Source organism: Agrobacterium vitis, assembly GCF_013426735.1.
In the GTDB taxonomy this organism is placed as follows: domain Bacteria; phylum Pseudomonadota; class Alphaproteobacteria; order Rhizobiales; family Rhizobiaceae; genus Allorhizobium; species Allorhizobium vitis_D.
Genome location: NZ_AP023275.1, coordinates 114,218 through 228,488 on the forward strand (window position 1 = coordinate 114,218; position 114,271 = coordinate 228,488).

101 protein-coding genes and 16 pseudogenes (1 of these 117 only partly in view) are annotated in these 114,271 nt (G+C 57.1%); 57 read left to right on the plus strand and 60 right to left on the minus strand.

The window, feature by feature from the left end:
* Positions 1–306: 306 nt before the first annotated feature.
* The 8 genes from H1Y61_RS27135 to H1Y61_RS26990 all read right to left on the minus strand — a co-directional run bounded on the left by H1Y61_RS27135 (position 307) and on the right by H1Y61_RS26990 (position 7,040).
* Positions 307–750 carry a DoxX family protein gene (locus tag H1Y61_RS27135; RefSeq protein ID WP_180575614.1) on the minus strand — a complete coding sequence of 148 codons (444 nt, stop codon included), beginning with the start codon at positions 748–750 and terminating at the stop codon, positions 307–309.
* A 167-nt stretch (positions 751–917) separates the two neighbouring features.
* Positions 918–2,015, minus strand: coding sequence for an IS630 family transposase (locus H1Y61_RS24605; protein ID WP_156556118.1), 1,098 nt, complete (start codon positions 2,013–2,015; stop codon positions 918–920).
* A gap of 50 nt (positions 2,016–2,065) precedes the next feature.
* On the minus strand, positions 2,066–2,509 hold the full coding sequence (locus H1Y61_RS24610) for a hypothetical protein (protein WP_156557681.1): 444 nt from the start codon (positions 2,507–2,509) through the stop codon (positions 2,066–2,068).
* Between the two features lie 433 nt (positions 2,510–2,942).
* A complete protein-coding gene (locus H1Y61_RS24615; protein WP_156557678.1) occupies positions 2,943–3,758 on the minus strand; it encodes a DUF3313 domain-containing protein in 816 nt (271 codons plus the stop codon).
* A 239-nt stretch (positions 3,759–3,997) separates the two neighbouring features.
* The gene (locus H1Y61_RS24620) at positions 3,998–5,335 is read right to left on the minus strand and encodes a sensor histidine kinase (RefSeq protein WP_156557684.1); all 1,338 of its coding nucleotides are present in this window, start codon (positions 5,333–5,335) and stop codon (positions 3,998–4,000) included.
* Positions 5,335–6,006, minus strand: coding sequence for a response regulator transcription factor (locus tag H1Y61_RS24625; RefSeq protein WP_156557675.1), 672 nt, complete (start codon positions 6,004–6,006; stop codon positions 5,335–5,337). Before H1Y61_RS24625 ends, H1Y61_RS24620 begins: the two co-directional genes overlap by 1 nt.
* A 466-nt stretch (positions 6,007–6,472) precedes the next feature.
* On the minus strand, positions 6,473–6,820 hold the full coding sequence (locus H1Y61_RS26820) for a hypothetical protein (protein WP_235681016.1): 348 nt from the start codon (positions 6,818–6,820) through the stop codon (positions 6,473–6,475).
* A 91-nt stretch (positions 6,821–6,911) separates the two neighbouring features.
* Positions 6,912–7,040, minus strand: coding sequence for a hypothetical protein (locus H1Y61_RS26990; RefSeq protein ID WP_267966964.1), 129 nt, complete (start codon positions 7,038–7,040; stop codon positions 6,912–6,914).
* Here H1Y61_RS26990 and H1Y61_RS24635 point away from each other — a divergent pair.
* From H1Y61_RS24635 to H1Y61_RS24640, 3 genes are all read left to right on the plus strand, one after another.
* The gene (locus H1Y61_RS24635; RefSeq protein ID WP_156557669.1) at positions 7,039–10,164 is read left to right on the plus strand and encodes an efflux RND transporter permease subunit; all 3,126 of its coding nucleotides are present in this window, start codon (positions 7,039–7,041) and stop codon (positions 10,162–10,164) included. The genes H1Y61_RS26990 and H1Y61_RS24635 overlap by 2 nt on opposite strands.
* 4 nt (positions 10,165–10,168) lie before the next feature.
* Positions 10,169–10,297 carry a hypothetical protein gene (locus H1Y61_RS26995; protein WP_267966965.1) on the plus strand — a complete coding sequence of 43 codons (129 nt, stop codon included), beginning with the start codon at positions 10,169–10,171 and terminating at the stop codon, positions 10,295–10,297.
* A gap of 262 nt (positions 10,298–10,559) precedes the next feature.
* Positions 10,560–11,276, plus strand: a complete 717-nt coding sequence (locus tag H1Y61_RS24640) for an IS6 family transposase (RefSeq protein WP_041699307.1) — start codon at positions 10,560–10,562, stop codon at positions 11,274–11,276.
* A 94-nt stretch (positions 11,277–11,370) separates the two neighbouring features.
* Here H1Y61_RS24640 and H1Y61_RS24645 read toward each other — a convergent pair whose 3' ends face one another.
* Positions 11,371–11,907 (minus strand): NUDIX hydrolase, encoded by a 537-nt coding sequence (locus H1Y61_RS24645; protein ID WP_012650492.1) that lies wholly within the window; start codon positions 11,905–11,907, stop codon positions 11,371–11,373.
* A complete protein-coding gene (locus H1Y61_RS24650; RefSeq protein ID WP_156557666.1) occupies positions 11,900–13,585 on the minus strand; it encodes a Na/Pi cotransporter family protein in 1,686 nt (561 codons plus the stop codon). The genes H1Y61_RS24645 and H1Y61_RS24650 overlap by 8 nt, the downstream gene beginning before the upstream one ends.
* A 368-nt stretch (positions 13,586–13,953) precedes the next feature.
* On the opposite strand from H1Y61_RS24650, the gene H1Y61_RS24655 reads away from it, so the two are divergent.
* Both H1Y61_RS24655 and H1Y61_RS24660 read left to right on the plus strand, forming a co-directional pair.
* Positions 13,954–14,265 (plus strand): transposase, encoded by a 312-nt coding sequence (locus H1Y61_RS24655; RefSeq protein ID WP_180575606.1) that lies wholly within the window; start codon positions 13,954–13,956, stop codon positions 14,263–14,265.
* 107 nt (positions 14,266–14,372) lie between these two features.
* A complete protein-coding gene (locus tag H1Y61_RS24660) occupies positions 14,373–14,546 on the plus strand; it encodes an HU family DNA-binding protein (protein ID WP_156557661.1) in 174 nt (57 codons plus the stop codon).
* Between the two features lie 159 nt (positions 14,547–14,705).
* Here H1Y61_RS24660 and H1Y61_RS27140 read toward each other — a convergent pair.
* Positions 14,706–15,040, minus strand: a pseudogene (locus tag H1Y61_RS27140) (ATP-binding protein); the annotation flags it as partial.
* Between the two features lie 154 nt (positions 15,041–15,194).
* On the opposite strand from H1Y61_RS27140, the pseudogene H1Y61_RS24670 reads away from it, so the two are divergent.
* Positions 15,195–16,115, plus strand: a pseudogene (locus H1Y61_RS24670) (ISL3 family transposase); the annotation flags it as partial.
* Here the strand turns inward: H1Y61_RS24670 and H1Y61_RS26825 are convergent.
* From H1Y61_RS26825 to H1Y61_RS24685, 4 genes are all read right to left on the minus strand, one after another.
* On the minus strand, positions 16,088–16,471 hold the full coding sequence (locus tag H1Y61_RS26825) for a hypothetical protein (RefSeq protein ID WP_235681017.1): 384 nt from the start codon (positions 16,469–16,471) through the stop codon (positions 16,088–16,090). The pseudogene H1Y61_RS24670 and the gene H1Y61_RS26825 overlap by 28 nt on opposite strands.
* On the minus strand, positions 16,411–17,067 hold the full coding sequence (locus H1Y61_RS24675) for a hypothetical protein (RefSeq protein ID WP_234627302.1): 657 nt from the start codon (positions 17,065–17,067) through the stop codon (positions 16,411–16,413). Before H1Y61_RS24675 ends, H1Y61_RS26825 begins: the two co-directional genes overlap by 61 nt.
* Entirely contained in the window at positions 17,013–17,633 is a 621-nt protein-coding gene (locus H1Y61_RS27145; RefSeq protein ID WP_156557658.1) for a BA14K family protein, read from the minus strand. The genes H1Y61_RS24675 and H1Y61_RS27145 overlap by 55 nt, the downstream gene beginning before the upstream one ends.
* Positions 17,634–18,032: 399 nt before the next feature.
* Positions 18,033–18,734 (minus strand): IS6 family transposase, encoded by a 702-nt coding sequence (locus H1Y61_RS24685; RefSeq protein WP_071202394.1) that lies wholly within the window; start codon positions 18,732–18,734, stop codon positions 18,033–18,035.
* A gap of 63 nt (positions 18,735–18,797) precedes the next feature.
* Between H1Y61_RS24685 and H1Y61_RS24690 the strand changes: the two are divergent.
* Both H1Y61_RS24690 and H1Y61_RS24695 read left to right on the plus strand, forming a co-directional pair.
* A pseudogene (locus tag H1Y61_RS24690) lies at positions 18,798–20,378 on the plus strand (Tn3 family transposase); the annotation flags it as partial.
* 57 nt (positions 20,379–20,435) lie between these two features.
* Positions 20,436–21,574 (plus strand): annotated as a pseudogene (locus H1Y61_RS24695) (IS3 family transposase); the annotation flags it as partial.
* Between the two features lie 109 nt (positions 21,575–21,683).
* Here the strand turns inward: H1Y61_RS24695 and H1Y61_RS24700 are convergent.
* The 4 genes and pseudogenes from H1Y61_RS24700 to H1Y61_RS24715 form a co-directional block, all read right to left on the minus strand.
* The gene (locus H1Y61_RS24700) at positions 21,684–22,475 is read right to left on the minus strand and encodes an aldolase (protein WP_180575607.1); all 792 of its coding nucleotides are present in this window, start codon (positions 22,473–22,475) and stop codon (positions 21,684–21,686) included.
* A 21-nt stretch (positions 22,476–22,496) separates the two neighbouring features.
* Positions 22,497–22,676 (minus strand): annotated as a pseudogene (locus H1Y61_RS24705) (haloacid dehalogenase type II); the annotation flags it as partial.
* A 74-nt stretch (positions 22,677–22,750) separates the two neighbouring features.
* On the minus strand, positions 22,751–24,169 hold the full coding sequence (locus tag H1Y61_RS24710; RefSeq protein ID WP_174113397.1) for a DHA2 family efflux MFS transporter permease subunit: 1,419 nt from the start codon (positions 24,167–24,169) through the stop codon (positions 22,751–22,753).
* A 75-nt stretch (positions 24,170–24,244) separates the two neighbouring features.
* Positions 24,245–24,904: an aminotransferase class I/II-fold pyridoxal phosphate-dependent enzyme gene (locus H1Y61_RS24715; protein ID WP_174113398.1), complete on the minus strand. Its 660-nt coding sequence runs from the start codon at positions 24,902–24,904 to the stop codon at positions 24,245–24,247.
* A gap of 100 nt (positions 24,905–25,004) precedes the next feature.
* Between H1Y61_RS24715 and istA the strand changes: the two are divergent.
* The 5 genes and pseudogenes from istA to H1Y61_RS24740 all read left to right on the plus strand — a co-directional run bounded on the left by istA (position 25,005) and on the right by H1Y61_RS24740 (position 30,703).
* Positions 25,005–26,562: pseudogene (gene istA, locus H1Y61_RS24720) on the plus strand (IS21 family transposase).
* Positions 26,552–27,346, plus strand: coding sequence for an IS21-like element helper ATPase IstB (gene istB, locus H1Y61_RS24725; protein WP_180575608.1), 795 nt, complete (start codon positions 26,552–26,554; stop codon positions 27,344–27,346). Before istA ends, istB begins: the two are co-directional and overlap by 11 nt.
* Positions 27,347–27,479: 133 nt before the next feature.
* Positions 27,480–28,121, plus strand: coding sequence for a hypothetical protein (locus H1Y61_RS24730; protein WP_156556206.1), 642 nt, complete (start codon positions 27,480–27,482; stop codon positions 28,119–28,121).
* A gap of 1,028 nt (positions 28,122–29,149) precedes the next feature.
* Positions 29,150–29,809 carry a hypothetical protein gene (locus H1Y61_RS24735; RefSeq protein ID WP_156556204.1) on the plus strand — a complete coding sequence of 220 codons (660 nt, stop codon included), beginning with the start codon at positions 29,150–29,152 and terminating at the stop codon, positions 29,807–29,809.
* A gap of 570 nt (positions 29,810–30,379) precedes the next feature.
* Complete coding sequence (locus H1Y61_RS24740) at positions 30,380–30,703, plus strand: hypothetical protein (RefSeq protein WP_041699446.1); 324 nt, start codon at positions 30,380–30,382, stop codon at positions 30,701–30,703.
* An 89-nt stretch (positions 30,704–30,792) separates the two neighbouring features.
* On the opposite strand, the gene scpB is transcribed toward H1Y61_RS24740, so the two are convergent.
* Both scpB and H1Y61_RS24750 read right to left on the minus strand, forming a co-directional pair.
* A complete protein-coding gene (gene scpB, locus H1Y61_RS24745; protein WP_174113400.1) occupies positions 30,793–31,488 on the minus strand; it encodes an SMC-Scp complex subunit ScpB in 696 nt (231 codons plus the stop codon).
* Between the two features lie 10 nt (positions 31,489–31,498).
* Positions 31,499–32,442 (minus strand): annotated as a pseudogene (locus H1Y61_RS24750) (DUF1403 family protein).
* A 124-nt stretch (positions 32,443–32,566) separates the two neighbouring features.
* Between H1Y61_RS24750 and H1Y61_RS24755 the strand changes: the two are divergent.
* On the plus strand, positions 32,567–33,700 hold the full coding sequence (locus H1Y61_RS24755) for a site-specific integrase (RefSeq protein WP_180575609.1): 1,134 nt from the start codon (positions 32,567–32,569) through the stop codon (positions 33,698–33,700).
* 234 nt (positions 33,701–33,934) lie between these two features.
* Here the strand turns inward: H1Y61_RS24755 and H1Y61_RS24760 are convergent, their stop codons facing one another.
* A complete protein-coding gene (locus H1Y61_RS24760) occupies positions 33,935–37,054 on the minus strand; it encodes a hypothetical protein (RefSeq protein ID WP_180575610.1) in 3,120 nt (1,039 codons plus the stop codon).
* 246 nt (positions 37,055–37,300) lie between these two features.
* Between H1Y61_RS24760 and H1Y61_RS26830 the strand changes: the two are divergent.
* Positions 37,301–37,694: pseudogene (locus H1Y61_RS26830) on the plus strand (integrase); the annotation flags it as partial.
* A 73-nt stretch (positions 37,695–37,767) separates the two neighbouring features.
* Here the strand turns inward: H1Y61_RS26830 and H1Y61_RS24765 are convergent.
* Both H1Y61_RS24765 and H1Y61_RS24770 read right to left on the minus strand, forming a co-directional pair.
* Positions 37,768–38,787, minus strand: a complete 1,020-nt coding sequence (locus H1Y61_RS24765; RefSeq protein ID WP_235681018.1) for a threonine/serine dehydratase — start codon at positions 38,785–38,787, stop codon at positions 37,768–37,770.
* Positions 38,780–39,397: a recombinase family protein gene (locus tag H1Y61_RS24770; protein ID WP_180575611.1), complete on the minus strand. Its 618-nt coding sequence runs from the start codon at positions 39,395–39,397 to the stop codon at positions 38,780–38,782. Before H1Y61_RS24770 ends, H1Y61_RS24765 begins: the two co-directional genes overlap by 8 nt.
* Before the next feature lie 95 nt (positions 39,398–39,492).
* On the opposite strand from H1Y61_RS24770, the gene H1Y61_RS24775 reads away from it, so the two are divergent.
* The 3 genes and pseudogenes from H1Y61_RS24775 (at position 39,493) to H1Y61_RS24785 (ending at position 43,844) form a co-directional block, all read left to right on the plus strand.
* A complete protein-coding gene (locus tag H1Y61_RS24775) occupies positions 39,493–42,390 on the plus strand; it encodes a Tn3 family transposase (RefSeq protein ID WP_180575612.1) in 2,898 nt (965 codons plus the stop codon).
* Between the two features lie 32 nt (positions 42,391–42,422).
* Positions 42,423–43,208 (plus strand): annotated as a pseudogene (locus H1Y61_RS24780) (tyrosine-type recombinase/integrase); the annotation flags it as partial.
* 285 nt (positions 43,209–43,493) lie between these two features.
* Positions 43,494–43,844: a hypothetical protein gene (locus H1Y61_RS24785; protein WP_180575516.1), complete on the plus strand. Its 351-nt coding sequence runs from the start codon at positions 43,494–43,496 to the stop codon at positions 43,842–43,844.
* 461 nt (positions 43,845–44,305) lie between these two features.
* Here H1Y61_RS24785 and H1Y61_RS24790 read toward each other — a convergent pair whose 3' ends face one another.
* The 4 genes from H1Y61_RS24790 to repA all read right to left on the minus strand — a co-directional run bounded on the left by H1Y61_RS24790 (position 44,306) and on the right by repA (position 49,426).
* Positions 44,306–45,442 (minus strand): hypothetical protein, encoded by a 1,137-nt coding sequence (locus H1Y61_RS24790; RefSeq protein ID WP_235681003.1) that lies wholly within the window; start codon positions 45,440–45,442, stop codon positions 44,306–44,308.
* A 312-nt stretch (positions 45,443–45,754) separates the two neighbouring features.
* The gene (gene repC / locus H1Y61_RS24795) at positions 45,755–46,999 is read right to left on the minus strand and encodes a plasmid replication protein RepC (protein WP_180575517.1); all 1,245 of its coding nucleotides are present in this window, start codon (positions 46,997–46,999) and stop codon (positions 45,755–45,757) included.
* A gap of 156 nt (positions 47,000–47,155) precedes the next feature.
* Positions 47,156–48,151: a plasmid partitioning protein RepB gene (repB, locus tag H1Y61_RS24800; protein ID WP_180575518.1), complete on the minus strand. Its 996-nt coding sequence runs from the start codon at positions 48,149–48,151 to the stop codon at positions 47,156–47,158.
* Positions 48,152–48,235: 84 nt separating this feature from the next.
* Complete coding sequence (gene repA, locus H1Y61_RS24805; protein ID WP_180575519.1) at positions 48,236–49,426, minus strand: plasmid partitioning protein RepA; 1,191 nt, start codon at positions 49,424–49,426, stop codon at positions 48,236–48,238.
* Between the two features lie 374 nt (positions 49,427–49,800).
* Between repA and traI the strand changes: the two genes are divergently transcribed.
* The 13 genes and pseudogenes from traI to H1Y61_RS24870 form a co-directional block, all read left to right on the plus strand.
* Positions 49,801–50,439, plus strand: a complete 639-nt coding sequence (traI, locus tag H1Y61_RS24810; protein ID WP_180575520.1) for an acyl-homoserine-lactone synthase — start codon at positions 49,801–49,803, stop codon at positions 50,437–50,439.
* Positions 50,436–51,407 (plus strand): P-type conjugative transfer ATPase TrbB, encoded by a 972-nt coding sequence (gene trbB / locus H1Y61_RS24815; protein ID WP_180575521.1) that lies wholly within the window; start codon positions 50,436–50,438, stop codon positions 51,405–51,407. Before traI ends, trbB begins: the two co-directional genes overlap by 4 nt.
* Positions 51,397–51,801 (plus strand): conjugal transfer pilin TrbC, encoded by a 405-nt coding sequence (trbC, locus tag H1Y61_RS24820; protein WP_180575522.1) that lies wholly within the window; start codon positions 51,397–51,399, stop codon positions 51,799–51,801. The genes trbB and trbC overlap by 11 nt, the downstream gene beginning before the upstream one ends.
* Complete coding sequence (locus H1Y61_RS24825; protein ID WP_180575523.1) at positions 51,794–52,093, plus strand: conjugal transfer protein TrbD; 300 nt, start codon at positions 51,794–51,796, stop codon at positions 52,091–52,093. Before trbC ends, H1Y61_RS24825 begins: the two co-directional genes overlap by 8 nt.
* Positions 52,094–52,103: 10 nt before the next feature.
* Positions 52,104–54,572, plus strand: a complete 2,469-nt coding sequence (locus H1Y61_RS24830; protein WP_180575524.1) for a conjugal transfer protein TrbE — start codon at positions 52,104–52,106, stop codon at positions 54,570–54,572.
* A complete protein-coding gene (gene trbJ / locus H1Y61_RS24835) occupies positions 54,544–55,353 on the plus strand; it encodes a P-type conjugative transfer protein TrbJ (protein WP_180575525.1) in 810 nt (269 codons plus the stop codon). Before H1Y61_RS24830 ends, trbJ begins: the two co-directional genes overlap by 29 nt.
* Positions 55,350–55,577 (plus strand): entry exclusion protein TrbK, encoded by a 228-nt coding sequence (gene trbK, locus H1Y61_RS24840; RefSeq protein ID WP_180575526.1) that lies wholly within the window; start codon positions 55,350–55,352, stop codon positions 55,575–55,577. Before trbJ ends, trbK begins: the two co-directional genes overlap by 4 nt.
* On the plus strand, positions 55,571–56,761 hold the full coding sequence (gene trbL, locus H1Y61_RS24845) for a P-type conjugative transfer protein TrbL (RefSeq protein ID WP_180575527.1): 1,191 nt from the start codon (positions 55,571–55,573) through the stop codon (positions 56,759–56,761). Before trbK ends, trbL begins: the two co-directional genes overlap by 7 nt.
* Positions 56,762–56,778: 17 nt before the next feature.
* Complete coding sequence (locus H1Y61_RS24850) at positions 56,779–57,441, plus strand: conjugal transfer protein TrbF (RefSeq protein ID WP_180575528.1); 663 nt, start codon at positions 56,779–56,781, stop codon at positions 57,439–57,441.
* A 77-nt stretch (positions 57,442–57,518) separates the two neighbouring features.
* Entirely contained in the window at positions 57,519–58,313 is a 795-nt protein-coding gene (gene trbG / locus H1Y61_RS24855) for a P-type conjugative transfer protein TrbG (protein WP_234644437.1), read from the plus strand.
* Complete coding sequence (gene trbH / locus H1Y61_RS24860; RefSeq protein ID WP_409068206.1) at positions 58,310–58,789, plus strand: conjugal transfer protein TrbH; 480 nt, start codon at positions 58,310–58,312, stop codon at positions 58,787–58,789. The genes trbG and trbH overlap by 4 nt, the downstream gene beginning before the upstream one ends.
* 11 nt (positions 58,790–58,800) lie before the next feature.
* Positions 58,801–60,123 carry an IncP-type conjugal transfer protein TrbI gene (trbI, locus tag H1Y61_RS24865; RefSeq protein WP_180575529.1) on the plus strand — a complete coding sequence of 441 codons (1,323 nt, stop codon included), beginning with the start codon at positions 58,801–58,803 and terminating at the stop codon, positions 60,121–60,123.
* A 98-nt stretch (positions 60,124–60,221) separates the two neighbouring features.
* Positions 60,222–60,560: pseudogene (locus tag H1Y61_RS24870) on the plus strand (DUF1403 family protein); the annotation flags it as partial.
* A gap of 73 nt (positions 60,561–60,633) precedes the next feature.
* On the opposite strand, the gene H1Y61_RS24875 reads toward H1Y61_RS24870, so the two are convergent.
* Complete coding sequence (locus H1Y61_RS24875; RefSeq protein ID WP_156619943.1) at positions 60,634–61,350, minus strand: IS6 family transposase; 717 nt, start codon at positions 61,348–61,350, stop codon at positions 60,634–60,636.
* A 199-nt stretch (positions 61,351–61,549) separates the two neighbouring features.
* Here H1Y61_RS24875 and H1Y61_RS24880 point away from each other — a divergent pair.
* From H1Y61_RS24880 to H1Y61_RS24890, 3 genes and pseudogenes are all read left to right on the plus strand, one after another.
* Positions 61,550–62,077: pseudogene (locus H1Y61_RS24880) on the plus strand (OB-fold nucleic acid binding domain-containing protein); the annotation flags it as partial.
* Positions 62,078–62,087: 10 nt separating this feature from the next.
* Complete coding sequence (locus H1Y61_RS24885; protein WP_180575530.1) at positions 62,088–62,753, plus strand: SOS response-associated peptidase family protein; 666 nt, start codon at positions 62,088–62,090, stop codon at positions 62,751–62,753.
* A 29-nt stretch (positions 62,754–62,782) separates the two neighbouring features.
* Positions 62,783–63,427, plus strand: coding sequence for an SOS response-associated peptidase (locus H1Y61_RS24890; protein ID WP_174113416.1), 645 nt, complete (start codon positions 62,783–62,785; stop codon positions 63,425–63,427).
* A 7-nt stretch (positions 63,428–63,434) separates the two neighbouring features.
* Here the strand turns inward: H1Y61_RS24890 and H1Y61_RS24895 are convergent.
* Both H1Y61_RS24895 and H1Y61_RS24900 read right to left on the minus strand, forming a co-directional pair.
* Positions 63,435–63,747: pseudogene (locus H1Y61_RS24895) on the minus strand (hypothetical protein).
* Positions 63,748–63,750: 3 nt separating this feature from the next.
* Positions 63,751–63,987 (minus strand): hypothetical protein, encoded by a 237-nt coding sequence (locus H1Y61_RS24900; RefSeq protein ID WP_235681004.1) that lies wholly within the window; start codon positions 63,985–63,987, stop codon positions 63,751–63,753.
* Positions 63,988–64,097: 110 nt separating this feature from the next.
* Here H1Y61_RS24900 and H1Y61_RS24905 point away from each other — a divergent pair, with 110 nt between their 5' ends.
* Genes H1Y61_RS24905 through H1Y61_RS24915 form a run of 3 tightly spaced genes read left to right on the plus strand, consistent with a single transcriptional unit; the run spans position 64,098 to position 65,279 of the window.
* A complete protein-coding gene (locus H1Y61_RS24905; RefSeq protein WP_156556177.1) occupies positions 64,098–64,268 on the plus strand; it encodes a hypothetical protein in 171 nt (56 codons plus the stop codon).
* Positions 64,265–65,071 (plus strand): exodeoxyribonuclease III, encoded by an 807-nt coding sequence (gene xth / locus H1Y61_RS24910; protein ID WP_174113417.1) that lies wholly within the window; start codon positions 64,265–64,267, stop codon positions 65,069–65,071. Before H1Y61_RS24905 ends, xth begins: the two co-directional genes overlap by 4 nt.
* The gene (locus tag H1Y61_RS24915) at positions 65,061–65,279 is read left to right on the plus strand and encodes a hypothetical protein (RefSeq protein ID WP_156556175.1); all 219 of its coding nucleotides are present in this window, start codon (positions 65,061–65,063) and stop codon (positions 65,277–65,279) included. The genes xth and H1Y61_RS24915 overlap by 11 nt, the downstream gene beginning before the upstream one ends.
* Positions 65,280–65,439: 160 nt before the next feature.
* Here the strand turns inward: H1Y61_RS24915 and H1Y61_RS24920 are convergent, their stop codons facing one another.
* A complete protein-coding gene (locus H1Y61_RS24920) occupies positions 65,440–66,351 on the minus strand; it encodes a nucleotidyl transferase AbiEii/AbiGii toxin family protein (protein WP_234644357.1) in 912 nt (303 codons plus the stop codon).
* Positions 66,341–66,739, minus strand: a complete 399-nt coding sequence (locus H1Y61_RS24925) for a DUF6088 family protein (protein WP_234625163.1) — start codon at positions 66,737–66,739, stop codon at positions 66,341–66,343. The genes H1Y61_RS24920 and H1Y61_RS24925 overlap by 11 nt, the downstream gene beginning before the upstream one ends.
* 464 nt (positions 66,740–67,203) lie before the next feature.
* Between H1Y61_RS24925 and H1Y61_RS24930 the strand changes: the two genes are divergently transcribed.
* The 4 genes from H1Y61_RS24930 (at position 67,204) to H1Y61_RS24945 (ending at position 74,421) form a co-directional block, all read left to right on the plus strand.
* On the plus strand, positions 67,204–67,383 hold the full coding sequence (locus H1Y61_RS24930; protein ID WP_180575531.1) for a hypothetical protein: 180 nt from the start codon (positions 67,204–67,206) through the stop codon (positions 67,381–67,383).
* A 177-nt stretch (positions 67,384–67,560) separates the two neighbouring features.
* Positions 67,561–68,496: a DUF3991 and toprim domain-containing protein gene (locus H1Y61_RS24935; RefSeq protein ID WP_156556169.1), complete on the plus strand. Its 936-nt coding sequence runs from the start codon at positions 67,561–67,563 to the stop codon at positions 68,494–68,496.
* A gap of 132 nt (positions 68,497–68,628) precedes the next feature.
* A complete protein-coding gene (locus tag H1Y61_RS24940) occupies positions 68,629–69,234 on the plus strand; it encodes a DUF1419 domain-containing protein (RefSeq protein ID WP_156556168.1) in 606 nt (201 codons plus the stop codon).
* A 99-nt stretch (positions 69,235–69,333) separates the two neighbouring features.
* Complete coding sequence (locus tag H1Y61_RS24945; RefSeq protein ID WP_180575532.1) at positions 69,334–74,421, plus strand: helicase-related protein; 5,088 nt, start codon at positions 69,334–69,336, stop codon at positions 74,419–74,421.
* 172 nt (positions 74,422–74,593) lie between these two features.
* Here the strand turns inward: H1Y61_RS24945 and ligD (H1Y61_RS24950) are convergent, their stop codons facing one another.
* Positions 74,594–75,640 carry a non-homologous end-joining DNA ligase gene (ligD, locus tag H1Y61_RS24950; protein ID WP_071205440.1) on the minus strand — a complete coding sequence of 349 codons (1,047 nt, stop codon included), beginning with the start codon at positions 75,638–75,640 and terminating at the stop codon, positions 74,594–74,596.
* A 305-nt stretch (positions 75,641–75,945) separates the two neighbouring features.
* Here ligD (H1Y61_RS24950) and H1Y61_RS24955 point away from each other — a divergent pair, with 305 nt between their 5' ends.
* The 3 genes from H1Y61_RS24955 to H1Y61_RS24965 all read left to right on the plus strand — a co-directional run bounded on the left by H1Y61_RS24955 (position 75,946) and on the right by H1Y61_RS24965 (position 79,675).
* Positions 75,946–77,661: a ParB/RepB/Spo0J family partition protein gene (locus H1Y61_RS24955; RefSeq protein ID WP_180575533.1), complete on the plus strand. Its 1,716-nt coding sequence runs from the start codon at positions 75,946–75,948 to the stop codon at positions 77,659–77,661.
* A gap of 81 nt (positions 77,662–77,742) precedes the next feature.
* A complete protein-coding gene (locus H1Y61_RS24960) occupies positions 77,743–78,405 on the plus strand; it encodes a DUF7007 domain-containing protein (RefSeq protein ID WP_071585026.1) in 663 nt (220 codons plus the stop codon).
* Positions 78,406–79,090: 685 nt separating this feature from the next.
* Positions 79,091–79,675, plus strand: a complete 585-nt coding sequence (locus tag H1Y61_RS24965) for a hypothetical protein (RefSeq protein WP_071205485.1) — start codon at positions 79,091–79,093, stop codon at positions 79,673–79,675.
* 95 nt (positions 79,676–79,770) lie between these two features.
* Here the strand turns inward: H1Y61_RS24965 and H1Y61_RS24970 are convergent, their stop codons facing one another.
* Positions 79,771–80,598, minus strand: coding sequence for an oxidoreductase (locus H1Y61_RS24970; protein WP_071585025.1), 828 nt, complete (start codon positions 80,596–80,598; stop codon positions 79,771–79,773).
* A gap of 81 nt (positions 80,599–80,679) precedes the next feature.
* Here H1Y61_RS24970 and H1Y61_RS24975 point away from each other — a divergent pair, with 81 nt between their 5' ends.
* A complete protein-coding gene (locus H1Y61_RS24975; RefSeq protein ID WP_071205484.1) occupies positions 80,680–81,606 on the plus strand; it encodes an AraC family transcriptional regulator in 927 nt (308 codons plus the stop codon).
* Positions 81,607–82,022: 416 nt separating this feature from the next.
* Positions 82,023–82,334 (plus strand): DUF736 domain-containing protein, encoded by a 312-nt coding sequence (locus tag H1Y61_RS24980; RefSeq protein ID WP_041699667.1) that lies wholly within the window; start codon positions 82,023–82,025, stop codon positions 82,332–82,334.
* 45 nt (positions 82,335–82,379) lie between these two features.
* On the opposite strand, the gene H1Y61_RS24985 is transcribed toward H1Y61_RS24980, so the two are convergent.
* From H1Y61_RS24985 to H1Y61_RS25025, 9 genes and pseudogenes are all read right to left on the minus strand, one after another.
* On the minus strand, positions 82,380–82,658 hold the full coding sequence (locus H1Y61_RS24985) for an HU family DNA-binding protein (RefSeq protein ID WP_071205435.1): 279 nt from the start codon (positions 82,656–82,658) through the stop codon (positions 82,380–82,382).
* A gap of 83 nt (positions 82,659–82,741) precedes the next feature.
* A pseudogene (locus tag H1Y61_RS24990) lies at positions 82,742–82,954 on the minus strand (WGR domain-containing protein).
* A gap of 269 nt (positions 82,955–83,223) precedes the next feature.
* Complete coding sequence (locus H1Y61_RS24995) at positions 83,224–83,811, minus strand: AP2 domain-containing protein (protein WP_234636846.1); 588 nt, start codon at positions 83,809–83,811, stop codon at positions 83,224–83,226.
* Positions 83,812–83,852: 41 nt separating this feature from the next.
* Positions 83,853–84,326, minus strand: coding sequence for a hypothetical protein (locus H1Y61_RS25000; protein WP_071205433.1), 474 nt, complete (start codon positions 84,324–84,326; stop codon positions 83,853–83,855).
* Between the two features lie 4 nt (positions 84,327–84,330).
* A complete protein-coding gene (locus tag H1Y61_RS25005) occupies positions 84,331–85,383 on the minus strand; it encodes a hypothetical protein (protein ID WP_081355457.1) in 1,053 nt (350 codons plus the stop codon).
* Positions 85,384–85,387: 4 nt separating this feature from the next.
* Positions 85,388–86,446, minus strand: a complete 1,059-nt coding sequence (locus H1Y61_RS25010; protein ID WP_071205431.1) for a hypothetical protein — start codon at positions 86,444–86,446, stop codon at positions 85,388–85,390.
* Positions 86,447–86,454: 8 nt separating this feature from the next.
* Entirely contained in the window at positions 86,455–87,849 is a 1,395-nt protein-coding gene (locus H1Y61_RS25015; protein WP_071205430.1) for a DUF4150 domain-containing protein, read from the minus strand.
* Positions 87,846–88,916 (minus strand): DUF2169 family type VI secretion system accessory protein, encoded by a 1,071-nt coding sequence (locus tag H1Y61_RS25020; RefSeq protein ID WP_071205429.1) that lies wholly within the window; start codon positions 88,914–88,916, stop codon positions 87,846–87,848. Before H1Y61_RS25020 ends, H1Y61_RS25015 begins: the two co-directional genes overlap by 4 nt.
* Before the next feature lie 10 nt (positions 88,917–88,926).
* Positions 88,927–89,208, minus strand: a complete 282-nt coding sequence (locus H1Y61_RS25025) for a hypothetical protein (protein WP_235681005.1) — start codon at positions 89,206–89,208, stop codon at positions 88,927–88,929.
* A 102-nt stretch (positions 89,209–89,310) separates the two neighbouring features.
* On the opposite strand from H1Y61_RS25025, the gene H1Y61_RS25030 reads away from it, so the two are divergent.
* A complete protein-coding gene (locus tag H1Y61_RS25030) occupies positions 89,311–89,520 on the plus strand; it encodes a hypothetical protein (protein ID WP_071205425.1) in 210 nt (69 codons plus the stop codon).
* Positions 89,521–89,802: 282 nt separating this feature from the next.
* Here H1Y61_RS25030 and traG read toward each other — a convergent pair whose 3' ends face one another.
* Positions 89,803–91,725, minus strand: a complete 1,923-nt coding sequence (gene traG / locus H1Y61_RS25035) for a Ti-type conjugative transfer system protein TraG (protein ID WP_180575534.1) — start codon at positions 91,723–91,725, stop codon at positions 89,803–89,805.
* A 91-nt stretch (positions 91,726–91,816) separates the two neighbouring features.
* On the opposite strand from traG, the gene H1Y61_RS25040 reads away from it, so the two are divergent.
* On the plus strand, positions 91,817–92,827 hold the full coding sequence (locus tag H1Y61_RS25040) for an IS30 family transposase (protein ID WP_180575535.1): 1,011 nt from the start codon (positions 91,817–91,819) through the stop codon (positions 92,825–92,827).
* 405 nt (positions 92,828–93,232) lie between these two features.
* Here the strand turns inward: H1Y61_RS25040 and H1Y61_RS25045 are convergent.
* Positions 93,233–93,375 (minus strand): annotated as a pseudogene (locus H1Y61_RS25045) (class 1b ribonucleoside-diphosphate reductase subunit beta); the annotation flags it as partial.
* 183 nt (positions 93,376–93,558) lie between these two features.
* On the opposite strand from H1Y61_RS25045, the gene H1Y61_RS25050 reads away from it, so the two are divergent.
* Positions 93,559–95,745, plus strand: a complete 2,187-nt coding sequence (locus H1Y61_RS25050; RefSeq protein WP_180575536.1) for a hypothetical protein — start codon at positions 93,559–93,561, stop codon at positions 95,743–95,745.
* A 611-nt stretch (positions 95,746–96,356) separates the two neighbouring features.
* On the opposite strand, the gene H1Y61_RS25055 is transcribed toward H1Y61_RS25050, so the two are convergent.
* On the minus strand, positions 96,357–97,073 hold the full coding sequence (locus H1Y61_RS25055; RefSeq protein ID WP_180575537.1) for an IS6 family transposase: 717 nt from the start codon (positions 97,071–97,073) through the stop codon (positions 96,357–96,359).
* 341 nt (positions 97,074–97,414) lie between these two features.
* A complete protein-coding gene (locus H1Y61_RS25060; RefSeq protein ID WP_180575538.1) occupies positions 97,415–98,443 on the minus strand; it encodes an IS110 family RNA-guided transposase in 1,029 nt (342 codons plus the stop codon).
* A gap of 127 nt (positions 98,444–98,570) precedes the next feature.
* Between H1Y61_RS25060 and H1Y61_RS25065 the strand changes: the two genes are divergently transcribed.
* The 3 genes from H1Y61_RS25065 to H1Y61_RS25075 all read left to right on the plus strand — a co-directional run bounded on the left by H1Y61_RS25065 (position 98,571) and on the right by H1Y61_RS25075 (position 100,355).
* Positions 98,571–98,795: an integrase core domain-containing protein gene (locus H1Y61_RS25065; protein ID WP_180575539.1), complete on the plus strand. Its 225-nt coding sequence runs from the start codon at positions 98,571–98,573 to the stop codon at positions 98,793–98,795.
* 209 nt (positions 98,796–99,004) lie between these two features.
* Positions 99,005–99,880, plus strand: coding sequence for a hypothetical protein (locus H1Y61_RS25070; protein ID WP_180575540.1), 876 nt, complete (start codon positions 99,005–99,007; stop codon positions 99,878–99,880).
* 10 nt (positions 99,881–99,890) lie between these two features.
* Positions 99,891–100,355: a hypothetical protein gene (locus tag H1Y61_RS25075; protein ID WP_180575541.1), complete on the plus strand. Its 465-nt coding sequence runs from the start codon at positions 99,891–99,893 to the stop codon at positions 100,353–100,355.
* Between the two features lie 431 nt (positions 100,356–100,786).
* Here the strand turns inward: H1Y61_RS25075 and H1Y61_RS25080 are convergent, their stop codons facing one another.
* Positions 100,787–101,176: a hypothetical protein gene (locus H1Y61_RS25080; protein WP_180575542.1), complete on the minus strand. Its 390-nt coding sequence runs from the start codon at positions 101,174–101,176 to the stop codon at positions 100,787–100,789.
* Positions 101,177–101,314: 138 nt separating this feature from the next.
* On the opposite strand from H1Y61_RS25080, the gene H1Y61_RS25085 reads away from it, so the two are divergent.
* Positions 101,315–102,541 carry an AAA family ATPase gene (locus tag H1Y61_RS25085; RefSeq protein WP_180575543.1) on the plus strand — a complete coding sequence of 409 codons (1,227 nt, stop codon included), beginning with the start codon at positions 101,315–101,317 and terminating at the stop codon, positions 102,539–102,541.
* 240 nt (positions 102,542–102,781) lie between these two features.
* On the opposite strand, the gene H1Y61_RS25090 is transcribed toward H1Y61_RS25085, so the two are convergent.
* The gene (locus H1Y61_RS25090) at positions 102,782–103,834 is read right to left on the minus strand and encodes an aldo/keto reductase (protein WP_180575544.1); all 1,053 of its coding nucleotides are present in this window, start codon (positions 103,832–103,834) and stop codon (positions 102,782–102,784) included.
* A 135-nt stretch (positions 103,835–103,969) separates the two neighbouring features.
* On the opposite strand from H1Y61_RS25090, the gene H1Y61_RS25095 reads away from it, so the two are divergent.
* Positions 103,970–104,827 (plus strand): LysR family transcriptional regulator, encoded by an 858-nt coding sequence (locus H1Y61_RS25095; protein WP_322790791.1) that lies wholly within the window; start codon positions 103,970–103,972, stop codon positions 104,825–104,827.
* 312 nt (positions 104,828–105,139) lie between these two features.
* Here the strand turns inward: H1Y61_RS25095 and H1Y61_RS27050 are convergent, their stop codons facing one another.
* The 3 genes from H1Y61_RS27050 to pcaB form a co-directional block, all read right to left on the minus strand.
* A complete protein-coding gene (locus H1Y61_RS27050) occupies positions 105,140–105,448 on the minus strand; it encodes a hypothetical protein (protein ID WP_180575546.1) in 309 nt (102 codons plus the stop codon).
* A 482-nt stretch (positions 105,449–105,930) separates the two neighbouring features.
* Positions 105,931–107,250: a cation:dicarboxylate symporter family transporter gene (locus H1Y61_RS25105; RefSeq protein ID WP_180575547.1), complete on the minus strand. Its 1,320-nt coding sequence runs from the start codon at positions 107,248–107,250 to the stop codon at positions 105,931–105,933.
* A gap of 94 nt (positions 107,251–107,344) precedes the next feature.
* Complete coding sequence (pcaB, locus tag H1Y61_RS25110; protein ID WP_180575548.1) at positions 107,345–108,688, minus strand: 3-carboxy-cis,cis-muconate cycloisomerase; 1,344 nt, start codon at positions 108,686–108,688, stop codon at positions 107,345–107,347.
* A 70-nt stretch (positions 108,689–108,758) separates the two neighbouring features.
* On the opposite strand from pcaB, the gene H1Y61_RS25115 reads away from it, so the two are divergent.
* Positions 108,759–109,502, plus strand: coding sequence for a GntR family transcriptional regulator (locus H1Y61_RS25115; protein WP_180575549.1), 744 nt, complete (start codon positions 108,759–108,761; stop codon positions 109,500–109,502).
* Positions 109,503–109,581: 79 nt separating this feature from the next.
* Here H1Y61_RS25115 and H1Y61_RS25120 read toward each other — a convergent pair whose 3' ends face one another.
* The 3 genes and pseudogenes from H1Y61_RS25120 to H1Y61_RS25130 all read right to left on the minus strand — a co-directional run.
* Positions 109,582–109,875, minus strand: coding sequence for a type II toxin-antitoxin system RelE/ParE family toxin (locus H1Y61_RS25120; RefSeq protein WP_180575550.1), 294 nt, complete (start codon positions 109,873–109,875; stop codon positions 109,582–109,584).
* Complete coding sequence (locus H1Y61_RS25125; protein WP_156549992.1) at positions 109,872–110,114, minus strand: type II toxin-antitoxin system ParD family antitoxin; 243 nt, start codon at positions 110,112–110,114, stop codon at positions 109,872–109,874. Before H1Y61_RS25125 ends, H1Y61_RS25120 begins: the two co-directional genes overlap by 4 nt.
* Before the next feature lie 293 nt (positions 110,115–110,407).
* Positions 110,408–110,587 (minus strand): annotated as a pseudogene (locus H1Y61_RS25130) (IS6 family transposase); the annotation flags it as partial.
* 34 nt (positions 110,588–110,621) lie between these two features.
* Here H1Y61_RS25130 and ligD (H1Y61_RS25135) point away from each other — a divergent pair.
* A pseudogene (gene ligD, locus H1Y61_RS25135) lies at positions 110,622–111,716 on the plus strand (DNA ligase D); the annotation flags it as partial.
* 12 nt (positions 111,717–111,728) lie between these two features.
* Here ligD (H1Y61_RS25135) and H1Y61_RS25140 read toward each other — a convergent pair.
* The 3 genes from H1Y61_RS25140 to H1Y61_RS25150 form a co-directional block, all read right to left on the minus strand.
* A complete protein-coding gene (locus H1Y61_RS25140) occupies positions 111,729–112,007 on the minus strand; it encodes a hypothetical protein (RefSeq protein ID WP_180575551.1) in 279 nt (92 codons plus the stop codon).
* 9 nt (positions 112,008–112,016) lie between these two features.
* Entirely contained in the window at positions 112,017–112,316 is a 300-nt protein-coding gene (locus H1Y61_RS25145; protein WP_180575552.1) for a DUF982 domain-containing protein, read from the minus strand.
* Positions 112,317–112,392: 76 nt separating this feature from the next.
* Entirely contained in the window at positions 112,393–112,866 is a 474-nt protein-coding gene (locus H1Y61_RS25150; RefSeq protein WP_180575553.1) for an Hsp20 family protein, read from the minus strand.
* A 383-nt stretch (positions 112,867–113,249) separates the two neighbouring features.
* On the opposite strand from H1Y61_RS25150, the gene H1Y61_RS25155 reads away from it, so the two are divergent.
* Positions 113,250–113,492 carry a tautomerase family protein gene (locus tag H1Y61_RS25155; protein WP_180575616.1) on the plus strand — a complete coding sequence of 81 codons (243 nt, stop codon included), beginning with the start codon at positions 113,250–113,252 and terminating at the stop codon, positions 113,490–113,492.
* A gap of 343 nt (positions 113,493–113,835) precedes the next feature.
* Here H1Y61_RS25155 and H1Y61_RS25160 read toward each other — a convergent pair whose 3' ends face one another.
* Positions 113,836–114,271 carry the 3' portion of a CHASE3 domain-containing protein gene (locus H1Y61_RS25160; RefSeq protein WP_180575554.1) on the minus strand. 254 nt of this gene lie beyond the right edge of the window, so the window shows 436 of its 690 coding nt (coding positions 255–690); its start codon lies off the right edge, out of view; it ends in the stop codon at positions 113,836–113,838.

The following is a 114,271-nucleotide window of genomic DNA, read 5'->3' on the forward strand; positions in this document are numbered from 1 at the left end:
ATTTGTCTTTGCGCCTAACTGAGAGGTTTTCACCAGTGCCATGCGTTTCCAATCTCGTGAACTTATGAGCTGAGCCTGCAACGCAAGGAATTGCCCTTGATCATACAGTCTATGGCGCAAACGACGGCATAACGCAAACCTTTCGTCATGCACAGGATATCCGAGATCGCCAACGATTATAGGAACGGGACGAGAACGACGCCAGGTGGCATTTAGAGCGCCGCGCCGCGGAGACGATCTATGCTATGCCGTCCAATAATCCTTGGGGATCGTCTAAAATGGACCCGTTGTCCGATGTCATCTCGTTCATGGAACTGAAAAGCTGTCACGTGGGCGTTCACGGCGGACGACTGGTCGGTCCGTTTCGATCCACATGATGGCATTAAATGCTACGCCGTGAAACCGCCGACCCAGACAACTGCTCCGGCGACGAAGACCAAAATTGCATTGAGCCAAAGCACTCTCGTTTCCCCGCGAGAAAGATGCAAGGCCACACCCGACAATTGCAAGAGTACCATGCCTGCCGCGGCGAGAGTCGTAAGCCATGGCATATACGTAATGCTGCCGGGAAATGATGCCGATGGCGCTCAACCCCTCCATGATTCCGAGGAAGGTGATAAGCGAGGGTGGAACATCGACGGTCCAGTGCCAGCCCATGGCGGCAAGGGCCTCTGGTGTCCGGCTCAGCTTGAGGAAGCCGGCGTATGCAAAAAACTGGGCAAGAATTGTTCGCCTCGTCCATAGACTGATTTTCCATTCCTCATTCCAGGTCTCCTAAATTGATGCCCACAAACATACCGGTGCGTCTTTACCCTGGCGGGATCCCCGGAAGAAGTATAAACTTAACCGACATCTCGCGGCGTCAGGACTCGCAGGGCGGCGCCAGCGCTGGCTGTGATAGCAGACTTACTGAACATCTAGTCACCCGAATCTGAAGTTCGGCTCATTGTTTTTTGGCAGAATCGCTTGACGGAGGCGAGGATTTGGCCGGCGGATTTCACCCATCTGTATGGCTTGGGATTCTCGTTGTGCGTTGCGATAAACGCGTCGATGTCGGCTTCCAGTTCGGCGGTGGAACGATGGACACCGCGTTGCAATTGCTTGCGCGTCAGCTCTGCAAACCACCGCTCGACTTGATTGATCCAGGAGGCTGACGTTGGCGTGAAGTGAACATGCCAATGCGGGCGGCGTGCGAGCCAGGCCTTGATCCTCGGCGTCTTGTGGGTCGCATAGTTGTCCATCACCAAATGCACGTCCGGCCCCTTGGGCATCTCGGCGTCAATCCGCTTCAAGAAGTCGAGAAATTCGGTCGCCCTGTGACGTTTGTAGCACTGGCCGATTACCGCGCCAGTCGCAACGTCGAGCGCGGCGAACAGGGATGTCGTGCCGTTGCGGACATAGGTATGGGTGCGCCGCTCGGCGATGCCCGGCGCCATGGGCAGAACCGGCTGCTCGCGATCCAGTGCCTGGATTTGCGATTTCTCATCCACGCATAGCACGACTGCCCGATCAGGTGGCGACATGTAAAGGCCGACTATGTCTTGCACCTTATCAACGAACAGGGGATCGGAAGACAGCTTGAATGTCTCCGAACGATGCGGCTGCAAACCAAACGCGGTCCATATCCGACGGATGGTGGTGTGCGACAGCCCGCGGTCGGCTGCCATCGAACGGATAGACCAGTGCGTGGCATCCTTCGGGGTGGTGTTCAATGTCCGTTCGACGACCTCAGCTACCTGGGCGTCAGAGACGGTTCGTGGCCGACCTGCGCGATATTCGTCGGTCAGCCCGTCAATGCCACCCTGCACGAACCTGCGGCGCCACTTGCCAACCGTGTGCTCGTGGACGCCAAGGCGTTCGGCAACATCTTTGCTCTGCAAGCCCTGCGCGCACAGCAAAACTATCCGGCATCGATCCGACAGCGAGCGCGGCGCCTTGTGCCGACGCACCTGAGACTCAAGAAAATTTCTATCCTCGTCGCTCAGAGCGACAAAGCCCGCTTGCCTGCCGACCATCAATCAAACTCCCGCTGTTACAACAGAAGCAAAATAAAATGATGCCTACTTTAGTTCAACGTTACTAGCGTTTCCTGGCAGGTCAGAGAGAATTTCTGCCTGGAGTTCCTCAAGCAGCCTTTGATGGTCAGGGGATTCAACCCGTTGCAAACCTGCTTCATTTCTACCTGGCACATATGGGCGGTGACCCAAAACGCCTGGCATGTTGGCGACAGGCTTGCTTTGTTCTCTTCAACGCATGTTGAGATGGCATCAGGGGTAAGCCGCCATGGCCTGAGGCACTTCGATCGGATCTCAGCGCCGCATTGTTCCTTCACAGCGGGAGACAGGGGAGCTGCCAAGATAGTTTGGGATGCCCCGGTCAGGCCGAGGATTACCGATATCGACTGAAGCAAACGCTTGCCCAGGACCAGGGTGCTCGAAAGGCGCTCTATGCCAAACACGCTTTGAGCTGGCCTAGACATTTCCTTTTGGAAGGCGGTCTGTTCGGTCATGACCCGAACCTCCAGAAATGCATGCGGCGCAATGTAGCTCGAATAGCATCCAGGTTCGGCAATACGGTAAAGGATGGAACCAGCATTACAATCACAGTCGATGCTACAGTTTGAATGATCTTCATCCAAAAGATCTTGTCTTCGTAGGGAGACATATGCTTGTTCCTTTTCTTCAAGAAGGTCCTCTTCTGTCAGCGACAGTGATCTCCGAGAATTGCATGGGCATTACATAGAAACAGCTTGATCTGGTTTTTCGCAGCCGATGGTGCGGCGGTCCAGAAGATACATTTCGAAGTGGGAGGCGATGAGCGGAGCAAGGCTGGAGGTCTGGGCTCTCGCTCCGCTCACCCGAGCCGGCGGGGATGCCGGTCTGCTCCTGCTAAGCAGTCATCCGGCCAGCAGGAGGTTTGGACGATGCTGCGTCTTCTGATGATCAATGTGCTGGCAATGTCTTCGGCTTCTTGTCGGTCCATTGTGGCGGAAGGCCATAATTTCCGGCGACCTTGCCAACAATGCCTGGTGCTCGCCCGAACGAGTCGCATGCTGCATATTTCGGTTTGCCGCCGAGCCAGGACTGGACCCGGTTTCTGGAAGGGATGGAGATGTCCAACATCTTCGGTTCCTTGCCCGTTATCAACGTCCGGGAAAAGTCACTGGCAAATTTGGTTGCAAGGCCATAGGCATCGCCGACCTCCGAGTAGCGCGGCTTGTCCTGAATGAAGTTGGCTCCACGGCTCCACATCATGGCCGCACGTTGAACATTGGAACTATCGGTTGCCTCAGCTTCGACCGCAAGACCGCCAAGGCCGATGGGTATGCGTGGAATGCCGACAAGAGGGATGTCGCTTGGGATCATGAAACCACCGCCAACGCTTGCAACAGTCGCCGCAGCCGCAACACCTTTGTTGGTCGGCACAATATCGGTAACGACAGAACGGATTGTCAGGTCCGCTCGTTGGCCGGCCGGCACAATTTCATATTTGTCGCTCAATGCGACGCAAAGGGCGCGGTCCAGCGCATTGGATACTAGGGCACGGTCGGTCTCCAACTTGATACGAGATGCAGCATTGAAGGAGAAGCTGGTTGGAATGATCCGAACCGTCTTTATCTGGGCCAATTGTTTGCCATCGACGTAAAGCCGTCGTTTCTTGCCAAAGTTGCCCTTGGGAGGGCTCAGATTGCTGTAGGAGGTCAGCGTTCCACTTTCCGTCAGTGGCACGGATGTACAGCCGGCCACTGCAACTGTCATGATCAATATCGGAAGAGAGAAAAGCAAACGTCGTGGGGGGTCGCCGAAAAAACGACTGAAAAGCTGATTATAGATTTGCACGTGCACCGGCCTCCAACATTGATGTTGGAGTGACAGTCGGAGCTGAGGATTGCGGCAGCATTACAAGATGCAATGAGGCTGCAATTCTCTAAGCGTTGGGGAGATAATATCGAAGAGAGCGTGGTGGGAGCGGTGAGCCGACAAGAAACAAGCCCATATCATAGGCTGACTGTAACTCTTGTGCCGCCTGAATGACTCTGGATGCTAACTTGTCCACCGTGATTGTTGACGATCTGCTTCACTAGGCTTAGACCAAGCCCGGCGCCTTGGCTTCTCGGGGTGACGCGGTAGAATGGTTGGAATACCAGTTCCTGATGTTCGACTGGTATGCCAGGTCCCTCATCGCTGACGGCGATCTCACCGCTCGCGGAGACCGAGATTTCGATCGTTCCTCTTCCATCGCAATGGTCAATCGCATTGCGAACCAAGTTGCCGATCGCCCTGGTCAACGCAATGCTGTTGCCCCTGCGGGGGAGAGCTTCAACCTCGCTTTGAAATGAAATTTCATAGCCCGCTGCGATGGCGATCGGCGCAAAGTCAGCCACAACCGCACGGGCGATCGTGACGAGATCGACCTGTTCATCAAGATCTACCGCTTGATCGTTGCGTTCGAAGTCAAGCAATTGTTCGGCTGTGTCGGCCAAGCGCGCCACATCTAGCAACATGCGTGTGCGCTCCGGACCATCTGACATGCCGTCGATGCGCGTTTGCATAATGGCGATCGGTGTTCTGAGCTCATGAGCCGCGTCGATCAAGAACCGTTGACGCTTTTTGAATTCGGTCTCAAGCCTCTCGAGGGCTCCGTTGAAGGCGACGACGAGCGGAGCGACTTCACCCGGTATGCCCTCGACAGGAAGGCGGCTGCCCTGGCGATGGGGGTCAATTTGCGCTGCCCTCTCGGCGACATCTTTGATCCTTGCAAGCCCACTTCCCACGATATAGGGGACAGCAATAAATATGGCGGGCAATGCCATCGCAAGCAGCGATACATAAATCGGATAGGCTTGCCCGAGCACCGCAAGCACCGGCGAGCCTTTGCCGGCTATGCCTCCAAATAATACGCGCACTTCACCCAGCAGCGTCGCAACATCATCGATCGATGCGATTTCATCTATTCCGTCTGCCTCGCGGATATCCGCGGAATCGAACAGGTAGGTTAAAGGAACGATCGCAGCATATGCCGACGGAATAGCGCCCCGAGAGACGAAAGTACCATCGGCAGTGGCCGCTACAAACCACAGATGGCTGTTCTCCTCCATCAGCGCCCGCATTAAGAGGGTGTCTTCGAGTTCAAGCTGGCCGCCGCCATTTCGCCTGATCGATTCCGCAACCGCGTTCTTAACCTCGCTCTCCATCGCTATGTTGGGCGACATCACCATCGTGCCGTATACCGACAGCCCTACGATCACACCGCCGATTACGACGCTGATCACCAGGCTGAGTTGCCAGCTTAGGCGCCACCAAAGCGATGGGTTTGTGGACCGGTATGCACCCATCATTCTTCCTTCAGGAGGTAGCCGACACCGCGGATGTTATGGATTGTGGTGCCCGCGTCGGCATCCGATAATCGCTTGCGCAACCTCGAAATGTGCGCATCCAAAGCGTTTGATTGTATCTCTTCTTCGTAGTTATAAACCGCCTGTTCGAGCGTGGAACGAAGAACGGTTTTGCCCTTGCGTTTTGCAAGCGCCTGGAGAACCAAAAGCTCCCGGCGCGGGATCTCGAGCGTATCGGTTCCGATTTTGACGGTAAGGTTCAACGGGTCGATCGACAATCGCCCAACCCTGATATCTTGATCGATCACGCCAGAGGGACGTCGCAGGAGGGCTCGAACCCGTGCCATCAACTCCTCGACCAGAAATGGCTTTCCCAGATAATCGTCCGCACCGAAATCGAGGCCCGCCACCCGTTCCATCGGCTCGTTTCGGGCGGTAAGTACAATGATTGGCGTATCATTGCCTGCACGCCTTAATATCGGGATGAATGTCAGTCCCTCTCCGTCCGGCAAACGCCGATCCAGAAGGATGGCGTCGTAGTCATTTTGCAGAACGAGCTCATGGGCATCGGCGAGGTACATCGTGTGATCGGTAACGATCCCGTGCTTTGACAGCGCAGCCGATAGCGCTGTCGCCAGTTCCCTTTCATCCTCGATCAACAGAAGTCTCATCGTAGCCCCGCATCCTCGCCTGGCAGCAGTGTCGCCAAGAACATTGCAGCAGCATTACGAGGATAAAAAGATGGGGGTAATGCTGCTGCAATTGTCGAACCTCATCGTCCACCTACAGACGCGGCACCAGACGGCTTGATGTGCGGTGCTCTATCACAACGAGGTCGACCTGATGGCATCCAAATGGAATAGAATACTCACGGTAACCGCGGCACTTCTTGGCGGCGTCTATTGTTCCGTCGCTTTGATCGGCCCTGCACTGGGAACGAGCGTTGTGAACGAACGGCTGCAGGAGGTGGTGGTAACCGCGCATGTCCGTGGCGCGACATTACCGTTTGAACTGTCTCCAATGGAAGTCGCTACAATTCAGCCGGCCGTGCTCGTTGAGCGGCTCAGGGTAACGGGCGAACTTCGACCCTCACGTCTCGTAGAACTGCGCCCCGTTAGCGGCGGCAGGATTACGCATTCAAACATTCGGGAAGGACAGGCCGTAAAGGCCGGTGACGACTTGATCGGGTTTGAATCGAATGACCTTCAGGCCGGTCTGAAACAAAAAGAGGCGGACCACGAAGGCGCAATGGCCGAAAGGGTGCTTGCAATGCAGTCGCTCAACCGGATTGAGCAACTTGCGAGCAAAAGTGTCGCAAGTCAGGACCAACTCGACAAAGCACGCAGCGAGGTTGCGGCAAGAAAAGCCCGGATGGATAGCCTTGCCGCCCACGTCGAAATAGCGCGAACAGCGTTGCCACTTCAAGGGAGGCATGTTTGTCCACGGCTCAATCCTGGTCCGGCAGACCGAAGACGCAATTGCCATTCCTGTGGCCTCAATTCGGGGAGACGATAAAGACGCTCACGTTCTCAAACTCGTGGACGGCATTCTCATCCGCCAGCCGGTGAGCATCATCTCAAGGTGGGATGATAACCAGATGGCCGAGGTCTCTGGTCTTGCGCCCGGCGTCATGATCGTAAGGGCGCCACTTGCCGAGCTGCAGCCGGGCCTTGTCGTCACAGTCGCGAAGATGGGATAAGTTCATGTTTCTCACCCGCATTTCCATCGGTAACCCGGTTTTTGCCACCATGATGATGGTGGTTCTGCTGGTGATCGGCGCCTTCTCGTATGATCGGCTGGGGGTCGATCAGTTTCCAAATGTCGATGTTCCAGTGGAGGTCGTGACCACCACTTACCCTGGCGCCACGCCTGAAGCTGTCGAGATGGACGTAACCAAGCCGATCGAGGAGGCGCTCAACACGATCAGCGGTATCGAGGACGTAACTTCAACATCCTACGAAGGTCGATCCGTCGTCGTGGCGAGTTTTCAACTCGAGGTGCAAAGCCCGGTCGCGGCGCAAGACGTCCGTGACAAGGTCGCAGCCCTTGACGCAGAGTTCCCGGAAGAGGCCGACAAGCCCATCGTCTCGCGCTTCAATCCGTTGGACGAGCCGATCCTCTCGATTGCCGTCACGTCCGCAACCCTGGGCGTGCCCGAATTGACCAATCTTGTTCAGGAGCGCGTGATCCGCGAGCTCGCGGCCGTGTCCGGCGTTGGGCAGGCAACACTGGTTGGCGGCCAGAAACAGCAGATCGATATTCAAATCGACGAAACGCGGTTGACCGCTCTTAGTGTAGGCGCCGACGAAGTGATCGAAGCAATCAAGAGCAGCAACAGGAACCGGCCGGCCGGAAGCATCATCAGCGACCTCTCCGAACGCACTATTCAGATCCAGGGTCGGCTCTCGGAGCCCAAGGAATTACTTGATCTGGTGATTGCCCGCCGCGGTGGGCTCCCTGTTTATCTTTCGGACGTGGCCTCGGTAAGAACCGGCCCGGCGGATCTGGAAAGCCGGGCCATGTACGATGGTGAGACGGCGTTGGCGATTGACCTCGTTAAGATTCAGGACGCAAACACCGTGCAGGTGGTAAGAGAGCTGCGCAAACGGCTTGATCAGCTCACCGTCGTCCTGGGTCCGAAGGATGTGCAGTTTCAAATCATCAAGGATGCATCCAAACCCATTGTGGAGTCGCTCGGTGAGGTTCAATCGACCTTGATCGAAGGGGCGGCGCTGGCAGTCGCCATTGTCTTCCTCTTCCTCAATTCGTGGCGAAGCACCGTCATCACCGCGCTGACATTGCCAATCTCGATGATCGGCACACTCGCTGTCATTGATCTCCTGGGTTTTACCCTCAACATGCTCAGTTTGCTTGCCCTGACGCTCTCGATCGGCATCCTGGTCGATGACGCCATTGTCGTCCGTGAAAATATTACCCGTCACCTGCGCATGGGTAAGTCGCACTTCCAGGCGGCACTCGATGGCACAAACGAAATCGGGCTTGCCGTAATGGCAACCACAGCGGCAATTGTTGCCGTTTTCCTGCCGGTTGCCTTCATGGACGGTATGGTCGGTCGCTTCTTCTATGAGTTCGGCGTTACCGTCTCCACAGCCGTGATGATTTCGCTGTTCGTGGCGTTTACGCTCGACCCCATGCTGTCTAGCATATGGCATGACCCAGATGCTGAGCCTGATGCGATTCGCGGCACGATCGGCCGCACCATCGCGCGCTTCGATAACGGCTTTGAGGTGATTGTCGCGATCTACCGGAAGATGGTCCGCTGGACGCTGCGCTATCGCCTCGTCACGCTCTTGCTGACGACAGCGGTGTTCATTGCCAGCATTTTCATGGTTCCACTTGTGGGCGTTGAGTTTGTTTCGACTTCGGACGAGGGACAGTTTCAGATCAACATAACCGCTCCAGCGGGCTCATCGCTGGATTACACCACTGCAAAACTTCAGCAGGTTGAAGCCGCTTTGCGTGAATTCCCCGAGGTGGCCTCCACCTATTCGACGATCAACACGGGCGGCAATCCTGGCAAACACAACGCGACATTGCTCGTCAGTCTGGTGCCGCACCAAGATCGCGAGCGGACCCCCGTGGCACTGGCTGACCCAATTCGTAGACGTCTTTCAGTGATCCCCGGGATCAACATCGCCATCATTCAAGCAGGTCTCGGTGGTGGTGCAAGTCCGATCCAACTGAGCTTGCTTGGTGATGATCGGGCGGTGTTGGAAAAAGCCGCAGCAGGGCTGCTTACGGGCATGCACAAGATCCCAGGAGTGGTGGATATCAATTCGAGCGCCAGCGATCGGAAATTGCTTTTCTCGGTGCGGTTGAAGCGCGAGCAGGCCGGCGACCTTGGTGTTGGCATTCGCGAACTTTCCGCGATGCTCTCACCATTCGTCAATGGCGAAGAGGTGGGAACCTGGTCCGATCCGCTTGGTCAAACTTACGATTTGGTAGTTCGACTCCCCGTGGATCAACGAGACAGCGTCTCCGCGATCCGCGATTTATTGATCAAATTGCCAGATACCGCCAACAGTGAAAGTCCACGCATGGTGAGGCTCGACCAGATTGCTGACATCGATCTGGTTCCGGCTGCATCGGAAATCCGCCGCCTGGACCAGTCACGTGAAGTTCTGATCTCCGCCGATATATCGGGTCGTGCCATGAGTGACGTCACGGCCGATCTCGAGGCCATCATAGCCAAACAGGAACTCCCTGCAGGATACCGGATCAAATTTGGGGGCGACGCCGAAGACGTTGAGAAAGCAGCTGCGAGCCTGCTTAAGGCCCTGATCATGGCAGTGATCTTCATCTACGTCGTGCTTGCGTCGCAGTTCGGAAGTTTCTTGCAACCGCTTGCCATCATGGCGGCACTTCCTCTGTCGCTGATGGGTGTGTTGATCGGGCTGTTGGCTGCCGGAAGCACCATCAACATGTTCTCGATGATCGGCTTTATCATGTTGATGGGGCTCGTCACGAAGAACGGCATATTGCTGGTCGACTTCGCGAACCGGGAGCGCCAACGCGGACTGCCCGTTGCCGAGGCCATAGCAAATGCCGGCGCTGTCCGCTTTCGCCCGATCGTGATGACAACGCTTGCGATGATCTGCGGCATGATGCCCCTTGCCTTGGAAACTTCCGGGGCCGGCGCACAGAGGGCTCCCATGGCACATGCGGTTATCGGTGGGCTTATAAGCTCCACAGTTCTCAGTCTGATCGTTGTCCCGGTGATCATTTCCTGCATCGACAGCTTATTTCGGAAAGTGAAGGGCCCGCCTCGCATCATTGCGCCCCAAAACCATCCGCAACCGGCGAGTTAGGGGAATGGCGACGATCCGCAAAACGGTTAACCGCATTGCCGGCCGCCTGCTCTTTTCCGCGTTTCTCTTCGCCGCGCTGCTCGGGGGCCCGATTATTCTACTGATAATGCTGTCGCGCCGCTTCATACAGTAGTTCGCCCTCACTGCACCCACGTGCTGAAGCGGCGCCGGGTGGCCAATCCTGTAATGCAGCCGCAATGCTTCTCTCCCACAGTTCAGGGCAGTCGCCCATCGGCGATCTCTGCATAGCCAAAAACAGGAGACGCCCTTGACCTTATGCATGCCGGTTGGTGAGGCCGTGTCATTGCTGCCAATGGTGGCGGGGTAGACGGCCAACAGCGATCCAGGCATCGTAACGTTAACCCCTCGGCGATTGCCCTGTGCGATTTTGCGGCATGACCCAAACCGTTCGTGATCCCCTTTATCGCCGCCACCGGTTCCCAGCTGAAGTGATTGCTCATGCCGTCTGGCTTTATCTTCGCTTCCCGCTCAGCTTGCGAATGATCGAAGACTTACTGGCGGCGCGCGGGATAACTGTCTCGCACCAGACAGTCCGCCTTTGGGCCGAGAAATTCGGGCGGCGCTTTGCCAATGAAATCCGGCGGCGATCGGCCGGAAAGCTTGGCGACAAATGGTATCTCGATGAAGTCGTCATCTCCATTGGCGGCAAGAAACATTGGCTCTGGCGCGCCGTCGATCAGGATGGTTTCGTCCTTGACGTCCTTGTCCAGAGCCGCCGCAATGCCAAGGCTGCAAAGCGTTTGATGCGAAAACTCCTGAAAGGACAAGGCCGTTCGCCTCGCGTGATGATCACCGACAAGCTCCGGTCCTACGGTGCGGCGAAGCGGGAGATCATGCCCGCCGTCGAGCATCGTTCACATAAGGGACTGAACAATCGGGCAGAAAACTCTCATCAGCCGATCCGAAGGCGAGAGCGGATCATGAAGCGCTTCAAGTCGGCACGACACCTTCAGCGTTTCGTTTCCATCCACGACCCGATCGCCAACCTCTTCCAAATTCCCCGCCACGACACTTCATCTCTCCATTATCGCGAGCTGCGAGTAGCCGCGACGCAGATGTGGAGCGAGATCGCTCATCTTCAGGTAGCCTGATTGCAGACCTCGTGCCCTAACTTGACCCGAGGTCCATAAGTTTACAGTGCCCACCGACGGCATGCGTACCTCGTAATGGCAGCGCCAACCGGCTTCATTCAACCAAAGCACCAATAAGCGAAGCCTCCCTGACCTTCCCTGGCTTATTCAATTTGGCAGCCACGCATCCCAGCATACTTCGTAGCTCAGGCTCCCTGATCCTTAAGGCAGCGTCGTGAGGCGAAAGCCAGACAGCAACTCTCTGACCTTGCTCCGGAAAGTTGTTCGCGATCGAACCAACCTTAAGCAGATGGACTTGGACGACGGACGGCACCTTGTCACCGCCCTCCAATGTTTTGAGATAGGTGTAATAACCAAAGGCTCGCTTTTTAGCCTTGCCCTTTATGCCGGCCTCTTCCCAAGCTTCCCGCTCCGCGACCTGATGGGGAAGCTTCTGCTCAATCGGCCAACCTTTTGGAATGATCCAACGACCGCTGTCTCGCGCAGAAATCAACAGTACTTCGACTTCTGCGGACACCGGATGACGCCGATAGCAAATCGCGGCGTACTGCTCGATTGCTCGTCCAGAGAACAGCTTTTCGGCTTCCTCAGCCAACTTCCCGAGATATGTTTTCGGCCTCTTTTTAGACATTGGCATCCCAACGTGTCTTTCCATCCGGCCCCGCCGTCCGACTTTGTAGAAGCTGCCCCTTCCCTTCCAGGACGGGATAAGCGGCGGCAGCAACCAAATGCGAATTGATCTGCTTGAAGTCTCTTAACAGGTCAAGATGAAGCGAGCTTGTCTCGGCCGTATCGATGCCGCCGCTACGCAGTCGCTCAAAGTGAGCGTCGGTCCCTTCTCGCTCGGCCCTACGAAAGATCACTTTCTCGTTTGCTAGAAGCCTTGCTGCGCGCTCGTCCTGCGTCATGAAAAGGCCGGCAGCCGTCTGAAGATTGGTTAGGAGTCGGTCAAAGAGGTGGTTGAGCTCGCGCTGGCCTTCTTTTGAGAAGTTCAATCCCCGGCGGATGCGTTTGGCGAGATGAGGCAATAGGTTTTCATTAAAAACATCACCCGCATGCTCCATATTCATGGAAAACAGGAGGATTTCGTTTAACCGCCGCGTATCGGCTTCACCAAGCTCTTCGGGATCAATGGATGTCAGATAGGCCTTAAGTGCGAGGTTAAGGCGTTCGATAACATTGTTCATCGCACGCAACCCGGCCAACGACTTCCTATCCGTGCTGGATATGGCCGCCTTCGCGCCCTTCAACATTTCCGTCAAAACATCCACGAGGCGAAGCGCTTCCCGTGCACCGGCACCTAAGGCCACTACAGGCGTCTCTTTAGCGGCTGGATCGAGATATTTTGGTTGAGCCGAATCCGCTTGGTTCAGTCCGCGCGGCAATAGCCGAGTGATCAGATCAGCATAAGGCCGTAGAAATGGCATGAAGACGAATGCCAGCACCAAATTGAAGGCTGTGTGAAAGTCAGCGACTGCTCTGGCGGTGTCGTGTGAAAGCCGGTCCGAGAGATCAGTAATGGGTTGTAGGAGCATTAAGGCTGCGATGACCCCGAAAATTCGTGTGATCAGGTTACTGATCGGAAGGCGCTTTACCGAAAGATCCGGGCCTGAATGACCTTCGATGACTAGATTGATTGCCGTTCCCAGATTTGCTCCGAGCACAAGGGCAAATGCCTGGTACGGGTCGATCAGTCCCCTGCTCGCCAGCGATACGATGAGAAGCACGACCGCGACGCTTGAATGCGCTGCCCAGGTTACAATCGCCGCCAAGAGGACACAGAGGACTGGCGTGGAGGAAATGTTTTCCAGGATGCTGACAAGGATTCTCGAGCCTTCATACCCAGTCATCAGAACGAGGAGTTGGTGGAGCGCCAGTAGCATGAACCCGAGACCAATGAAGACCCGGCCAAGATCATGAACCTGCGGGTTTGCTACCCTGCGAAACATCAAGACGCCGACCAGGATTAGAGCAGGCGAAACTGCAGCAACATCGAAAGACAAAACTTGCACGATCAACGTCGTCCCGACATTCGCTCCAAGCATTATGGCCAGGCCTGGGACCAGATCGACAAGACCACCGGCCGCAAACCCTGAAGCCATAAGGCCCGTGGCTGTGCTGCTTTGTAGAACCGCGGTCACACCTACGCCAGCAAGAAACGCCTTTACTCGATTACTCAGTGCGTGACCAAGGACTGACTTCAAATTTGGCCCGAACGCGCGCTGTATCCCTGTTTGGACCATCCGCGTACCCCACAGGAGAAGGGCAATATGTCCGGCGAGGGCGATGAGCCCGCCAATAAGTGCCATGTTAGTCCTCAGATTGCAGGAGGAAACTCGATCAGCAGACAGCTGCAAATCACCCTATCTGATTAGCCGACTATGGTTTCCCACTATGAGCAACATTGCAAGTCACATTGTCACAAAAGTGTCATATCCATGCATGTTTACAAGCAGATGGATAACGGGCAATTTTGAGGACGGACAAATGCGTTTGATAACATGGAATAACGCAATGAGAACGCAACAATCAACGTAATCTAAGCCCCCAATCTGGGATTCGTGAAGATGATAGTTCCACTAGGCGGTGTGGACAGATTGCCGCAAGTTTAATTTCTGCGATTCCCAAATCAGTATTTGAATGATTCATGGGTTGCCGGTTTCAGAGGAGATCGGCGATGCTGACGAAGATGACAGAAGCGGACTGGACGGTCGCGCTTGAGGTTTTCCGCGCCTCGCTTCCGCGGCGGGGCGACAAGGGTCGAGATGACCGGCTGTTTTTGGAGGCCCTGCACTATTTCTCCGTCAACAATATCACCTGGCGCGGTCTGCCGGAGCGCTATGGACATTGGAACAGTGTCTGGAAGCGCTTTTCCCGATTGAGCAAGCAATCGGAAAACTCAAGCGCTTCAAGCGCGTTGCGCTACGATGCGAGGAGACCAAACAAAATTTCTCCTCCATCGTCGCAATCGCCGCAGGCTTCATCTTGATCAAATCCGTCCACACTGCCTAGGAACGCTCCACAAAATATTCGGTTACAACGGCGGTGCGTGAATGCGATACCATGCACCGTCGAATCAACGAGGGAGGATAACAAATGGCTATTAGTACAAACGATCTGGCTGAAAGCCTTGCCGTAGGACACGGGCTGACGAAAACCCAGGCCAAAACCATTGTCGAAGATGTCTTGAAAGGCATTTCGCAAGCAGCGTCAAAAGGCGAGGAAGTTTCGTTGAACGGTTTTAGGAAATTCAAGGTCCGTGCGACGTGAAAGTCGCCTAAGTAATTGTTTGTACAGGATTTATACTCCGGGACAACCCTGATGTTCCGTCATCAGTAGCCTACCGGCACATGCGGGACTGGTAACGGTCCGGTTTGAAGCTGCCGGGACTTCTCAGGTCCCCAATCGTCGAGAATGAGGAGGTCAGTCCTTGCCAACACCGGACGGCCCGATCAGCAGTAGGCTGTGGCGTTGCCTGATCCAGTCGCAGGAGGAAAGCTTGAGAAAGAGGTTGCGGTCGAGACCGCGCGTTGCACGGAAATCGACGTTCTCAACTTGAGCGTCATGACGCAACCTGGCAGCACGGGCTCTGCCTCGAAGCGCTTCTGGCTGCGCGTCGTCGCCTCCCTTTCAAGCAGGAGCGTCAGCCATTCGCCGTGCTGCAGGCTTCTCGCCTCCGGCTTTAACTCGAGTTCCTGGAAGGCTGTGGCCATGCCGGAAAGCCCCATTTGGCGTAGCATGTCGATCGTAGGATTGGTCAGCATCGTTGATTGTCTCCTTAGTGAAAGTAGCTTCGGCCGCGAGATTGGCATGCTCGCCGACGGCGGCGGATTCGTCGGAATGTCGTAGTGCCTTGTAGGTTTTGATGAGGGCTCTGATAATTTTGCAATTCAATCCGCTGATCTCGACAGCACGGGTGGAGACGGCTATCGTGAAGCTGCCGCAAGGGCTTTACCCCATGCAGTTCAGGTCGCAGATCGTTGGCATTTAATGGAGAACGCCAGCGCGGCGTTCGTCGACGTCGTGCCCAAATCCATGCGAGCAATCCGTGCTGCAATTGGCGCTACGACGATCGACCCTAAACTACTCACCTGCGCTGAACGGCTGCAATATGACAGTTATCTGAGGCGCGAGGACGTGAATACGACGATTAACAAGCTCGCCGCCGCCGGCGTTCCGATAAAGGAAATCGTTCGATGAACCGGCTACAGCCGTGGAACCGTGCGCCAGATTGTCCGTGGCCACAGATCTGATGTGTTCCGTGTCAGACAAAGTTCCCTTGAGGCTCATCTTCCTCTGTTAGATCAACTATGGACGTCCGGGCAGCGCAACGGCGCTGAACTTTGGCGGCAGCTAAAATGCAGAGGCTTTCGTGGTTGTTCTCGTGTGGTCGGAGAGTGGGCAGAAAGGCGACGGCGGTCCGAGCAGATCTGCGATCGGCAACTGCAAAAGGTGCCATCTGCGAGAACGATTGCCCGATTGATGACGACTGCTCGCGATCATTTGAGCAAAGCGGCTACAATTATCATTGCGGCCATGGAAGCCGGTGTTCCCGCCTTAGTTCAAGCCCGTAAACTATTGAATCGGTTCCAAACAATGATCCGAAGAAAGGCCAAGACGGAACTCGATCGGTGGATCGCTGATGCAGGCGACAGTGTGTTCGCCTCCTTTGCAAACGGGATCCTGAAAGACAAGGCAGCAGTGTGTGCAGCCATCACAGAACCATGGTCGAACGGTCAGGTTGAAGGGCAGATCACCAAGCTGAAGCTCGTTAAAAGGCAGATGTATGGACGTGCCAAATTGGATCTTCTTCAGGCTCGATTGATCGGCGCGATGTGAAAGAAGTAGTCATCAAATGTGTCAGACCCAATATTGGACGCCGATAAGGGGTCAATATTCCGAACGATGCCGACGGGTTTGTCGAGTGTGGCGCAGTACTGCTTGTCGAGCATGGCGTGAACGAGCGGCGTTGCAACGTCGAGCGGAATATCGCTGGAGGATGGCCTGCGGCCAGCGTAGGCTTCTCTGGACTGTTCGATGGTCTGGATACTGGTGAGCGGCGTACGTACCATTTTGCCGAGTATATTTTGCACGAGTTCGACACCTCTTTGCGCCCGCTCGGCAGAGTTGACCATCAGGACGAGAAAGCGGCCTTTGATTTCGAGGGTCCCAAGGACGGGCGTACCGTCTTCCATGGTGACGCCGGCGACAAGCGCATCTGGGTGACCGGGCCGGCCGTCTCCCTTGGCCGGCGGGCGACCGAGCCAGTTCCAGAACTGTCGATTTTCCTGGCGTATGTCGTCCATTCTCCGGCGAAGCGATCGGCGATGTCTTTGTCGGTGATGCCGGTTTCGAGGGGGAAACCCAAATCATGAAACACGATGTCGTCGCCATCGCTGTTGCAGACGAGCGGCTGAACCGCGCCAAGCACCCTGGGCAAGGTGTCGAACAACCATGCATGGGTGAAGAGAGGCGCTGCCAGGCGTAGAGTGTCGTCGTCGAGGATCAGTGTCTTGCGGGGTCGCTTCTTGCCGATCATTTCCCTGAGCCCCTCGAACAGGGCTTCTGTCGCCTCCGGCGAATAGCATAACGGGCCACCGGTGATGACGTTGGTGCCACCGACATGGACGATACGGGCGGCAATCTTTTCCCATTGCCGCAGGGTTTGGGTCGCGGTTCCTTCGCTGACCATCACATAACCAACACCTGAAACACCGAAGTCGTTCCCAGGCGGCCTTACATAGACGCGTGAAGACTGTTCGAGCGCGTTCCAGCGAACGGCGATGCGCACTGCCGCCGAGCGCCGCTAAAGGCCCTGTAGGAATTGTCGGCAGCCTGGTAAGAGCTGAAGTGGTCGGAGCACCAACGAACATGTGCCTCGCCCAGATCATTCGTCACTTGCGGGCGGGACGTCTCAGCGAGCGCTCCCCCGGTCAACGATTGAGGAGCCTCGCAGGCGTGCCGCGGCCCGCCGCCGAACGGCTGATAGGTGTCGTCTTCAGCACGATAGGAGGTGTAACGATTCTGGCACCGGGCAACGCGTGCATGCTCTATGGCAGCCATTGCGGTCTGCCGGTCATCCGGCGTCGTTGATGGCCGTGCCTCGGCAACTTGGTCCGTTTTGCTCTGAGAAGCCCCTATCGTTTCAGTCGACGCGGCCAAGATCGCAGGCAGCCGCTCATAAGGCTGATTGGTACGGTCTATCTGTATAGGCGTATTCGTCCAAAGCGGGGCATTGAGGTTCGCAAACTTATGACTGGTGGCGGTAGCATTGAACGCCGCGGCCACCTGAGCCGCTCCCATGACAAGAGGCACGCAGCAGGCGGATAAAACTAGGCTTGAGAGTATCGACTTCATCACAAAGGCTCCGCGGTTGCAGTGCACAAATGCGCGACAAGCATAAGAGTTCCAAGCGGACGAATTATGCAATAGCCATGGTTACCGTGGTGGGTTCAAGGATGAAGTGCGACTTGCCGTCGTGTTTCCCGCCACGCCCACCGTTCTCTTGCGAGCCATCACGAACGCACTTGAGGCCTTCGAACATTCGAAGTTAGGGTCCCAGACCACAGACTTCATCGCCACGCGCAGTGCGAAGACGCCGGCGAGGAATGTGGTTGATGCGCCAAGCATCGTTGCGGGGTCCGCATATCCAAACACGGACTGTCCTGCTGGCACTTCACCGGTTATCCCGGAAAGGCGAACGGTGTTGTCACGTTAAGTTTCCCATGCCGAGAATGGGTTGAGGTTCTCGGATTTTCAGGGGATGCAAGCCGCAATTTTCCATGCGTCGAAAGCTTCGAGGCGATGGTAGCGAATTGTTTGTGCGGCTCGGCGGCGGGATGGAACTGAAAAGCAATTCCGGGTAGCGGAGTGCATGGAGACGAACCGTTGCAATGCTCCCGTTGATCGGTGGCCCTGCATGGTTCGTTCCCTTTTTCGAAACGGCAGGTGACTGTTTTCAGCCCGATTGTTGAGGCCTTTGTGTGACCAATGAACGAGGCGGGGTGCCACGTCCGCCTTTGCTGCGCCGTAGGAGCGCAATTTATCAGTGATGATACGTTTGGGAACAAAGCAATAGCGTTTCATCAACGCCACCAGCAGGCGCTTGGCCGCCTTTTTGTTGCGTCGCTTCTGCAAGATTTCTTCAAGAACAGTGCCATGCTGATCGACCGCACGCCAAAGCCAGAACTTCTCTCCAGCACATTTCACAACGGCTTCGTCCAGATGCCAAACATCGCCTGGGCGCGGCTGTCGCCGCCGCAAATTGCGAGCAATCTGGGGTCCGAACTTGGCGACCCAGCGGCGGACCGTCTCATAAGAAACGTCGACACCACGCTCAAGAAGCATTTCCTCAACTTCACGCAGGCTCAGATTAAACCGCAGGTAAAGCCAGACTGCATGAGCAATGATTTGCGCAGGAAAACGGTGACGCTTGAAACTGATATCGGATGTTTGCATCGTCGAAATCTACGACCAACCCGAAACGCAGCCAACTGTGAGCCGATTAACGTGACAACACCAGACCGATTACGTTCCGCGGACGTCTGGGTAGAAGGTAGTAAATCATATCGGCCCATGGATGAACTCCTAATGCCAATGCCAGCATTTAGAACACTTAAGGAAGACGGTGACCTTGGACTTGGCGTCCAGAGCGATGGCGCTGCCTACCTTTCTGAGGCGGCCCAAGCTCTCGACTTCAATCTCCAGCAGCTCGCCTATCGTGCCCGAAACGGAAAACTTGACGGTGTCCGCCTAGAACACGGCAAGTTGCTCGTCACACCTCTCTCGAGCGAAATACCCGCAGAGGCAGAAGAATTGAATTGGGAATTGAGCGGTATGTATCCACTCGTCGAAGTTCCGGATTTACTCAAAGAGGTTCATGAATGGACCAGGTTTGCCGATCAATTTACGCATGTGCGCACCGGCGATCCTCCGCGTAATAGTTCAGCGATGTTGGCCGGCGTTCTCGCCGATGGCACCAATCTCGGGCCCAAACGGATGGCGATAGCGTCGAAGGGAATCAGCGCTCATCAGATCAGCTGGATGCGGATGTTTCATGCGCGTGCTGAAACGTATCGAACAGCCCAGGCCTGTATTTCCGATGCCCATTCCCGCCATCCCCACGCTCAGCTATGGGGTAATGGTGCGACGGCATCGTCTGATGGCCAATTCTTCCGAGCGAGTGACCGTGCCGCGAAGCGCGCCGATATTAACCTGCACTATGGTAGCGAGCCCGGCATCAAGTTCTACAGCCATCTCTCCGACCAGTATGGTTATTTCAGCATCCTGCCGATCAGTCCAACTGAAAGCGAGGCAGCCTATGTACTCGACGGCCTGTTCGATCATGAGGCGGCACTCGAGATTAAAGAGCATTTTACCGATACCGGTGGTGCCAGCGACAACGTCTTTGCGTTGTTCGCCCTGCTCGATAAACGGTTCTCGCCTCGACTGCGCAATCTTAACGATCGGAAATTCCATACGTTTGAGAAACCGGACATCTATTCAGGACTTGAGGGCCATATTGGTGCGCCAATTAACGGCGATCTGATTCTGGCCCATTGGGACGATCTACTGCATTTGGCCGCTTCGATTAAAATGAAGATGGTTGCTCCCTCGGTAATTCTGAAAAAACTAGCGGCCTCGCCCAACCCGAGCCAGCTCGCGAAGGCACTGCGAGAGCTGGGGCGGCTTGAGCGGTCGCTATTCATGATTGAATGGTATTCCGGCCCGGCGTTACGGCGGCGTTGTCAAGCGGGATTGAACAAGGGTGAGGCTGCCCACAAACTCAAGCGGGCCGTCTTTTTCCACGAGCGTGGTGAAATTCGTGACCGTTCGTTTGAAAGTCAGGCGTTTCGGGCGTCCGGCCTCAATCTCGTCGTCAGCGCAATCGTCCACTGGAACACCATTTATCTCAGCCGAGCTGTGCAGCACCTGCGTCAGAAACGCCGCATCATTCCGAATGATATGCTCAAGCATGTTTCACCGTTGAGTTGGGAACATATCAATTTGACAGGTATCTATACATGGGACGAGCCGCCAAGCTTCGCGGATAGTGGTTTCAGGCCGCTGAGAACTTCAACCGCTATAGCGCGGGCAGCCTGAAGTTCATTGTTTGTTCACGGCTAGCGTATGATTTTGAGCAGTTCTTGCTCTAACCCCAAGAAGCGGCTTGCCGGTGACACCACCCGTGCGGCGACCAGTGACGAGGTGAAGGCGCTGCGCCGTGAGAGCCGTGACCTGAAGGAAGCGCTGGCCGACCTCACCCTGGAAAACCGCCTGCTCAAAAAAAGCATGATCGGGCATGGGGGCGACGAGGAATGAGATATCCCGCCACCGAAAAGCTTGAGATCATCCGGCTGGTAGAGCGGTCGCATCTGTCGGCCAGGCATACACTCGAAAAGCTCGGCATTCCCAGGCCAACCTTTTACCGCTGGTATGATCGTTTCCTGACCCATGGCGTCGAGGGGCTGGAAGACAGGACATCCGCGCCGTCACGGGTATGGAACCGCATTCCTGACAATATCAGGGATCGCATCACCACCATGGCGCTCGATCATGCCGATCTGTCGCCGCGCGCGCTGGCGGTGAAGTTCACTGACACGGAAAGCTATTTCGTGTCAGAGGCTTCGGTCTACCGCCTGCTCAAGGCCCAGGACCTGATCACGTCACCAGCCTATATCGTCATCAAGGCCAATAACGAATTCAAGGACAAGACCACCCGACCGAACGAGATGTGGCAAACCGACTTCACCTACCTGAAGGTCATCGGCTGGGGATGGTTTTACCTGTCGACCATTCTCGACGATTACTCCCGCTATATCATCGCCTGGAAGCTGTGCACCAGCATGAAAGTTGATGATGTCACCGACACGCTCGACCTGGCGCTGGCCGCCTCAGGCTGCGACAAGGTCAAGGTCGAACACCGGCCGCGCCTGCTGTCCGACAACGGCCTGTGTTACGTCGCTTCCGATCTCGGTGAATGGCTGGAGACATACAAGATCGACCAGGTTCACGGCGCTCCCGGCCATCCGCAGACACAAGGGAAAATCGAACGCTGGCATCAGATGTTGAAGAACCGCATTTTGCTGGAAAACTACTTCTTCAAGGAAGACCTCGAAGCCCAGATCGCGGCCTTCGTGGAGCATTACAATCACCGGCGATACCACGAGAGCCTCGACAATCTCACCCCAGCCGACGTCTACTTCGGGCGCGGCCAGACAATCCTGCTCGAACGCGAAAGGATCAAACGACACACCATCAAACAACGCCGCTTGAACCACCAAGCCAAAGCGGCTTAAATCAACCCGCAGACTGAGCCGGAAACTCCAATCTTCCAAAGCCCAAAACGTCTCAAATCATTCGACGACGGACAATGTTCCGGCGTTCCATCCCGTGTCCGCATAAAGATCAGACGCTGTGACCAGGGTCGCGCCTATCGAGGACACGGCGCAGGCTTTCCAGATGCATTCTGGCACTCTCCGGGTCCCCTTCCCGCATCTGCCTTGCCGTTTGCGCGGCGATCTCGGGCGAGACCGGCAGCAATGTGCGACCCGTACTCATTGCCTTTAGCTGAACCTCTGCAGCGCGTTCGAGATAGTAAAGATCGTCCCATGCCTCGGCAATGTTCGGTGCACCGATCATCACGCCGTGGTTTTTCATGAACAGGATATCCTTGTCTCCCAGCGCGGAGGCAATCCTGTCACCTTCGCTTTCATCTAGGGCAAGGCCATTGTAGTTTTCGTCGACGGCGACGCGGCCATAAAATTTGAGAGCGGTCTGGCCGGCCCAGACCAGTGGTTCGCCTTCCACCATACTAAGGGCAGTCGCATTCGGCATGTGGGTATGAAAGGCGGCTCCCACGCGCGGCGCCATCTTGTGCAGGCGCGCATGGATGAAGAATGCAGTCGCCTCCGGCACTCCGTCGCCGGCAACCACGTTGCCCTCGAAATCGCAGATCAGCAGGGAGGATGCCGTTGCCTCCTGAAAGGCCCAGCCCATGCGGTTGACGATGAAGAGGTCTGGATGTCCCGGTACAAGCGCAGAAAAATGATTGCAGATGCCTTCCTCGAGACCGAGGCGCGCCGCCGTTCTAAGGCAGGCGGCAAGATCCACCCTCGCTTGCCATATCTCGTCCGTTTCCAGTGAAACATTGCGCAACAGAGCTGGCTGCCCTTTAGAAACACTCAGTTCATGTGCCATGTCGGCCTCCTCAGCAATCTGTCACATCCCACCTGCGGCAGAAAGCACCGCTGGCACCTTATCGAGCGTCGGTACAATCGCATTCGGGCGGTAGTCTGCCATCGGCTTGCGGCCTGTTCCGCGATCGACCCAGACCGCACGAAAGCCGAGTTCGTTCGCCGCCGCAAGGTCGAGATGCGGGCTAGCGCAGATATGCACCAGATCCCACATTTTGCTCGATGTTCGGTTAACGTTACGATGCCAGAACAGATAGACTCCTAAGAAAAAACAAGCAGTTATTTGTTTATCTTGAGTTCAGAACCCGTGTCTCGTGGTAGGCCTATGAACCAGAAAATTGAAATTATGGATATAATTGCCATAACAATAAACGTTGTTCCGATCTGGTCCGGTGTAATATTAGCGGTTCCGCTTCTCGTAATCAATATTTGCAGCACCAGCGATGCGATGCCAACCCCAACCACCGTAAAAACCTGCTGCATAACGCTCGATAGACCGCTGGCCTTGGAAGATTGGTGGTCAGAAATATCTAGGTATGCGAGCGCATTCAGGGAGGTGAATAAACAGGATCGGACAAATCCTCCAAATACCAATCCAGAAACTATAATATAGTATGGTATCCCAGGTTTGAACATGCCGTATAATATAATAATTAGAAAATTCAGACAACACATAAGTATAATTATATTTTTTATTCCAAATTTTCTAATAAGATGCTGCAGAATCGGTTTGCTCATTAACGCGCCTATTGCGCTTGTGAAGGAGATCAATCCCGCATCCATCGCGCTTAGGTGGAATCCAATTTGCAAAAGCAACGCCAAGAGGAACGGCAATGCTCCAAATCCTGCTCTGCAAAGTCCGCCAGCTACCGTCGCCGCATTGAATGAGTATATTGTGAAAAGACGCAAATCCAGAATAGGATTTGATATTCTAGGTAAAATGTAAACATATAACGCCAACAGCACTATCCCTACAATTAGTGATGCGTAATATATGTCCGCGCCGGCCGCTCCTTTCGCTGCCCCAAACATTCCTACAATGATTAACGGCAAGCCAACCCCAGTTAGGGCAAATCCTTTTGCATCAAAAGATACACCTTTCCGTCTGGCGTTATGCTTAATATACAATAACGTGAGTATAATTCCGAAAAATCCTATCGGTATATTGATTATGAAAATCCAACGCCAGCTCGCGTACGTGATCAAGGCTCCTGCGATAATAGGGCCAATAATCGGCCCAATGATTGCTGGGAGCGTGAGTAATGACATTGCTCTCAATAGCTGGGACTTCGGAGTGTTTCGGAGGATGATTATCCTTCCTACTGGCACCATCATGGCACCGCCGAACCCCTGCAAACACCTTGCGGCAAGCAATTGGTAGAAACTGTCAGTTAAACCACATATTCCTGAGCTGATTGTAAAAATGCAGATTGCAAAGATAAAGGTGCTACGAGCTCCAAATCTGTCGGCGAGCCATCCGCTAACAGGAATGGTTGCGGCCGCCGTGAGTAGGTAGATCGTGATTATAGCATTTAACCGCACAGGGCTTTCACCAAAACTCCGCGCTATCGCGGGCAACGCGCTAGCGACAACTGTCCCATCAAGCATTTGCATGAATAGGGCTGCTCCCACGATTAGTGATGGAGCGGCACCGAATTCCGGAATCGGTTGGACTTCTAGAGGGTGCATGTTGGGCATACTGTCAATCCTCCTGCTTCTCTTCGAGGGGGAAGATAGAACAAAAAGAGAACATAGACAACTAAGTTGCGAGCTTCAGCAAGACTGAAGCGCCAACTTCAGGGCAACGCTGACTGCGTCGGTCGCTCCCGCATCACCTATTGTGATCCGCAAAGCACCATTCGTACCCTCCCAATGAAATGACATCAGGTGGATGTTAGAGCGCTCCAGCGCTGCCGCTAGATGGTCAGCGGCGACCGGGGTTTTAACAGCGACAAAATTGGCACAACTCTTAAGTGGTTGGCATCCTAACTGCTCCAAAAAGCTAACTAAGCGATCACGTTCCCTTGCAATGTGAGCAAGCAAGTTTTCTGAGTGCTCACTGGCATTAAGCGCAGCAACTGCTCCGGCCAAGGCTACAGCATTAACGCTGTAGTTTGGTCGGCACCGACGAATAGCTCCGGCGATATCCGAGGAACTTGCTATCCCATAGCCCACCCGGATACCTGCGAGCCCATAAGCCTTAGAAAATGTTCGCGTACAGAACCATGGCCCCTTACGTAACTTGAACAGCGGCAGCGTTTCAGGTCCGCCCGCGTGTCGGCCAAACTCATAGTAAGCCTCGTCCCATAGCAACAATACGTTGGAGGGAACCTCTCTGACGAGGATCATAATCTCGTCCGCTGAGAGCAGCGCGCCTGTAGGGTTATGAGGTGTGGGCACGAAGACTATGCGCGTCTTAGTGTTGGTTTCCACGCGGAACTGAGCCGGTTAGGCGCATAATTTCCATTGAGAATTGAGCCATGTGAACCTTCCCCCCAACGCGGTGAGCGACGGGGGCAACGGAGTGATCCACATGGGACTTTTAAACATCATCCGTCGGATGGCGCTGCGCGAGAAGCAGTCGATCCGCGAGATCAGCCGGCGCACCGGGCTGTCACGCAACACGATCGCGAAGTATTTGAGCGCTGGTACGATCGAGCCGACGTTCACGGTACCGGAACGACCGAGCAAGCTTGATCCCTATGCCGACAAACTTGCTGGCTGGCTGAAGACCGAGGCCGGGAGGTCGCGCAAGCAGCGCCGAACGCTGAAGCAGCTTCATGCGGATCTGGTGTCTCTCGGCTTTACCGGCTCCTATGGCCGGGTCGCGGCGTTCGCCCGAGAGTGGCGGGCTGAGCAGCAGACAGCGGGCCGCGGCATATTCGTTCCGCTATCTTTCCGCCCAGGTGAAGCATTCCAGTTCGATTGGAGTGAAGACTATGCCGTCATTGGCGGCGAGCGCACGAAGCTACAGGTCGCTCACATCAAGCTGTCGCACAGCCGCGCCTTTCTGGTCAGGGCCTACCTGCTCCAGACGCATGAGATGCTCTTCGACGCCCACTGGCACGGCTTCCGGGCGTTTGGCGGCGTACCTGGTCGCGGCATCTACGATAACATGAAGACGGCGGTCGATCGTGTCGGCCGCGGCAAGGAACGGCAGGTCAACATCCGTTTCCTCGCGATGACGAACCACTACGTCTTTGCGCCTGAGTTCTGCAATCCAGCGGCAGGCTGGGAGAAGGGTCAGGTCGAGAAAAACGTCCAGGATGCCCGACCACGACTATGGCAACAGATGCCGGACTTTCCAGATCTGGCGGCGTTGAACGACTGGCTGGAACAGCATTGCCAGGCCCTGTGGCGGGAGACGCCGCATGGCACCTGGTCAGGCACGATCGCGGATGTTTGGGCTGATGAGCGGGCAGCAGTGATGTCGCTCCCCGCCATGTTTGACGGCTTCGTCGAGCAGAGCAAGCGCGTCTCGCCGACATGCCTGATCACCTTCGAACGGAACCGCTACAGTGTGCCTGCATCGTTTGCGAACCGGCCCGTCAGCCTGCGGATTTATCCCGAGAGACTGGTCGTTGCGGCCGAGGGCAATGTCCTCTGCGAGCATGAGCGTGTCATTGAACGCAGCCACGACAAGCCGCCGCGAACGATTTACGACTGGCGACATTACCTTGCCGTCATCCAGCGCAAACCCGGTGCCCTGCGCAATGGTGCACCCTTCCTGGAGTTACCGCTGGCCTTCAGACAGTTGCAAGATCAGATGCTTCGCCGCCCCGGCGGTGATCGTGACCCTTTCGGTGATGATTGCATCACCTGCCGGGCAAGGGATGGCCGATATCCTTGCCCTTGTCCTTCATCACGACGAACAGGTTGTCCTCAGGGCTGTGGAACTGGCCTTGGATGCGGGGGTGGCGACCAAGACGCATGTGCTGAACCTGCTGCATCGGCTGATCGACGGCAAGACAATCGATGGTCCCGACATTGATACGCCACAGGCGCTGATCTTGGCTCGCGAACCCAAGGCCAATGTCGAACGCTATGATGGCCTACGCGCCCGGATCGCAGGGGGCCGCCATGCGTCATGACCCCGCAAGTGCTGCCATCGTCATCATGCTACGGAGCCTGAAGATGTATGGCATGGCCCAAGCCGTCACGGACCTTATCGAGCAAGGGGCTCCTGCCTTTGATGCGGCCGTGCCCATCCTGTCACAGTTGCTGAAGGCCGAGATGGCCGAGCGCGAGGTCCGCTCCATCGCCTATCATATGAAGGCTGCCCGCTTTCCTGCGTACAAAGACATCTCCGGCTTCGACTTCGCCGCCAGCGAGATCAACGAGGCCACCGTGCGCCAACTGCACCGATGCGAGTTCATGGATGGGGCGCAGAACGTTGTCCTTATCGGTGGCCCTGGCACTGGCAAAACGCATGTCGCGACCGCTCTTGGAATCCAGGCCATCGAGCATCATCGCCGAAAGGTCCGCTTCTTCTCGACCATCGAACTGGTCAATGCTCTCGAACAGGAGAAGGCCAAAGGCAAGGCAGGCCAGATCGCGGAGGCCTTGGTCCGGCTCGATCTGCTCATCCTCGACGAGTTGGGCTACCTTCCGTTCAGTGCGTCAGGTGGAGCGCTGCTCTTCCACCTGTTGAGCAAGCTCTACGAGCGGACCAGCGTGGTGATCACCACCAACCTCAGCTTCAGCGAATGGGCAACCGTCTTCGGCGACGCTAAGATGACGACCGCCCTGCTCGATCGTTTGACCCATCGTTGCCACATCCTGGAAACCGGGAACGACAGCTTCCGCTTCAAAGCCAGCTCGGCTGCCGCAGCACACAAGAGAGGAGAAAAAGCCAATCCCTTGACCAAACCCTGATCAGAAAACCATACTCAGAGGTGGCTCACTTCTCGGTGGAAAAACCGGCTCAGTTCCGCGTGAAAACCAACACGTCAGGGCGTTTATAAGACAAGACACTGGCGCTGAGCTGCGATCACAGCAGCAAAACGAAATGATAGCCGAACTGCACGCGTTAACGGAGTTCAAGCCGTGGCTGGCGGCACCAAAAGCCACGCCTGATCCATTCGCCACTCGAGCTTTCCTGTCACGTGCCATGATCGACGGCATTCTTTCGGCTTTTGACGGAACCAAACTGAAATTGCCAGAGACGCCCGACGTTACTCTCACTCTGAAAAGCGTTCGGACAGACTTCCGGCCGGGATTTCCGGGGCTGACGATATCAGCGACCGCGAACAAATCCGGAGTGAGTGCTGACGTATCCATGGTTGCTCGGATCGAACCGGTCTTTGACAGTCAAACGTTGCGCCTCAGAGTTCATATCAATAGTCTTGTGCCGAAGCTCTCCTGGCGCTTTATCGACTTCACCATAGCCGGGTTGGTTCGGGATCTTGCTCAGGCGAAGGTTGTTGAGGCAATCAACAAACAGGACGCGCTCGGAGCCATCTCGATCCAGCTTTCACACAGTCAAACATTTTCGTTGCCTGTGACGCAAATTCCCTTCTCGACAACAGGTCTGAATGCGGTCGTAGGGCTACCCGGCTATTCCGGAACTGTCGTTGCGCAGCTGACAAGAATTGTGGCCATGCCTGAAGGACTCTACATCTACGCAACCCTTAAAACAGGAGGCCTATGATGCGATCCGTGAAGAAAGCTCGGCTTTTCTCAGCCTTGTTGGCGATATTGGGGTTTTCTGCGAGTCCTGGTGTCGCTGATGACGACCTGTCTGGGCAAATTGCTGTGGCTCGAGAGGAGGTTACGAACCTAATGGAAGGCGCGCGCGTTTCCGATGCGGACATCGCCATGTCTGTTCCGCTCGCGCCGATCTCCACGGCCCTACGCTCAAGGATGCTCCGGTCCAGCAGCGTACCGTTACCGTCAATAGCACCGGTGCCAATGGTTACTTGTGGAAAGATGATGAGACTTGGTGCGGCTCATACGCTGAGCTGGGAAGCGCGGATGGCCTTCAAGCAGCTGCTGTCCTTTCCAATTTTGGGTTCGAAATTCCCGACGCTCGTTCGATCGTACTCGTTATGGATGCTGCAGTCTCGCTTAGTCGCGCAAATCTTCACGGGCAATTTAGAGGTTTGAGAGTGAGGGGGCCATTCGGACTTGGAAATGTCTGCCCCCCGGGCGGCGGCGCAGGGGTGCATGTCGGAGCCAAGGGCGAAACCAGCTTTTCCCTTCGTACGCTCGCAAAGGTGAGCCAAGAGACGGGCGAGGGTGGAATTCGTTACGATCTTTCCATTCTTTCGCCGCCGTCCATCAAAATGACAGTCAGTATTGGGTTTGAGCATATTGGTGATCTAGGGGTGCCCTTAAGTTTCAATGTCCCTCAGGGCGTTCTTATGAGCGGAAAAATTCCGCTACTCCTTCAGACAAGCGGGTCCGTCAAACTTCCGGACGGCACTTCACGCGACTACACGATCGTGATCACGCCCAAAACCCTTGGACTGGGTCCCACTGCGGCTTCAGGCCTTTGGACCGCTAAGATCGATTTGAAGCCCGCTTCGTGACCTGAGTCGATACTTTTTTGCTGACCGGCAGGCAATCGCTATAGCGGCGCTCGACGCCCGGAACACATTTGCTCGGTAAAAGGCGCATATTCAAAAAATCGTTCTGGCGGGATCCACGGACGGAACTTGAAATGGCGAGGAAATCAGAATGACAAGAGAACACCTTACAACGCTCTGGAAATGGGCCTGCCTGGCGGGTTTTACGTACGTGGTCGGGAGTGTGATCACAATACAAGGCGGCGTTGACATCTTTGGCGGAAAATTCTTCGCCAATGCCGATAAAGATGGCATCGCTGTTCTTGGTTATTTTGCCACTATCGTAGGCTCATCGTTGATGTGCCTCTCGCTTGTGGTCGCCATCGTTTTTGCGTGGCGCCACGGACGCGCCTGGTATGAGCGGGTACCGGTTTTGATGTTGGAAGGGCTGAGGACTGCCAGCATCGAAGGGCGCATATTCCAGTTTATAGTGGCCTTTACACTGGTCCTAATCCCAATCGTCGGCATCGGACGATCAATGGTCGTCGCCAATGAAGGTGCCATTTGCGAGCAGACGGCTCAAGGCGCTCAACCGATTTACTATCCTGGGGAACATTGGCGACTGATCAATATCCCGCAATCTGAAAACCAATTGCGTCTGATGACGCGAGACACACAGCCGGGAGTGTGGGGGAAGGGCGTAGAGATATCGTGGTACACCCCAATCGGCTTCGGTCTGATGCCGGCTCTGGTTGTCGTGTTGTTGGGCACGTGGTTGTTTATGCTGTTTCGGAAGCCATCGATGCCGACGCCATCTCCTCATTCGGAGTAATACGCCACGGCGTCTGAGTGCGATGGATAAAATTCGGCTAATCGAAGATGTCACTTCGCAAGATGTTTACTTCATCGGCGTGGATAGGTCAAATCTGGCGCGCGGCCTGAACGCGGAGTCTATGCTTGGCTGGATTGACTGCATGATCGAAACGTCTGGCCATGCCGATAGGGCACTCCAAGAGCAACGGGTGCCTTGGAAAGGTCGAGCTCCCCATTGCGTTTAACTCTCCGGCTTGTCGCTGATATCGAAGACTACTGCATTGTCCTGGATGTCAATCAGCAGCGAACATTCCGGTGGCTCTGTTTGTCTGAACAGTTTCAGGCGTTTCTCTAAGTGGATTTCCGCCTCGATTATACGCGAGGACAGACTTCCGCGAGTTGTCGTGCTGTCAAAGATCAGCGATGCAATGGCTCTCTGCGCACCCCGATCTCGCAGATCAGGCTCCAAGGTCAGCTACCTTAACTTCTGATGCAGGCCAATCACACCAACCTACAGAACATGTACGCGAATAAAGCCGACGGACAACCGAGTATTGACTCTCCGCACCGAATTGATCAGCGTTGCCCTATGTCCCAGACGTCGGATTTCATTGCCAAGCTTGTCCGCGGTGCCAATCAATTGGACCGCCTTGACGCATACCAGAAACGCAGATTGCTGGAACGGGCTGTCACCACCATTCGCGAGATGCGCGCGGCAATCGGGATGCCGAACGGGCCTGGTCGTGATGTTGTTTTGGACCTCCACACAACGGCCTTATCCATCGAACAGGGTTGGCGGACGGATGACCAGGTGCGGAACGCTTTTCTCACAGCCGCTGGCATGCTGCGTGATCTCCACATTGTTCTCGACAGCAAGACATCCATCCGAATCGTTGTTCCGCTCACCACGTGAGAAAAGCGAAGCCTCGGTTTTTGCTTATGATACCAAGCAGCTTGCCGACGGGGTAGACTCCGACTCTATCTCCGTTCCAGATCGCACGACTAGCCATCTTCCATCTCACCCTCTTCCCCATGTGCGCTGTCCATAATCTGAAGTTCACCCTTCCGGCTGAACAACCCAGCATCTTCAAGCGCTTCGATATCCGGGAGATCGCGGAGCGTTTCCAACCCGAAGGCGGAGAAGAAATGCTTGGTCGTCACATAGGTATAAGGTGCTCCGGGAGTAGGGCTGCGTGGTCCGGACGCCAAGAAACCTCCGCCGCGAAGTGCAGCGATCACGTCCCGGCTCACCTCCTTGCCAAAGATCTTCGACAGCTCGGTACGGGTGACCGGCTGGAAATATCCCACCGCCATCAGCACCATCGCCTCAAACTCGGAGAGTGCCGCCGCCCCTCCCCGCGTCGGAGCCGTTGAGGCCCGGATCGCGCCGGCGAACCGCGAACGGGTTCGGTGTTGCCAGCCACCGGCCACTGACACCAGTTCGTAAGGCCGATCTCGCAGTTCCTCGCTCGAATCATCGATCAGCAAATCGATGCTGCAGTCTTTTCCCACCACGCGTGCCAAGGTTTCGCGGGGAACTGGCTCGGCGGAGGCAAAAATCACGGCCTCGACCTCCATCATCCATTCTCGCCAGCGCAATTCCGTTGGCAAATCCTTCAGCTCCCGATCAAACAGGACATCGTCCTGGGGATTCTTTTGATTCTTTTTCGCGATGCGGTGTGGCTGTCTCGAGCTCATATCAACCGCCTCACAACCCAAAGATCCGAAAGGAGGAGGGACCGGACAGCTCGCGCACCGCCTCAAAGCCGTTCGAACAGCCGGTTAGCCGCCCAGCGAGAGAGATTGCTGCCGGGCGCCGAGGCGGGCACCGTGTCCTCGCTAAGAAGTTTGGGGATAACAGGCTCGGCGCCTTTGGTGCGCAGTTTCGGCGCCGCCGCCAGCAGTCGGCCGGCGCGGCGGTCGATCTCTACGGCGGCGCGGAGCGCCCCCTCGACACCATCGACCAACGCCAGGCAGATGGCTTTTGGAAAAGCCGGCTCGCCCGGCCGAACCCGGCCTCGTCCGCCGATCGTGCGAAAAGCCGGCCCATAGCGTTCGGGCAGCAGCAGCGGCACAGACTTTGGCCAATTGAGCTTATGCGCCAGGACGACCTCGGCCAGCGCAAGCGCCAGCACCTCAGCATCCGGGCGAACGGCAAAGATCGCCGTAATAAGGTCCGCCACCGCGAAGGGTGCTGCTCGCCCGGACTGGATGGCAGAATCGACGATATCGGGAGTTGAGGCAAGTCCGTTGTTCCACCGAAGCCCTAAAAGATCAGCGAGTTCTTTGACAAAGGAGGTGGTGACGGGTCCGGACCGGCGGGTCAGCATTCGTGTCGCCACAAACAGGTTTCCGGCCGGGCCGGGATCGTCGCCGGTGACGGTCAGCAGGACGGCGTCCCGGATGGCGCCATCCTCTTCATTGCGGCCAAGCGTCTTGGCAGCCCCGGCAGCCGATTTGAGAGCGAGCCGATCGCGCCAGCAGCCAAGCCATGGAGGGTCGGCGGATCAGATCGTCGAGAGATTTCAGGGCGATACCGGCGGCGAAGGCAGCGTCGGTCTCGCTGGTGTCGCGACCACGCGGCAGGGCCCAGCCCGGCAGGTGGGGCGACGAAGTGGGAGTCGTGGAAGCGGAGGGTGCGAGCGTATCCATGCGCCAGAGTGTAAATCGGGTGTGCGGTTTAAGCCGCTTCTTTCGACATAAACCGCACTGTCTGTCGTCGTGTTATTACGTCCGATAACGTTGACTTATCGGACATCTTTTGCATGATACGAGAATGGCCCAAATCATCGAGCATAACAGCGAAAATCGCTTCCAGGAGACCTCTGCGCCGTCTCTCGACATGGCGCCCGGGCTTGATGTTTCCGCGCCGGAGGTGTCTGGCGATAGCCCCCTCCCCTCTCTCGTCGGCGAGAACCAGACGCCCGCCCATCTTGCAAGCCTTGCTGATCGCGCCCGGGGTTATGTCGAAGCCGCGAGTTCCGCCAATACGCGCAAGGCTTATGCCTCCGACTGGAAGCATTTTGCCGCTTGGTGCCGGCGGTCCAATCTTGCTCCGCTCCCGCCACACCCGCAAACCGTTGGGCTCTATATTACCGCCTGCGCCTCCGGGACGGCCGAGAGAGGAGCCAAGGCCAATTCCGTTTCCACAATCGAGCGCCGCCTTTCCTCCCTGGCATGGAATTATGCGCAGCGGGGGCTCGCCCTCGATCGTAGGGACCGTCACATCGCAACCGTTATGGCCGGGATTCGCAACAGCCATGCCAGGCCGCCTGTGCAGAAGGAGGCGGTCATGGCAGAGGATATCATCGTCATGGTCGAGACCCTTGATCGCGGTTCTCTGCGTGGCCTGCGCGACCGTGCCATGTTGCTCATCGGTTTTGCCGGTGGTCTTCGCCGTTCCGAGATCGTTGGCCTTGATCTAAAGGCAGACCAGACCGAGGACGGCCGAGGCTGGATCGAGATCCTCGACAAAGGCATGCTCGTCACCGTGCGCGGCAAGACTGGGTGGCGAGAGGTCGAGGTGGGTCGCGGCTCGTCTGATGCGACTTGTCCAATCGCCGCGATCGAGACCTGGATCAAGTTCGCCAAGCTGGCCCATGGCCCCCTCTTTCGCCGCGTCACGGGGCAAGGGAAGGCTGTTGGCCCGGAGCGGCTGAACGACAAAGAGGTGGCGCGGCTTGTGAAGCGAACTGCCATGGCCGCAGGCGTTCGCGGCGATCTCAGCGAGATCGAGCGCGCCTTCAAGTTCTCTGGTCATTCCCTTCGCGCTGGCCTTGCCTCCTCTGCCGAGGTCGACGAACGCTACGTCCAAAAACAGCTTGGCCATGCTTCCGCGGAAATGACCCGCAGATATCAGCGGCGGCGCGACCGCTTCCGCATCAATATGACCAAAGCTGCTGGTCTATAGTCCTCAGGTTGGGATCGTCAAATTCCCCGTTTTAAACGTTACAAAAGTCGGACTCAAATTCGAAACAAAGATGGGAATTTTGGGACTGCCTGCACGTCCCAGTTTAGCCCAAAGCCGATATGTGTCGGGACTATTTCTTCGATATGTCGGGTACAGAGTTTATCATTAAATTGCCTATTGAAACAGTCGAAGGCGGTCCAAAACGCCCAAATCCCGAGGGACTCTCGGATCTAATCACCTAGTAGTGGGAGCAATCGCCGCAAGCCAAGCGTTCCATGCCATCACGGTTTTTAGAACTTCCGGCGCTCCCGTTCCGCCACCATGCAGCCGCGCCAAAACGTCGGTAGAGCAGTCGTTCGTATTGAAGTCAGCGAACAGCCATTCGAGGCTTCTGTCCTCGTAAATTGTCCTTGATTTGAGGAGTTTCAGAATGTTCTGAGGCTTCAAGGAACATAATTTGACAAGATTTTCGACGGTCCAGTCGTTTCTATCGTTTAACGACGATGCAAATATCCATCTATTGAACGCGGACTGAGCTTGCTTAGCTAAACTATTGATCACCGAGATGCGGCTGTCTGCTACAGCGGAGCTAAAAGGTACAGCACCGTCTCCGATATCGGTGTGCAGTAAAGAACGAAGGAGGTCATACGTGATATCAACTCGTCGCTCTATAATCTCGGCTTCTTGCGATCTCAAAAGCGATAAAGTCGCCCCAGGCTGAATTTTATCTGCCTCAGCTAAGCCCTGATGAACATAAGCGAGCATTGCGGCGTCGGACATGCGATTATCAACGCGGATACTATTACCATCTACTTTGACTGGAATTGGTGCTGCTGTATCGATAGAGAATGAAGCAAGCTCATATGTACTCGATGAGCGGCTCTCCGCGACTGACCATGCCCACTGCATATCGTTCAAAATTTTCTGCTTAAATTTGGCGTCTTTGATATCAGGTAGAAGTTTTTCTATATCAGCTTTTGTCACCGGGGGGCGGAGTAGCGCTTTTACCGTGACATCTGCGAAGAACCGCCCGTAGCTACTGCATCTCGACCCAAATGGTGACGGCCTAATAGCCCCACAATCGATATCTTCATCAAGACTGTGGACGCCACCGGTCCATTTCACGTTCTGAACCACGCCCACCAGACGCAGGAAGCCAAGCTTCTGAAGGCGCTCGATGTCTCCTACCCTTAGGAGATTTCGAAAACTCTCAGGTAGGCTTGCATATTCAACAAAATAGTACGGTTTCTCGTCACCCTTCCAAACATCATTTCTCCTAACAACTGCGCCGGGGGTGGGTCCAATCGTCTGAACATACGCTTGTTCAAAATCGTCAAATGCCTTTGAGAGCCGTACGCCCTCTCCAACTTGTTCTATGGGTGCTAAGAGTTGCTCATCAGTAAGCGTTTGATCATTAGCGGCATCGCACGGCTTATTCTCATGGAATATATAACAAAGGTGCCACGAATTGCCTCGCAGTCCCCCGGTCGATTCTACTTCGGAATATTCGCTCACCACAGAAGCTACCTGCTGACGCAGGGCGTCCGCACTGACCAAGTAGTCTTTCCATAGGACCGGGACAGACCGGCCCAGCGACTCTAGGCTCTCTTTGAATGCTCTGCCGTCGCGAAGAACCTCTTGAAGAGCCGCAATTTCTGCCTTCGTAAATGGGAGCTTTTTCACTTCATGCTGGAAGCGTAACTCTTCCAGAAGCGCGAGCCACATACCCAGGTCAGGCGACCCGGCTGGTATCTTTTCATTTGTGCCTGCGATATTTGCTGTCCGCTGCTGTGGTGAGCCGCTATTTTTCCATAGCTCGACAGCCAGCAGACCGTCTGTTACGTCAACCGGAAGTTCAGAAACATATAACGCCTCGCTTGCCTTGTTGAGACGCTCTACGATGTTGTCGTTCGTAGTTCGACTTGCAATGAGCAAAGACTTTAGAATGTTGTCGATACACTTCGTTGAATCTGTCACAAAAAAGCAAACTGATGCAGTGCTATCGATAATTTCGCGGCGTTGCTGAACGAACTGCGCGTGCGCCTCTACAATGTGCTCGCGAGTCGTATTTCGATTGACGTTTACGACCTGACCGTAGGTTTGCATTGCTAGGTTTGTGAGAGTGTCGAGCTTCTTGCTCGTCTCCGTCTGGCCGGAAATCAGTAGGTTTGATAGCTCGGTGATGCGATCATCCAGTGCTTGAAAACCAGTTATGGTAACCTGCCGAAGTTCGGCAATAGATTTAGATAATTCCTGAAATCCCTCGCTAATCCGTTCCTGCTCAGTAGCTTGTTGTTGTGCTGACAGAAGAGTGGTCATTATGCCCAAGTAGTTACCACTTAGTGCTAGCGGGCCGATCTGATTCGTCTGATAAGCATTCCATAAATGAGCAAGATCAAGCGCTGCTTTGTTATACGTCGCAAGCTTGTTCGCAAGCTCTGGACGCTGGAAGGACAGAACACCAAGTAAGACACGAGCGCCACCTTCCCATTCGCTTAGATACCAATCCACCGTGTGCTCTGGTTCTGGCGGCGGAGAACCTCCTGCTTTTTCTTCTTCTTCCTTTTTATAATCGTGCCGAAGACGTTCTAACGCAGCAGACTGCCGACTGCGCAACTCTGACAGCATCGCTTCTTGATCGTCAGGTAGCTCTGATGGCTTCATTTCATCGATTAGTTGCAAAAGCGAAGTTCTGTCTCCGTAACGAGTTTCAATTAATTCGTCGACTGCGCGTGAGAACCGTTCATCATCGGTAGCAGCCAACAGCGCAGATATAGCAGATTGGTACGCTTGCATGGCAGCACGCCGATCAACAAGATCCAGCTTGGTGCCTTCATCCTCCTGGAAGAGACGCTTTCCTAATCGTGTCATGAACCCCATCGGTTTTGTTTGACCGAAAGCAAAGTCGAGTGCATTCAGAAACTTCTTGTTGCCTGCCCTGGTGTCGTCAACATTGAATTCTTCCTCCATCGCACGGCGGACATAAGTGTCATACTTCCAGTCTCCTTCCTGTATTAGCTCAGGCTTATCAGGAACAGGCGGAATGTGCATCACGCGTGACGACCGAAGGTACGTCCGATACCACGAGGTTTGCAGGGACGCTCGGTACTGTTTAATGTTGTTTCCAAAGTCAGTTGATATTTGAGCACCGACCTCTAGCGCTCGGGGAAGTTTAGACGCCGGATCGGCGACCGAAAGATAGAAAAGGCGATCAGCTTTCGATTGCTGATTTGCTGTAAGACTTCTGTATTTTACCGTCCACTCCGCATCTAGTTTAATAGCAGGCTGCTTCGCGGCCACCGAAGTAGCAAAAAGGGCTGTCACGATAGCGCATATCGTAATTGATGCCTTCATGCTTGGTCCCACAAGCTAGTCAAGCAAGATCTTCCCCTGTTGATCAGCTCAACATCTTAATCATGCTCAGCATAATATCAGAGAAACAGCTTTCTGATAAGTGCCTCTCGACCCGTAGACGGCATATCGCAGCCTTCTTATCACGCCTTGCGACGATCAAGACAGAGTCCCATCGATCTGCGCCAGATCTGCTCACGGCCGTGTCTCCTCAAAAGCATTATCGGATGTTCTTCTCATTATAGAGAAATGGCCCACATTATCGAGCAAAACAGCGAAATTCACCTCAAGGAGAGCTCTGTGCCGTCTCTCAGCACGGCGGCTGGGGGGTGATGTTTGCACGCCGCAGGTGTCCCACGACAGCCCCCTCCCCTCACCTGTTGGTGTGGACCAGACACCGGCCCATCTCAACAGCCTGGCGAGCCGCGCCCGCGATTATGTGGAGGCGGCAAGTTCCGCAAATACCCGAAAGGCCTATGCCTCAGACTGGAAACATTTCTCAGCGTGGTGCCGGCGGTCCAACCTGGTCCCCCTCCCCCCGGCACCCCAAACCGTCGGGCTCTACATCACGGCCTGCGCTTCGGGCTCAGCAGAAAGCGCCGCCAAGACCAACTCTGTTTCAACCATCGAACGGCGCCTCTCTTGGGGTCGGTTCCGGCTGGGGGCGAAATGACACTCTAAGGAACGTGACGGCTCCAGCACCTTATGTTCGTAGGTTAGCCTTGGAGGCTCATGTACTGGCGGCCTTGTTCGATCAGTGCGAGGTAGGATTGCGTATCGATGTTCGCCCCACAAACAACGATGCCAATGCGTTTTCCGACTATCCGCTGACGCAATGGACCGACGGCCCCGGCAAGGGCGGCCGCGGCGGCAGGCTCTACTGCTAATTTTGCCTCTTCCTGATAGATTGCCATCGCCACACAAATGTCGTCGTCCGATACAGTGACGATGTCATCGACGTAATGAGCAATCACGCTAAAAGCGAACGGTAGCGCCATGGGCGGAGCAAGACTATCGGCCACCGTCATAACGTTATCGAGGGTCACCGGCCGGCCTTCTGCCAAGCTGAGCGACATTGAGGCCGCCCCCTTCGGCTCGACACCATAGACAGCACAACGCGGATTGATCTGCTTGATTGCCGCCGCAATGCCGCTGATCAGCCCGCCGCCGCCAACACTAACGATAACCGCATCGAGATCGGGAATAGCGTCGATAAATTCGAGGCCGACGCCCCCTGTACCAAGTGTGACATTCTCCCCTTCAAAGGGGTGGATTAGCGTGCGCCTCTCCTCCCTGACGATACGCTCAGCCTCGGCAAACGCTGCAGGACCACCATCCTTGAAGATCACGTATGCGCCTTCTGCCTTCGCCCGTGCGACCCTGAAAGGATTTGCTGACGACTGCATCACGACCTTGGCCGAGAGGCCAAGCTGGCGAGCTGCCCATGCCGCAGCGATCGCATGATTGCCGGCGCTAACGGCGGTGATACCTGCCTCCCGGTTTTCCAGCCGAATGGAATGCGCATTTGACAACGCGCCTCGCGCCTTGAAGGTACCGGTTTTTTGGAAGCATTCGAGCTTGAGGAAAATTTGCCCTGTGCCGAAGAGCTGCGTGACGAAGGGCGATGCAAGTTCGATAACTGGCGTCTCGAAAACAGCGCCAGCTAATACGGCTGCTCGCTCCCGGATCTTGCCGAGTTCAACCGCCGCGACTGGATTCTGAGACATCTCATTCATGATTCTTACTTTCTAAGCGGTCCCGTTTCGCTATGTCTGCGACGGTGTTCTTGCTAATGCCCAGATCACGAGCGATCCATCGATAGCTGCGGCCTTCTGCGACCGATGCCATCACTTTCGGTGCAAGCCGGTCTGATTTGGGGCGCTCTCCGGTTTGGCGGCCGAGCCTCTTGCCGCGCGCCTTCGCTGCGGCGAGACCGGATTTGACCCGTTCACTGATGAGATCACGCTCGAACTCGGCAATACCCGAGAGAAAAGTCGCCAGCATCCTGCCATGTGGAGAGGACAGGTCGAAGGTCATGCCGTTCAGGGCGATCACCGACACCTTCCATCCCTCCAACTCGCCAAGTGTGTTGAGGAGGTCGATCGTCGAGCGGCCCCATCGAGACAGCTCGGTCACGAGAATGACGTCGATTTGTCGGGCCTGAGCAAGAGCCATGATTTTGCGGCGTTCGGCACGGTCGAGCTTCGCGCCCGAGCCTGTTTCTTTGAATACCGCTGCCACATTGTAGCCTGCACGATCTGCAAATGCAGCCAGGTCACGCTCCTGCCGTTCGCATGACTGATCGGCAGTGGAAACACGGCAATAAATTGCAGCGCGCTGTCCCAATTGAACCCTCATGGATTTGGCTGCCGGAAGGCCTTGATTTGTATGGGGCGATTGTTGTCCAAAACAGACTTTACTTCAACAGGGACAATTGCGGCATGCCGAGGCGACATATTCTCACCGAGCGACAGCGCTCGGCATTGTTCGATCTGCCAACCGATGAATTGTCACTGCTTCGGCATTACACACTGGGCGACGACGATCTTGAACACATCCAGGAACGCCGCAGGCCGGAGAACAGGCTTGGGTTCGCCCTGCAGCTTTGCGCGTTGCGATATCCAGGGCGCGCGCTGGCTCCGGGCGAGGTGATCCCGCCTGATGTCCTGTCGTTCATCGGGGCTCAGCTCGGCGTCCCAGCCGATGCGCTTCTCACCTATGCCGCACGACGGCAGACCCGCCAGGAGCATATGGAGGGGTTGCGCGAGATCTATGGCTATAAGACCTTCGCGGGTCGTGGTGCCCGTGATCTGCGGGACTGGCTTTTCGATCAGGCTGAAGAGGCCCGTTCGAACGAAGATCTTGCTCAGCGCCTGGTCGCACGTTGTCGTGAAACTCAGACGATCTTGCCAGCGGTATCGACAATCGAGCGACTATGTGCGGACGCGCTGGTTGCCGCCGAACGGCGGATCGAGACGCGGATCGCGGAAAAGCTCGACAATAACGCACGTGAACGGCTTGATGGGCTGCTGACTGAACTGCTCGATGCGAATGTCAGCCGGTTCATCTGGCTTCGCCAGTTCGAGGTCGGCAACAATTCCGCAGCGGCGAACCGGCTGCTCGACAGGCTGGAGTTGGTGCGTAGCCTGAATCTCGATCCGCACCTTGTCGCCGGTATCCCGCCGCACCGTGTCACACGCCTGCGTCGGCAGGGCGAGCGCTACTTTACCGATGGCTTACGAGACATCAGCTCTGATAGGCGCTGGGCAATCCTGGCCGTCTGCGCCGTGGAGTGGGAGGCGGCGATCGCCGATACGGTGGTCGAGACACATGACCGGATCGTCGGAAAGACCTGGCGTGAGGCGAAACGGCTGCATGACGAACGGATTGCCGGATCCAAGGCAACTGTCACCGATACGTTACGCGCCTTCACCGCGCTGGGAGCCTCCTTGCTCGAAGCCCGCAACGATGGGGTGCCGCTGGAAATGGCGGCCGCCAAATCGGCGGAGTGGGGCCGGCTCGAACAACTGGTCGCGACCGGTGCCCAGCTCAGCAATACGCTGGCGGACGATCCCTTGGCTCATGTCGGGCACGGATATCATCGCTTCCGCCGTTACGCGCCACGCATGTTGCGGTGCCTGAAGCTCAAGGCAGCATCGGTAGCCCAGCCCTTGATTGCGGCGGCAAAAGCCATCGGCGAAATGCAAGCGTCACCACCGGCGACCGACTGCTTGTTGCGGCCGAATTCGAAATGGCACCGACATTTGAGAGCACAACATCAGGGTGACAATCGCCTTCGGGAGGTGGCGGTCCTGTTTCACCTGCGGGATGCCTTCCGATCCGGTGACATCTGGCTCGACCATTCGCGCCGCTATGGCGATCTCAAACAGGTGTTGGTGCCGATGATTGCGGCACAAGCTAATACAAGACTGGCTGTGCCCCTCGATCCGCTGGTATGGCTGACTGATCGAAAAGCTCGGCTCGCCGATGGCCTGAAGAGACTTGCGCGAGCAGCGCGCGACGGGACCATCCCCCGTGGCAGCATCGAGGATGGGACGTTGCGGATCGACCGACTGACGGCTGACGTTCCGGACAGCGCCGAGGAGCTGATACTCGATCTCTATCGCCGGATGCCGCTAGTTCGGATCACCGACATCTTGTTGGAGGTCGATGCTGCGCTCGGGTTCACCGAAGCATTCACTCATCTGAGAACCGGGGTTCCATGCGGTGACCAGGTCGGCCTGCTCAATGTGCTGCTCGCAGAAGGGCTGAATCTGGGACTGCGGAAGATGGCGGAGGCCACGAACACGCATGATTACTGGCAGCTATCGCGCCTTGCCCGGTGGCACGTCGAAAGCGACGCAATGGACCAGGCGCTGGCGATCGTAGTGGCTGCGCAAGCAAAGCTGCCGATGTCCCGGTTCTGGGGCATGGGAACGACCGCATCGAGCGATGGCCAGTTCTTTGCTTCGGCCCGGCATGGCGAGGCGATGAACATGGTCAACGCTAAGTATGGAAATGAACCAGGCCTCAAGGCTTACACTCACGTCAACGACCAGTTCGCGCCGTTCGCGTCACAGACTATTCCCGCGACAGTCAGCGAGGCCCCGTACATCCTTGACGGCCTGCTGATGAATGATGCCGGTCGTCAGATCGGAGAGCAATATGCCGATACGGCCGGCTTCACCGATCACCTGTTCGGGACCAGCGGCATGCTCGGATACCGCCTTGTCCTGCGCATCCGCGATTTGCCTTCGAAGCGCCTTTACGTCTTCAATCCCGCCGGGACACCCAAGGATTTGCGCAAACTGGTCGGTGGCAAGATCCGCGAGGAATTGATCATCGCGAACTGGCCCGACCTGTTCCGCTGCGCAGCGACCATGGCTTCCGGCAAGATCAAGCCGAGCCAGTTGCTCCGCAAGCTTGCCTCCTATCCACGCCAGAACGATCTAGCGGTTGCGCTGCGGCAGGTTGGCCGGGTGGAGCGCACACTCTTTATTATAGAGTGGATCCTCGACACGGACATGCAGCGGCGTGCCCAGATCGGTCTCAATAAGGGCGAGGCCCACCACGCTCTCAAGAATGCGCTGCGCATTGGTCGCCAAGGCGAAATCCGTGACCGCACCACCGAGGGGCAGCATTACCGAATCGCCGGCCTCAACCTGCTCACCGCAGTCATCATCTACTGGAACACCCTCCATCTCGGCCATACAGTCGCAGAGCGCCGGAATGAAGGACTTGATGTGCCGCCCGAACTTCTGGCGCATATCTCTCCGCTGGGTTGGGCGCACATATTACTGACCGGCGAATATCTCTGGCCCAAGGGGGCAACGGCTTAGAGTGTCATTCCGCCCCCAGCCGGAACCGACCCCATTTATGGCAGCCCGACCAGCGTGACATCGATCCTCATCATGGCATGCCAGCTGACGTCGAGCAGAGCCTACGCGAACAACGGTTCCTTCGATCCTCCGGCCCGCATGCACCCGACACGGTGCGCCGGCGGCTGGCCGCCTGGTCGACGCTGACGAAGTGGCGCGGCTTGACCGGCGTCTTCTCATCCCCTTCGCTGAAATCGGCGATACGCCTCGCCGTTCGGGCGACGCCGCGGCCAAGGAAACGCAAGAGTGCGAAGGCCGTCACCGGCGACGTGCTGGCTAAGCTGCTCGCGACCTGCAGCACCGACAGTCTGCGCGATATCCGCGACCGGGCAATCCTAATGGTGGCTTTTGCCTCGGGCGGCCGTCGTCGCAGTGAGATTGCCGGTCTGCGCAGGGAGCAGCTCACCGTCGAGCCACCCATCACCGTCGAGGGTGCCCCTCCCCTCCCCTCTCTCGCTATCCATCTCGGTCGCACCAAGACGTCAGGTGCCGAAAGCGATGAGGTCGTTTATCTGACCGGTCGGCCGGTGGAGGCGCTCAACGCCTGGCTGGCGGCTGGAAGAATCGAAAGTGGGAGCATTTTTCGGAAGGTCGATCGTTGGGGCACGGTTTCGAAGCGGGCACTCGAGCCGAGTGCGGTCAACCAGATCGTCAAGCAGCGGGCGGCGCTGGCCGGGCTCGAGCCCGGGGAGTTTTCTGCGCACGGTTTGCGATCGGGTTATCTGACGGAGGCCGCCAATCGCGGTATCCCCCTAGTCGAGGAGTTGTCCCATCGCCGTGCGGATAGCAAACCGGATACTCGAGACATCTGTGGGCTTGACTTCGACCATCACGTCCTGGCCTTTCCCATCTGTAAATCGCATGTCATCGCAGAAGGTGGGAAGGAATTTGAGACCGAGGACTGTCCTTTGAAGATAGGCCTTAAATAGCTTTTCGAGCTTGTTGTGCCGAGGGCTAACCCGCACCTCATGGCGTTCAACATACCTTGTGTAGCCGTCAGCTGTGGCCTGCCCCGCCCTGTGCTTGACCCGGCTTTGTACGGGCGGTCGATCGGACACGGGTATTTGCCCGCCAATGATTGCACGGACTCGTTCAACGAACTCCCGTGCCGCCGGATCGGTCGTGTCGTCCGCATACCACCAGCTCGCCTGCCCACTCCAGCCTTTTCCCCGCTCGAGGTAAAGGCCTTCATCGCGCTTGTTCAACGGAATGAGATGTGCGTCTTCGGCCCGCGCTCGTACCCGGAAGCTCAGGACTTCATCATCCTCATGCTGGCCGGAAGGATATACGCCATCAAACCTCTGGCGTTTGCGATAGACGCGCGCATTCTTGTACCATCCGATTACGCAGCGCGGATCCTTTCCATCGACAGGAGCGGTCCAGACGACATCGACACCATCGATGAACTCGGCTGAGGGCGACGCCCCCAGTCTCTCGATTTTTACATCGCGATCGGCGTCGTTCTTGATTGTTTCGAAGTGGCCATAGACATAGCCATCGTCGGCTTCAACGAAGTTCAATTCCTCCCCAGCTCTTCCCTCGGAGACTACGTAGCCACCCCCACCTTTCGGAGGGTCCGTGGCATCGCGGCCTGCATAATTCTTCATCCAGGCGACATTGCAAAAAAGGAGCGGCATGATTTCTTCCGGGGCCGAGAACCTGCTGTATCAATTCATTTTTTCATCTGGGCTAGTAAGCTGCAAACCGTATCTGCGGTTCGTCGCGGCCAGGTCCAAGGAATAGGAGCTCGCTGGAGCCTCGAAAGCCCACAGAAGGTGACGACGGTCAGACAATCCTTCCCGGAGGAGCCGATCCCGGGCGGCTTAGTCGGGGCAAGCGACGACTTCAAGCACAAGCGGCGGTACAGATACCAACCCTATTCCCGAGTGAGGTAAAGCAGCGGCTGCTTTTCCTCAGCGACTTCAGTATGAGGGGCAACATACGAGCGAGCATCGATCACCGAAATTCCCTCGGCGAAAAGGCCTTCTGCCTCTAGCTCGCGTTCAACCAAGGCAGGCTCTGCTTGCGCCGGCGGTTTCACCAATATCGTCGAATAGAGGTTTAAATCCTCGTCGCGTCCCAGGACCGCAAACCCATCTGGAAAGATTGCTCCTCCGGATCGCTTTGCTGCCTCGATGAGATCCGTTGGGAACTCTGGAAATTCTGCCATGAGATCGATCCCGCCTTCGCTTGACTCGATGAAGGCAAAGATGCGCCGAGCAATCTCCAGATCCAGCGCCATGCCATTCACGAGCTTCACCGGTCCTGATCTGAAGATCAGGTGCTCTTTGGCGGTGATGACCATCGGCTCCCACTCTGCGTCTTCTCCAACAATCCAGGTTCGGCCGAGCCATTCAACCGTGGTAAAGATCTGCTCGGAAGGTTTCCAGGTACGATCGCGGGCAGCCTCCCCGACCTCGGGCCCGAAGAGAAGAGTCAGCACACCGCAATAGCTGCCAAACCGCACGTCTCTTGGATCAGAGCGTTTGGACGGGTCGTCGTCCTTGTTTCCGGTGGGTGGTCCATCATGTGCCGTGTGGTCGATGAATATCTCCGCTTTTTTCACAGATTTCATCCAGCTGCCGACGGCATAGCCATGCGACGCTACCCAGGAACCGATCCTGCGGCCCAGATAGGGCTCGACCTGCTGCTTGTAGCCTTCCCGGACAGTCTTCGTGAAAGCTGCCTTGGACGCTCCCTTGGTCGCTTTCGACTCAGCAAGGGCGACGAACATATCCTCCGAACGACTGAAGACGTAATCCGGAGAACGAGTGGTTGGACGTTTGCCGTGGACTTCATGGTTTTCGAAATGATCCACCCAGCGATATCCATCCCGGACCATTTGGAGATACGCAATGCCGTCGCCGACAAGCCCGGTCATCGTCTTTCCGACGTAGTCCTTGAGGGTCCTGGCAGTTTCTAGCAAAGCAAAGTGCTCATTCTTGTCATCGACGTGTCGGGCGATAAGGTGTCGGCACATCTGGACCTGTGCCCTCGCGGCGCGCTGGTCCATCTTCGCCCTGCTGGAGCATTGCGCCTTGCCCCGAACAGCTCGGCCGGTGTGAACAGCATTTCGGTATTCTCCGGCGCTCGACCGGTGATCAAGCGGTTCCTCCTGGGCACGTGACCGTTGATCTGCTCGATGCCGATCTGCTTTTCCTTTGCTTTCCACATAGACTGACGCCCCCTCAAAACTGGCGTTCAGCGCCAGTAACTCCCTGTATCAGAAAAGAAAATCACGAAAAAAAACGGCTGACAAGTGACCTTCTATTGAGGGCTCGGAAGCGGATTTGGGCGCTTGTCGGCCCGCTGCGTCGTTCTATCGTCACGCAATTCTTCGGTCTCCTTGGTCATTTGCCTTCATCAGAGCCATCAACATTGGCCCAAGGGAAAACTCGCCGCGCTCAGAGCGCCTGGTAAGATCCCGCAGATAGCCGCCTGCCGACGTTATTAAATTTGACCGCTCGAGAATGCATGCCATCGCCACCGCGGCATTTTCCGGCCCCATGGCGTTGCACGCCTCCTCGTAGGCAGAGGGGCTGACGCCGAGCATTGAGCGCACAACGATGGCCGCCTTCATGAGTTCGCGCCAGTGCTCGATGCGCCCGCCGGGTCCATAATCAGTTATCTGGGGGCAGGCCCGGAGAACCATTCCAAGCGGGAAAACCTTTATCGGTTCAGGCTTGGCCTTCTCCCGCTCGATCGGCGCGCTCTTGGTTTGTGGCTTATACCCGAGGCTCCCGCCCTGCTCTTTTCCAGAGCTAGGTTCAAGTTCATTTATGGATTCTGTGTTTGAATTCTGTATATGGCGGTCATCCTGAATGGCATTGCCATGCATTCCATCTGTTTTAAGCTGCGTTTCCAGGACGTTGAGCACCTCTTCCCGTAGGAGTTCCATCTCGTCGAGCGTGGTCTCAACCTGTAACCGGTTCGGGTAGCGCGCGAGGCGCGCGAGGATGCCGACGTACTCGGACTCCACCTGATCCCAATTGCCCGTAGCGCCGTCTTCCCGCGCGGCCGAGATCAATTTGCGCACATCGCGACGGCAGATCGTCAGCGCTTCCCTTGCCCGACGAAAGCGCACGCGCTCAGCGGCGACATCCTGTGCCATCAAGGCGAGCTCCGTGGCACGAGCCAGCAGCGGCGTAAGGTCAAACCCGTAGGCCTGTTCGATCTCGCCATCCCGGTTGCGGTGCGCGTAGCGTTTACCGTTCGGGCTGTCGCGCCGCAGGATAAGGCCGGCATCGACAAGCGCGGCGAGTTGCCGGCGTAGCGTCGTCTCGGTGATTCCATGAGCCCGCACTGACAACTGGGCGTTGGATGGGAATACGACCAGGCCCTGGCTCGGATCGAGTTCCGCGTGAGGGTGAAACGTCAGCAGGGCATCAAGGACGGCGAGTGCCCGGTCCTGGATTCCCAGCCGTTCCCGTGCCTCACATACGTCTCGAAAGACCTTCCACTTCTCGATGCTCGTTTCCGGCCGCGGATTCTCGATCGCCATTTGGCTGCGTACCAAGGCGAGCGACATCGGCCGCCGCCCAAAGGGCGTCGTCACATGTCCCGTCTGCATTTTTCTCTTACCTTGCTTCAGGCAAAAGAAATCCGCTCACCAAATCGGCGCCAAGACTCTTGACTGTGATTCCGGGAAATGCGATTCTCGATCCTGCTAGAGATGACGAGAGAGGCTTCCACGGTTCGCCGTTCGGGGGCCTTTTTCTTTTGCGGTTCAGTCTCCGTTGGTTTCGTTCTTCGACCCCTTGTACTCCTCGTACAAGCGGTCCATGCGAGAAGACAGCCATTCGCTGAAGGGCTTGGCTTCGACATTCGTGAGCTCGATGGCAACTTTCTTTGCTTTGGCGGTCATCGCGAGATTCAGAGAGCAATCGGACGACACCCAGCCTTTTGCTGCGGTATCGGCTTTGGGCTTTTTCGCAGCCGATTTGGCCTTGTACCGCTTCACGTAATCATGAAGCTCATCGAACCGCTCGGCTTCGGGGAGCTTCTGGAAGTCGGCCGATGCTGCATGCTCAGCAGCGGCCTTCGAGAGGGCAGGGGCCAGTATCAACTGCCGGAGGCTGAGCCATCGGTCACGGCCAATCTTCTTGGATGCACCCAGGGCCTGAATGACGGAGGCTGGCACCGCTTCGACGACTGCGAGCATCTTCGACAGCATCGCCTCGTCGATGGCGAGCGATGACCGAACCGTTTCCTTGGTCATTCCAGACGTGATCAGGTTCTGGGCGAAATAGGCGCGTTCAATGAACGACAGATTCGAGCGGGCCGCGTTTTCCTGACCCTGCACGATCGCCGAAGTGATATCATCGAGCTTCTTGACAATAGCCTTGACTGGAACTCCAAGCTCACGAGCGACCCTGAGACGACGGTGACCGAACACCACCATATAACGCTTGGCATCTGCCGAGCTTGGGCGAACCAGAATAGGCGTCGTCTGACCCGATTCCTTGATCGCCTGGAGCAGCTCCCGAAACTCCTCTCCATCATCTGAAAGACGATCAGATACGAAGGACACGTCGACCAAGTGTGGATCGAGGCCCACGATCACCTCGCCTTCCATGAGCTTCTTGGTGTTTTCGGCCATGTCCTCGATCGAGCGAACAACAGTCTTGGCCGCCCCGGTCATGCCATATCCAGGCTTGGTTGGCGTCTGGCTCGCCGTTATCGCTGCCATATCCAGTTTGGCGAACGGATTTTCACGGGACATGGATGCCCTCCAAAACAGATGTCAACGCCCGTAAATCCTTGTTCGGGCTCTGCAAAATAACGAAAAAAACGGCTGACAAGTAGCTCATTTCCGCCCCCAGACGCCATGGATGAGCTCCACGATTTCCGCATTCGCTGCGTTCAGGCTCTCCATCGCCCGGTCGTAGGTCGCCCGGACGAACTCGCCCCGCTCGACCTCGTACAATGTCTGCTTCTTTATCGAGGCGTCGGAAATCGCCGTTGACTTCAGGACATGGTTCCGAAGCATCTGCTGTGCGAACATCGACTGCATGAAGCCGACCATCTGCGCCTGCGGAATATCCGTGGGCTCGAAACGAGTGATGAGATAGCGGAACCATTGAACGCGCATCTCAGCCCCGGCTTCGGCGACTGGTCCCATGATCCCCCCAAGCATCATGAGAAACTGGCTCATCGACATGATGTCCAGCATCTGAGGATGAATGGTGATAAGGATCCCGGTAGAAGCCATGAGGGCGGTAATCGTCAAATAGCCCAGTTGAGGAGGGCAATCGATGACGACTACATCGTACTTGTCATCCACCTGCTTCAGAGCGCTGGCGATCCGCATATAGAAGAGTCGGCCATCGTCCCCCTTCTTGGAGGAAATCGCCAGTGGCACGTCATATTCGTATTCCTGCAGAACCAAGTTCGCCGGCACGACATCCAGTCCAGGAATGTTGGTCGGCTGAATGACGTCAGCGATTGACTTCCGCTCGTCGTCAAATCGAAGAGCCTCATAAAGAGAGGCAGTATCATCAAGCTCCGGCTGGATTCCGAAAAGCGAAGTCAGTGAAGCCTGCGGGTCGAGGTCGATCGCCAGCACACGATGGCCGGTGAGGGCGAGATATTGCGCAAGGTGCGCGGCAGTGGTCGTCTTGCCGCTTCCGCCCTTGAAGTTGACGACCGATACAACCTGCATCGGCTCTCCTTCCTTCCGCCTAGGCACGTAGTATCTCTTGTCTGACTTCTTGTTGGCCTCGAGATAGTCCCGAAGCTCCAGCATCTGGTCAGCCGTATAGTATCGGCGTCCACCGATGGACTCGATTTCCGGTCCTTTCCCGTCAGAATGGAGTTGCCTCAGGTGCGTCTGGGTGACACCCATGAAGTCCGCAACTTCAGCAAGCTGAAACTTGCGCAGCCCCTTGCGAGCATCAGGCGGGTACTGCTGGCTGCGCAACATATGCAACGCGCTTGAGATCTTCGCCCCTTGCTCGGCAATCTCAATATCAAATCTGTTGGGCAGCATATTGCTCATTTTGCGAACTATTTCCCGGAGGTCTTCACTTTCGAAAAGATGGCCGGAATGCCATCATTTGGGAAACTATCTCCCGATTCCCAACCTGCCGCAAGACATTTAAAGTTAACAGGAAGTTAACGAGTTTGGCGGTGGTCACCGGGCTGCGCCGAATCTTGAATATCTTTCCACCAGTTAGGCAGATTTCGTTGACCGGGTATAGCCGGTGGAAACTGCAGATCTGCAGCTGCAGAACTTTCGTCCCATGGCGTCGACTGCCCGGCTGATCGCCATCACGATCTTCCAAAGGTAGAATCATGCCCTGCAGATCTGCAGATAGCCACAGGCCTTTTGAGATGATCTTTCCTCGGCATGTCATTCATGCGGAGAACAAGATGCAAATTCTGACCGTTTCGCCACATCGCTATGTCGAGCATTCCAATCTCCTGAAACAGATGCACTGCTTGCGCGCCGCAGTCTTCCACGAACGTCTTGAATGGGATGTCACGATTGCTGAGACAGGAGAACGAGACGACTACGACGATCTCGACCCGACTTACATCGTTGCGGTCACTGATGATGAGAGGGTCGTCGGCTGCGCTCGTCTCCTTCCGGCAATAGGACCGACCATGCTTGAGCGAACGTTCCCGCAGTTGCTGGCAACCGGTTCCCTCAACGCATCTGACCGAATGATCGAAAGCTCCCGCTTCTGCGTCGACACATCCTTACCCGCGGGCAGGGGAGGGGGCCAACTTCATTCCGCGACACTTACGATGTTTGCAGGCATCATCGAATGGTCGATGGAAAACGGCTATGACGAGATCGTCACGGCGACCGACCTCCGTTTTGAGCGCATCTTGAACCGAGCCGGATGGCCAATGAAGCGGCTTGGCGATCCCGTGGCAGTCGGCAACACTGTCGCTGTTGCAGGAACCTTGCCAGCCGATCAAGCAAGTTTCCACCGGGTATGCCCGTCAGACTACCGCTCGATCATCGCCGAATTCCACGGTCGTCAGGTTAGGAGCGCTGCGTGACCCAACTTCGTTCCCATCCACGGTTGGTTCGCAAACTGCAGGACGCGCTCGGCGACCAGCTCTGCGTTGCGCTTGAAGACGCGACGGTGGTCGAAATCATGCTCAATCCCGATGGCCGGCTGTTCATCGAGCGGCTGGGTCACGGCGTGGCAGCTGCCGGCGCGATGAGCCCTGCCGCTGCGGAAGTCGTCATCGGCAGCGTCGCCCACGCGCTCCAGTCAGAGGCCGACAATGAGCGACCAATCATCTCTGGCGAACTGCCGATCGGCGGACACCGCTTCGAGGGCCTGTTGCCTCCGATCGTATCAAGTCCGGCATTCACCATCCGTCGGCGCGCTTCTCGTCTCATCCCGCTCACCGACTACGTGAAGTCGAAGGTGATGACCGAAGCCCAGGCGTCGGCCATTCGCAGCGCGATCGACGCACGGATGAACATCGTCATTTCGGGGGGCACGGGATCGGGGAAGACCACTCTCGCCAATGCCATTATCGCCGAGGTCGTGGCTGCCGCGCCGGAGGATCGGATGGTGATCCTCGAGGATACCACTGAGATCCAATGCGCGGCCGAGAATGCAGTGTCGCTGCATACCAGCGATTCCATCGACATGGCCCGCCTACTGAAAAGCACGATGCGTCTGCGACCCGACCGCATCATTGTAGGTGAGGTCCGCGATGGCGCGGCACTCACCCTTTTGAAAGCTTGGAATACAGGCCACCCAGGCGGCGTCACCACGATCCATTCGAACACGGCGATGTCAGCTCTGCGCCGATTGGAGCAACTGACGGCAGAAGCCAGCCAGCAGCCAATGCAGGAGGTGATCGGCGAGGCCGTCGATCTCATCATCTCTATCGAGCGAACGGGAAAGAGGAGGCGGGTCCGCGAGGTCATCCACATCGAGGGTTACCGCAACGGGCGCTATCAGACCGAACATTATGCCCAGATCGACGAGGACAGCCATGTCGCGTAAAATCTCCATTCTTCTTAACCTCGCGATGTTTGTCGCTGTTTCTGTCGGCTTTGCTGACTTCGCACTTGCCTCTTCGGGCGGCGGCAGTCTGCCGTGGGAATCGCCTCTGGAGCAAATCCAGCAATCGATCACTGGACCGGTCGCCGGCTTTATCGCCTTGGCCGCAGTCGCGATTGCCGGTGCGATGCTCATCTTCGGCGGCGAATTGAATGATTTCGCGAGGCGGCTTTGCTACGTCGCCCTCGTTGGCGGGGTACTTCTCGGAGCTACCCAGATTGTCGCCCTCTTCGGCGCGACCGGTGCCTCGATCGGCGAGGCTCATTCGCAAGCTTGGCGCGGCATGACCGAGCCCTCGATGACGGCGGCCACTGTGGGGGAGGGGGCTCATGGCTGAGGTCGGCTCTTCTCTGGCACGCTCGCGGGTACACCGAGCGTTGTCGCGTCCGAACCTCTTGATTGGCGCCGATCGCGAACTGGTTCTGCTGACGGCGCTTGCGGCGGTCATCCTGATCTTCGTCGTGCTGACCTGGTACGCGGCTCTGTTCGGCATCGCGATTTGGCTGGTGGCTGTCGCAGCCCTTCGCATGATGGCCAAAGCGGATCCGCTGATGCGGAGGGTCTACCTCCGGCATATTTCCTACAAGACCTTTTACCGCGCGACGTCGTCGCCTTGGCGAACATACTGAGGTCTTTGCAATGGTTGCCCCCAAATCTTTCCGTCATTCCGGACCGTCGTTTGCCGATCTCGTGCCCTATGCCGGGCTGGTCGACAATGGTGTCATTCTGCTGAAGGACGGCTCACTGATGGCTGGTTGGTATTTCGCGGGGCCAGACAGCGAAAGCTCCACCGACGGCGAGCGCAACGAGGTGTCGCGACAGATCAACGCGATCCTGTCGCGGCTCGGCTCAGGATGGATGATCCAAGTGGACGCCGTGCGCGTGCCGACAGGAGATTACCCTGATGAGGCAGAGTCTCATTTTCCAGATCCGGTCACGCGCGCCATCGACGATGAGCGGCGGGCGCATTTCCAGAAGGAGAGGGGGCATTTCGAGAGCCGCCATGCTTTGATCCTGACGTGGCGGCCGCCGGAGCCGCGCCGCTCAGGTCTGGCGCGGTATGTCTATTCGGATGCGGCGAGCCGTTCTGCGACCTATGCCGACACGATGTTGCAAAGCTTCCTGACCTCGATCCGTGAAATCGAGCAATATCTTGCCAATGTCCTGTCGATCCGTCGGATGATGACGCGAGAGATTTCAGAGCGCGGTGGGTTCCGTGTCGCCCGATACGACGAACTCTTTCAGTTCATCCGTTTCTGCATCACCGGTGAGAACCATCCGGTGCGCCTGCCGGACATCCCCATGTATCTCGACTGGCTGGTGACGGCCGAGCTGCAGCATGGCCTCACACCCCTGGTGGAAAACCGCTTTCTCGGTGTAGTGGCGATCGACGGCCTACCGGCCGAAAGCTGGCCTGGAATCCTCAACACGCTGGACCTGATGCCGCTCACGTATCGCTGGTCGTCCCGCTTTGTCTTTCTTGACGCGGAGGAAGCAAGGGCGCGGCTTGAGCGCACTCGGAAGAAGTGGCAGCAGAAGGTCAGGCCGTTCTTCGACCAGTTGTTCCAGACGCAATCACGCTCGGTCGATCAGGACGCGATGCTGATGGTGGCGGAGACAGAGGACGCGATCGCCGAAGCCTCATCGCAGCTTGTTGCCTATGGCTATTACACACCGGTCATCGTGATCTTCGAAGAGGATGCGATCCGGCTCCAGGAAAAATGCGAAGCGATCCGTCGCCTGATCCAGGCCGAAGGTTTTGGCGCCCGGATCGAAGCCTTAAACGCCACGGATGCTTTTCTCGGCAGCCTGCCAGGCGTCTCCTATGCCAATATCCGCGAGCCGCTGATCAACACCCGCAATCTCGCCGATCTCATCCCGCTGAACTCGGTTTGGTCGGGCAGTCCCACCGCGCCTTGCCCATTCTATCCGCCGGCTTCTCCTCCGTTGATGCAGGTGGCATCCGGTTCGACGCCGTTTCGGCTGAACCTGCATGTCGACGATGTCGGCCATACGCTGATCTTCGGTCCGACTGGCTCCGGCAAATCGACGCTGCTGGCGCTGATCGCCGCGCAGTTCCGGCGTTATGCCGATGCCCAGCTATTCGCCTTTGACAAGGGCGGCTCGATGCTGCCGCTGACGCTCGGCCTAAACGGCGATCACTATCAGATCGGCGGTGATATCACCCCTTCGGCCGGTGCTGAGGTAAGGATGCTCGCCTTTTGCCCGCTCGCTGAACTGTCGACCGATGGCGACCGCGCCTGGGCCTCCGAGTGGATCGAAACGTTGGTGGCGCTGCAGGGCGTGACCATTACCCCGGATTATCGCAACGCCATCTCCCGGCAGATCGCACTGATGGCGGATTCGCGCGGCCGCTCTCTGTCTGACTTTGTCTCCGGCGTGCAGATGCGTGAGATCAAGGACGCCCTGCATCACTACACAGTCGACGGTCCGATGGGGCAATTGCTTGACGCCGAAGAGGACGGTCTGTCGCTTGGCGCGTTCCAGTGCTTCGAGATCGAGGAACTGATGAACATGGGCGAGCGCAATCTCGTGCCGGTGCTGCTCTATCTATTTCGTCGTATCGAGAAACGCCTGACCGGCGCTCCCAGCCTGATCATCCTCGACGAGGCCTGGCTAATGCTCGGCCATTCGGTGTTTCGCGACAAGATCCGCGAATGGCTGAAGGTGTTGCGCAAAGCCAATTGCGCCGTCGTACTTGCCACCCAGTCGATTTCGGATGCCGAGCGATCCGGGATCATCGATGTCTTGAAGGAGAGCTGCCCGACAAAAATCTGCCTACCGAACGGAGCGGCACGCGAACCCGGCACCCGCGAGTTCTATGAGCGCATTGGCTTCAACGAGCGGCAGATCGAAATCGTCGCAACCGCTATTCCCAAGCGCGAATATTACGTTGTCTCACCAGAGGGTCGCCGTCTTTTTAACATGGCGCTCGGTCCGGTCGCTCTCTCCTTTGTCGGAGCGACGGGTAAGGAAGACCTGAAGCGCATTCGCACCCTACATTCCGAACACGGGGCCGCGTGGCCTTGTCCTTGGCTCCAGCAAAGGGGGATCGCCCATGCCGAAGCACTCTTTCCGACCTCTTGAGACTGCAAACGTGGTCGCCGTCGTTGCGGCTGCGCTTACGATGGCGTTGCCGCTTCCAGCTGAGGCCGGCGGCGTGACGGGACAGGCAACCGAATGGACACAGCTCGCCAACAATACAGAACTGATCTCGCTTGTCGGCAAGTCGGCGGAGCAGGTCAACAACCAGATTACCCAGATCTCGCAGCTTGCCGAGCAAATCCAGAACCAGATCAACATCTACAACAACATGCTGCAGAACACCGCCCAATTACCGAACCACATCTGGGGTCAGGTCGAAAACGACCTGAAGAAGCTGCAGAACGTCGTGGCCCAAGGGCAGGGCATCGCCTTCTCGATGGGCAATATCGACGACGTCCTGAAGCAGCGTTTCCAGAGTTTTGCCGAGATGAAGAGCAATCTACCTGATGGAGCAAGTTTCTCGTCCACCTATCAAAGCTGGTCCGACACCAATCGCGATACGATCGGAGGCACCTTGAAGGCCGCGAACCTGACAGCGGACCAGTTCTCAAGCGAGGAAAGCACGATGTCGTCGTTGCGATCGATGTCGGAGACATCAGACGGGCAGATGAAGGCGCTGCAGGTCGGACACCAGATCGCCGCACAACAGGTGGCGCAGATGCAAAAGCTGCGTGGCCTGGTTTCCCAGCAGATGACTATGATGGGGACATGGTTCCAGTCGGAGCAGGCGCAAAAGGATCTCGCCCAGGCGCGCCGCGAAAAATTCTTCAGCGGAAGCGAGCATGACATCCGCAGTGGGCAGACGATGGAGCCCCGCTGGTGAGCCCGCGTCTTGTTATCATCCTTCTTGTCGTGGGGATCGTCGCATCGGGTGTAGGCGTCGCCCGGTGGATCGTACAGCCCCATCCGGCGTCCGTATTTGGAACGGGAGAAGCATCGTCGGCGACCTCATCCGATGCGGCCCGACGCGAACATCGAGAAAAATTCTTCGGTGGCGATACCGATCGCGACATTCGCGGTGGCCAGGAGATGAAGCCGAGATGGTAATTGTTCGACCTTCAAGTAGCCTCGAACTTGCCCTTGTCGCTGTCGGCATCGTGTTGTTCGCGAACGCGCCGGCCTTTGCACAACAGGGCCAGGTGCTGACCAACCTGGAGAATTCCGTTGTTACTGCAGCCAAAGGCTGGGAGACGACGGTCATGAATGCGGCCCGGTCATTGTTCTGGATCCTGGCGGGGATCGAGATCGGCATCGCCGCCGTGTGGCTGGCGATTAGCGCTGCCTCGCTCGACAGCTGGTTTGCCGAGCTCGTCAAGCGCATCATGTTCATTGGGCTGTTCGCGTTCATTCTCAATGAGGGGCCGGCCTTTGCCAAGGCCGTTGTCGACAGCCTCTACCAGATCGGCGCCGGCGGTGGCTCGGCTTCTCCCGCCAACATTTTCGACGCCGGCATTCGTGTCGCGACCAAGATGTCGGAACAGGCGAAGTTTGGCCTCTTCGAGGATAACTCCCTGGCGATCGCCGCCGTCTTTGCCATGGTCGTGGTGGTCGTCTGCTTCTCGCTGGTGGCCGCGATCTTCGTCTCGGTCATGGTGGAAATGTATGTTGGCCTGCTTGCTGGGATGATCATGCTGGGACTGGGTGGCACGTCCTATACCAAGGACTTCGCCGTCAAATATCTGGTCTACGCCTTTTCTGTCGGCATGAAGCTGATGGCGCTGGTGATGATCGCAAAGATCGGCTCCGACATCCTGCTGGGCCTGGCCGAGGCACCGACAGCAACCTCGGAACAGTTCATCACCACACTCGCCATCGCCGGTATCTCGGTCGTGGTCTTTGTCATCGCCATGTACGTGCCGCCGATCCTGCAGGGCGTGGTCCAGGGCGCGTCCGTATCCGGTGGCATGGAAGCCATCCGCCATGGGGGCCAGGCCGCATCTTTTGCGGCGGGTGCCGGCTTTTTGGCGACTGCTGCGGTCAGCCGAGGTTATCAGGCCGCGAATACGGCAAGGGCAGGGGGATCGTCGCTCGGAACTGCCGCCATGCGCGGCATGGAGGCCGGTATCGGCGGTGCGGCAGGTGCGCTCAGTTCGGCCGCGAAGGACAAGGCGGTCGGGTCACCCGGAGCCTATGCCGGTTCGCTGCTCGGTCTCGCCAATGCCAAACTCGACAAGCAATCGGGACGACCCGCATCGCCGCCTCCGCCCCCGCCCATCAACGAGACCAAATGACTGGAGGCTTATCCGCAATGGCCGGACAAAACATGCCTGATAATCCCTATCTCGCTGCGCGCAACGAATGGAACGAGCGCTATGGCTCTTACGTCAAGGCCGCCGCCGCCTGGCGGATCGTCGGTATCACAGGCATGACCATGGCGGTGATCGGTTTTGGTTACGCACTCTACCAGAGCACCCAGGTGAAGCTCGTTCCCTATATCGTCGAGGTCGACAAGCTCGGCACCGCCGTCAATGCCGGAGTTCCCCAACAGATCGAATATGCCGATCCGCGGGTGGTGCGCGCCACGCTTGGAAGCTTTGTCTCGAACTTTCGGAGCGTGACGCCCGACGCGGTCGTGCAGAAGCAATATATCGACCGGACCTACGGCCTGCTTAGGACTTCGGACCCGGCAACAGAGAAGGTCAATGCCTGGTTTCGCTCGAACTCGCCCTTCGAGAAAGCGAAAAACTCGACCGTGGCCATCGAGGTCAACAATATCGTTGCGCTCTCGAACCAGAGTTACCAGATCGACTGGACCGAATTTGAGCGCGACCGGCGCGGCAAGGAAACCGCCGTCCGCCGATTCCGTGGCATCGCCACCGTGACCCTCACCCCACCGCAGGATGAGGGCGTCATTCGCTTGAACCCCATCGGTCTCTATCTCCGCGACTTCGACTGGACCGCACAGCTTTGAAAGGCATGGCCCCGAACATGATTATCCGACTTGAGAATTTTTCGGCCAGGCTGACTCTGAGCTCCCTTGGATCAGTGATGCTAGCTTTGCTCGTCTTTAACCCCATCCACGCTCTTGCTGCCGATGGCGTCACTGCCAACGAAGCGAAGGGTATGGGCATCTCGACCCAATGGCGTGGATCGCGGGGTCTCGTCACCAAGGGCCCTGACGGCAAGGTGATCTTTCTCTACGGCGAGGTCCAGCCCTCCGTCGTCTGCTCGCCGCTGCAGGTTTGCGACATCGAATTGCAGGGCGGCGAGGTGGTCCGCGACGTGTTAGTCGGTGATACCGTACGCTGGAAGGTCGAACCCGCGACATCGGGAGCCGCTGGTGGTCAAGCCATCCATCTGATCGTCAAGCCGTCGGAGCCGGGCCTTGTGACCTCCATGGTGGTAACAACGTCGCGGCGCACCTATCACATCCAGCTGAAGTCCCATTCGACCCAGTATATGGCGCGTGTCGGATTTGAGTACCCGGAAGATGTTTCGACAAAGCTTGCCGACGTCAATGCGCGGTTGGAGGCAAGCACCATCCCGGGGGCAGGCGTTCCAGCCGAGCAGCTGAACTTCTCTTATTCTGTTTCGGGCAGCGCCGGCTGGCGACCGACGCGGGTCTATTCCGACGGGCTCAAGACCTACATCCATTTCCCACGCTCGATCTCCGGCCAGGATGCACCCGTCCTATTCGTGACATCAGGCGGGCAGAACCGCATCGTCAACTACCGCATGAAAAGCAACATGATGGTCGTTGACTATCATATCGACCGCGCAGTGCTCGTTTCCGGCGTCGGGGGGAATCAGGAGAAGATAACGATAAGAAGGGGAGGGCAATGATGGATACCTTTGCCCTTGCGGGAAGCTTCCTGAACCCAATCCGCAGCTTTGCCGCAGCCTGCGCCCTCACCATCCTCCTCTCCGGATGCCAATCGACCGAAGCCAATGGCCTCGTCCCGAGCAGTGCGCCGCCGGAGATTTCCGGCCAGGCGGCAAGTGCCATTGCCGGGGACATGGTCAGCCGCCTTGCCGAACAGATCGGGCCGGGGAAGGCGACGGTCGCCCTTAAAGCGGATGCCTCGCCCTTCGGCCAGGCGCTGGAAGCCACGTTGAAGGGATGGGGCTACGCCATCGTTACCGATCAGAAGACCGATAGCGGCACCGCGGTCATCCCGCTTTCCTACGTGATCGTGCCGTTCGATGGTCAAGTGCTGGCCCGTCTCTCGACAAACAGCGTTGAACTCGGACGTGCATACACAGTCTCAGCCAACGGCGCGACCCCGGCGAGCGCCTTGTCGCTCATGCGGCGTGGGTGAAGGAGGATCATATGGTGCAATCTCTCAATCTCGGCGGCGCACAGGGCAGCCAGTCCCAGTCTGGTATGCGGCGGATCAACCGCCTGCCGATCGTCGTCATGATCGTGTTGGTGGTCGCGTTCCTTGGCGTCATCTTCTATGGCCTCGCCTCGCGCGGGCTATACTTCGGCAAGGACAGTGGTCCAGAGACAAGTTCGGGCCATCCTGCCTCCACCTACGCCGACCAGATCAAACGTGGCGTCACCGATGGCATCATTGGCGAACCACAGCAGCAGACTACGTTTCAACCGACGCCGGTCGAAACAAAGCAAGCTGCTGAAAAGACCAACAATCCCTTCACGCCGCAGGTGGGGCAGCGCGAAGAACCGCAGCGCGGACAGGAGCTTGAGCCGGAACAGGTCTGGCGTGCCCGTCTTCAGCGTGAACAGCGAGAGCAATATCTGCGGGAACAGCAGCGCCAGCGAATGGCGCGCCTACAGGCGAGCAATGCCGCATACGATGCACCGCTTACCATTGATCGCAGCAAGCTCGAAGCGCGCGCGGAAGCAAAAGACGCGACTACGGACACGACCGCAGTCGCTACAACGCCGTCCGCAACGGCGGGGCAGCCGTCCGATCTCTATGCCGCTGCGTTGCGCGCCGGCTTGGGTGGTCAAAATGCCGATCCCAACGGACAGAGCTCAAAAGAGGACTTTTTCAACGCCGATCTCAAAGATCTCGGCTACTTGCCGAACCGTGTGGTACCTCAGCAATCGCCATTTGAGTTAAAACGCGGGTCCGTCATCCCGGCGACACTGATCACAGGGATCAATTCCGACCTCCCGGGCAGGATCACCGCTCAGGTGAGCCAGAACGTGTATGACAGCGCCACCGGGCATCGTCTACTAATCCCGCAGGGCACAAAGCTGTTCGGCCGTTACGATAGCAAAGTGTCATTCGGACAGAAACGTGTGCTCGTTGTCTGGACCGACATCATCTTCCCGAATGGTTCGACGTTGCAGATCGGCGGCATGTCGGGAACCGATGCGCAAGGATATGGTGGTTTCAATGACAAGGTGAACAACCACTATCTCAAAACCTTTGGCTCAGCCGTACTGATCGCCCTGATCGGCACGGGTATCGACATGGCCGTTCCGGAGAGCTCGACGTTGGCAACGCAGGATACAGCCTCGGATGCGGCGCGGCGGAATTTCGCAGAAACGTTCGGTCGGGTTGCTGATCGTACCATCCAGCGCAATATGGATGTCCAGCCGACCCTCGAAATTCGCCCCGGCTACAAGTTCAATGTGCTGGTAGATCAGGATATTTCCTTCCAGAATGAATATAAAAACTGATAATGCAAGATTATCGGACGTCTTTATTCTATGACACGCTGTGCGGTGTTAAACAAAATTTCTGGCATAAACTGCGCATGCGATGTATCCTCATCCGTATGGATTCACTTGCGCCAACTCCACCTCCTGTCTCGACGTGGTCGCCCCACCTGCCAGCCTGGACCGTGTTGCGCACGCACGACATTGCCGAATCCGACGCCGCGTTTTCTGCTGGTATCGCTCTGAAATCGCTTGATGATCTGCTCCGCACCAATCTGCTCTGGCTCGGCTGCTGGCGCGATCACCTTGCCCTGACATCGGCCACGGTCGCTGCGAAAATGCTCGGCTGTCGCGAGGACGAACACGCCATCCGGGACGCGGTTTTGCTCAGGGCATTCGGTGACGATCCGGGACCGGCTGGAAAGCTGTTTTTGGCCACGCGATTGTTGTCGCGCGGATCAGGGTCCATCACCACAGCGGGCACCGTAAAGTTAAAGAACTACGGACAAAGCTGGCACTCGCCGCTTCCTCTCACGCAGCCTGCAGGCGCGCGAACTCACTCCACATTTGCATGGCGGCGGTTCTCAGTTCACGGTGATGGTGGGACAGGATATCGTGGCGTGGAATGTGGAAGAGATTTGCGACCGGGTCATGGATGGAGACGAAACGCTGGAGATGTCGAGCTGATTTGAAGCCCTTCATGATGCGCCCTCGCCGTCGTGTCGGTTGATGTGAATTCTCCGCCCGGTTATTCAATCCCTTGTGCGAACGGTGTTCGACGCCGGGCATGATGTCGCGTTTGGCCGCGCCGTAGGATCCGAGTTTGTCGATGATCATCACTCTCGGTGCTTGACCCTGTCCTTTCAGAAGCTTTCGTATCAGACGTTTGGCGGCCTTGGTATTACGGCGGCTCTGCACCAGCACATCGAGAACGAAGCCATCCTGATCGACGGCTCGCCACAGCCAGTGCTTCTTGCCGCCTATGGAGATGACGACTTCATCGAGATACCATTTGTCGCCAAGCTTTCCGGCTGAACGCCGCCGGATTTCATTGGCAAAGTGGCGACCGAATTTCTCGGCCCAAAGGCGGACTGTCTGGTACGAGACAATAATCCCGCGCGCCGCCAGTAAGCCTTCGACCATCCGCAAGCTGAGCGGGAAACGAAGATAAAGCCAGACGACATGAGCAATCACTTCAGCTGGGAACCGGTGGCGGCGATAAAGGGGATCACGAACGGTTTGTGTCATGTCGCAAAAATCACACACGCCAATCGCCGCGGGGTTAACGTTACGATGCCTGCGTTCGGCCTTAGCGTGTTTGTGAGAACAGACCTTGTTCCAGCCCCGAGATGCTATGTGGCCAAATGATGGGTGAGAATAAAGCGCGCTTCAGGAGTGCCATCGCAGACATCATAAGCGGCTTCTGCCGATCAACTGCATCATCGCGACGGCAGTTAATCTGAGAATTTTCCCGGTCTCATTTCTCCGGAAAGACCTCGACCGGAAAGGCATCGTCACCTGCGCCGAGGCGATGGGGCAGCGGGACGGGAGGTGGCTTTGGACTGCCGGGCTGGTGCTCGTGCGACAGCGGCCGGGATCGGCAAAGGGTGTCATGTTCCTCACGCTGGAAGACGAGTCGGGTATCGTCAATGCAGTGGTCTGGCCATCGCTGTTCGAACGCCAGCGACGGATCCTGATGACAGCGAGCATGATGGCCATCAATGGCCGTATCCAGCGGGAAGGCGAGGTCGTTCACCTCGTTGCCCAGCGCCTGTTCGATTTCTCCGCCGACCTGTCGAGCATTGGTAATCGGGACGGCGACTTCCCGCTTCCGCACGGTCGCGGCGACCAGGTCAAGCACGGAGGGGGCCCCGATCCACGGGACAATCCCAAACCCGTCGTGCAGGCGCGCGAGATCTATATTCCCGACCTTCACATCGATAATCTGAAGATCAAATCCAGAAACTTCCACTGAGGAGGCCGGTGTGTCGCGTCTGTTTGCAGTCACCAAAAGCCTGGAGGAGATTGTCGCCCATTTTGCGGTCGACATCGTGCTGGCGCTTGAGGTGCCGAGCGAAACCATCGAAGGCACCCCAGGACTGATCGTCCTTGAGAAGGACGGATTGCGGCTGTTGAAGTCGGTCCCATGGGGTTTTCCGCGACAGACACGCGACATGAGGCGTGAAGGCGAGCCACCGAGCCGCATCGGCCTCGTTGCGGATCTTACCAATCCGCTCTGGGACCGGATCGTCGTCGACCCCAAATACCGCTGCCTGATCCCGCTCACGCATTTTGCAAACCCCGACGGTGTCAAAGGCGAGAAAACCCGATCATGGTTCTCGAAGAACCGGCAGCCTTTGATGGCCTGGGCGGGGTTCTGCAAGAACACTCCAGACTTCGGGCCGGTCTTCGCCGGCATGACCACGACCGCCAACGAGAAGATCAGGCCCTTCAACGATCGCATGCCCGTTTTGCTCGAGCGGCAAGAATACGACCGCTGGCTTCACGGGTCGATCGAAGATGTCATCGCCTTCCAGTTTCGCGAGCCGCCGTCATCCGATGACTTTGAAATCCTGCATAGCCGCGACCGCTGGCAAAGCGGCGTTTCGCCCTCCAAGGCTTCACCACGTCGGGACAATATGGTTACGTAGCCAAGGTTTCGTGTTGAAAGGTCTGCCATATGTGCAACTTGTACACCGTTCGTCTTTCCGCCGCAGAAGTGGCCGCGCACTTTCGTGTGCCGAACCCGATGCAATCGAACGCCCCCGAGGAAGTCTATCCGGGCACGCCCGGGATGGTGGTAACGGAGAATGAAGGCGTTCGCGAGCTCCGCTCGATGGTCTGGGGTTTTCCGCTGCGCCTGAAAGGCATGAAGCCGGAAGCCAAGCCAAAGCCGGTCAACAATATCGCTGACCTGTCAAAAGGCATGTGGATCGGTCTTGCCCGAAAACCGCAATGGCGTTGTTTGATCCCCGTGACGGGTTTTGCCGAAGCCGAGGGTGAAAAGGGTAGGATGACCCGCACCTGGTTTTCGCTGAAGGACCAGCCGGTGTTCGCCTGGGCAGGGCTGTGGCGTATCAGCGACGAGTGGGGTCCAGTTTACTCCGGTGTCATGACGGATGCCAACGAGGCGATCCAGCCCGTGCACAACCGGATGCCCGTCTTGTTACATCCCGATGAGTACGAACAATGGCTGCACGGTACCTTCGATGATGCGCTCGCATTCCAGAAGCGGACATTTCCGCCGGAGCTGGTGACGATGGAGCGGACAACCGAGCTGTGGGCGAAAAACAAGTCTGCACCCGAGGCGCCGCTGCTGCTTTGACGCCAGCCTATTTTCCGAGGTTAGCGAACCACTCGGCATAGGGCGTGTTCTTCGCCATATGCCGATTATAATCCGGTGCGCCATCTTCCCACCAGGGCGCGCCGCGCTCGCCGAGAGCAACCTTGGCATCATCGACCAGATGTCGCGCCTTTGCCATCGGGGTCGCCCTTGGCGTCGCGAACAGCCCTTCTTGCGGACATCAAATCCTTGACCAGTCTATTCCGTGTGGCTTCGTCAAGCGCAGGATTGCTCTTCCGCCACAAGCGTCCGCTGACGACGAAATAACGCCCGTCAGGGGTGTCGGGGTATTGGTCCGACATTATCTAGCGCCCGTTTTTGATCGCTTGGTCGATCATCCGCTCCGTTTCCAAATTAGATGCCAGCGAAAGCATGTGACAGTCGGCAATATCCACCAGTGCGCTGGCGACTTCGGTCTCTCCCCAACCGGCCATCACCGCTTGCTCGGCCAAATGCCTGAATGCGTCGGCAATCGCTTCCTGACAGTTCAGAAAGTGATCAGGATGCTCGGAGAGGTTTCTCGGACCAGATATGTACTCCATTCCTAATGTAATAGAGTCGGCTGAGACCGGTTCAAGGCCCGTTGGCACCAATCTGAAACTTTTCGACGTTTTGCGTGTTTCCGCTGCACAAGCAAATGCGAGGAAACATCATGTCAAAGCGCGAACTCATCGATACCGGAACCGACAAACGCTACGTCCGTCGCGACGAAGACGGCAAGTTCAAGGAATCCGTCGACGTCGGCCGATCCCTCTCGGCTGACAAGCGCCATCAGGCGAAGAGCGATGCCAAGCCCGGGAAGGGCGACCACAAGTCCAAGTGAAAATCGCCACCTTCAACGTCAATGGCGTAAACGGTCGTCTCGAGGTCCTGCTTCGTTGGCTGGACGATGCGAAGCCGGATGTTGTCGTTCTCCAGGAGCTGAAGGCGTCGAATGCCAAGTTTCCAGCGAAGGCCATCGAAGCCGCCGGCTATGGTGCGGTGTGGCATGGCCAGAAATCCTGGAATGGCGTCGCCATCCTGGCGCGAGGTCAGGAGCCGCACCTGACGCGCAAGGGTCTTCCGGGGGAGCCGGCGGACGAGCAGAGCCGCTTTATTGAAGCCATCGTGGACGGCGTTGTGATTGGCGGCCTCTATCTCCCAAACGGCAATCCCTATCCTGGCCCGAAGTTCGACTACAAGCTCCGATGGTTTCAGCGTCTGCACGACTATGCCGCCGAATTGCTGGAACTAGAGGTACCTGTCGCCCTGGTGGGTGACTATAATGTCATGCCGACGGAATTGGACGTCTACAAACCGGAGCGTTGGACGGACGATGCGCTGTTCCGCACGGAGGTGCGCGGCGCCTTCCGAAATCTTGTCTCTCAGGGCTGGACGGATGCGATACGTGAGATGCATCCGGGAGCGCGCATTTACATGTTCTGGGACTATTTCCGAAATGCCTATGGGCGCGACGCGGGCTTGAGGCTCGACCATTTCCTCCTCAGTCCCGACCTTGCCAAGCGACTGAAGAAGGCAGAGGTCGACAAACATGTGCGCGGCTGGGAGCGCACCAGCGATCACGCTCCGGTGTGGATTGAGCTATCCGACAAACAGATCAAACGGAGGAAACGAAATGAGCAATGACTGGCGCGACGAATTTAGAAGCGGTTTGGCGAACCTGGTCGATCAAGCGGTCGTTTCCGGAGCCAAGCAAGCCGATGTCTTTAAAGCCACGATCGAGGAAATCGAGCGTTTGCGGATTGCGAATGAACGTGATCCGGATCCTGCGGACGATGTGTCGGAAGGTGCGATCGAGGAGCCGGCAAACGACTGGCCAGCGGCGAGTACCTGAGTATGCCGCGGTACAGAATTGCCCTTTGCAACCCTTCCTCCAATAACTGGGTCGGCGGTTCAATTTCGTTTAATGTGGCGGATGGGCAGGCTTAGGAAGCCTCTCGGCTAGCCGCTAGACACTTTCCTCATAATCGTAGAGCAGGCGCATCCCTCACATTTTAGGCCTTGCGGATCCGTTCGACGAAATGTTGAACCTTTTCGAACGCGGCTTCAAACCCAGGCTTTTCACCATAGACCATGTCGCCAAGCAGCTTCGCATAACCCGCTGCGAACTCTCCGTGTTTGGACATCGTCTCGTACGCGCGGAGCGTTTCAGCCCTCGGGTCCGCCTTATAGGCAGGATAATCGTCGGCACGGCTCTTGGCTTCAGCCTTCATCGTTTCCAACGCGATTGCGGCCGCCTCATCCGCATCGTAGTGGCCATCCATACGCGATAGGTCGTAGACGTGACGAACAAGCGTGTGATCGAGGGGCCCAAGATCGGCAAACGCAAATCCAGCCCGACGTCCGAGACCAACGAACTTGTCAGCCGCGGTTTCAACCAGTCTCACGCACGCGACATCCGTGGCCTCGGCAGACGCGCCGGTGGCCTCAGCAACAAAGGATGCAACAGAGCGATTTTCCGGCGCCGTGCAAATCGGGAATGCGGCGATTTCGATCTTGATTTCCGGTCGCAAAACGCCCTCGCCCTTAGCGATGGGTTCATAGGGCAGATCATATCGAACGTAGCGATCGCTTTGCTTGACAACATAGTGACCTTCGACCGCAAAACCCGCTGCCTCAAGCCGCTCGTTCACAGTGGCTCGCAGGCGTTTAAGCTCGCCGCGAGACGGATTGTCCTTGCCGACGATGCGCAGGTCAATGTCTTCTGACATGCGTTCGAGCAAACGATACGCGCGTCCAAGCGCCGTTCCCCCGCCGAACGCCAGGGTCAATCCATCGACCTGCACATCATGGATGGCAGCCAGGGCTCGAACGACGAACCAGTCCTTTTCCACCAAAGCAGGCGAAGGCAGACCGAAGAACTCCTGCACCTCTAGAAGCGTTTTGCGGTCCGGATTACCGTTCAACGCGGAGCTCCGCGCGGCCATCGGAGAGCCGTCGGTTGAAACGCGCCTTGACTTTGACCGTCGGATTCACCGGGATCTGAGTGGAACGGCCTTCATTGTAAGCTTTCGTGCTGTCGCTCTGCTCCCAAGCCACACCAAGCTTGTTCAATGCTTGGAGAGCAGCACTGTGGAAGCCGTTGGAACTGGAGACAATAAGCTGGCCCGATAGACGCGACCGCATCGCCCGGGCGTAGACACCGTAGCCTAACCGCATCAGAGCCCCATCGTGGACCAGAGACCTGAGCGCGCGCAGAACCTGATCCTCACCACTGAGGTCAGCAAAGTCCCGCGGAAGAAAGACATCAGTTTTCTTCGTTCGCGCGACGCGGTTCTGGATTTTCTGCTTCAATGTCCTAGCCTGATGCATGGTCCGTTTCTTTCTGCAAACACCCGACACGGAATATATGCAAAAACCCGACACGACGCAAGAGCTCGTTGGCGGCTTGAGATGCTCGTTTAGGCCATGTAATCGGGCCTGTCCAGGATGCACGGCTTCCAGCGTGGCGTCGCGCCCGCGCACTTGTCATGAAGACCTCCACATCTCCATTTCGTAGCAGGATCTACAGTCTGGCTGAGCCGGCGAAAGTCGTGCGGCGAGGTCGAATACCAATCCCGTTCCAACCAATGTCGTTGCCGAACCCAGCTCTCTTGTCTGGCATCCCTAATCCAGTCCCGTCCTTGGACGGTCAACCCGCAGGGGGTTCGCAGTTCCTGCGACCTCTCTGGCTGCGCCGCCGAGGTGACCGCGGCCGGGCCCGGATCGAACGGGCGCCATCGAGCGGGGATTGGCCCCGCCAACGGATGGAGCCTCACATGTCGGATCTCAGCCTCGCACAAAACCACGCATTCGATCTTGCCCGGACCCTGATGGTCCCGGTCACCCTCTTCGAAATCGATGGCGAGATCGGCGTCATGATTTCCGCCGAGTATGACGGCGACGAGGACGCCGTCATCAATATCTATGATCCCTTTGCTTACGGATCGGCTCATTGAGCCGATCACCCCTTCGGGGGAAGGCGTGCCGCTTGCGCTGTTGCGCGCGCAAGGGAGGCTTCGCCGCGAGCTTGTCCCGGCAGATCTGCACATTGCGAACCCGCGCCCTTGCGCGCTTCCATCTTCGCGGCCTGGGCGCTGACAGTCCGAACAGTCAGGAAAGCTAAAGGAAGTGAAATGGAAAAGAATGACATCGAAGAACTGCGTACCCAGGTGGGCTGCGCAGCCGTCCTTGAGCATGAGGGCTTCGCGATAGACAGGAAAGAGAGCACGCGCCGGGCAGTCAAATTCCGGCGCGACGACGACATCATCATCGTCATCCATGACGACAGGGGCTGGTTCGACGCTCGTTCGGATGCCAAGGGCGATGTGTTCGCTCTTGCAAGCTATCTCCATGGGATCGGCTTTGCCGAGGCCTTGGCGGTGGTCGGCGATCTCGTCGCGTTTCAGCCAACCGCAGCGACCTGGGAGAAGCCTCTTCGTCAAACACAAACAGGGGCTTCGATTCCTGACCGCTGGAACCAAAGAAAGCGGCCGTGGCGAGCATCGGCAACATGGAGCTATCTTCGACACAACCGGGCGCTGCGATGGCAGGTTATCTCTGCGGCGATCGAGGCGGACGTTCTTCGAGAAGGCCCCTATGGCTCGATGTGGGCAAAACATGTCGATGAAGCTGGCGCCGTCATCGGCTGGGAAGAGCGCGGCCCTGAGTGGCGCGGGTTTTCAACCGGCGGCGCGAAGGCGCTCTTCCGGTTTGGAATGAACGACGCTCGTCGGATCTGTGTGACGGAGGCGGCAATCGATGCGCTCAGTCTGGCCGCGATCGAGCAGACAAGATCCGACACGCTTTATGTCAGCACCGGAGGCGGGTGGTCGCCGCTAACCGCGCAAGCGTTGGAGACATTGGCTTCCGGGGAGGGCGCGTGGCTTGTGGCCGCGACCGACAACAATGTTCAGGGTGAGGTCTTTGCCGATCGTCTGCGCCAGATGGCAGATCGCGGCGGTTGCGATTTCTCGCGGCTGAGGCCGCGATGTGAAGACTGGAATGAGGAATTGAAGGGGAGGAGGGAAAGACGAGAGCTGCCGCATACGCGGCCAGCGCATCAAGGGTAAAGCTGCCGCCCGCCTGACGGCGGCCCTTGACCTGCTGCCCGCGAGGCGCCGGCTGAGGAGGTGTGATCAAAGGACTGAAAGAAGAGGTCGATCAGGCTTCCGCTTCGGTCCCCAACCCCAAAGGAGCAGCCGATGTTCAACCCTCCCACCATCCGTAAAGTGTTCGAAGGTGTGGCCAGCCGCCACGAGATGTATGCCCTGTTCAATCGCCATAGCCAATCACCGTTCGACGATGACAGGATAAATGGCACGCGATATATCGGCGAGTGGTTTGAGATATCAGAAGCCGATCACGACCGCATGTTCGAAATCCTCCCGCCGCTCTTCTATCGCGGCGACATGTTCGCCATGCGGGAGTTTCTGGCCGCCAGCGTCACCAGCGTCTTTTTCGCGCTGACGATCGACGATCGGTCCCGATGGTTTCACGGCTATTGCGATCTGGGCGATCTTCAGTCACCCGACCGCATGCGTGCCGAGATCATCACCCGCGAATCCCGTCCGGTGCGTGCCATGAACGACCAAGAAAAACTCGATCATATCTGGAGCGCGACCGGTCCGGATTTCCGCGGCTATGCCGACGCACGCTTTCCGGCCGACCTGCGCAATCGCCAGATCGTGCTCGTCTATCCCTCTGCTCAGGGCAAGGTCTGGAAGCTGCTCGACGATCTGACCGACGAGGAGATCGCCGCAAAACTGCCGGTGCAGTTCCGTCTCCTTCCAGAAACCAACGCTGCCTGACGGCATCATTCACTTCCAAATCTCACCATTCCGCGTCCTGGCAACACTCGCATTTAACATCGAGTGTGCCTCGGCGCGCCACCTCACAGGAGTTTTCCAATGGCGCATGACGATCCTTTCACGTCAGACCTGTTCGGCAATACAGCGCTCACATCCGGTTTCGATCTCGGTATGCCGGGCTTCGCAGCAGAGTTCGGGACCGATATAGATATCGACCCGCCGCCATCGACACCGGCACCTGCAGTCCCAGTTGGTAAAGAATCAAAGCGAACAACGCAGATGCGGACGAAGGTCGATTTCCGGCTCCAGGGTTCTCGCGGTCTCGCCAAAACCTGGCGCGACCGTGCGCGTGACAACATCGCCGCCATCCTGCTGGCGAACAAGATCGAGCGTCATGGTCTGGCGGCCCGACCTGACCAGCAGGCAAGGCTGATCAAGTTCACCGGCTTTGGCGCCTCGGATCTGGCCAACGGCATATTCCGGCGTCCGGGCGACGAGGCATTTCGCAAAGGTTGGGAGGAGCTCGGCGGCAATCTCGAAAGTGCCGTTGCGCCGGGTGATTACGCGTCTCTGGCGCGCTGCACCCAATATGCCCACTTCACGCCGGAGTTTCTCGTTCGTGCCATCTGGGCAGGGCTGATCCGCATGGGCTTCAAGGGCGGCCGGATCCTGGAGCCGGGTATCGGGACTGGCATGTTTCCGGCGCTGATGCCGGAGGCGCTCTCCAAGGTGAGCCACGTCACCGGCATCGAGCTTGATCCTGTCACCGCCCGTATCGTCCGGCTGCTGCAACCGCGGGCCAGGATCATCACAAGTGATTTCGCCCGGACGGATCTGCCAGCCCCTTTCGATCTGGCGATCGGCAATCCGCCGTTTTCGGATCGGACAGTGAAAAGCGACCCGGCTTTCCGCTCCCTCGGTTTTCGGCTGCATGACTATTTCATCGCCAAGTCCATCGACCGGCTGAAGCCCGGCGGGCTTGCGGTTTTCGTCACCTCGTCCGGCACCATGGACAAGGCCGACGCCCGCGCCCGCGAACACATCGCCAGCATGGCCGATCTGATTGGCGCCATTCGCCTGCCCGAAGGCAGCTTTCGCGCTGACGCCGGAACCGATGTCGTTGTCGATATCCTCTTGTTCCGAAAGCGCCGTGCGGATGACACGGTTGGAGACAACACTTGGCTCGATCTCGCGGATGTCCAGGCCGAAGGCGAGGGCGGTCGCGTCCGTATCAACAGGTGGTTCGCCGATCATCCCGAGATGGTGCTGGGACGGCATGCGATGACGTCAGGTCCGTTCGGCGAAGCCTATACATGCCTCCCTTTTGACAATGACCTCGAAACGAACCTGAACGCGACAATCAGTCAGCTACCAGCCGATATCTATGACGGTAAGGCTTCCACAATCGACTTCGCGCTTGAGGACGAAGTCGCCGATGCCATGGCAGAGCGGCCCGACGATCCAAAGGTGCGCGAGGGCAGCTATTTCATCGGCAAGGCCACAGCCCTGATGCAGGTAGTGGATGGGGTTGCTGTTCCGGTCGAGGTCAGGAAAGGTCGCAGCACCGACGGCATTTTCGCCAAACACGCCCTGATCATCCGAAAGCTGATCCCGATCCGCGACGCGGTCCGGCTCATTCTCAAGTTGCAGGAACGCGATCAGCCGTGGCAAAAGGCGCAGGTGTCGCTTCGCATCGCCTGGTCGAGCTTCGTGCGCGAATTCGGTCCGATCAACTTCACCTCCGTCTCGACATCGGAGGATCAGGAGACGGGGGAGGTCAGGGAGGTCCACCGACGGCCGAACCTTGCGCCGATCCTCGACGATCCCGATTGCTGGCTGGTCGCCTCGATCGAGGACTATGACCTGGAAACCAATACCGCCAAGCCCGGGCCGATCTTTACCGAGCGCGTCATCGCGCCGCCGCCTGCACCCGTCATCACCTCGGCATCCGACGCGCTCGCCGTGGTTTTGAACGAGCGCGGCCATGTCGATCTCGATCATGTCGCCGAGCTGCTGCACCGCGACGTTGATGATGTCATCGGCGAGCTGGGCGGGGCGGTCTTCCGCGATCCGTCCAACGGCTCCTGGCAGATGGCTGATGCCTATCTGTCCGGCGCTGTCCGTTCGAAGCTCACCGTTGCCCGCGCTGCGGCCGAGCTTGATCCAATCTTCGCGCGAAACGTCACGGCGCTCGAGCGTGTCCAGCCTGCCGATCTCAGGCCCTCGGATATCACCGCACGCCTCGGCGCGCCTTGGATTCCCGCCGAGGACGTTGTTGCCTTCGTCAAACAGATGATGGAGGCCGATATCTCCATTCATCATCTGCCGGAACTGGCGACCTGGACGGTCAATGCGCGGCAGCTGGAATGGTCGGCGGCCGGCACCACGGAATGGGGCACCCATCGCCGTCATGCCGGTCACCTTCTATCCGACGCCCTGAACTCTTGCCTGCCGCAGATCTTCGACACGATCCGCGACGGCGAGACCGAGCGACGGGTGCTGAACACGGTGGAGACGGAGGCTGCAAAGGAGAAGCTCGCCAAGATCAAGTCCGCCTTCCAGTCCTGGATCTGGTCCGATTCGGATCGCACCGACCGGCTGGCGCGCGTCTATAACGACACGTTCAACAACATCGCGCCGCGAACCTTCAACGGCGATCATCTCCAGCTACCCGGCGCCTCAGGCGCCTTTTCTTTGTACGGTCATCAGAAGCGCGGGATCTGGCGGATCATCTCGGCCGGCGCCACCTATCTCGCGCACGCCGTCGGTGCTGGAAAGACGCTGACCATGGCGGCCGCCATCATGGAGCAGCGGCGGCTGGGTCTGATCAACAAGGCGATGCTGGTCGTGCCCGGCCATTGCCTGGCGCAGGCTGCCCGTGAGTTTCTGGCGCTCTATCCAAACGCCCGCATCCTGGTCGCCGACGAAACGAACTTCGTCAGGGAGAAGCGCCATCGCTTCCTGTCACGGGCGGCGACCGCCAACTGGGACGCCATCATCATAACCCATTCGGCGTTTCGGTTCATCGCGGTGCCCTCGGCCTTCGAGGCCCAGATGATCCAGGACGAACTGGAGCTTTACGAGGAGCTGCTGGTCAAGGTCGAGCGCGACGACCGGCTGTCGCGTAAGCGCATCGAGCGCATGAAGGAGGGCCACAAGGAACGGCTGGAATCCCTCGCCACCCGCAAGGACGATCTGCTGACCATCTCCGAGCTCGGGATCGACCAGATCATCGTCGACGAGGCGCAGGAGTTCCGCAAGCTGTCCTTTGCCACCAACATGTCTACGTTGCGCGGTGTGGATCCGAATGGTTCGCAGCGCGCCTGGGACCTGTTCGTCAAATCCCGGTTCATCGAGTCGAAAAATCCGGGCAGGGCGCTGGTGCTGGCGTCGGGCACGCCAATCACCAACACGCTCGGCGAGATGTTCTCGGTGCAGCGGATGATGGATCCGGCAGCATTGTCGAAACGTGGCCTGCACGAGTTCGACGCATGGGCCTCGACCTTCGGCGATACCTCGACCGAACTCGAACTACAGCCGTCGGGCAAATACAAGCCGGTCACGCGCTTCAGCCAGTTCGTCAACGTGCCGGAACTGATTGCCATGTTCCGGTCGTTTGCCGACGTCGTGTTGCCAGCGGATCTCAGGACCTATGTGAAGGTCCCCGATGTCTCCGGCGGCAAGCGCCAGATCGTCACCGCCGAACCGACGGCAGCCTTCAAAGCTTATCAGAAGCAGTTGGACGCGCGGATCAAGGCAATCGAGATGCGGGATGGTCCGGCCAAGCCAGGCGACGACATCCTGCTCTCGGTCATCACCGACGGGCGCCACGCCGCCATCGATCTGCGGCTTGTCGATCAGGGAATGGAGAATGAGGCCGCCAACAAGCTCAACGCACTTGTCGCCAATGCCCACCGGATCTGGCAGGAAACGGGAGAGGCGGAATATCGCCGCAAGGACGGCAAGCCGTTCGACCGCCCGGGCGCCGGCCAGTTGATCTTCTCCGATCTCGGCACAATCTCGGTCGAGGCGACGCGCGGTTTCTCGGCCTATCGCTGGATCCGCGATGAACTGGTCCGATTGGGCGTGCCGGCCTCCGAAATCGCTTTCATGCAGGACTACAAGAAGTCGGACGCCAAGCAGCGGCTGTTCAACGACTTCAATGCTGGCAAGGTCCGCGTGCTGATCGGCTCGTCCGAAACCATGGGCACAGGCGTCAATGTCCAGGCGCGGTTGAAGGCGCTCCATCACCTCGACGTGCCGTGGCTCCCATCGCAGATCGAGCAGCGTGAAGGCCGTATTATCCGCCAGGGCAACCAGCAAGACGAAGTCGACGTGTTTGCCTACGCCACGCTCGGCAGCCTCGATGCCACCATGTGGCAGAACAACGAGCGCAAGGCCCGGTTCATTGCGGCGGCCCTGTCCGGCGACACCAGTGTCCGTCGGCTTGAGGACATGGGCGAGGGCCAAGCAAACCAGTTCGCCATGGCCAAGGCCATCGCGTCCGGCGACGAGCGGCTGATGCAGAAGGCCGGGCTTGAGGCCGAGATCGCGCGTCTTGACCGCTTGCGGGCCGCGCATATCGATGACCAGCACGCGATCCGGCGACAGATCCGTGACGCCGAACGGGATATCGAGTTTTCCAGCCGCCGGATCGAGGATGTGGGCAAGGACATCGGACGCCTGGTCCCGACCGCGGGAGACGCATTCGCGATGCAAGTCGGAAGCGCGGAGTTCGACGAGCGCAAGCTCGCCGGCCGCGCGCTGATGAAAGAGATCCTGACGCTGGTTCAGCTTCAGCAGGAGAAAGAGGTGATCATCGCCACGATCGGCGGCTTCGATCTCGCCTATCATGGCGAACGGTTCGGCAAGGATGGCTACCGCTACGAAACGCTGCTTCAACGTACCGGTGGCGACTACGAGATCGACCTGCCCGTCACCACGACGCCGATCGGTGCCATCTCCCGGCTCGAACATGCGCTCTCCGGCTTTGAACAGGAACGCGCAAACTATCGCAATCGGCTTGCAGACGCGAAGCGCCGTCTCACCTCCTACACGCCGCGTCTGGGGGAACGCTTCTCATTCGAAGCCGAGCTTGAACTCAAGCTGAGCCAACTGGACGAGATCGAAAGGGATCTGGCCGCAACGGCCAACGAACCAGAGGAGGATCGCCAGGAAGCCGCGTAAACAGCGGCATATCCGCCGCCACTTGAAACGGAAATGGTCGATACACATCTATCGGTCATCACCCGTTTCGATGGTTTGCCTCACAGTGCGATTGCCGCGCGTTCGAAACCGTCCGGGTTGGAAGGGCGCTCCCCGAAAGGGTCGAGCGCCCTTTCGTTTTGGCCTACAGGCGCTATTCCGGGAGCTTGTAGATCGCTGCGTTATCCTGCTGTTCTCGCAGACCCTTGTATGAGGCATGCCGCAACTTGCCGTCGTCCGTCCAGGCACGGTATTCGATCTCGGCGATCAAGGTCGGTTGAACGAAGACGACCCCCTTTTTATCGACCGCAACCGGCGCACGCCTGGTCTTCAGCGTGTCCAGCATGTGGCGGAGTTCGACAGCCTCTTTCTCTTTGAAGCCAGTTCCGACCGAACCGACATAGACGAACGCGTTGCCCTGGTAGGCCGCCAGCAGCAGACTGCCGATCCCGCCGCGTGCTGCAGAGGATGGCTCGTATCCGACAATCACAAAGCTCTCGCTCTGGATGCATTTGATCTTCAGCCAGTCGCCGAGCCGGCCCGAGCGGTAGGTGCTGTCGCGGTGCTTGGCGATGATGCCTTCCAGACCGTGTTCGCGCGCGGCAGCCAGAAGTGCCGCGCCATCCGCCTCGACCTCCTGCGAGACGCGGACTACGCCCTTGCTTTCGCCGATCAGGTCTTCCAGCAGGTGACGACGTCCGAACAGCTCCATGTTCGTCAGGTCATGCCCGTCGAAATACAGCAGGTCGAACGCGTAGAGGATAGCATCGTTTGATGCCTTCTTCCCCCCGCGTCCGCCGAGCGAGCGCTGCAGCGCCCCGAAGTCCGAGCGGCCCTCCGCGTCGAGCACGACGGCTTCCCCATCGAGAATGGCGGTCCCGACGCCGAGCGTGCGCGCCGCGGCTGCGATTGCCGGAAACCTGTCCGTCCAGTCATGCCCTCTGCGCGTGATGATCCGCACCGAGTTCGGTTCGATATGAACAGCCACGCGATAGCCGTCCCATTTGATCTCATAGATCCAGTCCGATCCCGACGGCGGCTTTGCCTTCAACAGTGCCAGGCACGGCTCGATGCGATCGGGCATCGGGTCGAAAGGAAGTTGCGGTTGCGCCGGATCGCGGGGTTTGCGCGGTCGCGAGCGGATCGGAGCGTCGGTCTCCCGCAAAAGCGGCTGGGATTTCTGGCGCGGCGGCTTTGTCATGGCCAGAGTTCAGCAGCAATTGCTTAAAATCGTGTGACATCATCGAGGAATGGAGAAGGGGAGGAAAAGGAGACGGAAACCGGTTCGCAGGGACGGTCCAACGGCTGACGGTTCCCTCAATCGCGCCGGTCGCCAAGACCGGGCCTGCTTGTCTCGCAAGGCAGGTGTGCCTCGCTCTCCCGCAAGCCAGGTCTGCTCCGGCGCAATTGCAGCCGCCGGCTCGTCCTGCGGTTCGGGAGATGTCTTCGAGAAGAAGATGAGGAGGCAAGGACAGTCCGTCCGCCCGAAACCGAAAGGTCATTCCCATGCAGTTGATTACAGCCGATCCGCGCAGCCTGAAGGACAATCCTGACCGGTCCCGCCAGTCGAAATCCTCACTCCAGTCCGACGCGCTGCTCTGCGCATCGATCAGGGCCATCGGCGTCGTCCAACCACCGATCGTCAAACTCGATCCGGAAGGCGGCAACAGCTACATCATCGTCTTCGGCCATCGCCGTGCAGCACAAGCCATTGCCGCGGATCTCGTGGAAATCCCGCTGCTGCTGGCAGATCCCTCCGACGATCTCGGCGCCATGCAGTCTTTTGCCGAAAACATCGCCCGCGAACCGCTGAATCCGGTCGACCAATGGCGCGCCATCGAGCGGCTGGTAGCTCTCGGATGGACCGAGGAGTCGATCGCCATGGCGCTGGCACTTCCGAGCCGGCAGATCCGCAAGCTGCGGCTTCTGGCCAATATCCTGCCCGCGATGCTCGACCAGATGGCGCGCGGTGACATGCCGAACGAGCAGCAACTGCGCACAATCGCCGCCGCCGGACAGGATGAGCAGGCCGAGGTGTGGAAGAAGTACAAGCCGAAGAAGCAGGATCCGCAGGTGCCGTGGTGGGAGGTTGCTCGGGCACTGACCACGACCCGGATGCTCGCCAAACATGCAAGTTTCGGCGACGATCTGGCACAGGCTTACGGCATCACCTGGGTCGAGGACCTGTTTGCACCCGCTGACGAGGACAGCCGCTATACCACGGACGTCGAGGCGTTTCTCGGTGCTCAGCAGGAATGGCTCGCCGACAACCTGCCGAAGCGCGGCTCGGTTATCGAGGCCAATGAATATGGCCAGGCCAAGCTGCCTGCCAAAGCGCAACAGGTCTACGGCAAGCCCGGCAAGGGTGACCTGACCGGATGGTACATCAACGCGCGAGACGGCTCAGTTCAATCGGTTGCCTATCGCATGCCAGAGGCGAAGAAGCCAAAGCTGGTCAAGGATCTCGATGGTGTCGAAACCATCGTCGAGGAGGTTGAGACGCCGAAAGTGCGGCCCGATGTGACCCAGAAGGGTCTCGACATGATCGGCGACTTGCGGACGGACGCTCTGCACGAGGCGCTCGCCCGTGCGCCGATCGAGGACGATACGTTGATGGCTCTGCTCATTCTGGCCTTTACCGGCACGAATGTCAGCATCGCCAGCGGTGCATCGGACAATCCCTATGGTCATGCAAAATGCGGCCCACATGCTGCTAGGCTGATTGGCGAGGACGGCAAGCTGTCCTTCGATCGTGAGACACTGCTGCAGGCTGCGCGCTCGGTCCTGGTCGAAGTCCTGTCTCTTCGGCGCAATCGCTCAGATAGCTGCCTGATCGCCCGTATTGCCGGCGACGCCATCGGCGCTGACGAGTTCCTGCCCAATATGGCGACCGACGACTTCCTCTCATGCCTGTCCCGCACTGCGCTGGAGGCGACCGCGGAAACGGCGGGCGTGCCCGGTCGGATCAAGGTGAAGGATACCCGCGCGGCTCTGGTCGAGCATTTTGCCGAGGACAAGCTGGTGCATCCGGCAGCGCTGCTCGCGCCTTCCACGGACGACGTGCGGTCCTGGGCTGGACGTTTTGCCAGCGTCGATAGCGGATCGGAGGATGTCCGCGACGATCTCGATGCGCTCGAAGATCAGCTTTCGGGTGGTGACCTGGTTGACCATTCCGCCGTCGAGGAAGAGGCCGGCGAGGGTTTCCGCGAGGCCGCCGAATAGCACAAGGCACAAGGATCTGAACCAACGCCGCTGGCTGATGCCGGCGGCGTTTTTGTTTCCAGCAATCAGAAGGAGTTTGTCATGGCAGAGATCCATGATGACATGGCTGAAGATACGGCCGCAGAAAAAGCGGCGCATGAGGCCGAGCTACGGACATTGAAGCGGCCGACGATACCAGCGGGAGCCTCGACACCATGGGGCAGGGCGCAGGTTTCGCGGCAATTCGCCGACGGGATCATTCTGCATTCTACCGCCAGTCACGGCGGTTTCCATCTGGCCGAGAAAGCCAATTCGGCCGTCCATGCTCTCTTCCGGAATGACGGCGAATTTTATGAGGAGGATTGTGAATGGGCGAAGGTCACCCATGCTTTCCCGCATCTATTCACCGCCTATGAACGTCGGGTGGCCGATCGGACGCTTCGAGACTATTTCCCTGATGCCTACGAGCGCGTCATGGGTGTCATACTGAACGGCAGTCAGTCTCACGTGCGGGACGCCCAAGATTTCGAAAAGCGACATCGCCACGACTGGGTGGTCATCGCAGCCCTGAATTCCGATCACCAGCCAGGTCTCGTCGAGTGTCTCGCGACTTTGGGTGGGATCCGAGGCGAGGTCGGCGAACGACGGTTTATGGTTCCACGCTCCGACTACGTGATCGGCCGACATGGCTTCGTCATCGATCCAGCCAAGCACGAGCCATATGATGGCCCGTCCAGCTTTGTGACCTGGGCGGCGCGGCGATGACGGTCGCGCCTAGCGACAGTGACCTTCCTGAAAATCAGGTGATCGATTTCATCGAGCTTTATCGCAGGATCTGGGCACGGCAGCAGGATTGCCGCTCCCGGCGGGCAGAGCGGACGACGCGAACGAAGGCGCGGTGGAAATGCAAGCACCGCATGGCCGCGTTCCGATCACGGCACGTAGATCAACCGAGCCGGGTGAGAGCGAAAAGTCTGTCCAAGTCGAGGGCGCGGTGACGCTTCGATCGAAGGCGGAAGCCAAGACAAGGGGCAACTCGCTTGCACTGGAGTGTGGTGTGGTCGAGATTTGTCGGGCCCCTTGTGAATGACGCGGCGGTGCCAAGGTCGGATCGCCATGGCGATTGCATCATGCTGTCGTGGACCAGATTGTCGGCCGGCACAGCACCTCGGTTTTGCTGCGGTCTGACATGGGCGCGTCCCGGTCAAAGGCCGCTGGCGCGCCGCGTTGCGGCAGGATCCTCGCCTCGTCGCAAGGCAGGTCCGCGTCTGTCGCAGCCCGCAAGTGCGGGCAGCACCATCCGCAAACCATCCTCGCTCCTCCTGGCGATGCCCTGACCTTGGGCCGGGCCGCTGGTGCCCATGTCCTTTTGCCCGCACCCAAGGGGCTGAGCCGGACGACGACCGGCACCCCGGGCTTCGCTGAAACATCGCTCATAAAGGATCCGATCATGGCACCGCTCAACCGCTCCACCCAGAAGAACCGTTCCGTAAAATCCCAGCGTGTCACCACACTCGAAATGGTCAGGCTCGCCTGCCCCGACGCCACCCAGGCACTGCGCATCTCCGAAAGCTTCGGCCTTGCCCTCATCGACAGCGACGGGATCCGCGATCTCCACCGCGGTCAGTTGATCGAAAGCGCCGATGCCCTGAAGGACGGCCTTGCCGAAAAGGCCATGCAGATCCACATGCAGCGCATCGTCGGATCCTTCGTCGGCTCCGCCTACGGCGCGGGGCAATTCTACAGCCGCGCGGTAACCGAAGCCCGCGATCTCACCACGAAGCTCTCCAACGATACCAGGGACGAGGACCTCGACGGTCCGGTCGGCTTCGACAGCCGCGCCCAGCGAAAGCGAGAGTTCGCAGCCGACATGGGTCTGCAGGCCCATGTGCTTCGCATGGCAGCCGAAGGCGCCGTCTCGGCTTACGAGGACATCACCGGCGAAACCTGGAAGCCCTACGAGCGTACGGTCGAGCAACCCGCCAACTCGGTCGACAGACAAGCCGCGACTGCCCAGATGTCAGCATTCGAATAGGACGATCGCGGGGCTTCGGCCCCGCCTGAGACCTCATTTAGAAAAATCATAAATGGGTAAATGCGCCGTAGGGTCCGAGCGCCCTCTTTCTCCGGTCAGCCGTCCGTCGATACCGTCACGGACGTCCACGCATCGATCTCTTCTTGAAGACGCTTGATTCTTGCCGATACATGCTTGAGAGCGTCGCTGCCAAGGAGAAGCTGCGGTGGCGGGTTATCGGTCTCAACTAGGATCAAGACGGCTGCAGCGAGTTTCTCTGGATCCCCAAGCTGCTTGCCACTGACTGCCTGCCGGGCCTCGCGTATCGGATCAAAAAGGGAATCGTAATCCGCGATCGACCTTTCCGTGCGGATCATCGAACGTCCGGCCCAGTCTGTGCGGAAAGAGCCGGGGCATAACGTCGTCACATGCACGCCGAACGGCGCCATTTCTGAACGCATCACTTCCGATATGCCTTGCAGCGCAAACTTGCTGCCACAGTAATACCCGATACCGGGCATGGTGATCATGCCGCCCATCGACGTGACATTGACTATGAAACCCTGGCGCCGTTCGCGGAACCTGGGAATAAACGCCTTGGCGACAGCTACAGCGCCAAAGACGTTCACGTCGAACTGTCTGCGCATCTCTTCGAGAGGCGATTCTTCGATGACGCCCTCGTGGCCGTAACCGGCATTGTTGATGAGCACATCGACCGGCCCGTGCTTCTCTTCCGTATCACGGACGACATCCGGTATCCGGTCGAACGCGGTTACGTCGCAAAGGACGGGGTGAATGGCGGGTACGGCTGCGGCAAGCGCCGAGCGTGCTATCTCGGATCGGACGGTGCCGATCACCTGATGGCCCATCCGGGCAGCAGCTGTAGCGATGGCCAGGCCGAAACCGGAATTTGCGCCGGTGATGAAAAAGGTCTTTCTCGACATGATGTGCGAACTTCCTTGATTGCAGAGACGTTTGACCGATAGTATTAATCGTCCGGCTGAACGATTGCAGATCCGATGAAGTTGTTGCCAAATCCTATGATTGACGGACATCGCCAATCGATGCGAGACCAGCTGGTAGAATTGGCCGGCGGTCTAGCCACGCGTCACGGATACAATCCGACCGGACTCGATCCCGTTCGCATTCTGCGCACTGAGGCCGTGCTCCACGATGTCCCGGTCCTCTATAACCCAGGCGCGGTGTTCGTCCTTCAGGGCAGCAAGCAGGGCATGCTGGACGGAGAAATCTTCCGCTACGATGAAGACCACTATCTGGCTGTTTCTGTCCCCGTGCCTTTCCGGATGGAATCGACCGCCAGTCCGAAGCGGCCATTGCTTGCGGTCTATCTCGAATTCGATATGCAGTTGGCGGCTGAGATCGCCCTGCAGGTCGAAAAGCGCAGCGAGCTGGCTGGTCATCCGCCACGCGGTCTGATGTCGAACAAGATGGATGCTGACATCGAGGACGTCCTGTTACGCCTGTTGAGGGCGCTTCGCAGTCCGGTCGAAAGTGCCGTTCTGGGTGCGGGCATTCTGCGCGAACTGCACTATCGGGTGCTGGTCGGTCCGCAAGGCGGCGCAATGATTGCCGCGCTTCAGCACAGTGGGCCATACGGGAAAATCTTCCGGAGCCTGGCCTGGCTGCGGGAGCACTACAGCACTGAAATCTCCATCGCCGACCTGGCAGGCAGGGTGGGCATGAGCGTGCCGTCCTTCCATGTACATTTCAAGGACCTGACTTGCACCAGTCCGATGCAATATGTGAAGGCCATGCGGCTGCACGAAGCAAGATTGATCATCGCCCGCCAGGAAAAGACGATTGCGATGGTCGCGACGTCAGTCGGTTATGCAAGCCCGGCCCAGTTCAGCCGAGACTTTAAGCGACATTTCGGTCGCACAGCGTCGGAGGAGGCCAAATGGGTCAGACACCACCTTGGCGAACTCGTCTGAGCCTAAGCGAGGAGGCATAGTGCCCGTTCCGGCAATCTGTCACAGGTGGGCGTTCGCTACGACCATTCGATTGGGAGTTGTGGCCACTATGCAACCTGTTCCCATTCGACACCTCCCGATAATGCCATAGTCGTACCACTTGATCTGTCAGCCGGCACGTCCACTGCGGTCTCGATGGGGCATGTCTGACCAAAGACCGCCTCGCGAGGCTCGGCTCGATCGGCATCCGCAACGGCCGGCTCGTTTTCTTCCCCTGTGCGCTGAAGCGCCCATTCCTCGCGAGGCAAAAAAGCCTCTCCCTGGCCGTCCTCCACTCCGTTTCGGTCCGTTGGATGCAGGCCGATCGTCCCCGGTCCTATCGACTGCCATCGAGGCCGCGATGGACGCGGCCCGAACAACCGAAAAGGATTACGACAATGGCAACCATCGGCTCTTTCACCGCTTCCGGCAACGGCTTCTCCGGCACCATCAAGACCCTCAACCTCAACGTCAAGGCAACCATCCGCGCGGTCGAGCGCACTTCCGAAAAGGGACCGGACTACCGCATCCTCGCCGGGGCTACGGTCGAATTCGGCGCCGCCTGGAAGAAGACCTCGAACGAAGGTCGCGATTACCTCTCCGTCAAGCTCGACGACCCGAGCTTCCCGGCTCCGATCTACGCAACGCTGATCGAGGTCGAAGGCGAGGAAGGCCTCTCCCTCATCTGGTCCCGGTCGAACCGGGACTGAGACTGGATGCCCCGCCCGCCAAGGCGGGGCTCTCCACGTCAGGGATCACTTGTTCAGTGCATCCTTGAGGGCCTTGGCAGGCGCGAAAGTCAGCTTCTTCGAAGCTGCAACAGTCATTTTTTCTCCGGTCGCGGGATTGCGACCCTCGCGCTCAGGTGATGTTTTCACCTTAAATTTGCCGAAGCCGGGGATTGACGTTTCCGCGTCGGAGCCTGCGGCGTCGGCGATGGCCTGGAACACGGATTCGACGATGCCCTTGGCCTGAACCTTTGTCAGGCCGTTGTCGGCGGCGATCTTGTCGGCGATTTCATTGGTGGTGGTCATGGAAATTACTTGCATCTTCTCACAAAGATAAAATCCGTGTCAGCTTATGAGCGGATTGTCATCGGCGAGGATTGGGGCGAGGGTCAGATCCGCTGGATGTCCACAGGTCGTTTTGGCCGATAACCTCGTTTGCGCTTCTTGCGAAGCACGTCGAGGAACAGGTTGGTGGCCTGGCTCTCATTGTCGAACAGACGCACCATCTACTGTCCGCGCGTTCCGATCCGGCCCCAGGCGCGCACAAGCGACACCTCTCCGAACAATGTCGGCTGAACAGCAAGCGCATAGAACCGCGCCATGTTCTGTTCCGGCGCGATACGCTCGACATAGATGTGGTAGGGCGTTGGGGCAGGGATCAAATTTCAATGTTCTGCGTCTATACGGCCCGGATCAAAAACAGGTTGATTGATCCCGGGTGCCGCACAAACATAACGCCGCCCGCCGCCATCACGTCGGTAAGATGAAGTTCAAACGGGTTTTCTTGTGATTTTCTCACGCCAATATCGGTCTATTCACGACCACCAGAAAAGCGGCCGTTTTTCTGGTGGTGCTGAAGACAATGCCTTCTCTAATCGTCGTTGTCGTCTCGAGTAAGCTTCTCATGAAGTTTCAAAGCTTGCGGGCTGCGTAAAGCCGGATCTTCGCCATTTTCGACAGCCATGACCATGCGAATGCGTTCTTCTTCCGCCATACGGCGGGCTTCCTCATAGCCGAATTTGCTGACGTTGAAGGTGCGCGTAAACTGTCGGCGGCGGCGCTTTCCTGCAGGGATCGGCGTTTTATCATCAAGGGCGATCTCAATACGAGCCATCCAGATACCGGTTTTATGCGCCCCGGTGGGTCCGATATAATAGACGCCCGGCACGCTGCTGCCTTCTGAGCGATTTTTGCGCACCAACATGCGCATATCATTGTTGCTCAATGGGGGTACGACCCGGAGAACGGCATCGCGGTAGGCTTGCGCCACTTCCAGCGCCTGATCCTTCCCACCATAGGTGCTGTCGCTGAAGGTCATGTGGATCGATTTCCCGCCGCGAGAAAGATTGACCATCCAGGCATCTTGTCTGTGCTTGTCGATGTCCAGTCGGTGGATGGCATACATGGCTTCGTCGTGAAAGCGCTCCTCTGGAGCACGTTTAGATCGTGGTGTGATCATTGTTTACTGCCGTTCGATTTCGCCCATTCGACCAATCAGTCTCAGGCTGGCTGCCATTCTTGCGGCTCCCCAAGGCGGGCCATAATGATCCGATCAAAACCAATCATGCCCTCATTAAACCGCAGCTCGATAAGGCGTCCCCCTTCCATGAAGAATGAAATCCGGCGCTCATCGGCATCGCCCCTCACATCGCCTGGTTCAGCTATATTATCAGACAGTTTCATGGCGGCGCTGGCCGGCGTCTCGTTTATCGGATCCAGGCCAAATGGCATTGGCGAGGTGCTATCGCCTTCGGCGCTGACCAAGATGATTTCGTCCTGCCAGTTATCCAGCGATGTCCCAACTCGGCCGAATGTCAGAATGAGACCCCAGGATCGATCCGACCTGGAAAATGCTCCGGGTTGCAAAGCAGGGTTCGGCATAGGTCGCCCTAGCTTCAGCATCGTCTCTTGAAGCCAATCGGCCATGTGATAGCAATTAATGCGTTCGAAAAATGCGTCTGCAAATCCACTCATCAGCTCACCTCAACGGATCATTGCCAGGAAAGTCGATGCGCTCCCAATGGGTGCCGTCATAGCGCAGCAAGTCCTTGCGGCCCATGACCCACAGCACGCCGTCGACCGCTTCGACGGCGGAGACATCCTCGATGTCGGGCGTAAGGCCAGAGCGCACCTGTTCGACATGGTGGCCGTCGAACACGAACAGACCGCGAGGATCGGCATAGCTGGAGAGATAGAGACGTCCGTTGAACATGGTCATGCCGTTGAAGCTTGGCCAACCATCGATGCCACGAAGCGCGTCGAGATCACGGAACCCTGTCTTGTGATTGCCGACGAGGAAGTTCCCATCACGGCCAGCGACCCAGACGCGGTCCTCATTTTCCACCAGGATGGAGAGGAGGCCACGATCCGCCTCGGTTGGGATTTCAGCGATTTTCTCTCCGTCAAACCAATAAACGGTTTCTTTTTCTCCGGTGAAGTAGATGCTGTCTTCGGAGAGGCCGGAAAGGTCCCATAACGTTTTTGGCGAATTTTCTTTTCTTAGCTTTTTAATTTTCTCGAAGTTTTCGGGGGTTCTATTTGCTTTCTGATCCAACAGAGCGTCCAGTTTGCTCAATTCCGACGTGGGATCCATGATCGCATCCGGTCCATCATAGAACTCCACATCCAAGGCGTCCCATTGTCCATCCGATGAGCGTCGATAGGTTTGGCCGCCGTCACCACAAACATAAAGGTGATCGCCGATCTGCCTGATCTTGACCAGATAACCAAACCTATGTTTTGTGCGAGGAGCCTTGGAAAGATCCAAGATTGTCTCACGATCCTTCGTGTGGAAATTGACCACTGTGCCAGTCTCACCCAGCACATAGAGGACACGGTGCGGACTGCCTGGCTCGCGATATAGCGTCAAACTCGCCAGCGCGAAATCGAATGACTCATAAGACCACTCTCCCGCATTGTACTGGCAGATAGCCATGAACGGCGTAGCCAGTTCCTGATCGTCGGGCATGGTGCCGAGATAGACGATGTCCCTGTTGACCGCGCAAAGACGCGTGAAACTGGCCTTTTTCATAAGCTCACCTGAGCGGATCATTGCCAGGGAAATCGATACGCTCCCAGTGCGTACCGTCATAGCGCAGCAAGTCCTTGCGGCCCATGACCCATAGCACGCCGTCGACCGCATCGACGGCGGAGACATCCTCGATGTCGGGCGTAAGACCGGAGCGCACTTGTTCGACATGGTGGCCATCGAACACGAACAGCCCGCGAGGATCGGCATAGCTGGAGAGATAGAGGCGCCCGTTGAACATGGTCATGCCGTTGAAGCTTGGCCAACCATCAATTCCCCGCAGCGCGTCGAGATCACGAAACCCTGTCTTGTGATTGCCGACGAGGAAGTTCCCATCACGGCCGGCGACCCAGACGCGGTCCTCATTTTCCACGAAGATGGAGAGGAGGCCACGATCCGCCTCGGTCGGGATTTCGGTGATTTTCTCTCCGTCAAACCAGTAGACCTTTTTCTTTTCCCCTGCAAAGTAGATGCTGTCTTCGGAGAGGCCGGATAGGTTCCAAAGGATATTAGACTGATTTTTCTCCCTAAGTTCCTTTGATTTTGCATAGTTTTCATCAGTTTGATTTTCCGGTAAAGCCATCAAACTGCTAAGCAAACTCAACTCTGATTTTCGATCCATAATTGCATCGGGCCCGTCAAATAAATCCAAGTCCAATGCCTGCCATTGCCCTTCCGAGGAGCGTCGATAGGTTTGTCCACCGCCACCACAAACATAAAGGTGATCGCCGATTTGTTTGATCGCCTGCAGATAGCCGAGCCTATGTTTTGTGCGAGGAGCCTTGGGAAGATCCAAGATTGTCTCACGGTCCTTCGTGTGGAAATTGACGACTGTGCCAGTTTCACCCAACACATAGAGGACGCGGTGAGGACTGTCTGGCTCGCGATAAAGCGTCAAACTTGCCAGCGCGAAATCGAATGTCTCATAAGACCACTCTCCCGCATTGTACTGGCAGATAGCCGTGAACGGCGTAGCCAGTTCCTGATCGTCGGGCATGGTGCCAAGATAGACGATGTCCCTGTTGACCGCGCAAAGACGCGTAAAGCTAACTTGTTTTTTTGACATATCGCCTCTTAGTGAAGTGTTGCGCGAGCACCGGTTGACAGAAGATTATAAGGTTCCGTTCCTTTCGCAGGCGGCATGATGGTCGTTCGCCCGAGAATATTTGAACGTAAGGACGGTTGAGCATTGAGTGCGGTGTCAATTTCCCGTTCACATTCACCTTCGGTTGCAGAAACAGCCGCATCTCTTGAAATCCTCCTAATGCTCTCCATATCCGCCGTTCCCTGTGGGGTACTCCATCCTGAACCAAGTTTTGCAACCTCTTCATCCGCCTGATGCGCCAGTCCATGTTCACTCCCCGCGTCGGCCTTATATCCCTTCAAACAGATCGCAGGTCCCTGTCCGAACGTTGGCAGTCCAGGAATTCGTTTCTGCCCTTTCTCGGCCTCTGCACGATTACCGTAACGCAGCGTATAATCCGGCACGATATGGTGCGCCTGATAATCAGAACCACATTCGACACCGCAGACATTCTTGATATCATCATAGGCGCCCGTGACGCACCGGCACTCCCTTTTGCGCTTCTGTTGCCCCGTGATCTTGGTATTTCCATCCGTCCGCCCATTGGCCGGCGCCGTCGTTTGCTTCTCCTCAAGTTCCTGCTTCTTTTCAGGTTCGGTCGGGGCCGTGTTGGTTGGGACACCATTATCGATAGGAGTATTCGTGTGAGTCGGTTGCGTTTTTAGAAAGCCATGACTCAACCAGTCCGTCGGCTCATTGACGTTCTGCTTCAGATAATAGTCAGCCGCCCCCATCAGCTCCATAGCGCCTGCACCGCTCGGATTGATCGATCGGATGTTTTTGAGCCCGTTGATGATGGTCCACCATCGCGATCCATCCGACGCTGTCTGCTTCGTATCGGTCGGCTGGGTTTGGGCGGGTTTTGTAAATTGTCCGGTCGTATCGTTGAAGGCGTATTCCTTGCCAGGTTCGAAGGTCATGGGCGTCGCATCGCTCATGACCAGACCTTCCTGGCTCCGGCTAGCGGACGGTTGTTCTAAAGGAGGCGTTGGCTTAAAATCCTTCGACCCCGTGTACCAAACCAGTTTACCGACGGTATTCTTGTTGTTCATATACCATTCGTCGGTGTCGCGGGTGGCCCATTGGCCCTCGATACGGACATTGCGCGAATGAGTTTTGCGATGGCACACAGAGCCAACAGTATTCGATTTGACGCCAAGACCCACGCCCGGCTCGTCGCCGAAGCATTTCGTGACAACCGAATTTTGCTTGTGGGCGCGCTGCCCAGTCATATGCACTGTCGCGGCCGTGCCGGCTGCGTCGGATTGGTAGGCTATAATATTGTATGGCACGCAGGCATGCGGCGAGCGGCAAACATCAGGATATTTCGAGATGATCAGACCCAATCGCGTCTCGCGGCTTGCCTCTTGCGATGGATAGCTCATGCCAGCACCTCCGTCAGTCCATGCAGGCTGGCGCGTGGCAGGCTGGCCGCTTCCTGATCCGCAAACGGCCTGTCTGACAGGTTGATACATAGAAAATTCGGGCAGATCGGCAGCCAGGCGCGCCAGGTCAAATCGACGTTCCGGGCGCCATTGCGAAAGTCGATATGCACGCCGTCGAGGTTGAGCTGCACCACAACCTCGCGGCCGTCGCGCCACCGATAGCTCGCAACAGGGCGCAGCGCAGGGAGCGCGAACTTGAACGTCCCGCCGCCAGGCGTCAGCCTCGCCATCTCCACCATCTCGTCGCCCGCCAGAAAACCTGGATAGATCATCGACGGATGGGCCGAGTGATAAAACCGATAGTCGAAATCGACGGGAAGCTGAGGATGACGATGCGCCTGCCAAGTGTCGTCATAGGTGCCAGCATATCTCTGGCGAAAATACCAGAATGGCGCCACCGGTCCGAGGCCTAGCGGCTTGCGTGCAAAAAACGGATCGGAATAGTCTTCTTCGGCGTCATCGATGCGTGGTGCTGGCACTGATGCGGATGACAACGCCTGTTCGGGCGTCGGCCTCGATACGCCTATCGGATTGCCGGGAACGCTGGGCGAGCCCAGTCCTTCGATGTGGCCATCGCCGGCTGCCAATCGATAATCAATCGGAACCTCGGTCGCCTCCTGCGGATCTGACAAGCGCCATTTGCCTGCGGTGCAGACCCAGGACCGTGCTCCTGTCACCCGAATGGCATGAGAAAGCTGTCCAACCTTGATGGCAACGAGCCAGTCCTGTTTGGCGCGCCCGTCCGGCGCATAGGCTGCACCGAGAAACGTGATGTCGCTTGCCGGTTTGAATGGAATGAGATCAGCAGCTTTGATCAGAGGCGAGGTATGGGGATTGCCGTCATACTCATCCACCAGCACGATATCCTGCCGATCACTGAGCTGAAGAGAGCCGTCCGCGTTGACCTGATAACGTCCTCGCACCGCGATCACGCCCATATCCTCGCCGTCGCGATGGGCTTGCTCGAAGCCGATGGCAGCAAGGCGCGTGAGATTTTTTCCCAGCATGCACGCGCCCTCAGTTCAGATCGATGACTTCGCCGTTGATCTGGACATGTCCCGATGCGGCGAAATTGAACTTCGTGCCGACGATCGTGACATTGCCAGCCTTGTCCATCATCAGCTTGGATTCGCCACATTTGATGATGAATTCCTCGCCAGCGTTGATGGTCATGGTGTGACCGACGGTGGTGTTCTTGTAGAGACCGATCTGTTCGGTTCGGGCAATTCCAATGGTGTCGGAGCGAAATTTTTCGATCACCGTGTTGACGATGCCGCTGATCGGCAGAATTTTGCCCAACAGTCCGCCAAGGGTCGATCCCGTCGATGCCTATGTCGTGTTGAGGCTTGACGTTCTCTATCGATGATGAGAACATAAAGTGAACATTGATCGGAGACCACCATGAACACAGCCGACATTGCAATTCAAAACGCCAGACAGGAAATATCCAAGATACGAGCTGCCCGTGAGGTCCACATGGCTCAACGCTTGGAAATGCAACGCAAGGCAGAGGCCATGATACGTCGTCCTCCGACATATATGGTAAGGAAATACGGTGGCCAGCAACTCACTCTCAACATCGGGGCGGGCCATGCAAACAAAACCAATTGAACCCCAGGTTCATGATGAGGCGGCTCACCTCATCGCTTGGCACGATGGAGACGCGACGGCCGCCATCCGGACTTTGCTCAAAGATTGTCGCCATCTTCATGAACAGTTGCGGCTGGCGGCGGTTGCAATGGGCTGCGGATATACACGAGGCTGGATGCCAACAGCCGAGCCGAAACACCTCGACGTCGAAGCGGCCTCGACTGGTTGCAAAGAAACGTAGCCGCGCCCAATGTGGACAAAACGGATAGGTATGGATCGCCCTGTTGACAGGAGCGTACCACGTCAGTCTTCATCCGACTTCGTCACTTTGGGTGCGGTAATGGCCGTTGTTGTCGTATGGGGGTGGTGGAACCTATTCTCTCCAACGCAGGCTTTCATGTCTTCACGTCGAAACCAGATGGCGCGCCCGCAGCGTAGCGGCGCATTGCCAGCAGTAAAGACGATTTGCTCGTCGCTGCGCATGCGCAGCAGCTCATGCGGCAGGATCAGTGGCCGGCGGCTGAGCTGTTTTGATCGCGACCGTGACGATCCCTTCATTCCGGAAGAGCGATTGGTTTGGTCGACCTCAACCGTGGTGTCACCACAACGTTTCGAGATATAATCTGCGGTATCAGGATCGTTGATCGCCGCAAATGATATCCAGGATGCGGACTCGAACCATTTGGACGTCGCGTCCCGACCCCCATAAGCCTCGCGCATCTGGCCCAGCGACTGGAAGATCAGCGTCAGCGTGATGCCGTATTTGCGCCCGGCATCGCGTGCGGTTTCTAGGATACGCAGGTATCCGAGCCGGGCGACCTCATCGAGCAGGAAGAGCGTGCGTCCCTTCACATCACCGTTGCGATTGTAAATGGCGTTGAGCAGCGCGCCGATGACGACTCGTGCCAGGCCTGGATGGGCTTCCAGCACCTTCAAATCGAGTGCAATGAAGATATCCGTTCCACCGTTGGCTAGATCGTCGGTCGAAAAACTGTCACCAGATACGAGGCCAGCATAGTGCGGATAGGACAGCCAGTGTGTCTCCTTCACCGCGTTCGCGTAGACACCGGAAAACGTCTCCGGCGTCATGTTGACGAAGACAGCGACGTTCTCTTTCACGAAGTCGGATTCCGACTGTTCATAAATCTCGGTCAAACGTCCCCGCAGCTTGGGCTCCGGTTCGGAGAGATTGGCCCGGACACGGCGTAGTGTCTGGTTCTTCGCGTCGGTGTGGCCGGACAGACAAACGTCGGCGATGAGTGCGGTCAAAAGCTGCATGGCCGAGGCGCGAAAGAAGTCGTCGCGGACGGATGCGGTGCGCGCATTGTCGGTCATGATCCAGGTGGCCACGGCGACAATATCTTCTTCCTTCGTATTGCCGTGACGGCCGATCCAGTCGAGCGCGTTGAAGCCCACTCCCTGAAGGGTGGGATCCAGCACAATCACCTTCCGGCCAGCCTTGCGCCTGTGATCAACGACCATCGGTGCAACCTCGCTTGACGGATCAAGCACAACCAGCCCGCCACCCCATTTGAGCGCTGTTGGGATCGTCACCGACGTCGTCTTGAAACCGCCGGAGCCTGCAAAAACGATGCCGTGCGAGGAGCCAAACGACCCATCGAAGCAGAGCAGCTGCGACTTGCCGCCCGCACCCCAGCTCTGTGGCTCATCGGCCCGAAAAGGCATGGTGGCCACGCTGTCCTTGTCGACTCTATATCGCTCGCCAATAACGATGCCGCCGGGTTCGGGAAAGAGCTTTGCCGCCTCCTGCAACTTCATCCAGTCGGCTTCGCCATGCACCGCTCGCTTTCCGCCGATCCGCTTAGGTCCGGTTTGAGCAAAAGCGGCATTTCCCTTGATCGTAACGCGCAACGCAAACATTGCGCTGATGAAGGCGACGCCCGCACCGACCGCTGTCGCTGGATCGGCATAGGTGAGAACCGATTGCCCTGCCGGTACGCTGCTAGCGATGCCGGTCAGGCGGATCGTCTCGCGTATCATCGCGATAACGATCGCCGCACTGTTTGCGGCAAGGACGCTCACACCCACCGTCTTGATGTCGGCTGATCCATTTGCCGCAAACAATGCAATGGCACCAATTGCGGCGACGGCGATGTAGGGGAGGGCAAGGCCAGTTCGTCCTAGCATCAGCTTCGCCTGGGTCGAGGAGCCGAACTCCGCCAGCCGATGTTCCATTCCGGATGTCATTACCAACGCGGCAAGCATGATTGCCGCCAGCAGAACGAACAGGTGGGTTCAAGGATGAAGTGCGACTTGCAATAGATAACAAAGGTTTATCGTTTGCAAGGAAAGCGCAATGAAACGCACCTACTCCCATATCGACTTGGACGAACGTCGCAAGATCGCTCGCTGGCGTATGGCGGGCCAGAGTATTGAGATGATCGCCGAGACACTCGGTCGTCATCGCTCGACGATCTTTCGTGAAATCAAGCGGAATACGTTCATCGATGAGGTGGTCCCGGACCTGAATGGCTATTACTGTGTCACGGCGCATGACATGGCTTGCGAACGGCGCGCCAAGCTGCGGAAGCTGGCGCGCTTTGCGAATGTGAGGCAGTCCGTGATCGACCGGATCATGCATGGTTGGTCGCCCCAGCAGATCGCCGGTCGCATGCGGCTGGAACAGCATCCGATCTTTGTCAGCCACGAGACAATTTACAAGTTCGCATACTCGGCCGACGGTCATGCCATCAAGCTGTGGCGTCACCTGCCGGAGCATCGAGCTAAGCGACGACCACGACATGCAAGACGCAAGCATGGTCAACGCTTTAGTCCGGAACTCAACATTCTGCATCGTCCGGATGTCGTTGCTGAACGCAAGCAGTTCGGGCATTGGGAATGCGATCTGATTCAGTTCCGGAAGAAGTTCGGCAAGGCCAACATGACATCGCTCGTTGAGCGGGTGAGCCGCTTTACGATCTTGTTGCGCAACAATGATCGCCAGTCCCGCCCGGTCATGGATGGCATCATCCAGGCGCTGAGGAGCCTCCCTCACCTCGCCCGCCGATCAATGACATTCGACCGAGGCACAGAATTCACTGATTGGCCGTACCTTCAGGCTGGTATAGGCACGCAAACATGGTTTTGTGACCCTCAGTCGCCCTGGCAGAAAGGAACGGTCGAAAATACAAACAGGCGAGCGCGAAAATGGCTTTCCAGGGACGTCGATCCCTTGTCTGTAGCCGACACCGATCTGATTGAGATCTGCAATCGGCTCAATCAGACACCGCGTAAATGCCTCGGCTACCGAACGCCGGCTGAGGTCTTCCGCAAGAAACTGCTCGCGCAGATGCGACATGCCAGCTAGCTTGAAAGCCACGCAGGTCGCGCTTCAGCGTGAACCCACAATCACCATGATGTCTTTTTTCGATTTCGACAACTTATGGAGCCCTGCTCGAGCCGGCAATATTCCCAAGGCGTAGGCTAGATTTAGTTAATCTAAACCAGGATAGCGGTCGACGGAACCACTACCACATGAACAGCCGCGATAGTGCCGGGCCCATTTCGATGGATGGCAGCAGCGATTTCAGATGTGTTTGTCAACAGTTTTGGCGCAATCGGCTAAGGCATTCCTCGTCGCATTCCTGCAAACTGGTTGCGATGCGCCACGTTGGCACCAATTTTAGAGAACGTGCGCCTTGAAGGGATCTGAACCGCCGACCCGTTGAATTCAGAGCGGGCGGCGTATCGATCCATGAAAACTCTCAATAACTTAGAAATCCCAGCCCTCATCCCTCGTCGGCACCACCTTGCCGATTACATAGGACGACCCCGCCCCAGAAAAGAAGTCGTGGTTTCGTCGGCATTGGGTGAGAGCGCCGATAGGATTGCCGGATTGACCTCACAGGCGTCGGCACGGGATGATCCAATGAGATCGACGAAGCCGTTGAACGCTAAAAATAGCCTCGCGACCTCCCGTTGTTTCATCAACGTAATAAATCGGGGGCAATAAAGGCGCGGGATTCTATATTGTTTGCAACCAGCGTACCTTGCACACGCTAAGTTAGGGAATGCGGCTCGGCCGCAATGGGGGCAGGAATGGACAAAGAAGATAAGCGCTCTGGCCTGGAAGAACAAATTGCGCGTTCAAATCTGAGGCATGGACATCAAAGCACACGTATTGTGGTATTTCTCGGCTGGATCGAGCAGTTCATCGTTAGAATAGTCTCGTCTGTCTACCGATATGTTGCAACGAGACTGGCAATGTTTGCTCTTGCGGCAGTCTATCTGGTGATCCTTATTGCTGCACCCGGTCAACTGACACACATCGTTGCGAATTTCTCGACCGAGGCAACATTCGTCCAATGGGCTGGCTTCATTTTGCCGCCTGCCCTGGCAGCGGCCGGCCTTCTCGCACTCTCGTCATCCCGCCATTCGTTGTCCTGGATCGACGTCCTCGTTTCCTGCGTCCCCTCATTTTCGCTGAGCGCCATGTCAGCGTTATGGGCCCCTCGTCTGCTATGGGTTGCGCTACTGGGTGTTCCCTTAGCTGCCCTGGCAGCAACCACTATTCGTCGGGTGACGATGAGAAAGTCCGGTCATGCGGTGACGATCACCGTCAGACTGACGCTGGTCTGTTTTGCTCTAACATTGATCGTGACGCTTCTCTCTCCGATCGGCTTTCCGGTCGCAATTGGCCCGATGACCGTCATAACGCTCGGACTTTCGTTCATTGGGTTGCTGCTCAGCATTGGCGCCTTAAGGCCGGGTCTTACCGGAGGCTATCTGGCGATCTGCCTCATCGCTGCGATCTGCGGGGCTGGAAGCAGGCCTGTTCCACTGCTCGAACCACCCGCCGTTCCTTTTCGCGACGCTCCAACAGCCCAGACTGCATTTGAGGCATGGCTTAAGTCGCGTCCCGATCTCGACGTATACCGGAAAACTGGCAGGCCCTATCCGGTGATCATCGCTTCCGCGGAAGGTGGCGGGATCTACGCCGCTGCCCATGGCTTCCTCGCACTTAGCGCGATGCAAGCGATCTGCCCCAGCTTCCCCAATCATCTATTTGCGACCGTGGGAGTGTCCGGCGGATCAATCGGCACACTTCTCTATTCGGCCACGAGCGCCGCACGTGCCAAGCCTGGCCCATTGGTTCCTTGTCGACAACCAGACCCGTCCGATGCGCCGGTCGACACCAAGCCGCTCACGACCGACTTGATTTCTCCGCCTCTCGCCAATCTTCTATTTGCCCAGGTGGCCGACTTTTTGATCCCGTTCGTCAACATTTTCCCCGATAGCGGAGAAATACTTGCCGAGGCGATCGCAAATATGGCCTCAGATAACCCGCACATGAGGGAGCCACTCAGGGCCAGCTGGCAGGCGAACGGATCACGCCCAGCAACATTGTTCGTGACCACAGATACCAGCGAGGGGAACCGTGTCATCATTTCTCCGCTCGACGGTGCCGGGGCAATCGGCGCTGCGAGCTTTCCCTCAGGCTCGATCACATCGACGCGTGACATTGCGTTAAACCAAGCTGCCTTTATCAGCGCCCGGTTTCCCTGGCTTACGGCGACTGCGCGCTTGCGCGTCTCTGATGACTCTTACCGCATTCTTGCGGATGGGGGTTACTATGAGAATTCGGGTGCCGATACAGCCATGGACCTTATCGCGCAGATTCGTGAACTCGGACGCCTCCATGCACAGTGTGCTCGCGGCAAGCCAGTGTTGGGCGACCTCGGTAGTTGCTCCTGCCCGGTTCGCATTGAGAGGTCTTACACAAAGACGGCCAACTGGTCCGGATGCGGCACTCCTGTTTTTCTTGCCTACATGCCCATGAGCGAGGCGGTCGATGGACTGCCTGGTTACACCTACAAAGCGACGCCGAACCCGTCGCAGTCTTGGTTGGGCGATCCGTTGACCACGATGCTTCAAGCGAGAAGTGCCCGAGGCCTTCTCGCGATTGATCGTGCGCGCGCAGCTTTTGCTCCGCCACAGGATCGTGAAATGGCCCAAGGTACCGATGTTGATAATGGCTTCTTCCCGCACGTCCTTCCTATCGGAGATCTGCGGCTTCCACTCGGTTGGATGCTGTCTTCAGCCAGCGTTGCTGACGTGCTTGCGGTCTCCGCAAACACGCAAGCGTGTGGAAAGGAGCATGATTTGAACGACAGTATCGCGACGTGGGCTGCCGAAAATGGATGTCAGATGAAGATGCTCGCCACTTTGTTCAATCCTGAAGGCAAACTAGGTGCGATCGAGATGAAGCAATATGGGCGGGATTGAAATGACGTGCTGATGGTGACGCAGGGGAAGGAGAAAAAGAGGAACGGGTGGCCGCACCGCGTCGACAGCATCAAGGGAGGCTTCGCCCGGCCTTGCCGGCCCTTGACCCAGTCGACCGCGATGTCGGCGGCTCTAGAAGGGTGATGCAGGACTGAAGAAGATGGTCAGGTAGGATGGACCGTCCGCACTTCGTTCCTTTGAACCCCAAAGGAGCTACCGATGGATAACCCAGCCTCCATCCGCAAAATTTTCGAGGGCGTCGCGGTCCGCGCCCAAATGTTTCGCCTGGGCTCATCCAGTGGCGCGGAATATCGGGCGCCAACATCCAGATCTTCCATGATTCCAGAAATGCTGGGTCCCTTAGCCCAGACCGCTGCCACCCTTGATTTCTCCGTTACGGCAGCACGGTCATGTTACAGCTTTCTTGCGTCGAGCGACGGTACGCTTACGTTCCGCAGCAATGCGGATGAGCTTGAACGACCATTTCTCCGCTTTCTCCGGTAGGGCAGCGGCGCGTCGCTCCATTTCGGCATAAAATTCGCCATCGGTTACATGCATAGGCATCGTAAAGTTAACGTGCCAATTCCAAGGAAGCGCGATATTTGCTCCGATCAGACAGCTTGAAGGCGAGCGACGTCTCGCCAAATATCCAAGGCTGCTGTTCGCAGTTCGCGATGATGGTTGGATGGAAGATCGTGGCGGGGAAGGTTGAAGAGGTTTGCGATCGAGTCGTGGATGGACGCGAAACGCTGAAGATGTCGCGCCGACTTGAAGCGCTTCATGATCCTCTCCCTTCGTCGGACGGGCTGATGGGAGTTCTCCGCTCGATTGTTCAGTCCCTTATGAGAACGGTGTTCGATGCCGGGCATGATCTCCCATTTTGCCGCGCCATAGGAGCGTAGCTTGTCAGTGATCATTACACGCGGCGCGCGGCCTTGCGCTTTGAGGAGCTTGCGCATCAAACGCTTTGCCGCCTTGGCGTTGCGACGGCTTTGCACCAGCACGTCGAGGACAAAGCCGTCCTGGTCAACGGCGCGCCAAAGCCAGTGCTTCTTTCCACCGATGGTGATACCTACCTCATCAAGGTGCCATTTGTCCCCGAGCTTGCCCGCAGATCGCTTGCGGATGTCCTTGGCGAAGTGTCTGCCGAACTTCTCAGCCCAAAGTCGAACGGTCTGATGAGAGACGATGATGCCACGCGCTGCTAGCAGATCCTCAACCATCCGCAGGCTGAGCGGAAACCGGAAATACAGCCAAACGGCATGGGCGATAACTTCCGCTGGAAATCGATGCCGACGATAAAGAGGATCACGGGTAAATCTGGTCATCCAGCCAGATCCCAAATTTTGCTCGATGTTCGGTTAACGTTACGATGCCCTCTGGAATTCCCTCGCCATTTGAAATCTTTGCAACATGTATAACCGCCTCATGCGCAAGAGGGTATTTTAGCCTGTTTTGACGCGTTGTCGGGTGCTGACATGTATCCGGCCTCTGATGCGGCGATCAACATGCCGCGGGCCCGTATGGTGTTCGCAGATCGGGTCCACATCAGAGCCGCGTGCTCAAAGGCACTCTGTTGCAAGCTGGTTGTCCCGATCCCGTCTCACGACCGTTGCGCCAAACGACTCCTTGCCCTCTTTTGCTCCGACGCCCTCGCGACCGAAGACGCTTACGCGGCTGCGGCCGGAGACTGGTAGACGCCGCCTCGAACCATCAAAGCCCAGACGATCCGCGCCATTTTGTTTGCCAGTGCGACCCGCACCAGCAGTGGCGGCTTGCGCGTCAGCATTGCGCCCAACCAAGTGCCGGGTCGCGCTTCGGCATGGACGCGCCGCTTTATGATGACACTATTGGCCCCGATGATCAGCAGGCGTCGTAGAGAGCGCTCGCCCATCTTCGTCGTTGACCCGAGCCGTTGCTTGCCGCCGGTGGAATGCTGCCGGGGTGTCAGGCCAAGCCAGGCTGCAAAGTCGCGTGCTTTACGGAAAGTCTGCGGCGGCGGAGCCAGGACTGCGATCGCCGTGGCAATCAGTGGGCCGATGCCCGGAACCGTCATCAGGCGCCGCGCCACTTCATTCTCCCTGGCTGTGTGTGCGATCTCGGCATCAAGTTTACCGATCTCCGCCTCAAGGTTCGTGAGCACCGTGACCAATACACCCAGCGTGGTGATCGCATCCGCTGGCAGGTCGCTTTCCGGACTTTCTATGATTGCAACCAGCCGCGATACGTTGGCTGCACCTTGCGGTACGATTTGTCCGAATTCTGCCAGATGGCCGCGCAAGGCATTGATGATTTGCGTTCGCTGCCGGATCAGAAGTTCGCGCACGCGGAAGCGCATTGCTGCGCCTTGCGTTTCCTCGCTTTTTACCGGAACAAAGCGCATCGTCGGGCGTGTCACTGCTTCGCAGATCGCCTCAGCATCCGCAGCATCGTTCTTCTGACGCTTCACGAAGGGCTTGACGTAGGCCGGCGAGATCAACCGTACCTCATGACCCAGGCGGCCAATCTCACGACCCCAGAAATGGGCCCCGCCACAGGCCTCCATCGCAACAATACACCGAGGCAACTGGCTGAAGAACGAAAGCACATGATCTCGGCGCAGCTTCCTACGCAACACAGCGCGGCCTGTCTCGTCAGCCCCGTGCACCTGAAACACATTCTTCGCCAGATCCAGCCCGACTGTGACAATCTTCGACATAACCGCTCTCCTGTGTGGACCCATGGAGACCCACCTTCGCACATTGAGGTCGTCGGAGGGCGGTTACATCATCAGAGCCAGTGAGACCTATCGACGAGCGCTCGATGCGGCAGGCCTACAGGGATCCATGAGCGCCGTTGGCAACCCTTATCACAATGCGCAGGCCGAGAGCTTCATGAAGACTCTGAAAGTCGAGGACATCTATCCGGCCGGGTATGAAACCTTCGCAGACGTCGCCGAGCGATTGCCCAGGTTCATCGAAGAAGTCTACAATGCCAAGCGGCTGCACTCAGCCATTGGCTACCGATCGCCAGAAGAATTTGAAACCCAACTCGCCCAGCAGGCGGCTTAGTTTGAAGCGCCCCGTTGGTCCAGCCCGAGGGGTTCACTCCACCGCCGGGTCACTTCTCAGTGGAAATCAACAAGATGGCGTTACTCACGCTCGACAGCGCTATAAACTGGCTCCTAGAGCAGGAACAGCTGGAAGAAACTCGCCGCCAGGCTCGGCCGCGTCGAGCGATCCAACTGGATTAAAAGATATAGCGAAGAGCGAGTTGCGACATGATCGGACTACCGGAAGCCAATGCGCGATTGTCTGTTTTCATCAACGGCGTTCTAACTCCGTTTAAGCATATTCCTAAAAGCATGCTGCAGTATTGCCGACCCCTCATGTTTCATCGAGAAGACGCAGTATTTGACCTCGCTTACTCGGGGTCATGCTTCCTGTTCAGACACAAGAATCATCACCTGCAGTTATCAACTAAGCATCAGCTGCGAATGGACGGCGAGGACTTCAAGCCGCATGACGCGTGCCTAGTCCTTCCAGTCGAAGGCGGTCACGTCGGTCTTTCCCCAAATGGCGCTTCTCGATTGCTGGTCAACAATACCGACGATTTGTTGCCGCAAGATATTCTGTTGTTGGAATACGAGAGGCAGCGAGGCACGCATGATCTTGGGCCGCTATTCGTTGGCCTCGATCTCGATCAGACGCGCACCGTTTCCGAGGTACGTGCGGAAAAAATAAGGCTGGCGTTCAGTATCGGATACCCCTTCGCGACACAGGCATACGAGCCAGTTTTCGATGAAGATTGGAACGCCACTGGGGTTAATGTGATCTCCAGTCCGAAGACGCTCCTATTCGACGAAAAGAGTTTCCGGCCGAGTTTTGAAGATAGCCGCGAGGCAATCAGCGCCCACCCACGTCACGGTGAAGATATTGGCAATCCCAATGGCTGGAGTGGCGCACCCGTTTTTTTCGTGTGGGGTGATGACGACATGAATCATCACCTCGGCTTTGCAGGTATGATCACGCACGGCACGTCTCATGGAGCGTTTATGCTTTATCGAGCCGAAGACATTCGCAACTTCGTGAATAATGCGATCAACGCTCCTTATCCCGCATCTGCCGGTGATAGTTCGCAGTCGGCTGAGGTTTAGAGGAGGTTTCGTGGACGTTAAATCATCTCAGGTGACGGGCAACGCTGCTTTGCATTACGCTGCTTGGCAGCTTTCGCGCCGGGGCTGGAATGTCATGCTCACAGCCAGAAATTCCAAAGGCAGCGACCTCTTCTGCGCGAATGACGATGAGACGATCTTTTTCGGGGTCCAAAGCAAAGGACTAACAAAACGAGACCCGGTCGGCCTGGGCGGGAACCTAGATAACCTCAGGTCCGAATGGTGGATCATCACCATCAAAGCCAAAGCCGACGCTCCGGTCTGTTTCATTATGACCCTGGAGGAGGTGAAGGCGCTGTGCCTCCACAGCGATCCCTCGAAAAGCGCCAATGGAAAGGTCTCCATATGGCTGCAGCCGACCGCCTATGATAGGCCGGAGTTTAGAGAAGCGTGGCACCGGTTTGGAACTGAAGAACGACCGAGCATCGAAACCTTTGATCTGACTGTTGCCTCATGAGTCCGAAGTCAGCTCTGAGGGTAGCGCTTTGGTGAATCGTCCCAAGCTGTCGAGCATTTCTTCAACCATGCTCGGCATCGCAAGGATCGCCTCGTCTTCAAGGTAAAAAATCCATGGTCGGCCGTTGCTCGTAGAGCAGGTGAACAACTTGCCCCAACTATTCTTCTCAATTTCCTGTTCGAAGAAGTCCCGCCGTTCGATAGTTCACTCAAAGCCGCCATGGAACATGAAGTTGCGATAAACAAACATGGCCTCGAACCAACTCATGAAATCCTGGGACAGAAATCTGTCGAGGCCGCAAGCTGCGGCAAGTTGAGGAAGCCCCTGAAATATGTTGTTTTTCGCCTCCTTCTTTTTGTTGAAATAGAATTGGCAATTCCATCGCTCTTTGTGATTTCCTGCCCGCTTCCAGCGGTCATGATCCGCAGGGTTTAGTTTTTTCGATCATACATGTTGCCCAGGGCGGCCAGTGCCTGACCAAAGGTGCTTTCGATCATCGGCGCGATCATCCCGATTGCTGCCATGCTCTCTGCGGCGTCCCGATATGAAGCTTCGAACTTCATGTCGGTATGTTGATCCTCATAATGGTAGCGGTGCGGGCCATTGTAGGCTTCAAGCTCGGCAGCATCGTCTTTGATTGCCTTGGAAAATGCCTCTCCTGCCTGGCGATTGCGGGAGATCATTTGCCGAACAGCGAGGAGCTGCGCTTGCCAATCGATGTCGTGAACGAGCGTGTGCAGATAATCCCGATCATCGAGGAAGTTGTCGAAATACCCCGGCGTGAAGCCGTAGAATGCGCTTTCGTCAAGAGATTTGCCCATCGCTGTTGTCACCTGAGTTGAACTTCCTGATCGTTGGCTTAGCGCGGTTGCGAAGTGCTGTCGCAATCAATGACGTTCCACTGTATTTCCGGTGATAACGGAGCAAAAGGTCGGCGCAGTGATGCCGGGGAGATGGACATGGACGCAGCAACGATATTGGCTATGGTTCTGAAAAAGTATCAAACGTCCAGTGACTTCAACGGTTGGCCAAGTCGCGCAATCCATTCTCCCGACGAGAAAGCTGCTTTGGTCGAACTGATTGAGGCAGGTTTGGTGGACCTTATCAACGACAAGGAAACTAATAATCCGCACAGTCGGCTACTGCCAGCCAGGCCGATCTCCGATCAAGTCGAGCAAGTCTCGAACAAGGGTTTGAAGTTCGGGTGTTTGTTCCCTACTAGAAAGGCTCTGATCGATGTCGCAGGCGTTGATCCCGATCCCGCCGCCCCTTACACGGCGGCATTGAAGCTTGGAGCCCCACAGCTTGAATTCCGGACCTTTCGCTTAGAGGTGCTGGAGCGATACCGCAACGATCCCACCTTTAGCTATTCGGTCGACGACACGTCTGGGACTATCTACCGCGACAGCGCCGACAAAGAGACCCACGAATATGCGCAGTTCGGTTTTGCGTTCGACGACAACGTGAACCGTTATGTCGCTGCGTTTCTTCGGTATCTTCATGACATGTCGCCAGAACAGCAGGCCTATTGGGCTGGATTTGAACTCCAAGGCGATTTCAAGCTCCATCCGGATTATTATCGGTCGAGCATTCTTGGTGAATGGCCTGAAGGTGTGTCGGTATTCGACGCGATCCTAGAAGAGAAGAAAATCATCAACGTCATGAGCGAACGTATGGGGAAGTCGAGACTCTTCAAGTCCGACTATGAAGCGTATCGCCGCCCAGACCATTTCGGCTTCCTGATCCGTCCTACCAAAAAGGAGTTTTCAGATTTCTGCCTCCGACTTGACCAGCTCATGTCTGACGACATGAATTACAAGTTTTTCGAAGGGGATATTGAAGTTTATGAATACGGTAGGATGGAAAGCGGCGAAGAGATCAAGAGAATGAAAGGAACGATCTCGCTACTGATGGAGTGGCTGACAGCGAAATTTAAACCCAAGGATGATGGGGATTTGGCCGCGATCAACGAGGGGTTCAGAACTGTCCGTAAGGCTCGCCAGAAGCCCGCCCATAAGATCGAGGACAACATTTTCGATGAGGGCTACTACCAGCAGCAACGCGAACTCGTCACTGAAGCATATGGAGCAGTTCGGTTTTTGCGACAGGTCCTTGCCAATCACCCCGCTTGCAAGGACATAGAAGTCCCTGATTGGCTGTTTGAAGGCCGCATTTGGACGCAGTGAGCGCTTCTTTCCGCCACCATAAGGCAAGCCTCCCTAGTGTCCGATAAGAAACTTATCGGACACTAGGGACATCAAAATCAAAAAGATTTCGTCACCTGCAGAATTCCAGCACTGAACAGCGCATACCATCATTCATCCAAAGAGTTTCTGGACTGTCTGCCTGAGTTTTGCTCGATAATTGAACCCGACTTTTGCAACGCTGTAGATTTAGGGGGACATGAAGCCTGCGCGCCCTTTGATCTATTGCCGCGTTTCGATCGAAACTCCTCCGTAGATGTTTCGATTGACGGCGGTTCGTCGCAGATAGTCATGCGGAAATCCTAGGTTGATCATACTCGCATTATCGAGTTCTGAAAGATCATCGGCAGAGAGTTGCAGGTCGAGAGCGGCTAGGTTAGCTTCCAATTGTGCAAGCGAACGAGCTCCGATTAGGGGTGCGATTACGCCAGGACGATTCAGAAGCCATGCAAGCGCGACAGCACCTGGGGTGGCACCTTGCACTTCCGCCACCCGCTTTACTGTGTCGATAATGGCAAAGGTGCGCTCCGGAACAGGTCCCGCTTCGTTAGCGATCGCCGCGCGACTGCCGGGCTTCGCGGCATCCGGGGCCAGGTCGCGACGTCCGTATTTCCCGGTCAGCAGGCCGCTGGCAAGCGGAGACCAAGGCACGACGCCCATGCCCATGTCGCGTGACATGGGCACCAGATCACCCTCAACAGTCCGCTCGATCAGATTGTACTCAACCTGCATAGCTATTAATGGTGCCCAGCCGCGAAGATCAGCGATTGCCTGCATGCGAGATGCTTGCCACGCTGGGATGTCGGACAGACCGAGATAAACGATCTTCCCGGCAGATACGAGATCGTCCATTGCCCGCAAAATTTCTTCTACCGGTGTCGTAAAATCCCAGGCATGAAGGTACAGAAGATCGATATAGTCGGTACCAAGCCGCTTGAGACTATCTTCGACCCCGCGCACCATGGCTCGCCGGCTGTTGCCGCCGGAATTAGGATCGCCGGGTCGCATCGGCAGTGTATACTTGGTGGCAATCACAAGTTGGTCGCGGCGGCCCTTGGCAAACTGGCCGACAAAAGTCTCGGACGTTCCCCCGGTATAGTAGTTAGCGGTGTCGATGAAATTTCCGCCGCGCTCAACATAGTGGTCGAACATAGCCCGAGAGACAATCTCGTCGGCACCGAACCCCCATTCCGTTCCGAAGGTCATGGTGCCCAAGGCCATTGGTGAGACTTTCAATCCTGATCGGCCGAGGAGCCGGTATTGGTCGAGTTGCATTCTCGGTCTCCCGTTTCTTTGATGCCCAGGAGTTTCGGCCCAATTGCATCTATTTAGAATACGTAATAATTTGAATAGGGAATTTAGCTGAGGTTAAGAATGCGCGGAGGAGATGTAGCGGAACTGCGAGCCTTCATGGCCATAATCGAGCGCGGCAACTTTGCTCGCGCCGCCGAATGGCTGGGGGTTACGCCTTCAGCCTTGACGCAGACCATCCTGCGCCTTGAACGCCGACTTGATCAACGTCTTCTGAACCGGACGACCCGAACGACACGGCCAACGGATGCTGGGCAAAACCTTTACGACAGGCTGCGACCAGCGCTTGCAGAGATCGACGCCGCACAGGCAGAATTTTCAGCGCCTATGGATGGCATTCGGGGTCGGCTGCGCATCAATGCCTCCAGCGCCGGCGCAGCATACGCTCTTGCGCCTCTCTTGACCGGATTCTTTGAGCACCATCCGGCGATCGAAATCGAGATCGTCGTATCTGATCGATTTGACGATCTCGTGGCCAGCGGTTGTGACGCAGGTATTCGGCTGGGTGACGCGCTTGAAAAGGACATGATCTGCGTGTCGCTGACAGGTCCCTTGCGATGGATCTCTGTCGCCTCTCCAGCCTACTTAGCGCGGGCGGGGACTCCAATGCATCCGAATGACTTGTCCCAGCATTCCTGCATTAACATGCGCTGGCCAAGCGGCGGCCATCTCTTTCGATGGGAGTTTGAGAGAGGTGACGAGAGGCTGCAGGTCGCTGTTGTGGGACCCTTGTGCACTAATGATGTAGCGACCCGCCTTCATGCCGTCACGGATGGTCTCGGCATCGCCTACTTCCTTGAAACGGAAGTGTCCTCCCTTATAAAGAACGGCTCGGTCGTTTCCATTCTAACCGATTGGTGTCCACCTGGACCGGGTTTCTACCTCTTCTACGCTGGCAATCGTCTTGTTACGCCCCCACTTCGCGCTTTTTGTGATTATATCGCAAGCTGTAGGTAATATTCAGGGCGCAGTCCTCATCGCAATAATCCCGCAGACCGTCCTAAACAGCGCAGGCAAGCATTCATCCAAAGAGTTTTCGGACGGTCTGCGGGATTTTCGCGACAATCCTATCAAAGGTTAGGGATTCGCTCTCCACTTCTTCCGGGCAAGTCCACTTCATTTCATGCTGTCCGAGCATCGTGATGAGGCTGCAGCCAGCGCCTCCTTCGCCCGCACGATCGAGACAGTCTCTCAGCCGTCATTGAGGAAGTTTATATCTACCTATAATACTATTCGTTGTCAGTGATCACCTAACGTCTCATTGATGCATCATCCAGCGAGAAAAGGAAAACCCATGCTTCGTAAAATCTCCCTCGCAATAGCTGCTCTCATGATCATCACCTCCGGCCCTTCCTTTGCCGCCGAGCGATGCCGGGATGCCAAGGGCAAGTTCGTAAAATGCGCGACGGCCAAGCCACCCACGCCGACAAAATGCAAGGATGCAAAAGGTAAGTTTGCAAAATGCGGAACGCCTGGCGCAAAGTCGATGTAACAGTATTTACCCTTGCCTTCGGTCACGCGGATCGCCTTCTCAGGCCGCGTGACTGGCTGCTCATCATTAGCCCTGAGCAAGGCCATTGTAAGCTGTGTCTCCCACTCGCGCCTTGACCGACGTTGGCTGATTTGGGGCCGAGAGCGGACTGGTATGTCTTGGCCATTAACCAAGAGATAGCTGCCATTTGTCGGATACGGTGAGCCTGCCTCCTTCCGGCTCCAATGCGGCAACCAACCCGAACCGTGATGAATGTGGGCTTCGAACCCTTATTGCATTCGTTGATTATTGCCGCGAATGTCGGCTCACAGACAAGGGGAGGCTGATTTTCGCTCTGAAATCAGCCGTATTTCCATTTGGGCCTGATCCGTCCTGCCTTAGGTAGTGATTTAAAAGGCTTGATCAATTCAAAGCAGGCCCAGGGTCGTTGCATAGCAACAAACGTGATTAATTTGGCGCGGAAATCAACAATCGTCGTCAACGCACCACGTCGAAACCCGACGTGGTGCGTTGACGACGATCAAACCGTTTGAGGAAGGGCGACTTCGAACTCGCGCGCAATCTGTTCTTAGGCGGCTCTCGGGTCTCGATTGGCAAGCTCGGCTTTTGTCGCATCGAACTCGTTACAAAGCTTTGCCGTCACCACGGTTGCGACGCAGTTCCCAATCACATTGCATGTCGCGACAGCCATGGACATGAAGCGGTAGACGCCAAACAGGAGGGCTAGGCCTTCGACCGGTATGAAGCCCGATGCGGTGACTGTCGCGGCGAAGACAACGAAGGTGCCGCCAGACACGGTCGCTGCACCTTTGGACGTCAGCAGCATGATTGCCATCAGTGTTCCCAGCTGCGTCCAGCTTATGCTGATGCCATAGGCGTGGCTCAAGAATACGACCCCCATGCCCATATAGATGGAAGTGCCGTCAAGATTGAAGGCATAGCCCGTTGGCATCACCAGACCAACAGTTTGCTTGGACGCGCCGTAGCCGGGAAGCTTCTCAAGCAACTTCGGCAAGACACTTTCTGATGATGCAGTTCCGAGAACGACGATGATCTCATCTTTAATGTAGCGCAGTAGTCCAAGAAGATTGATTTTGAAGATGGCGCAGACGGTGCCCAGTACGATCGCAATAAATGCGACGATCGTCAGGTAGAAGCTCAGAACGAGCCATGCCAACGCAATCAGGACGTCTGTGCCGTTGGCACCAACGGCGTAAGCGACCGCGCCAAAAGTACCAAAAGGGGCAAGCTTCATGATAAGATGAATGAACTCGAAGAATGCCGTTGAAATCGTCGTCAGACCATTTTCGATTGGCGTGCGCTTTGCAGGCTTCAGAGACAGCAGGGCCGCCCCGAAAATAATTGCGATAACAAGAACCTGAAGAAGTTCCCCCTTGGCAAACGCCCCCATGAAATTGTCCGGAAAGACGTTGAGGAAGAACTGGCTGAATGTCGTATGCGAGTTTGCTGCCTTCTGAGCGGCGTCGGCCGCTCCTTTTGCTGCTCCCGCAGAGGCAGCCGTCTGCCCCATACCGATGCCGACGTCAAAGAGATAGGCAGCAGCGAGGCCGAACACGATTGCGATCGTCGAGATGATCTCGAAATAAACTGTTGCGATCAGGCCGACTTTTCCGACGCGTTTGAAATCGCCAGCTGCTGCAATGCCAGCCACGACCGTCAGGAAGACGAGAGGGGCAACAGCGGTTTTGATCAGTCGCAGGAAAATATCACCCAACAGTTTGAGCGATGCACCGAATTCAGGCCAGATAAGGCCAACGAGGATGCCCAGCACCATGCCGATAACGACCTGGAAGCCGAGCCCGCGCCATAGCGCGGGTTTTGGTTTGGGCGATGCTGTACCAGCATGCGGATGCGAAACATCGGTCATGGAAGTCCTCCCGCGCGATACCCTCCCGGCATGCGCACCGTAAATTTAAATGGATGAAGGGTGCCAAGAAGCAGCACCCTTGATTTGCTAAAGATCAGCGACCGGCGACAGCGCGGTCGACCATCTCACCGCTCAGGCCGAGATAGTTTACTGGATCACAAGCGCGATCGATGGCTTCAGGCCCGCCCAGTGCTGATACCACTTCTGCGTTTTCCTTGAGTAGATCGGCCAGCATACCGCCGCCTTCAATTGCCTTGCGGCAGGCTTCGTAGACAACGTCATGTGCGTGTTGACGTCCAAGCTTTTGAGCCGCCGCCATCATCACGGCTTCGGCCACGATAAGCCCCTTGGTCAGGTCGAGGTTCTCACGCATGCGGGCCTCATGGACCACGAGACCATCGAGCATGTATCTGGCATTGGCCAGAGCGGAAGCGGTGAGAATGAAGCTTTCCGGTACAGCGATCCATTCGAGATGCCATGGGCCGGTCGCACGTTCGAAATCGTGGATCATGCCATCGAGCATCGTCGCGACCTGCTGGCGGACCGACTTGGCAGCAGCAAGTATAAGCTCGCTCGAGATCGGATTCCGCTTCTGTGGCATGGTCGATGAGGCGCCACGGCCAGGAACGAAAGGTTCCGAAACTTCGCCGAATTCGGTCGACATCATCATCATGACATCGGTTGCGATTTTCGCCAGAGAACCGGTCACCAGCCCGAGGAACGTCACGACTTCCGCAATACCGTCACGGGCAACATGCCACGTGGCGGGCGGTTGCGCCAGATCGAGTTCCTTGCAGAACTCAGCCTGCATTTCGAGACCGCCCTTGCCGATGGAGGCAAGCGTTCCTGCCGCACCGGCGAATTCACCGAAAAGCACCCGGCTGCGAAGTTGCTGCAAACGCTCGGCATGTCTGTCGAGTGGGGCCAGCCACACGGCGACCTTGTAACCGAAAGTAACCGGAAGCGCCTGTTGAAGATGCGTGCGGCCCGCCATCGGTGTATCGCGATACTTCTTGGCCAGACCCACGAGAATGGTTCGCAAGGCCTCGATGTCGGCGTCGATGATGTCCAGGGCAGCGCGTATCTGAAGGATATTGGCGGTGTCCATGATGTCCTGGGTGGTTGCACCCCAGTGTACATAACCACCAGCGTCGCCAGCGGCATCAGCCAGTTGATGGACGAGCGGAAGGATTGGATATCCGACGATTTCCGTTTCGTGGCGAAGACGATCGTAATCGATCAGGATCTCGCGTGATGCGGCATCGATCTTGGTTCCTGCCTCCGCAGGGATTGCACCGAGTGTGGCCTGCGCCCGAGCCAGTGCAGCCTCTACCTCAAGATAGCGACCGACAAGGGCCGTATCGGAAAAAACATTGCGCATTGCTTCCGTTCCGAACATATCCCGGAATAGTAATGAATCGAATACAGTGCTGGACATAAGCATTCCTCCTTTTTGTTCGAACAAAACATATTGTACGAACAAAGTCAACGGATCTGCAGGAGCGACCATGAAGAAGCGATACGAGCAGGTGGCCAGAACACTGACAGCACGCGTGGCTGAAGGCGTTTATCCACTGGGCTCAACCCTTCCGAGCGAACCTGCTTTGGCAGAGGAATTGGGCGTCAGCCGCTCAACGGTGCGGGCCGCATTGTCGGAACTACAACAGTTAGGAATGGTAAGCCGGCGTCCCTCCTTAGGGACGCGTGTCGATTCCGTTCGTCCGGTTGGAAGTGGAGGTGGATATGCCCAGACGATCGAAACGATCGACGCACTTGTTCAATATGCAGCCAAGACACGCCGAACGATTCTGGACATTGTCGATATTGTTGCGGACGACGCACTGGCAGTCCGGCTCGGTGTGCGCGCTGGCAGCCGTTGGCTGCGTGTCTCGCATCTGAGACGCGATCCCACGGACATGTCGAAACCGCCGATCTGTTACACCGAGGTCTATGTTGATGCCCGGTATGCGGAAGCACTCAGAGAGCGGGTTCAAGATTATCCAGGCGCATACTCGGAAATTATCGAAGAGGTTTCCGGTCGTCGCGTCGTTGAAATCGAACAGACCTTGTCCGCCTCTGCCATACCGGCCGAGACAGCCGAAAAACTTCTGGCTTCGACAGGTCAACCTGCTTTGGAGATTACGCGTCGATACTATTTTGGCGGCAATGACCTTGCAGAAGTCACAATAAGCATCCACCCGGCCGATCGGTTTCAATATACGTCCCGTCTGAAACGTATAGAAACCGCATAACCCATCTTTATTATGCTACCATCGCCTTGAACCAATTCGAACCTGAGGGACACCAACCTCCCCAGCTCCATACGTGGCGCTACATTGAAATACTTACCCAATCTTCATGCCCGTGGCGAATTCGCACTACGAAAATTTTCTCATCGTCTTCAACCCTATAGACGATAAGATGTGATTTGAAGGGATGAATTCTGACGGCCGGTTCGATCTCATTCCGTTCGCGTGCGATGCGTGGATTAGCAGCTATCAGATCAAATAGTGCGAAAAGTTCATCATGGTAGCGTTTTGCCTGGTCTACTCCGAACATACGGGCACCCTGCTCGGCGATCGCAATGATGTCTTCTTCCGCCTCGACAGAAAGTTTAAAACTCATGACTTGCTGGCACGATCCATCGCCTCAGCAAAGAGTTCATCCTTTGATCGAATGCCAACGCCACTTTGGAGCCCGGCCTCGACGAAACTTTGCATGGCGGCAATCTTATCGTTTCGTGTCTGGTCGCGTCGGATCAGGTCGCGCACGTAGTCGCTAGCGTTCGAATATCGCCCAGTCCTGGCCTGCGCCTCCACCCAATCCTTCATCGGGTCTGGAAGAGATACGTTCATTGTCGCCATGGGTAACCTCCATTTGAAGGAAACATATTCGTTTTTGGCAAAGTTTGTCAAATGTTCCTACATCTGCATGGGATCAGAACCGTCCCCCATTCTCTCTGCCTGTGGGATAACGCCTGTATATAGAACTATCAGGTGGACAGAGCATCGGTTTCTCGTTCTGCAGCGAGCGCTAACCTGGCCAAAGCGGCCAATGATCTTGAGCCTGTCTTGGTCATGAAGGACGCCCTATGGTTTTCCAGGGCCTGTCGCAAACATTTTCGGAGCGCGCGATTATCCCCTTAGCATCTCCATTTTCATGCTTTATTTACTTTTGGCAGTCCGAAGAGGCGCGCAAGCAAATCGTTCTGATCATTGATGGTCCAGCCTCCGGAAAAGCCGAAGCCTTTCCTCAACCACAGCATCGCCTCGAAACCCAAGATGGTTCTCCACGCCGTGTTGAAGGATTTGAAGCCATCGATCTTTGGCATGTTTCTCACGAGTTGAGGGCTCCGGTAAGTCCGGGGCGGTTCAGGATGGACAGCCGACGGTCTCGTGCGTCAGGCAGCATTCAAAGGCTTGCGCGAGGACAAGCCGGCGGAGGAAGTCCTCGCCAAGAAGCCTTCCTCACCAGTAGAAGCCGACGTGCCTGATCCGGAAGCAGAGGCCGAAAAGCCAGCCCTCGCCAAATCTTTCCGGAAGGGGGGCAAGGCAAATGTCATGGGCGTATTGATCTCCAATCCTGAGAAGCCGCTGTGGCCCGATGCTGGCGACGACAAGCCGGTGACCAAGGTCGACCTAGCAACCTACTACGAAGCCGTCGGATCCTGGCTCATCGACCACATCAAAGGCCGGCCGTGTTCGATCATCCGAACCCCCGATGGCATCGGCGGCGAGCAGTTCTTTCAGCGCCATGCCATGCCCGGAACGTCGAACCTCTTGGAACTGGTGCAGGTGTTCGGCGACAAGAAGCCCTATCTGCAGATCGATCGCGTCGAGGGCCTCGCTGCGATTGCGCAAATCGGCGGCGTCGAACTGCATCCCTGGAATTGTGAGCCGACACTGCCGGAAGTTCCGGGCCGCCTCGTCTTCGACCTCGACCCCGGGCCGGACGTCCCCTTCTCCACCGTCGTCGAAGCCGCCCGCGAGATGCGCGACCGGCTGGAGGAACTTGGGCTCGTCAGTTTCTGCAAGACCACCGGCGGCAAAGGGCTTCATGTCGTGACGCCGCTTGCGGTGGCCAAGGGCAAGCAACCGGGCTGGCCCGAGGCGAAGGGTTTTGCGCATGATGTCTGCCTGCAGATGGCGCGCGAGAACCCGGAACTCTACCTGATCAAGATGGCGAAGAACTAACGCGATGGCCGCATCTTCCTCGACTATCTGCGCAATGATCGCATGGCGACCGCAGTCGCACCGCTATCGCCGTGTGCCCGTCCCGGTGCCACCGTGTCGATGCCGCTGACCTGGGCCCAGGTGAAGACGGATCTGGATCCGAAGCACTTTACCATCCGCACCGTGCCGGCTCTTCTTGAGAAGACGAGCGCCTGGCAGGACTACTGCTACGGACAGCGCTCGCTGGAGCAGGCCATCAAGCGGCTTGCCAAAGCGATGAAGCAGGCCGCCTAAACGCGCAAACCTTCAGATACAATAACGCTGATCGAGTTCTTTGAGAGCAGACTGCACTTCATCGATCGAGATTGGCTCTGGTGTTCCCGGCAAATAACGAAGCGCTGGGTTGGAATCGACAGCGTAAAAGTCCGACGCCCAGGCGGCGAGGATCTCGCGCTTGTCATCGACGGAAAAAATCGGCGCTCTCACCACGTCGATTGGCCGCTGAAGCCGCATGCCATGAGGCATAACCGCTGGTCCCATCGCCATCGCGTTGTCGGCAACCTGCTGGAGCATATCCTGCATCATCGGACCACCTCACAGCACGTGCGGATCTTTGTCTAGCCGCAAGCGTGACGCGGCAATCGGGTTCGTTTCAGGCGCCAGAAGATCGTGTTTCTCGGCAAATGCGGCAAACAGACCGCGCGCGGTTTCCGCTTCGATTTCACCGCGGAGCGCGGCACTGCAGGCCTTGAGTGCGATCGAATGTGCAGTGTCTCGCATTGACGCCGGCCAGTCGACGAGATGCCGGTAGGCGTCCATCACGCTAGAAATCTCGGCCGGAAAGCCGAGGCCGACAAGAATAGAAACAGGCTGTCTGAACATATCGGGTTTCATCGCTCTCTCCTTCCCAACCCGGAATGTTGATGGGCGCCGCCGCGACGGCGCCCCCTTGTCGAGCGCGCAATGTCGATTAAGCCGCCTTCTGCGCTTCGATCTGCGCCGGAGCAGCAGACGCCAAAGCTGGAGCGCTTTCGATGGTGATTTTTCGCGGCTTCAGGGCCTCTGGGATCTCGCGAACGAGATCGATCGACAGCATGCCGTTACTCAGATCGGCCCCGTTCACCCGGACATGGTCGGCAAGCTCGAACCGATGTTCAAACGGACGGCCGGCAATGCCGCGATGTAGATAGTCCTCGGTGGATGTCTCCTGCTTCTTGCCGATTACGGTCAGAAGGTTGGACTGAAAGGTAATGTCGAGATCGTCCTGGGTGAAGCCCGCCACCGCGATCGAGATCCGGTAGCTGTCGTCACCGGTCTTGACGATATCATAGGGCGGCCAGTCGCTGATCGAGCGGGCACGCTGGGCGTTTTCCAGAAGGTTGAAAACCCGATCGAAGCCGACGCTCGAGCGGAACAGCGGTGCGTAGTCATAAGATGTTGCCATAGCCATATCCTCCTTGAAGCAACATGGGTACGGAAGCGCCGAAAGCGGCCCTTCCAGCAGGCCAGCCCCGTCATCAGCGGCTGGCGGCAAATGATTTGGTTTTTGGCAATTTCCGATTCAAGAGCGGGGCCAGAAAAAAATCTTGCTTTTTTGCCCCTCCCGGCGCTGCTCAATCCAGCGCCTAGACCGCAGAATTATCCTGAACTTCACGTAAGCGACGTTTTGCTTCCACCTTGACGTAGCGGCCTCTTCCGTGACGACTGCCAGACCTGCAAAAGGTGTGGCAGCTCTCGGCCAAAACAGCCAAGATACGAACCTCACCTGAGATAAGAGAACAGATCAAAGAACACGGAGATTAGCCGGTACCCTACGTCACGGTTGAAATCGCCAAAGGAATTGCCACTATCGATCAAAAGCGAGCCGTCATCAGAAGAATAACTGACATGCTTGTCGAAGAGTTGGGCCGCAATCCCGAGTATGTCTTTGTCGTGATTGATGAGATAGACACCGATAATTGGGGTAGAAAGGGTGTCACCCTGACTGATCTTTGGCAGCGGGCAAAGACAGACACTGACACGCCTTTGGTTCGTGATCTTTTGGGTCGTTGCATCCGCCAGAACAGTTAGCTGGCTTTGCAATTCTACGGCAAAAGCTCATTGATCCGGCTCTGCTTGTGGCCAGTGACGATGGCTGCAAGCGTGGCGGTCTAATAGCGACACCCTTTTCCAACGGAAGCAAGGGATCGGAGGGCAGCGCTCATTTATGAAAAACTAATATGAGACGCCTCTTTCACTACAGCCGGGCTGCGAGCTAGGAGTTGTTTTGCCGGCAGGGATACGGAAAATCTCTGGTTAACCACCCTGCATAGAAGGCCTGTCGTTCAGTGCCTAGTGCTTTTGAAATTTGGGTCTTCGTCATGCCGCCGACGTCCGCTATGGCACTCGCCGCAGCTCTCCCACAGACCTGGAACTATGCGGCCTCATTTCTGACCCGCTGTTGATCCTGATGCTTATCGCGCCGAGCAAGATAGAGCTCAATGCCGGCCCGGGTCAGGAAGGAGGCCAGTCCAACAAGGACGGCGACAACACGGATAAGCGTCTCGTCAGTCTCGACCCTTGATTGCCGGGTTGCCAGAAGTGATTTTTCCTGTTCGGTAACCTCGCCGATGACGTGCCGGATGACATCCATCGTCGCTTCCTCCATTCGCTTAATCTCCAGTGCCCTAGCGGCCCCGAAGCCTTCGGTATCATGCAAGACGATCGATTGCTTGAGCTCATCTAACTTCTTAGCAACCAGCACGTTGAGCTTCGCCATCCTTGCGGACTGTCCGGCATCGTCCGACAGAGATACCTTCAGGCTCACGCGCAGTTGCGTCAGTCGCGTCAAGGCCTTTTCGTAGGGATCG

Bases quoted from the DNA above. Each gene is read 5' to 3' on its own strand.
- H1Y61_RS24605 (WP_156556118.1), bottom strand. From the start codon at position 2,015: ATGGTCGGCAGGCAAGCGGGCTTTGTCGCTCTGAGCGACGAGGATAGA.
- H1Y61_RS24610 (WP_156557681.1), bottom strand. From the start codon at position 2,509: ATGACCGAACAGACCGCCTTCCAAAAGGAAATGTCTAGGCCAGCTCAA.
- H1Y61_RS24615 (WP_156557678.1), bottom strand. From the start codon at position 3,758: ATGACAGTTGCAGTGGCCGGCTGTACATCCGTGCCACTGACGGAAAGT.
- H1Y61_RS24620 (WP_156557684.1), bottom strand. From the start codon at position 5,335: ATGGGTGCATACCGGTCCACAAACCCATCGCTTTGGTGGCGCCTAAGC.
- H1Y61_RS24625 (WP_156557675.1), bottom strand. From the start codon at position 6,006: ATGAGACTTCTGTTGATCGAGGATGAAAGGGAACTGGCGACAGCGCTA.
- H1Y61_RS26820 (WP_235681016.1), bottom strand. From the start codon at position 6,820: ATGGCAATTGCGTCTTCGGTCTGCCGGACCAGGATTGAGCCGTGGACA.
- H1Y61_RS24635 (WP_156557669.1), top strand. From the start codon at position 7,039: ATGTTTCTCACCCGCATTTCCATCGGTAACCCGGTTTTTGCCACCATG.
- H1Y61_RS26990 (WP_267966964.1), bottom strand. From the start codon at position 7,040: ATGAACTTATCCCATCTTCGCGACTGTGACGACAAGGCCCGGCTGCAG.
- H1Y61_RS26995 (WP_267966965.1), top strand. From the start codon at position 10,169: ATGGCGACGATCCGCAAAACGGTTAACCGCATTGCCGGCCGCCTGCTC.
- H1Y61_RS24640 (WP_041699307.1), top strand. From the start codon at position 10,560: ATGACCCAAACCGTTCGTGATCCCCTTTATCGCCGCCACCGGTTCCCA.
- H1Y61_RS24645 (WP_012650492.1), bottom strand. From the start codon at position 11,907: ATGTCTAAAAAGAGGCCGAAAACATATCTCGGGAAGTTGGCTGAGGAA.
- H1Y61_RS24650 (WP_156557666.1), bottom strand. From the start codon at position 13,585: ATGGCACTTATTGGCGGGCTCATCGCCCTCGCCGGACATATTGCCCTT.
- H1Y61_RS24655 (WP_180575606.1), top strand. From the start codon at position 13,954: ATGCTGACGAAGATGACAGAAGCGGACTGGACGGTCGCGCTTGAGGTT.
- H1Y61_RS24660 (WP_156557661.1), top strand. From the start codon at position 14,373: ATGGCTATTAGTACAAACGATCTGGCTGAAAGCCTTGCCGTAGGACAC.
- H1Y61_RS26825 (WP_235681017.1), bottom strand. From the start codon at position 16,471: ATGGAAGACGGTACGCCCGTCCTTGGGACCCTCGAAATCAAAGGCCGC.
- H1Y61_RS27145 (WP_156557658.1), bottom strand. From the start codon at position 17,633: ATGAAGTCGATACTCTCAAGCCTAGTTTTATCCGCCTGCTGCGTGCCT.
- H1Y61_RS24685 (WP_071202394.1), bottom strand. From the start codon at position 18,734: ATGCAAACATCCGATATCAGTTTCAAGCGTCACCGTTTTCCTGCGCAA.
- H1Y61_RS24700 (WP_180575607.1), bottom strand. From the start codon at position 22,475: ATGGCACATGAACTGAGTGTTTCTAAAGGGCAGCCAGCTCTGTTGCGC.
- H1Y61_RS24710 (WP_174113397.1), bottom strand. From the start codon at position 24,169: ATGCCCAACATGCACCCTCTAGAAGTCCAACCGATTCCGGAATTCGGT.
- istB (WP_180575608.1), top strand. From the start codon at position 26,552: ATGCGTCATGACCCCGCAAGTGCTGCCATCGTCATCATGCTACGGAGC.
- H1Y61_RS24730 (WP_156556206.1), top strand. From the start codon at position 27,480: ATGATAGCCGAACTGCACGCGTTAACGGAGTTCAAGCCGTGGCTGGCG.
- H1Y61_RS24735 (WP_156556204.1), top strand. From the start codon at position 29,150: ATGACAAGAGAACACCTTACAACGCTCTGGAAATGGGCCTGCCTGGCG.
- H1Y61_RS24740 (WP_041699446.1), top strand. From the start codon at position 30,380: ATGTCCCAGACGTCGGATTTCATTGCCAAGCTTGTCCGCGGTGCCAAT.
- scpB (WP_174113400.1), bottom strand. From the start codon at position 31,488: ATGAGCTCGAGACAGCCACACCGCATCGCGAAAAAGAATCAAAAGAAT.
- H1Y61_RS24755 (WP_180575609.1), top strand. From the start codon at position 32,567: ATGGCCCAAATCATCGAGCATAACAGCGAAAATCGCTTCCAGGAGACC.
- H1Y61_RS24760 (WP_180575610.1), bottom strand. From the start codon at position 37,054: ATGAAGGCATCAATTACGATATGCGCTATCGTGACAGCCCTTTTTGCT.
- H1Y61_RS24765 (WP_235681018.1), bottom strand. From the start codon at position 38,787: ATGAATGAGATGTCTCAGAATCCAGTCGCGGCGGTTGAACTCGGCAAG.
- H1Y61_RS24775 (WP_180575612.1), top strand. From the start codon at position 39,493: ATGCCGAGGCGACATATTCTCACCGAGCGACAGCGCTCGGCATTGTTC.
- H1Y61_RS24790 (WP_235681003.1), bottom strand. From the start codon at position 45,442: ATGGACCAGCGCGCCGCGAGGGCACAGGTCCAGATGTGCCGACACCTT.
- repC (WP_180575517.1), bottom strand. From the start codon at position 46,999: ATGCAGACGGGACATGTGACGACGCCCTTTGGGCGGCGGCCGATGTCG.
- repB (WP_180575518.1), bottom strand. From the start codon at position 48,151: ATGTCCCGTGAAAATCCGTTCGCCAAACTGGATATGGCAGCGATAACG.
- repA (WP_180575519.1), bottom strand. From the start codon at position 49,426: ATGAGCAATATGCTGCCCAACAGATTTGATATTGAGATTGCCGAGCAA.
- traI (WP_180575520.1), top strand. From the start codon at position 49,801: ATGCAAATTCTGACCGTTTCGCCACATCGCTATGTCGAGCATTCCAAT.
- trbC (WP_180575522.1), top strand. From the start codon at position 51,397: ATGTCGCGTAAAATCTCCATTCTTCTTAACCTCGCGATGTTTGTCGCT.
- H1Y61_RS24825 (WP_180575523.1), top strand. From the start codon at position 51,794: ATGGCTGAGGTCGGCTCTTCTCTGGCACGCTCGCGGGTACACCGAGCG.
- H1Y61_RS24830 (WP_180575524.1), top strand. From the start codon at position 52,104: ATGGTTGCCCCCAAATCTTTCCGTCATTCCGGACCGTCGTTTGCCGAT.
- trbJ (WP_180575525.1), top strand. From the start codon at position 54,544: ATGCCGAAGCACTCTTTCCGACCTCTTGAGACTGCAAACGTGGTCGCC.
- trbL (WP_180575527.1), top strand. From the start codon at position 55,571: ATGGTAATTGTTCGACCTTCAAGTAGCCTCGAACTTGCCCTTGTCGCT.
- H1Y61_RS24850 (WP_180575528.1), top strand. From the start codon at position 56,779: ATGGCCGGACAAAACATGCCTGATAATCCCTATCTCGCTGCGCGCAAC.
- trbG (WP_234644437.1), top strand. From the start codon at position 57,519: ATGCTAGCTTTGCTCGTCTTTAACCCCATCCACGCTCTTGCTGCCGAT.
- trbH (WP_409068206.1), top strand. From the start codon at position 58,310: ATGATGGATACCTTTGCCCTTGCGGGAAGCTTCCTGAACCCAATCCGC.
- trbI (WP_180575529.1), top strand. From the start codon at position 58,801: ATGGTGCAATCTCTCAATCTCGGCGGCGCACAGGGCAGCCAGTCCCAG.
- H1Y61_RS24875 (WP_156619943.1), bottom strand. From the start codon at position 61,350: ATGACACAAACCGTTCGTGATCCCCTTTATCGCCGCCACCGGTTCCCA.
- H1Y61_RS24890 (WP_174113416.1), top strand. From the start codon at position 62,783: ATGTGCAACTTGTACACCGTTCGTCTTTCCGCCGCAGAAGTGGCCGCG.
- H1Y61_RS24900 (WP_235681004.1), bottom strand. From the start codon at position 63,987: ATGGAGTACATATCTGGTCCGAGAAACCTCTCCGAGCATCCTGATCAC.
- H1Y61_RS24905 (WP_156556177.1), top strand. From the start codon at position 64,098: ATGTCAAAGCGCGAACTCATCGATACCGGAACCGACAAACGCTACGTC.
- H1Y61_RS24915 (WP_156556175.1), top strand. From the start codon at position 65,061: ATGAGCAATGACTGGCGCGACGAATTTAGAAGCGGTTTGGCGAACCTG.
- H1Y61_RS24930 (WP_180575531.1), top strand. From the start codon at position 67,204: ATGTCGGATCTCAGCCTCGCACAAAACCACGCATTCGATCTTGCCCGG.
- H1Y61_RS24935 (WP_156556169.1), top strand. From the start codon at position 67,561: ATGGAAAAGAATGACATCGAAGAACTGCGTACCCAGGTGGGCTGCGCA.
- H1Y61_RS24940 (WP_156556168.1), top strand. From the start codon at position 68,629: ATGTTCAACCCTCCCACCATCCGTAAAGTGTTCGAAGGTGTGGCCAGC.
- H1Y61_RS24945 (WP_180575532.1), top strand. From the start codon at position 69,334: ATGGCGCATGACGATCCTTTCACGTCAGACCTGTTCGGCAATACAGCG.
- ligD (WP_071205440.1), bottom strand. From the start codon at position 75,640: ATGACAAAGCCGCCGCGCCAGAAATCCCAGCCGCTTTTGCGGGAGACC.
- H1Y61_RS24955 (WP_180575533.1), top strand. From the start codon at position 75,946: ATGCAGTTGATTACAGCCGATCCGCGCAGCCTGAAGGACAATCCTGAC.
- H1Y61_RS24960 (WP_071585026.1), top strand. From the start codon at position 77,743: ATGGCAGAGATCCATGATGACATGGCTGAAGATACGGCCGCAGAAAAA.
- H1Y61_RS24965 (WP_071205485.1), top strand. From the start codon at position 79,091: ATGGCACCGCTCAACCGCTCCACCCAGAAGAACCGTTCCGTAAAATCC.
- H1Y61_RS24970 (WP_071585025.1), bottom strand. From the start codon at position 80,598: ATGTCGAGAAAGACCTTTTTCATCACCGGCGCAAATTCCGGTTTCGGC.
- H1Y61_RS24980 (WP_041699667.1), top strand. From the start codon at position 82,023: ATGGCAACCATCGGCTCTTTCACCGCTTCCGGCAACGGCTTCTCCGGC.
- H1Y61_RS24985 (WP_071205435.1), bottom strand. From the start codon at position 82,658: ATGACCACCACCAATGAAATCGCCGACAAGATCGCCGCCGACAACGGC.
- H1Y61_RS24995 (WP_234636846.1), bottom strand. From the start codon at position 83,811: ATGATCACACCACGATCTAAACGTGCTCCAGAGGAGCGCTTTCACGAC.
- H1Y61_RS25000 (WP_071205433.1), bottom strand. From the start codon at position 84,326: ATGAGTGGATTTGCAGACGCATTTTTCGAACGCATTAATTGCTATCAC.
- H1Y61_RS25005 (WP_081355457.1), bottom strand. From the start codon at position 85,383: ATGAAAAAGGCCAGTTTCACGCGTCTTTGCGCGGTCAACAGGGACATC.
- H1Y61_RS25010 (WP_071205431.1), bottom strand. From the start codon at position 86,446: ATGTCAAAAAAACAAGTTAGCTTTACGCGTCTTTGCGCGGTCAACAGG.
- H1Y61_RS25015 (WP_071205430.1), bottom strand. From the start codon at position 87,849: ATGAGCTATCCATCGCAAGAGGCAAGCCGCGAGACGCGATTGGGTCTG.
- H1Y61_RS25020 (WP_071205429.1), bottom strand. From the start codon at position 88,916: ATGCTGGGAAAAAATCTCACGCGCCTTGCTGCCATCGGCTTCGAGCAA.
- H1Y61_RS25030 (WP_071205425.1), top strand. From the start codon at position 89,311: ATGAACACAGCCGACATTGCAATTCAAAACGCCAGACAGGAAATATCC.
- traG (WP_180575534.1), bottom strand. From the start codon at position 91,725: ATGCTTGCCGCGTTGGTAATGACATCCGGAATGGAACATCGGCTGGCG.
- H1Y61_RS25040 (WP_180575535.1), top strand. From the start codon at position 91,817: ATGAAACGCACCTACTCCCATATCGACTTGGACGAACGTCGCAAGATC.
- H1Y61_RS25050 (WP_180575536.1), top strand. From the start codon at position 93,559: ATGGACAAAGAAGATAAGCGCTCTGGCCTGGAAGAACAAATTGCGCGT.
- H1Y61_RS25055 (WP_180575537.1), bottom strand. From the start codon at position 97,073: ATGACCAGATTTACCCGTGATCCTCTTTATCGTCGGCATCGATTTCCA.
- H1Y61_RS25060 (WP_180575538.1), bottom strand. From the start codon at position 98,443: ATGTCGAAGATTGTCACAGTCGGGCTGGATCTGGCGAAGAATGTGTTT.
- H1Y61_RS25065 (WP_180575539.1), top strand. From the start codon at position 98,571: ATGAGCGCCGTTGGCAACCCTTATCACAATGCGCAGGCCGAGAGCTTC.
- H1Y61_RS25070 (WP_180575540.1), top strand. From the start codon at position 99,005: ATGATCGGACTACCGGAAGCCAATGCGCGATTGTCTGTTTTCATCAAC.
- H1Y61_RS25080 (WP_180575542.1), bottom strand. From the start codon at position 101,176: ATGGGCAAATCTCTTGACGAAAGCGCATTCTACGGCTTCACGCCGGGG.
- H1Y61_RS25085 (WP_180575543.1), top strand. From the start codon at position 101,315: ATGGACGCAGCAACGATATTGGCTATGGTTCTGAAAAAGTATCAAACG.
- H1Y61_RS25090 (WP_180575544.1), bottom strand. From the start codon at position 103,834: ATGCAACTCGACCAATACCGGCTCCTCGGCCGATCAGGATTGAAAGTC.
- H1Y61_RS25095 (WP_322790791.1), top strand. From the start codon at position 103,970: ATGGCCATAATCGAGCGCGGCAACTTTGCTCGCGCCGCCGAATGGCTG.
- H1Y61_RS27050 (WP_180575546.1), bottom strand. From the start codon at position 105,448: ATGGCCTTGCTCAGGGCTAATGATGAGCAGCCAGTCACGCGGCCTGAG.
- H1Y61_RS25105 (WP_180575547.1), bottom strand. From the start codon at position 107,250: ATGACCGATGTTTCGCATCCGCATGCTGGTACAGCATCGCCCAAACCA.
- pcaB (WP_180575548.1), bottom strand. From the start codon at position 108,688: ATGTCCAGCACTGTATTCGATTCATTACTATTCCGGGATATGTTCGGA.
- H1Y61_RS25115 (WP_180575549.1), top strand. From the start codon at position 108,759: ATGAAGAAGCGATACGAGCAGGTGGCCAGAACACTGACAGCACGCGTG.
- H1Y61_RS25120 (WP_180575550.1), bottom strand. From the start codon at position 109,875: ATGAGTTTTAAACTTTCTGTCGAGGCGGAAGAAGACATCATTGCGATC.
- H1Y61_RS25125 (WP_156549992.1), bottom strand. From the start codon at position 110,114: ATGGCGACAATGAACGTATCTCTTCCAGACCCGATGAAGGATTGGGTG.
- H1Y61_RS25140 (WP_180575551.1), bottom strand. From the start codon at position 112,007: ATGATGCAGGATATGCTCCAGCAGGTTGCCGACAACGCGATGGCGATG.
- H1Y61_RS25145 (WP_180575552.1), bottom strand. From the start codon at position 112,316: ATGAAACCCGATATGTTCAGACAGCCTGTTTCTATTCTTGTCGGCCTC.
- H1Y61_RS25150 (WP_180575553.1), bottom strand. From the start codon at position 112,866: ATGGCAACATCTTATGACTACGCACCGCTGTTCCGCTCGAGCGTCGGC.